General features: G+C 35.3%; 100 protein-coding genes, 2 rRNA genes, 4 pseudogenes and 4 riboswitches (2 of these 110 cut by a window edge). Of the genes and pseudogenes, 79 read left to right on the plus strand and 27 right to left on the minus strand.

Translation table 11 applies throughout. The features are described from left to right. Positions 1 to 1,093, plus strand: a 23S ribosomal RNA gene (locus tag ACUL40_RS21375); it begins 1,829 nt to the left of the window's first position. A 48-nt stretch (positions 1,094 to 1,141) separates the two neighbouring features. Beyond that, positions 1,142 to 1,257: ribosomal RNA gene (rrf, locus tag ACUL40_RS21380) — 5S ribosomal RNA — on the plus strand. Positions 1,258 to 1,300: 43 nt separating this feature from the next. Here the strand turns inward: rrf and ACUL40_RS21385 are convergent. Beyond that, positions 1,301 to 1,573 carry a hypothetical protein gene (locus ACUL40_RS21385; protein WP_074047936.1) on the minus strand — a complete coding sequence of 91 codons (273 nt, stop codon included), beginning with the start codon at positions 1,571 to 1,573 and terminating at the stop codon, positions 1,301 to 1,303. A gap of 254 nt (positions 1,574 to 1,827) precedes the next feature. Then, positions 1,828 to 1,929, plus strand: a riboswitch (purine riboswitch). Positions 1,930 to 2,039: 110 nt separating this feature from the next. Here ACUL40_RS21385 and purE point away from each other — a divergent pair. From purE to purD, 12 genes are all read left to right on the plus strand, one after another. Then, positions 2,040 to 2,525, plus strand: a complete 486-nt coding sequence (purE, locus tag ACUL40_RS21390; protein WP_000839365.1) for a 5-(carboxyamino)imidazole ribonucleotide mutase — start codon at positions 2,040 to 2,042, stop codon at positions 2,523 to 2,525. Beyond that, the gene (gene purK / locus ACUL40_RS21395; protein ID WP_000196774.1) at positions 2,522 to 3,673 is read left to right on the plus strand and encodes a 5-(carboxyamino)imidazole ribonucleotide synthase; all 1,152 of its coding nucleotides are present in this window, start codon (positions 2,522 to 2,524) and stop codon (positions 3,671 to 3,673) included. The genes purE and purK overlap by 4 nt, the downstream gene beginning before the upstream one ends. Continuing rightward, complete coding sequence (gene purB / locus ACUL40_RS21400) at positions 3,670 to 4,977, plus strand: adenylosuccinate lyase (RefSeq protein ID WP_000625682.1); 1,308 nt, start codon at positions 3,670 to 3,672, stop codon at positions 4,975 to 4,977. The genes purK and purB overlap by 4 nt, the downstream gene beginning before the upstream one ends. Positions 4,978 to 5,065: 88 nt before the next feature. Continuing rightward, positions 5,066 to 5,785 (plus strand): phosphoribosylaminoimidazolesuccinocarboxamide synthase, encoded by a 720-nt coding sequence (purC, locus tag ACUL40_RS21405; protein ID WP_001170544.1) that lies wholly within the window; start codon positions 5,066 to 5,068, stop codon positions 5,783 to 5,785. Then, a complete protein-coding gene (purS, locus tag ACUL40_RS21410; RefSeq protein ID WP_000278823.1) occupies positions 5,778 to 6,032 on the plus strand; it encodes a phosphoribosylformylglycinamidine synthase subunit PurS in 255 nt (84 codons plus the stop codon). Before purC ends, purS begins: the two co-directional genes overlap by 8 nt. After that, positions 6,029 to 6,712 (plus strand): phosphoribosylformylglycinamidine synthase subunit PurQ, encoded by a 684-nt coding sequence (gene purQ / locus ACUL40_RS21415; RefSeq protein ID WP_000666774.1) that lies wholly within the window; start codon positions 6,029 to 6,031, stop codon positions 6,710 to 6,712. Before purS ends, purQ begins: the two co-directional genes overlap by 4 nt. Then, complete coding sequence (gene purL, locus ACUL40_RS21420; protein WP_065382292.1) at positions 6,696 to 8,915, plus strand: phosphoribosylformylglycinamidine synthase II; 2,220 nt, start codon at positions 6,696 to 6,698, stop codon at positions 8,913 to 8,915. Before purQ ends, purL begins: the two co-directional genes overlap by 17 nt. Then, complete coding sequence (purF, locus tag ACUL40_RS21425) at positions 8,900 to 10,315, plus strand: amidophosphoribosyltransferase (protein ID WP_000879025.1); 1,416 nt, start codon at positions 8,900 to 8,902, stop codon at positions 10,313 to 10,315. Before purL ends, purF begins: the two co-directional genes overlap by 16 nt. 105 nt (positions 10,316 to 10,420) lie before the next feature. Next, positions 10,421 to 11,461 carry a phosphoribosylformylglycinamidine cyclo-ligase gene (gene purM / locus ACUL40_RS21430; protein WP_074047937.1) on the plus strand — a complete coding sequence of 347 codons (1,041 nt, stop codon included), beginning with the start codon at positions 10,421 to 10,423 and terminating at the stop codon, positions 11,459 to 11,461. Next, positions 11,458 to 12,045, plus strand: coding sequence for a phosphoribosylglycinamide formyltransferase (purN, locus tag ACUL40_RS21435; RefSeq protein ID WP_074047938.1), 588 nt, complete (start codon positions 11,458 to 11,460; stop codon positions 12,043 to 12,045). The genes purM and purN overlap by 4 nt, the downstream gene beginning before the upstream one ends. A gap of 24 nt (positions 12,046 to 12,069) precedes the next feature. After that, entirely contained in the window at positions 12,070 to 13,605 is a 1,536-nt protein-coding gene (gene purH, locus ACUL40_RS21440) for a bifunctional phosphoribosylaminoimidazolecarboxamide formyltransferase/IMP cyclohydrolase (protein WP_445423009.1), read from the plus strand. A gap of 108 nt (positions 13,606 to 13,713) precedes the next feature. Beyond that, positions 13,714 to 14,985: a phosphoribosylamine--glycine ligase gene (gene purD / locus ACUL40_RS21445; RefSeq protein WP_049106530.1), complete on the plus strand. Its 1,272-nt coding sequence runs from the start codon at positions 13,714 to 13,716 to the stop codon at positions 14,983 to 14,985. Positions 14,986 to 15,021: 36 nt separating this feature from the next. Here purD and ACUL40_RS21450 read toward each other — a convergent pair whose 3' ends face one another. The 3 genes from ACUL40_RS21450 to ACUL40_RS21460 all read right to left on the minus strand — a co-directional run bounded on the left by ACUL40_RS21450 (position 15,022) and on the right by ACUL40_RS21460 (position 16,644). Next, positions 15,022 to 15,186: a toxin-antitoxin system HicB family antitoxin gene (locus tag ACUL40_RS21450; protein WP_001085171.1), complete on the minus strand. Its 165-nt coding sequence runs from the start codon at positions 15,184 to 15,186 to the stop codon at positions 15,022 to 15,024. 15 nt (positions 15,187 to 15,201) lie between these two features. Then, complete coding sequence (locus tag ACUL40_RS21455; RefSeq protein WP_000660669.1) at positions 15,202 to 16,047, minus strand: SPFH domain-containing protein; 846 nt, start codon at positions 16,045 to 16,047, stop codon at positions 15,202 to 15,204. Positions 16,048 to 16,266: 219 nt separating this feature from the next. Beyond that, positions 16,267 to 16,644: a YgaP family membrane protein gene (locus ACUL40_RS21460; RefSeq protein WP_000812346.1), complete on the minus strand. Its 378-nt coding sequence runs from the start codon at positions 16,642 to 16,644 to the stop codon at positions 16,267 to 16,269. A 337-nt stretch (positions 16,645 to 16,981) separates the two neighbouring features. Here ACUL40_RS21460 and ACUL40_RS21465 point away from each other — a divergent pair, with 337 nt between their 5' ends. From ACUL40_RS21465 to pruA, 6 genes are all read left to right on the plus strand, one after another. Then, a complete protein-coding gene (locus tag ACUL40_RS21465; protein ID WP_000272099.1) occupies positions 16,982 to 17,671 on the plus strand; it encodes a heptaprenylglyceryl phosphate synthase in 690 nt (229 codons plus the stop codon). A gap of 12 nt (positions 17,672 to 17,683) precedes the next feature. Next, entirely contained in the window at positions 17,684 to 19,933 is a 2,250-nt protein-coding gene (pcrA, locus tag ACUL40_RS21470) for a DNA helicase PcrA (protein WP_139245440.1), read from the plus strand. 14 nt (positions 19,934 to 19,947) lie between these two features. Beyond that, complete coding sequence (gene ligA / locus ACUL40_RS21475; RefSeq protein ID WP_074047940.1) at positions 19,948 to 21,957, plus strand: NAD-dependent DNA ligase LigA; 2,010 nt, start codon at positions 19,948 to 19,950, stop codon at positions 21,955 to 21,957. Positions 21,958 to 21,973: 16 nt separating this feature from the next. After that, complete coding sequence (locus tag ACUL40_RS21480) at positions 21,974 to 23,170, plus strand: CamS family sex pheromone protein (protein ID WP_000717029.1); 1,197 nt, start codon at positions 21,974 to 21,976, stop codon at positions 23,168 to 23,170. A 96-nt stretch (positions 23,171 to 23,266) separates the two neighbouring features. Then, positions 23,267 to 24,037, plus strand: coding sequence for a TSUP family transporter (locus tag ACUL40_RS21485; protein WP_000391974.1), 771 nt, complete (start codon positions 23,267 to 23,269; stop codon positions 24,035 to 24,037). A gap of 152 nt (positions 24,038 to 24,189) precedes the next feature. Continuing rightward, a complete protein-coding gene (pruA, locus tag ACUL40_RS21490) occupies positions 24,190 to 25,737 on the plus strand; it encodes an L-glutamate gamma-semialdehyde dehydrogenase (protein ID WP_000259555.1) in 1,548 nt (515 codons plus the stop codon). 250 nt (positions 25,738 to 25,987) lie between these two features. Here the strand turns inward: pruA and ACUL40_RS21495 are convergent. Beyond that, positions 25,988 to 26,553: pseudogene (locus ACUL40_RS21495) on the minus strand (cysteine hydrolase family protein). A 242-nt stretch (positions 26,554 to 26,795) separates the two neighbouring features. After that, a riboswitch (SAM riboswitch) is annotated at positions 26,796 to 26,902 on the plus strand. 123 nt (positions 26,903 to 27,025) lie between these two features. Here ACUL40_RS21495 and ACUL40_RS21500 point away from each other — a divergent pair. From ACUL40_RS21500 to ACUL40_RS21565, 14 genes are all read left to right on the plus strand, one after another. Beyond that, on the plus strand, positions 27,026 to 28,045 hold the full coding sequence (locus ACUL40_RS21500) for a methionine ABC transporter ATP-binding protein (protein ID WP_000622969.1): 1,020 nt from the start codon (positions 27,026 to 27,028) through the stop codon (positions 28,043 to 28,045). Beyond that, on the plus strand, positions 28,035 to 28,700 hold the full coding sequence (locus tag ACUL40_RS21505) for a methionine ABC transporter permease (RefSeq protein ID WP_001261865.1): 666 nt from the start codon (positions 28,035 to 28,037) through the stop codon (positions 28,698 to 28,700). The genes ACUL40_RS21500 and ACUL40_RS21505 overlap by 11 nt, the downstream gene beginning before the upstream one ends. Before the next feature lie 21 nt (positions 28,701 to 28,721). Beyond that, a complete protein-coding gene (locus tag ACUL40_RS21510) occupies positions 28,722 to 29,564 on the plus strand; it encodes a MetQ/NlpA family ABC transporter substrate-binding protein (protein ID WP_000721575.1) in 843 nt (280 codons plus the stop codon). A gap of 369 nt (positions 29,565 to 29,933) precedes the next feature. Further along, positions 29,934 to 30,170, plus strand: a complete 237-nt coding sequence (locus tag ACUL40_RS21515; RefSeq protein WP_001254393.1) for a YiaA/YiaB family inner membrane protein — start codon at positions 29,934 to 29,936, stop codon at positions 30,168 to 30,170. A gap of 141 nt (positions 30,171 to 30,311) precedes the next feature. Next, entirely contained in the window at positions 30,312 to 30,602 is a 291-nt protein-coding gene (gene gatC / locus ACUL40_RS21520; RefSeq protein WP_000086999.1) for an Asp-tRNA(Asn)/Glu-tRNA(Gln) amidotransferase subunit GatC, read from the plus strand. A gap of 15 nt (positions 30,603 to 30,617) precedes the next feature. Continuing rightward, positions 30,618 to 32,075, plus strand: coding sequence for an Asp-tRNA(Asn)/Glu-tRNA(Gln) amidotransferase subunit GatA (gene gatA, locus ACUL40_RS21525; protein WP_000051433.1), 1,458 nt, complete (start codon positions 30,618 to 30,620; stop codon positions 32,073 to 32,075). Between the two features lie 14 nt (positions 32,076 to 32,089). Further along, positions 32,090 to 33,517, plus strand: a complete 1,428-nt coding sequence (gene gatB / locus ACUL40_RS21530) for an Asp-tRNA(Asn)/Glu-tRNA(Gln) amidotransferase subunit GatB (RefSeq protein ID WP_001047685.1) — start codon at positions 32,090 to 32,092, stop codon at positions 33,515 to 33,517. Positions 33,518 to 34,074: 557 nt separating this feature from the next. Next, on the plus strand, positions 34,075 to 34,980 hold the full coding sequence (locus ACUL40_RS21535; protein ID WP_000977679.1) for a diacylglycerol kinase: 906 nt from the start codon (positions 34,075 to 34,077) through the stop codon (positions 34,978 to 34,980). Positions 34,981 to 35,120: 140 nt separating this feature from the next. Continuing rightward, positions 35,121 to 35,864: an HAD family hydrolase gene (locus ACUL40_RS21540; protein ID WP_000416664.1), complete on the plus strand. Its 744-nt coding sequence runs from the start codon at positions 35,121 to 35,123 to the stop codon at positions 35,862 to 35,864. A 154-nt stretch (positions 35,865 to 36,018) separates the two neighbouring features. After that, on the plus strand, positions 36,019 to 37,383 hold the full coding sequence (gabT, locus tag ACUL40_RS21545) for a 4-aminobutyrate--2-oxoglutarate transaminase (RefSeq protein ID WP_001093019.1): 1,365 nt from the start codon (positions 36,019 to 36,021) through the stop codon (positions 37,381 to 37,383). A gap of 115 nt (positions 37,384 to 37,498) precedes the next feature. Then, complete coding sequence (locus ACUL40_RS21550; protein WP_000225136.1) at positions 37,499 to 38,866, plus strand: sigma-54 interaction domain-containing protein; 1,368 nt, start codon at positions 37,499 to 37,501, stop codon at positions 38,864 to 38,866. Further along, positions 38,859 to 40,310, plus strand: a complete 1,452-nt coding sequence (gene gabD / locus ACUL40_RS21555) for an NADP-dependent succinate-semialdehyde dehydrogenase (RefSeq protein ID WP_000358124.1) — start codon at positions 38,859 to 38,861, stop codon at positions 40,308 to 40,310. Before ACUL40_RS21550 ends, gabD begins: the two co-directional genes overlap by 8 nt. A 47-nt stretch (positions 40,311 to 40,357) precedes the next feature. Further along, positions 40,358 to 40,681 carry a DMT family transporter gene (locus tag ACUL40_RS21560; RefSeq protein WP_000263262.1) on the plus strand — a complete coding sequence of 108 codons (324 nt, stop codon included), beginning with the start codon at positions 40,358 to 40,360 and terminating at the stop codon, positions 40,679 to 40,681. A gap of 132 nt (positions 40,682 to 40,813) precedes the next feature. After that, complete coding sequence (locus ACUL40_RS21565; protein ID WP_000915109.1) at positions 40,814 to 41,305, plus strand: DUF4352 domain-containing protein; 492 nt, start codon at positions 40,814 to 40,816, stop codon at positions 41,303 to 41,305. Positions 41,306 to 41,350: 45 nt separating this feature from the next. Here the strand turns inward: ACUL40_RS21565 and ACUL40_RS21570 are convergent, their stop codons facing one another. The 3 genes from ACUL40_RS21570 to ACUL40_RS21580 all read right to left on the minus strand — a co-directional run bounded on the left by ACUL40_RS21570 (position 41,351) and on the right by ACUL40_RS21580 (position 44,100). Beyond that, positions 41,351 to 42,580, minus strand: coding sequence for an aminopeptidase (locus tag ACUL40_RS21570; RefSeq protein ID WP_000007349.1), 1,230 nt, complete (start codon positions 42,578 to 42,580; stop codon positions 41,351 to 41,353). A gap of 116 nt (positions 42,581 to 42,696) precedes the next feature. After that, complete coding sequence (locus ACUL40_RS21575) at positions 42,697 to 43,779, minus strand: polysaccharide deacetylase family protein (protein WP_001233736.1); 1,083 nt, start codon at positions 43,777 to 43,779, stop codon at positions 42,697 to 42,699. A gap of 147 nt (positions 43,780 to 43,926) precedes the next feature. Continuing rightward, positions 43,927 to 44,100 (minus strand): hypothetical protein, encoded by a 174-nt coding sequence (locus tag ACUL40_RS21580; RefSeq protein WP_000643592.1) that lies wholly within the window; start codon positions 44,098 to 44,100, stop codon positions 43,927 to 43,929. Between the two features lie 216 nt (positions 44,101 to 44,316). On the opposite strand from ACUL40_RS21580, the gene ACUL40_RS21585 reads away from it, so the two are divergent. Continuing rightward, the gene (locus tag ACUL40_RS21585; RefSeq protein WP_445423008.1) at positions 44,317 to 45,024 is read left to right on the plus strand and encodes a hypothetical protein; all 708 of its coding nucleotides are present in this window, start codon (positions 44,317 to 44,319) and stop codon (positions 45,022 to 45,024) included. Positions 45,025 to 45,075: 51 nt separating this feature from the next. Here ACUL40_RS21585 and ACUL40_RS21590 read toward each other — a convergent pair whose 3' ends face one another. Then, the gene (locus tag ACUL40_RS21590) at positions 45,076 to 46,272 is read right to left on the minus strand and encodes a NupC/NupG family nucleoside CNT transporter (RefSeq protein WP_001200484.1); all 1,197 of its coding nucleotides are present in this window, start codon (positions 46,270 to 46,272) and stop codon (positions 45,076 to 45,078) included. Between the two features lie 202 nt (positions 46,273 to 46,474). Then, positions 46,475 to 46,576, minus strand: a riboswitch (purine riboswitch). Between the two features lie 121 nt (positions 46,577 to 46,697). Here ACUL40_RS21590 and rlmD point away from each other — a divergent pair. After that, entirely contained in the window at positions 46,698 to 48,074 is a 1,377-nt protein-coding gene (gene rlmD / locus ACUL40_RS21595) for a 23S rRNA (uracil(1939)-C(5))-methyltransferase RlmD (RefSeq protein ID WP_074047942.1), read from the plus strand. A 62-nt stretch (positions 48,075 to 48,136) separates the two neighbouring features. Here rlmD and ACUL40_RS21600 read toward each other — a convergent pair. Next, positions 48,137 to 48,211 (minus strand): annotated as a pseudogene (locus ACUL40_RS21600) (hypothetical protein); the annotation flags it as partial. A gap of 529 nt (positions 48,212 to 48,740) precedes the next feature. Between ACUL40_RS21600 and ACUL40_RS21605 the strand changes: the two are divergent. The 13 genes from ACUL40_RS21605 (at position 48,741) to ACUL40_RS21665 (ending at position 62,499) form a co-directional block, all read left to right on the plus strand. Beyond that, on the plus strand, positions 48,741 to 49,907 hold the full coding sequence (locus ACUL40_RS21605) for a DUF262 domain-containing protein (RefSeq protein WP_161945244.1): 1,167 nt from the start codon (positions 48,741 to 48,743) through the stop codon (positions 49,905 to 49,907). Then, positions 49,891 to 51,204, plus strand: coding sequence for a DUF3696 domain-containing protein (locus ACUL40_RS21610; protein ID WP_161945243.1), 1,314 nt, complete (start codon positions 49,891 to 49,893; stop codon positions 51,202 to 51,204). Before ACUL40_RS21605 ends, ACUL40_RS21610 begins: the two co-directional genes overlap by 17 nt. Continuing rightward, positions 51,201 to 52,124 (plus strand): hypothetical protein, encoded by a 924-nt coding sequence (locus tag ACUL40_RS21615; RefSeq protein ID WP_100651564.1) that lies wholly within the window; start codon positions 51,201 to 51,203, stop codon positions 52,122 to 52,124. Before ACUL40_RS21610 ends, ACUL40_RS21615 begins: the two co-directional genes overlap by 4 nt. A gap of 343 nt (positions 52,125 to 52,467) precedes the next feature. Continuing rightward, positions 52,468 to 53,010: a hypothetical protein gene (locus ACUL40_RS21620; protein WP_233935770.1), complete on the plus strand. Its 543-nt coding sequence runs from the start codon at positions 52,468 to 52,470 to the stop codon at positions 53,008 to 53,010. 49 nt (positions 53,011 to 53,059) lie between these two features. Then, positions 53,060 to 53,713: a hypothetical protein gene (locus ACUL40_RS21625; protein ID WP_233935771.1), complete on the plus strand. Its 654-nt coding sequence runs from the start codon at positions 53,060 to 53,062 to the stop codon at positions 53,711 to 53,713. A gap of 1 nt (position 53,714) precedes the next feature. Beyond that, positions 53,715 to 53,864 carry a hypothetical protein gene (locus tag ACUL40_RS21630; protein ID WP_233935772.1) on the plus strand — a complete coding sequence of 50 codons (150 nt, stop codon included), beginning with the start codon at positions 53,715 to 53,717 and terminating at the stop codon, positions 53,862 to 53,864. Further along, complete coding sequence (locus ACUL40_RS21635; protein WP_233935773.1) at positions 53,861 to 54,637, plus strand: hypothetical protein; 777 nt, start codon at positions 53,861 to 53,863, stop codon at positions 54,635 to 54,637. The genes ACUL40_RS21630 and ACUL40_RS21635 overlap by 4 nt, the downstream gene beginning before the upstream one ends. Beyond that, positions 54,637 to 54,924 carry a hypothetical protein gene (locus tag ACUL40_RS21640; RefSeq protein WP_233935774.1) on the plus strand — a complete coding sequence of 96 codons (288 nt, stop codon included), beginning with the start codon at positions 54,637 to 54,639 and terminating at the stop codon, positions 54,922 to 54,924. Before ACUL40_RS21635 ends, ACUL40_RS21640 begins: the two co-directional genes overlap by 1 nt. A 242-nt stretch (positions 54,925 to 55,166) precedes the next feature. Continuing rightward, the gene (locus tag ACUL40_RS21645; protein WP_100651562.1) at positions 55,167 to 56,156 is read left to right on the plus strand and encodes a tRNA dihydrouridine synthase; all 990 of its coding nucleotides are present in this window, start codon (positions 55,167 to 55,169) and stop codon (positions 56,154 to 56,156) included. Positions 56,157 to 56,525: 369 nt separating this feature from the next. After that, positions 56,526 to 57,722, plus strand: a complete 1,197-nt coding sequence (locus tag ACUL40_RS21650; RefSeq protein WP_100651560.1) for a hypothetical protein — start codon at positions 56,526 to 56,528, stop codon at positions 57,720 to 57,722. Between the two features lie 262 nt (positions 57,723 to 57,984). Then, entirely contained in the window at positions 57,985 to 58,503 is a 519-nt protein-coding gene (locus ACUL40_RS21655) for a YehS family protein (protein ID WP_100651558.1), read from the plus strand. Positions 58,504 to 58,597: 94 nt separating this feature from the next. After that, positions 58,598 to 59,305 carry a M48 family metallopeptidase gene (locus tag ACUL40_RS21660; RefSeq protein ID WP_100651556.1) on the plus strand — a complete coding sequence of 236 codons (708 nt, stop codon included), beginning with the start codon at positions 58,598 to 58,600 and terminating at the stop codon, positions 59,303 to 59,305. A gap of 140 nt (positions 59,306 to 59,445) precedes the next feature. Then, positions 59,446 to 62,499 carry a DEAD/DEAH box helicase gene (locus tag ACUL40_RS21665; RefSeq protein ID WP_100651554.1) on the plus strand — a complete coding sequence of 1,018 codons (3,054 nt, stop codon included), beginning with the start codon at positions 59,446 to 59,448 and terminating at the stop codon, positions 62,497 to 62,499. A gap of 86 nt (positions 62,500 to 62,585) precedes the next feature. On the opposite strand, the gene ACUL40_RS21670 is transcribed toward ACUL40_RS21665, so the two are convergent. After that, on the minus strand, positions 62,586 to 63,281 hold the full coding sequence (locus ACUL40_RS21670) for an N-acetyltransferase (RefSeq protein WP_100651552.1): 696 nt from the start codon (positions 63,279 to 63,281) through the stop codon (positions 62,586 to 62,588). A gap of 14 nt (positions 63,282 to 63,295) precedes the next feature. Further along, complete coding sequence (locus ACUL40_RS21675) at positions 63,296 to 64,405, minus strand: mandelate racemase/muconate lactonizing enzyme family protein (RefSeq protein ID WP_100651550.1); 1,110 nt, start codon at positions 64,403 to 64,405, stop codon at positions 63,296 to 63,298. A gap of 93 nt (positions 64,406 to 64,498) precedes the next feature. Between ACUL40_RS21675 and ACUL40_RS21680 the strand changes: the two genes are divergently transcribed. Then, the gene (locus ACUL40_RS21680; RefSeq protein ID WP_445423007.1) at positions 64,499 to 65,770 is read left to right on the plus strand and encodes a transcriptional regulator; all 1,272 of its coding nucleotides are present in this window, start codon (positions 64,499 to 64,501) and stop codon (positions 65,768 to 65,770) included. On the opposite strand, the gene nhaC is transcribed toward ACUL40_RS21680, so the two are convergent. After that, positions 65,759 to 67,180, minus strand: coding sequence for a Na+/H+ antiporter NhaC (gene nhaC, locus ACUL40_RS21685; RefSeq protein WP_233935781.1), 1,422 nt, complete (start codon positions 67,178 to 67,180; stop codon positions 65,759 to 65,761). The genes ACUL40_RS21680 and nhaC overlap by 12 nt on opposite strands. 293 nt (positions 67,181 to 67,473) lie before the next feature. On the opposite strand from nhaC, the gene ACUL40_RS21690 reads away from it, so the two are divergent. Together ACUL40_RS21690 and ACUL40_RS21695 are read left to right on the plus strand one after the other, a co-directional pair. Then, the gene (locus ACUL40_RS21690) at positions 67,474 to 68,589 is read left to right on the plus strand and encodes a M20 peptidase aminoacylase family protein (RefSeq protein ID WP_000853516.1); all 1,116 of its coding nucleotides are present in this window, start codon (positions 67,474 to 67,476) and stop codon (positions 68,587 to 68,589) included. Positions 68,590 to 68,823: 234 nt separating this feature from the next. Further along, positions 68,824 to 69,429, plus strand: a complete 606-nt coding sequence (locus tag ACUL40_RS21695) for an SAM-dependent methyltransferase (RefSeq protein ID WP_001005626.1) — start codon at positions 68,824 to 68,826, stop codon at positions 69,427 to 69,429. A gap of 34 nt (positions 69,430 to 69,463) precedes the next feature. Here the strand turns inward: ACUL40_RS21695 and ahpF are convergent, their stop codons facing one another. Next, a complete protein-coding gene (gene ahpF / locus ACUL40_RS21700) occupies positions 69,464 to 70,990 on the minus strand; it encodes an alkyl hydroperoxide reductase subunit F (protein WP_000599516.1) in 1,527 nt (508 codons plus the stop codon). Between the two features lie 14 nt (positions 70,991 to 71,004). Then, positions 71,005 to 71,568, minus strand: a complete 564-nt coding sequence (gene ahpC, locus ACUL40_RS21705) for an alkyl hydroperoxide reductase subunit C (RefSeq protein ID WP_000924420.1) — start codon at positions 71,566 to 71,568, stop codon at positions 71,005 to 71,007. Positions 71,569 to 72,159: 591 nt separating this feature from the next. Between ahpC and mtnK the strand changes: the two genes are divergently transcribed. Genes mtnK through ACUL40_RS21720 form a run of 3 tightly spaced genes read left to right on the plus strand, consistent with a single transcriptional unit; the run spans position 72,160 to position 75,140 of the window. Next, on the plus strand, positions 72,160 to 73,389 hold the full coding sequence (gene mtnK, locus ACUL40_RS21710) for an S-methyl-5-thioribose kinase (RefSeq protein WP_000033073.1): 1,230 nt from the start codon (positions 72,160 to 72,162) through the stop codon (positions 73,387 to 73,389). Between the two features lie 9 nt (positions 73,390 to 73,398). Beyond that, a complete protein-coding gene (gene mtnA / locus ACUL40_RS21715; protein ID WP_002025237.1) occupies positions 73,399 to 74,445 on the plus strand; it encodes an S-methyl-5-thioribose-1-phosphate isomerase in 1,047 nt (348 codons plus the stop codon). Positions 74,446 to 74,498: 53 nt separating this feature from the next. Further along, positions 74,499 to 75,140 carry an L-fuculose-phosphate aldolase gene (locus tag ACUL40_RS21720; RefSeq protein WP_000926557.1) on the plus strand — a complete coding sequence of 214 codons (642 nt, stop codon included), beginning with the start codon at positions 74,499 to 74,501 and terminating at the stop codon, positions 75,138 to 75,140. A 41-nt stretch (positions 75,141 to 75,181) separates the two neighbouring features. On the opposite strand, the gene ACUL40_RS21725 is transcribed toward ACUL40_RS21720, so the two are convergent. Genes ACUL40_RS21725 through ACUL40_RS21735 form a run of 3 tightly spaced genes read right to left on the minus strand, consistent with a single transcriptional unit; the run spans position 75,182 to position 78,195 of the window. Then, positions 75,182 to 76,189, minus strand: coding sequence for a FecCD family ABC transporter permease (locus ACUL40_RS21725; RefSeq protein ID WP_000983751.1), 1,008 nt, complete (start codon positions 76,187 to 76,189; stop codon positions 75,182 to 75,184). Then, positions 76,186 to 77,226, minus strand: a complete 1,041-nt coding sequence (locus ACUL40_RS21730) for a FecCD family ABC transporter permease (protein WP_002025239.1) — start codon at positions 77,224 to 77,226, stop codon at positions 76,186 to 76,188. The genes ACUL40_RS21725 and ACUL40_RS21730 overlap by 4 nt, the downstream gene beginning before the upstream one ends. Before the next feature lie 48 nt (positions 77,227 to 77,274). Beyond that, complete coding sequence (locus ACUL40_RS21735; RefSeq protein ID WP_000732597.1) at positions 77,275 to 78,195, minus strand: iron-hydroxamate ABC transporter substrate-binding protein; 921 nt, start codon at positions 78,193 to 78,195, stop codon at positions 77,275 to 77,277. 333 nt (positions 78,196 to 78,528) lie between these two features. Between ACUL40_RS21735 and ACUL40_RS21740 the strand changes: the two genes are divergently transcribed. Then, positions 78,529 to 79,578: an NAD(P)/FAD-dependent oxidoreductase gene (locus ACUL40_RS21740; RefSeq protein WP_001078299.1), complete on the plus strand. Its 1,050-nt coding sequence runs from the start codon at positions 78,529 to 78,531 to the stop codon at positions 79,576 to 79,578. 195 nt (positions 79,579 to 79,773) lie between these two features. Here the strand turns inward: ACUL40_RS21740 and ACUL40_RS21745 are convergent, their stop codons facing one another. Beyond that, entirely contained in the window at positions 79,774 to 80,142 is a 369-nt protein-coding gene (locus ACUL40_RS21745) for a hypothetical protein (protein ID WP_000235476.1), read from the minus strand. Positions 80,143 to 80,328: 186 nt separating this feature from the next. Between ACUL40_RS21745 and ACUL40_RS21750 the strand changes: the two genes are divergently transcribed. The 7 genes from ACUL40_RS21750 to ACUL40_RS21780 all read left to right on the plus strand — a co-directional run bounded on the left by ACUL40_RS21750 (position 80,329) and on the right by ACUL40_RS21780 (position 86,098). Further along, a complete protein-coding gene (locus ACUL40_RS21750; RefSeq protein ID WP_002025240.1) occupies positions 80,329 to 80,568 on the plus strand; it encodes a helix-turn-helix domain-containing protein in 240 nt (79 codons plus the stop codon). A 235-nt stretch (positions 80,569 to 80,803) separates the two neighbouring features. Next, positions 80,804 to 81,319, plus strand: a complete 516-nt coding sequence (locus tag ACUL40_RS21755; protein ID WP_000051525.1) for a spore coat protein B — start codon at positions 80,804 to 80,806, stop codon at positions 81,317 to 81,319. 20 nt (positions 81,320 to 81,339) lie between these two features. Next, entirely contained in the window at positions 81,340 to 81,789 is a 450-nt protein-coding gene (locus tag ACUL40_RS21760) for a spore coat protein B (RefSeq protein ID WP_000432509.1), read from the plus strand. A gap of 162 nt (positions 81,790 to 81,951) precedes the next feature. Continuing rightward, the gene (locus ACUL40_RS21765; RefSeq protein WP_001004284.1) at positions 81,952 to 82,620 is read left to right on the plus strand and encodes a hypothetical protein; all 669 of its coding nucleotides are present in this window, start codon (positions 81,952 to 81,954) and stop codon (positions 82,618 to 82,620) included. A gap of 238 nt (positions 82,621 to 82,858) precedes the next feature. Beyond that, positions 82,859 to 84,124 carry a hypothetical protein gene (locus ACUL40_RS21770; protein WP_000434719.1) on the plus strand — a complete coding sequence of 422 codons (1,266 nt, stop codon included), beginning with the start codon at positions 82,859 to 82,861 and terminating at the stop codon, positions 84,122 to 84,124. 137 nt (positions 84,125 to 84,261) lie between these two features. Beyond that, on the plus strand, positions 84,262 to 85,488 hold the full coding sequence (locus tag ACUL40_RS21775) for an ATP-binding protein (RefSeq protein ID WP_074047951.1): 1,227 nt from the start codon (positions 84,262 to 84,264) through the stop codon (positions 85,486 to 85,488). Positions 85,489 to 85,717: 229 nt separating this feature from the next. Next, entirely contained in the window at positions 85,718 to 86,098 is a 381-nt protein-coding gene (locus tag ACUL40_RS21780) for a hypothetical protein (RefSeq protein WP_000424116.1), read from the plus strand. Positions 86,099 to 86,126: 28 nt separating this feature from the next. On the opposite strand, the gene ACUL40_RS21785 is transcribed toward ACUL40_RS21780, so the two are convergent. Then, complete coding sequence (locus ACUL40_RS21785; protein WP_006926178.1) at positions 86,127 to 86,759, minus strand: cyclase family protein; 633 nt, start codon at positions 86,757 to 86,759, stop codon at positions 86,127 to 86,129. Positions 86,760 to 86,844: 85 nt separating this feature from the next. After that, positions 86,845 to 86,957: riboswitch (SAM riboswitch) on the minus strand. 149 nt (positions 86,958 to 87,106) lie between these two features. Between ACUL40_RS21785 and ACUL40_RS21790 the strand changes: the two genes are divergently transcribed. Both ACUL40_RS21790 and ACUL40_RS21795 read left to right on the plus strand, forming a co-directional pair. Then, on the plus strand, positions 87,107 to 88,216 hold the full coding sequence (locus ACUL40_RS21790; protein ID WP_017657398.1) for a PRK06851 family protein: 1,110 nt from the start codon (positions 87,107 to 87,109) through the stop codon (positions 88,214 to 88,216). 111 nt (positions 88,217 to 88,327) lie between these two features. Then, positions 88,328 to 89,110 carry a nucleotidyltransferase domain-containing protein gene (locus ACUL40_RS21795; protein ID WP_001208237.1) on the plus strand — a complete coding sequence of 261 codons (783 nt, stop codon included), beginning with the start codon at positions 88,328 to 88,330 and terminating at the stop codon, positions 89,108 to 89,110. Between the two features lie 13 nt (positions 89,111 to 89,123). Here the strand turns inward: ACUL40_RS21795 and ACUL40_RS21800 are convergent, their stop codons facing one another. Both ACUL40_RS21800 and ACUL40_RS21805 read right to left on the minus strand, forming a co-directional pair. Further along, positions 89,124 to 90,425 (minus strand): MFS transporter, encoded by a 1,302-nt coding sequence (locus tag ACUL40_RS21800; RefSeq protein ID WP_001183082.1) that lies wholly within the window; start codon positions 90,423 to 90,425, stop codon positions 89,124 to 89,126. Positions 90,426 to 90,568: 143 nt separating this feature from the next. Beyond that, entirely contained in the window at positions 90,569 to 92,095 is a 1,527-nt protein-coding gene (locus ACUL40_RS21805) for an FAD-dependent oxidoreductase (protein WP_000199986.1), read from the minus strand. 581 nt (positions 92,096 to 92,676) lie between these two features. On the opposite strand from ACUL40_RS21805, the gene ACUL40_RS21810 reads away from it, so the two are divergent. Further along, on the plus strand, positions 92,677 to 93,762 hold the full coding sequence (locus tag ACUL40_RS21810; protein WP_000661226.1) for a fatty acid desaturase family protein: 1,086 nt from the start codon (positions 92,677 to 92,679) through the stop codon (positions 93,760 to 93,762). A 53-nt stretch (positions 93,763 to 93,815) separates the two neighbouring features. Here ACUL40_RS21810 and ACUL40_RS21815 read toward each other — a convergent pair whose 3' ends face one another. The 3 genes from ACUL40_RS21815 to ACUL40_RS21825 form a co-directional block, all read right to left on the minus strand. After that, complete coding sequence (locus tag ACUL40_RS21815; RefSeq protein WP_002025246.1) at positions 93,816 to 94,571, minus strand: amino acid ABC transporter permease; 756 nt, start codon at positions 94,569 to 94,571, stop codon at positions 93,816 to 93,818. 43 nt (positions 94,572 to 94,614) lie between these two features. Then, positions 94,615 to 95,409 (minus strand): ABC transporter substrate-binding protein, encoded by a 795-nt coding sequence (locus ACUL40_RS21820; RefSeq protein WP_000823765.1) that lies wholly within the window; start codon positions 95,407 to 95,409, stop codon positions 94,615 to 94,617. 122 nt (positions 95,410 to 95,531) lie between these two features. After that, positions 95,532 to 96,254 (minus strand): amino acid ABC transporter ATP-binding protein, encoded by a 723-nt coding sequence (locus tag ACUL40_RS21825; RefSeq protein WP_000616927.1) that lies wholly within the window; start codon positions 96,252 to 96,254, stop codon positions 95,532 to 95,534. A 375-nt stretch (positions 96,255 to 96,629) separates the two neighbouring features. Between ACUL40_RS21825 and ACUL40_RS21830 the strand changes: the two are divergent. The 9 genes and pseudogenes from ACUL40_RS21830 to ACUL40_RS21870 form a co-directional block, all read left to right on the plus strand. After that, a pseudogene (locus tag ACUL40_RS21830) lies at positions 96,630 to 96,815 on the plus strand (HAMP domain-containing protein); the annotation flags it as partial. Between the two features lie 369 nt (positions 96,816 to 97,184). Next, a pseudogene (locus tag ACUL40_RS21835) lies at positions 97,185 to 97,757 on the plus strand (methyl-accepting chemotaxis protein); the annotation flags it as partial. A 146-nt stretch (positions 97,758 to 97,903) separates the two neighbouring features. After that, positions 97,904 to 98,353 (plus strand): arginine repressor, encoded by a 450-nt coding sequence (gene argR / locus ACUL40_RS21840; protein ID WP_000711824.1) that lies wholly within the window; start codon positions 97,904 to 97,906, stop codon positions 98,351 to 98,353. A gap of 268 nt (positions 98,354 to 98,621) precedes the next feature. Continuing rightward, on the plus strand, positions 98,622 to 99,854 hold the full coding sequence (gene arcA / locus ACUL40_RS21845; protein WP_000682331.1) for an arginine deiminase: 1,233 nt from the start codon (positions 98,622 to 98,624) through the stop codon (positions 99,852 to 99,854). A gap of 30 nt (positions 99,855 to 99,884) precedes the next feature. Next, positions 99,885 to 100,883, plus strand: coding sequence for an ornithine carbamoyltransferase (gene argF / locus ACUL40_RS21850; protein ID WP_445423006.1), 999 nt, complete (start codon positions 99,885 to 99,887; stop codon positions 100,881 to 100,883). 99 nt (positions 100,884 to 100,982) lie between these two features. After that, positions 100,983 to 102,398, plus strand: coding sequence for an arginine-ornithine antiporter (gene arcD / locus ACUL40_RS21855; RefSeq protein WP_000503412.1), 1,416 nt, complete (start codon positions 100,983 to 100,985; stop codon positions 102,396 to 102,398). 37 nt (positions 102,399 to 102,435) lie between these two features. After that, positions 102,436 to 103,398 carry a carbamate kinase gene (arcC, locus tag ACUL40_RS21860; RefSeq protein WP_000113951.1) on the plus strand — a complete coding sequence of 321 codons (963 nt, stop codon included), beginning with the start codon at positions 102,436 to 102,438 and terminating at the stop codon, positions 103,396 to 103,398. A gap of 201 nt (positions 103,399 to 103,599) precedes the next feature. Further along, complete coding sequence (locus tag ACUL40_RS21865) at positions 103,600 to 104,289, plus strand: Crp/Fnr family transcriptional regulator (protein ID WP_001081905.1); 690 nt, start codon at positions 103,600 to 103,602, stop codon at positions 104,287 to 104,289. A gap of 156 nt (positions 104,290 to 104,445) precedes the next feature. Further along, entirely contained in the window at positions 104,446 to 105,129 is a 684-nt protein-coding gene (locus ACUL40_RS21870; RefSeq protein WP_000619186.1) for a hypothetical protein, read from the plus strand. Positions 105,130 to 105,253: 124 nt separating this feature from the next. On the opposite strand, the gene ACUL40_RS21875 is transcribed toward ACUL40_RS21870, so the two are convergent. Continuing rightward, complete coding sequence (locus tag ACUL40_RS21875; RefSeq protein ID WP_000814898.1) at positions 105,254 to 106,588, minus strand: FAD-dependent oxidoreductase; 1,335 nt, start codon at positions 106,586 to 106,588, stop codon at positions 105,254 to 105,256. Between the two features lie 244 nt (positions 106,589 to 106,832). On the opposite strand from ACUL40_RS21875, the gene ACUL40_RS21880 reads away from it, so the two are divergent. The 4 genes from ACUL40_RS21880 to ACUL40_RS21895 all read left to right on the plus strand — a co-directional run bounded on the left by ACUL40_RS21880 (position 106,833) and on the right by ACUL40_RS21895 (position 114,303). Beyond that, positions 106,833 to 108,497, plus strand: coding sequence for a glycoside hydrolase family 13 protein (locus ACUL40_RS21880; protein ID WP_001044710.1), 1,665 nt, complete (start codon positions 106,833 to 106,835; stop codon positions 108,495 to 108,497). 205 nt (positions 108,498 to 108,702) lie between these two features. Then, entirely contained in the window at positions 108,703 to 110,340 is a 1,638-nt protein-coding gene (locus tag ACUL40_RS21885) for a PTS transporter subunit IIBC (RefSeq protein ID WP_000705560.1), read from the plus strand. 4 nt (positions 110,341 to 110,344) lie between these two features. Further along, positions 110,345 to 111,136, plus strand: a complete 792-nt coding sequence (locus tag ACUL40_RS21890) for an endonuclease/exonuclease/phosphatase family protein (protein WP_139020127.1) — start codon at positions 110,345 to 110,347, stop codon at positions 111,134 to 111,136. Positions 111,137 to 111,441: 305 nt separating this feature from the next. Beyond that, entirely contained in the window at positions 111,442 to 114,303 is a 2,862-nt protein-coding gene (locus tag ACUL40_RS21895; protein WP_000810067.1) for a YhgE/Pip domain-containing protein, read from the plus strand. Positions 114,304 to 114,343: 40 nt separating this feature from the next. Here ACUL40_RS21895 and topB read toward each other — a convergent pair whose 3' ends face one another. Beyond that, positions 114,344 to 115,343, minus strand: the end of a protein-coding gene (gene topB, locus ACUL40_RS21900) for a DNA topoisomerase III (protein WP_000047293.1). It continues 1,190 nt past the right edge of the window; only the last 1,000 of its 2,190 coding nucleotides appear in the window; its start codon lies off the right edge, out of view — the gene reads right to left on this strand; its stop codon occupies positions 114,344 to 114,346.

Genomic DNA, 115,343 nt, shown 5'->3' on the forward strand with positions numbered 1-115,343 from the left:
GTAAGGCGAAGTATAGGGGGTGACACCTGCCCGGTGCTGGAAGGTTAAGGAGAGGGGTTAGCGTAAGCGAAGCTCTGAACTGAAGCCCCAGTAAACGGCGGCCGTAACTATAACGGTCCTAAGGTAGCGAAATTCCTTGTCGGGTAAGTTCCGACCCGCACGAAAGGTGTAACGATTTGGGCACTGTCTCAACCAGAGACTCGGTGAAATTATAGTACCTGTGAAGATGCAGGTTACCCGCGACAGGACGGAAAGACCCCGTGGAGCTTTACTGTAGCCTGATATTGAATTTTGGTACAGTTTGTACAGGATAGGCGGGAGCCATTGAAACCGGAGCGCTAGCTTCGGTGGAGGCGCTGGTGGGATACCGCCCTGACTGTATTGAAATTCTAACCTACGGGTCTTATCGACCCGGGAGACAGTGTCAGGTGGGCAGTTTGACTGGGGCGGTCGCCTCCTAAAGTGTAACGGAGGCGCCCAAAGGTTCCCTCAGAATGGTTGGAAATCATTCGTAGAGTGCAAAGGCATAAGGGAGCTTGACTGCGAGACCTACAAGTCGAGCAGGGACGAAAGTCGGGCTTAGTGATCCGGTGGTTCCGCATGGAAGGGCCATCGCTCAACGGATAAAAGCTACCCCGGGGATAACAGGCTTATCTCCCCCAAGAGTCCACATCGACGGGGAGGTTTGGCACCTCGATGTCGGCTCATCGCATCCTGGGGCTGTAGTCGGTCCCAAGGGTTGGGCTGTTCGCCCATTAAAGCGGTACGCGAGCTGGGTTCAGAACGTCGTGAGACAGTTCGGTCCCTATCCGTCGTGGGCGTAGGAAATTTGAGAGGAGCTGTCCTTAGTACGAGAGGACCGGGATGGACGCACCGCTGGTGTACCAGTTGTTCTGCCAAGGGCATAGCTGGGTAGCTATGTGCGGAAGGGATAAGTGCTGAAAGCATCTAAGCATGAAGCCCCCCTCAAGATGAGATTTCCCATAGCGTAAGCTAGTAAGATCCCTGAAAGATGATCAGGTTGATAGGTTCGAGGTGGAAGCATGGTGACATGTGGAGCTGACGAATACTAATAGATCGAGGACTTAACCATATAATATGTAGCAATGTTATCTAGTTTTGAAGGAATATGCCTTCATAGTTTGGTGATGATGGCAGAGAGGTCACACCCGTTCCCATACCGAACACGGAAGTTAAGCTCTCTAGCGCCGATGGTAGTTGGGACCTTGTCCCTGTGAGAGTAGGACGTCGCCAAGCAAGAACCTAAGTTATTTTGACTTAGGTTTTTTTGTGTTTATTTTTATTTACCGAATGCTATAATCCGTAAATTTAATAAAGCTACAGACGAAAAAAGAATGAAGTAGAGACTCTTTAAAATAATAGTAATGATTTTTTGTGTTCCTGATTTTCCTAATGTCACTAAAGTAATACTTAAAATAGGACACATTATTTCTATCATAAGTATATATTTTAAATAATGAGATGCTATAAATAAATATTTAATAATTACAGAAATTACTGCAATAGAGAAAAATAAATAGGATAATAGCCAAGTTCTTTCTTTAACAGTTATCCTCCTTAGAAATTAAATCGTTATAATAATACAAGAGTGTATATATTTTGATTAAAAACATACTGAAGTGCTATTTAAACGATAAATACATAAAATAGATCTCTAGAAATATATATTCTAATTCCCTTTTCTTCTTGTATATAGTTGCAATTCTTCTTTTGAATATAACTAAAACACGAACGTTATTGACTGCTAATAAAAAAACATTCGATTATTTATTGACATTGTTTATGAAATATTGTTAATATAGCCATAGAAACAATAATATAAGACCTCATATAATCGCGGGGATATGGCCTGCAAGTCTCTACCTAACGACCGTTATTCGTTAGACTATGAGGGAAAGTCACTCGGTATTTTTCTATTCACAAGGGATACGTATGCCTGAGTAGAGCGCTTTCTCTCATAGTAAAAGAGAAACTGTTCTATTTCAGGCTTTTTTTATTTGAATCGGGGGGATTCTAATATGAAATCACTAGTTGGAGTCATAATGGGAAGTACGTCAGACTGGGAAACAATGAAATATGCTTGTGACATTTTAGATGAATTAAATATACCGTATGAGAAAAAAGTTGTATCCGCTCATCGGACTCCGGATTATATGTTTGAATATGCAGAGACGGCTCGTGAACGTGGATTGAAAGTTATTATTGCTGGAGCTGGTGGAGCAGCACATTTACCAGGAATGGTTGCAGCGAAGACAAATCTTCCTGTAATTGGAGTTCCAGTTCAATCAAAAGCATTAAACGGCTTAGATTCATTATTATCCATCGCCCAAATGCCAGGAGGTGTTCCAGTTGCAACTGTTGCAATTGGTAAAGCCGGTTCAACGAATGCTGGATTACTTGCCGCACAAATACTTGGATCATTTCATGATGATATACATGATGCATTAGAATTGAGACGAGAAGCGATTGAAAAAGATGTGCGTGAAGGTAGTGAGCTAGTATGACGAGAATCATTTTACCTGGAAAAACAATCGGTATTATTGGAGGCGGCCAGCTAGGAAGAATGATGGCATTGGCAGCTAAGGAGATGGGATATAAAATTGCTGTTTTAGATCCTACAAAGCATTCGCCATGTGCACAAGTTGCTGATATTGAAATTGTTGCACCATATGATGATTTAAAAGCAATTCAGCATTTAGCAGAGATAAGTGATGTTGTCACATATGAATTTGAGAATATTGATTATAGATGTTTACAATGGCTTGAAAAACATGCGTACTTACCACAAGGTAGTCAGTTGTTAAATACAACACAAAATCGTTTTACAGAAAAGAATGCGATTGAGAAGGCTGGGTTACCAGTAGCAACGTATAGATTAGTTCAAAATCAAGATCAGCTTACAGAAGCAATTGCTGGGTTATCATTCCCTTCCGTCTTAAAAACGACGACAGGTGGATATGATGGGAAAGGACAAGTTGTTTTAAGAAGTGAAGCTGATGTTGAGGCAGCAAGAAATCTTGTGGATAAAGCAGAATGTATTTTAGAGAAATGGGTGCCTTTTGAAAAAGAAGTATCAGTTATTGTGATTCGTAGTGTAAGTGGTGAAACAAAAGTGTTTCCAGTAGCAGAAAATATTCATGTAAATAACATTTTACATGAATCTATCGTTCCAGCTCGCATTACAGAAGAGCTTTCTCAAAAAGCAATTGCGTATGCAAAGGTACTTGCGGATGAATTAGAACTTGTGGGAACACTAGCTGTAGAGATGTTTGCTACAGATAATGGTGAGATTTATATTAATGAATTAGCGCCAAGACCTCACAATTCAGGACACTATACACAGGATGCATGTGAAACGAGTCAATTTGGTCAACATATTCGAGCAATCTGTAATTTACCTCTAGGAGAAACAAATTTGTTAAAACCAGTTGTCATGGTAAACATTTTAGGCGAACATATAGAAGGGGTCCTAAGACAAGTGAATAGATTAACCGGGTGCTATTTACACTTGTATGGAAAAGAAGAAGCAAAAGCACAGCGAAAAATGGGGCATGTTAATATTTTAAATGATAATATTGAAGTCGCTCTAGAAAAAGCGAAGAGTTTGCATATTTGGGACCATCAAGAACAACTGTTGGAGGGAAAAAGATGATTAGTCGTTATACACGCCCTGAAATGGGTGCGATTTGGACGGAAGAGAACAAATTTAAAGCGTGGTTAGAAGTTGAGATTTTAGCTTGTGAAGCATGGGCTGAGCTTGGCGATATTCCAAAAGAAGATGTTAAAAAAATTCGTGAACATGCATCATTTGATATTGATCGTATTTATGAAATTGAAAAAGAAACACGTCATGACGTAGTTGCATTCACTCGTGCTGTATCAGAAACGCCAGCATTAGGCGAAGAACGTAAATGGGTTCATTACGGTTTAACATCTACAGATGTAGTAGATACAGCATTATCTTACATCTTAAAACAAGCGAATGAAATTATATTAAAAGACTTAGAGAACTTTGTAAGCATTTTAGCTAACAAAGCGAAAGAGCATAAATACACAATCATGATGGGAAGAACACACGGTGTTCATGCAGAACCAACGACATTTGGTTTAAAACTTGGTCTTTGGTATGAAGAGATGAAACGTAACGTAGAGCGTTTCAAACAAGCTGCTGATACAGTTCGTGTTGGTAAACTATCTGGTGCGGTTGGTACATATGCAAATATCGATCCATTCGTAGAAAAATATGTTTGTGAAAATTTAGGATTAGAAGCAGCACCAATTTCAACACAAACATTGCAACGCGATCGTCACGCACACTACATGTCAACACTTGCACTAATTGCAACATCTATCGAAAAGATGGCAGTTGAGATTCGTGGTTTACAAAAGAGTGAAACACGTGAAGTTGAAGAAGCTTTCGCAAAAGGTCAAAAGGGTTCTTCTGCAATGCCACATAAACGTAATCCAATTGGTTCTGAAAATATGACTGGTTTAGCTCGTGTTATCCGCGGTTATATGATGACAGCTTACGAAAATGTTCCATTATGGCATGAGCGTGACATTTCTCACTCGTCGGCAGAACGCGTAATTTTACCAGATGCTACAATCGCATTAAATTACATGTTAAATCGCTTTGGTAATATTGTTAAAAACTTAACTGTATACCCAGAGAATATGAAACGTAATATGACAAGAACATACGGCTTAATTTATTCTCAGCGCGTAATGCTTACACTAATCGACAAAGGTATGGTACGTGAAGAAGCTTATGATATCGTACAGCCTAAAGCGATGGAAGCTTGGGAAACACAAGTACAATTTAAAGAGCTTGTAGAAGCTGATGAGCGTATTACAAGCAAGTTAACACAAGAAGAAATTAATGAATGCTTCAACTATGAGCATCATATGCAACACGTTGATACAATCTTTGAACGCCTTGGATTAAACGAAGCGTAAAATTTCATATGGCACAGAATAGAGTCATTCTGTGCCATTCTTTATAAAAATATTATTCACATTTTTCAAACTACAGGGGGCTTGCGAAATGCAAAAGCTAGAATTGCTGTATGAAGGTAAGGCAAAAAGAATTTATCGTACAGAATCAGCAGATATGGTTTGGGTAGAGTACAAAGATAGTGCGACTGCTTTCAATGGGGAGAAAAAAGAGACGATTACAGGAAAAGGTCGTTTGAACAATGAAATTACAACTTTATTGTTCAGAAAGTTACAAGAAGTGGGAATTAAAACACATTTTGTTGAGAAGTTATCTGAAACAGAACAACTTGTTAAAAAAGTGAGTATTATTCCTTTAGAAGTTGTCACAAGAAATGTAATTGCAGGAAGTCTTTCAAAACGATTAGGAATGGAAGAGGGAACTGTACTTGCAGAACCAATCGTAGAATTTTACTTCAAAGATGATGATTTAGGAGATCCGCTTGTAACGGAAGATCATATTCGTGTATTAAACGTTGCATCGCCAGAGCAAGTAAGTGTATTACGAGATATGGCTCTACAAATCAATCAAGTGTTGATTGATCATTTCGCAAGCTGTCGTGTAAGATTAGTAGATTTCAAATTAGAGTTTGGTGTAACGGAAGAAGGAGAAATCATTTTAGCGGATGAAATTTCACCAGATACTTGCCGTTTATGGGATGAAACGAGCAATGAAAAGTTTGATAAAGACGTATTCCGTCGTGATCTTGGAAATTTAACAGATGCTTATGAAGAGATTTTAAAACGTTTAGGGGGAATTTCACATGTATAAAGTTAAGGTATATGTAACATTAAGAGAAAGCGTATTAGATCCACAAGGAACAGCAGTAAAAGGAGCACTTCATAGTCTTTCATTCACAGAAGTACAAGACGTTCGAATCGGAAAGTACATGGAACTAACAATTGATAAATCTGTATCTGATTTAGATAGCAAGGTAAAAGAAATGTGTGAAAAACTATTAGCGAACGTTGTAATGGAAGACTTCCGTTATGAAGTTGAGGAGGTTGTCGCACAGTGAAATTTGCCGTAATAGTATTTCCGGGTTCGAACTGTGATGTCGATATGTTCCATGCAATTAAAGATGAGCTTGGCGAAGAAGTAGATTACGTTTGGCACGATACAGAGAATTTAGATGAATATGATGCAATTCTACTACCAGGTGGATTTTCTTATGGTGACTACTTACGCTGCGGTGCTATCTCTCGCTTTGCTAATGCAATGAAAGCAGTGCAAAAAGCTGCTGAGCAAGGAAAGCCGATTTTAGGTGTATGTAATGGATTCCAGATTCTTGTTGAATCAGGATTACTACCAGGAGCGTTAATAAGAAACGAAAACTTAAAATTTATGTGTCGCACTGTTCAGTTACGTGTTGAAAATAATGAAACGATGTTTACATCACAATATGAAAAAGATGAAATAATTAATATTCCAATCGCGCATGGTGAGGGGAATTACTATTGTGATGAAGCGACTCTTAAACAATTAGAAGAGAACAATCAAATCGCATTCCGTTATGTAGAAAACCCTAACGGTAGCGTTTCAGATATTGCTGGTATTGTAAATGAAAAAGGAAATGTACTTGGTATGATGCCGCACCCAGAGCGTGCTGTAGATGAATTACTTGGCGGTGCTGAAGGGTTAAAAGTCTTTCAATCTATCTTAAAACAGTGGAGGGAAACATATGTCGTTAATGCTTGAACCAAATCCAACACAAATTAAAGAAGAGCGTATATATGCGGAAATGGGGTTAACAGACGAAGAGTTTGCCATGGTTGAAAAGATTTTAGGTCGTCTGCCAAATTATACAGAAACAGGGTTATTCTCTGTAATGTGGTCTGAACATTGTAGTTATAAAAATTCAAAACCAGTGCTTCGAAAATTCCCAACAACAGGTGAGCGTGTTCTACAAGGGCCTGGGGAAGGTGCTGGAATTGTAGATATCGGTGATAATCAAGCAGTTGTATTTAAAATGGAAAGTCATAACCATCCTTCAGCTATTGAACCATATCAAGGAGCTGCAACAGGTGTTGGTGGTATTATTCGTGACGTATTCTCTATGGGAGCACGTCCGGTAGCTCTATTAAACTCACTTCGTTTCGGTGAATTACAGTCACCACGTGTGAAATATTTATTCGAAGAAGTAGTAGCAGGAATTGCAGGATACGGTAACTGCATCGGTATTCCGACTGTTGGCGGCGAAGTACAATTTGATCCATGTTATGAAGGAAATCCACTTGTAAATGCAATGTGCGTAGGTTTGATTAACCACGAAGACATTAAAAAAGGGCAAGCACATGGTGCTGGTAACACAGTAATGTACGTAGGAGCATCAACTGGTCGTGACGGTATTCACGGTGCAACATTCGCGTCGGAAGAACTATCTGAAAGCTCAGAAGCGAAACGTCCAGCGGTTCAAGTAGGGGATCCATTTATGGAAAAACTTCTTATTGAAGCGTGTTTAGAATTAATTCAATCTGATGCACTTGTTGGAATTCAAGATATGGGTGCGGCTGGTTTAACATCATCATCTGCAGAAATGGCAAGTAAAGCAGGAATGGGTATTGAAATGTACTTAGATGATGTACCACAGCGTGAAACAGGAATGACACCATATGAAATGATGCTATCTGAATCACAAGAGCGTATGTTAATTGTCGTGAAAAAAGGTAGAGAACAAGAAATAGTAGATTTATTTGAGAAGTATGGTCTTGCAGCGGTTACGATGGGGAAAGTAACAGAAGATAAAATGCTTCGTTTATTCCATAAAGGTGAAAAGGTAGCTGAAGTTCCAGCAGATGCTTTAGCAGAAGAAGCACCAATTTATCATAAGCCATCAAAAGAAGCAGCATACTTTGCTGAATTCCAAGCAATGAAAATGGAAACGCCAAAAGTAGAAAATTATAAAGAAACGTTATTCGCTTTATTACAGCAACCAACAATTGCAAGTAAAGAGTGGGTATACGATCAATACGATTACCAAGTTCGCACAAGCACAGTTGTTACGCCAGGTTCAGATGCTGCAGTTGTACGTGTACGCGGTACAGAAAAAGGATTAGCAATGACGACAGATTGTAACTCTCGCTACATTTATCTAGACCCAGAGATGGGCGGTAAAATTGCAGTAGCAGAGGCAGCGCGTAATATCGTATGTTCTGGCGGAGAGCCACTTGCAATTACAGATTGCTTAAACTTCGGTAACCCAGAAAAACCAGAAATCTTCTGGCAAATTGAGAAATCAGTAGACGGTATGAGTGAAGCTTGTCGCACATTACAAACACCAGTTATCGGCGGAAACGTATCGATGTATAACGAGCGTAGTGGTGAAGCTGTATATCCAACACCAACTGTTGGGATGGTCGGACTTGTGCATGACTTAAAACATGTAACAACACAAGAGTTTAAGCAAGCTGGTGATGTAGTGTATGTAATTGGTGAGACGAAAGCTGAGTTTGGCGGAAGTGAATTACAGAAAATGATTCACGGCAAAATTTTCGGTCAATCACCAAGTATCGATTTAGATGTAGAATTAAAACGCCAAAAACAAGTATTAGAAGCAATTCAAGCTGGTCTTGTTCAATCTGCACATGATGTTGCTGAAGGTGGTTTAGCAGTTGCGATTTCAGAAAGTGCAATTGGTGCTAAAGGCTTAGGTGCTACTGTGAAATTAGATGGAGAAGCAACAGCTGCATTATTCGCTGAATCACAGTCTCGCTTCGTGATAACTGTAAAACGTGAAAATAAAGAGGCGTTTGAGAAAGTGGTAGAAGCAATCCAAGTTGGAGAAGTAACAAGTACAAATGAAGTAACAATTCATAATGAAGAAAATGAAGTATTACTTACAGCAAATGTAGATGAAATGAGAAAGGCTTGGAAAGGGGCAATCCCATGCTTGCTGAAATAAAGGGGTTAAACGAAGAATGTGGCGTTTTCGGAATTTGGGGGCATGAAAATGCAGCACAAGTTTCATACTACGGATTGCACAGTTTACAGCACCGTGGGCAAGAAGGCGCAGGCATTGTCGTAAATAATGGGGAAAAAATCGTCGGTCACAAGGGGTTAGGTTTAATATCAGAAGTGTTTTCAAGAGGTGAGCTAGAAGGATTAAATGGAAAATCAGCGATCGGACATGTACGATATGCAACAGCTGGTGGAAGTGAAGTTGCTAACGTTCAACCATTGTTGTTCCGTTTTTCCGATCATAGTATGGCGTTAGCTCATAACGGAAATTTAATTAACGCAAAAATGCTTCGTCGTGAATTAGAAGCAGAGGGCAGTATTTTTCAAACTAGTTCAGATACAGAAGTACTTTTACATCTTATTAAACGTAGTACAAAAGATTCTTTAATTGAAAGTGTAAAAGAAGCTTTAAACAAAGTGAAAGGTGCGTTTGCGTATCTTTTACTAACTGGAAATGAAATGATCGTTGCATTAGATCCGAATGGGTTCCGTCCGCTTTCAATTGGAAAGATGGGGGATGCTTACGTTGTAGCATCTGAAACATGTGCTTTTGATGTAGTAGGTGCAACATACATTCGCGATGTAGAACCGGGTGAATTACTTATCATTAATGATGAAGGAATTCACGTAGATCGTTTCACAAACGATGTAGAACATGCAATTTGTAGTATGGAATATATTTACTTTGCACGACCAGATTCTAATATTGCTGGTGTTAACGTCCATGCAGCACGTAAGAATATGGGGAAACGTTTAGCGGCAGAAGCTCCTATTGAAGCAGATGTTGTTACTGGTGTACCAGACTCTAGTATTTCAGCTGCGATTGGCTATGCGGAGGCGACAGGTATTCCATATGAGTTAGGATTAATTAAAAATCGTTACGTTGGACGTACGTTTATTCAACCTTCTCAAGAACTGCGCGAGCAAGGGGTTAAGATGAAGCTTTCCGCAGTAAGAGGTGTAGTTGAAGGGAAACGAGTTGTTATGATTGATGACTCTATCGTAAGAGGAACGACAAGTAAACGAATTGTTCGTATGCTTCGTGAGGCTGGAGCGACAGAAGTTCACGTAAGAATTGCTTCACCACCTCTGAAATATCCATGTTTCTATGGCATTGATATTCAAACGAGAAAAGAATTAATTGCAGCAAATCATACAGTAGAAGAAATCCGTGAAATGATCGGAGCAGATTCTTTAACATTTTTAAGTGAAGATGGATTAGTAGATGCAATTGGACGTCCATATGAAGGGAAATATGGCGGCCTATGCATGGCTTACTTTAATGGGGACTATCCAACAGCTCTTTATGATTATGAGCAAGAGCTTTTAGAAAGCATGAAATAAGAAAAGTGAGAAAAGCTTCTACTTCTTTTGATGTAGGAGCTAGATCCTTTCTTAAAATAGCCCGCCCTGGATGGGGAGAAATTAAAAGACGAGGTGTAAATAACGATGGCGAATGCATATAAGCAAGCAGGAGTAGATATTGAAGCTGGATATGAAGCGGTATCTCGCATGAAAAAACACGTACAAACAACTATGAGAAAAGAAGTACTAGGCGGTTTAGGCGGTTTTGGAGGTATGTTTGATCTATCAAAATTTGCATTAGAAGAACCTGTATTAGTATCTGGAACAGATGGCGTGGGAACGAAATTGATGCTCGCTTTTATGGCAGATAAACATGACACAATTGGTATTGATGCAGTAGCAATGTGTGTAAATGATATTGTTGTCCAAGGAGCAGAGCCGCTTTTCTTCCTTGATTATATTGCTTGTGGTAAAGCTGAACCTAGTAAAATTGAAAACATCGTCAAAGGTATATCAGAGGGCTGTCGCCAAGCTGGTTGTGCATTAATCGGTGGAGAAACAGCTGAAATGCCAGGAATGTATTCTACGGAAGAATATGATTTAGCTGGTTTTACAGTTGGGATTGTTGATAAAAAGAAAATTGTAACAGGTGAAAAGATTGAAGCTGGTCACGTGCTAATTGGCTTAACATCTAGCGGTATTCATAGCAATGGTTACTCTTTAGTACGAAAAGTGTTATTAGAAGATGGGGAACTATCTTTAGAGCGTATTTATGGCCGCTTAGAACTACCTCTTGGTGAAGAATTATTAAAACCAACGAAAATTTATGTCAAACCTATTTTAGAACTATTGAAGAAACATGAAGTATACGGTATGGCGCATATTACAGGTGGTGGATTTATTGAAAATATTCCACGCATGTTGCCAGAAGGAATCGGTGCTGAGATTGAACTAGGATCTTGGGAAATTCAGCCGATCTTTAGTTTGCTTCAAGAAGTTGGAAAACTGGAAGAGAAAGAAATGTTCAATATTTTTAACATGGGTATTGGTATGGTAGTAGCAGTGAAGGAAGAAGATGCAAAAGATGTTGTTCGTCTTCTTGAAGAGCAAGGAGAAATGGCTCGTATTATTGGACGTACTATACAAGGAGCTGGCGTTACTTTTAATGGGGGCACAGCACTATGAGTAGATTAGCAGTTTTTGCTTCTGGAAGTGGATCTAACTTTCAATCTCTCGTTAATGCGGTAGAAGAAAAAAGATTGGATGCAGAAATTAGTTTATTAGTATGTGATAAATCAGAAGCACGAGCTGTTGGAAGGGCAAATTATCATCATATTCCGTGTTTTGCTTTTTCAGCGAAAGCATATGAGTCAAAAGAAGCGTTTGAAAAAGAGATATTAAAGAAGCTAGAAGAATATGAAATTGATTATGTTATTTTAGCTGGATATATGCGTTTAATCGGGCCGACGTTACTAGAAGCATACGGCGGGAAGATTATTAATATTCATCCATCATTACTACCGAGCTTTCCGGGTAAAGATGCTGTCGGTCAAGCGTTAGAAGCAGGTGTGAAAGTAACTGGAGTAACAATTCATTATGTAGATGCAGGTATGGATACAGGGCCAATTATTGCACAAGAAGCAGTGGTTGTTTCTGAAGGGGATACGAGAGAAAGCTTACAAAAGAAAATTCAACAAGTTGAACATAAATTATACGTAAATACAGTGAATCAAATTGTTCAGTCTGTGAAAGAATCAACTGTTAACTAACATACAACCAGGGGTGAAGGATAAATGAAAAAGCGTGCATTAGTAAGTGTTTCAGATAAAACAGGAGTAGTAGAATTTGTTAAAGGGTTACTAGAACAAGGGATTGAAGTTATTTCAACAGGTGGTACGAAAAAGTTACTAGAAGAAAATGGCTTACAAGTAATTGGTATTTCTGAAGTAACTGGTTTCCCTGAAATTATGGATGGCCGTGTGAAAACATTACATCCAAATATTCATGGTGGTCTATTAGCAGTTCGTGATAATGAAACACATGTAACACAAATGAATGAGTTAGGTATAGAGCCAATTGACTTTGTTGTTGTTAACTTATACCCATTTAAAGAAACAATCGCTAAGCCTGATGTAACATTTGCTGATGCAATTGAAAATATTGATATCGGTGGCCCAACAATGATTCGCTCTGCTGCGAAAAATCATAAATTCGTATCGGTAATTGTAGATCCAGTAGATTATGATATTGTGTTAGCAGAACTGAAAGAGAACGGTGAAGTAGCAGAGGAAACAAAACGTAAACTAGCAGCGAAAGTATTCCGTCATACAGCAGCGTATGATGCGTTAATTTCTAACTACTTAACAGAGCAAATGGGTGAAGAAAGTCCAGAAACATTAACTGTGACATTTGAGAAAAAGCAAGACTTACGTTATGGCGAGAACCCACATCAAAAAGCAACTTTCTATAAAGCGCCATTCGCAGCAACGTCTTCTGTTGCATACGCAGAACAATTACACGGTAAGGAATTATCGTATAACAATATTAATGATGCAGACGCAGCGCTTAGCATCGTAAAAGAATTTACAGAACCAGCAGTAGTAGCAGTAAAGCATATGAATCCATGTGGTGTTGGAGTAGGAACTAATATTCACGAAGCATATACTCGTGCTTATGAAGCAGATCCAGTATCAATCTTCGGCGGTATTATTGCAGCAAATCGTGAAATTGATAAAGCTACAGCAGAAAAGTTACATGAAATTTTCTTAGAAATTGTTATCGCACCTTCGTTCTCGCAAGAAGCTTTAGAAGTGTTGCAAAGTAAGAAGAACTTACGTTTATTAACTATAAATATTGAAAAAGCGACAAGTGCAAGCAAAAAACTAACTTCTGTACAAGGTGGACTTCTCATTCAAGAGGAAGATACGTTATCATTAGATGAAAGTACAATTTCAATTCCAACGAAACGTGAACCTTCAGAGCAAGAATGGAAAGATTTAAAACTAGCTTGGAAAGTTGTAAAACATGTGAAATCAAACGCAATTGTTTTAGCGAAAGATGACATGACAATTGGTGTCGGTGCGGGACAGATGAACCGTGTAGGTTCTGCAAAAATCGCAATTACACAAGCTGGTGAAAAAGCACAAGGTAGCGCGCTTGCATCTGATGCTTTCTTCCCAATGCCAGATACATTAGAAGAAGCAGCAAAAGCAGGAATTACAGCAATCATTCAACCGGGCGGATCAATCCGTGATGAAGATTCTATTAAAGTGGCAGATACTTATGGGATTGCTATGGTGTTCACTGGCGTACGTCATTTCAAACACTAATAGAGGATGTTTAAAAAGTCCGGTCGAGATAACCTTTTATTGATATGAAAAAGCAAACTAGGAGCATAGCTTCTAGTTTGTACTTATTTAATTATTGGGGGATGAAATATGAATGTTTTAGTAATTGGCCGCGGTGGGCGTGAGCATGCTTTAGCTTGGAAGTTTGCACAATCTGAAAAAGTAGAAAAGGTATATGTAGCACCAGGTAATGAAGGTATGAGAGATGTTGCAACACCAGTTGATATTGATGAAAATGATTTTGATGCATTAGTTTTATTTGCAAAAGAGAATAATGTTGAGTTAACTTTCGTTGGACCAGAAATTCCGCTTATGAATGGAATTGTTGATTGTTTTAAAGAAGAGGGACTTCGCGTATTTGGTCCGAATAAAGCGGCTGCTGTTATTGAAGGTAGTAAAGCTTTTACAAAAGAGCTTATGAAAAAGTATGATATTCCAACTGCGGCGTACGAAACTTTTACAGATTATGAAGAAGCAGTACAGTACATTCAAAAAGTTGGTGCACCAATCGTTATTAAAGCTGACGGTCTAGCTGCGGGTAAAGGGGTAACGGTAGCAATGACGCTTGAAGAGGCATTACAAGCTGTGAAAGAAATGCTACAAGATGTGAAATTCGGCGCGGCAAGTAAGAAGGTTGTTATTGAAGAGTTTTTAGATGGACAAGAATTTTCATTAATGGCATTCGTGAATGGAACAACTGTACATCCAATGGTAATCGCCCAAGATCATAAAAGAGCTTTTGATGGTGATAAAGGTCCAAATACGGGTGGAATGGGTGCATATTCTCCAGTACCACAAATTCCAGAATCAGCAGTTCAAGAAGCGATTCAAACCGTATTGCATCCAACTGCTAAGGCGATGATTGAAGAAAACCGTTCGTTTACAGGTATTTTATACGCAGGTCTTATTTTAACAAATGATGGTCCGAAGGTAATTGAATTTAATGCACGCTTCGGTGATCCTGAAACAGAAGTTGTATTACCTCGATTAGAAAACGATTTAGTTGATGTATGTAACGCTGTATTAGATGAAAGTGAACTAACGTTACAATGGTCAGAAGAAGCGGTAATCGGTGTTGTACTTGCTTCTAAAGGATATCCAGAAGCATATAAAAAAGGTGATATTATTAGCGGACTAGATGCACTGCAAGATGTGATTGTTTTCCATGCAGGTACAGCAATGAAACATGGGGACTTTGTAACGAACGGTGGCCGTGTATTATTTGTTGCTTGTAAGGCAAATAGTTTACAAGAAGCAAAAGATAAAGTATATAAAGAAATCGGTAAAATTGAGAGTGATGGTCTATTTTATCGAAGTGATATAGGATATCGTGCAATTGGGCATGAGATGACGAAAAGTTAATATGTAAAAATCCCGCTGAGGAATCAGCGGGATTTTTTATGCATCTTTATCTTTTTTTAATTTCCCTTTTTGCTTTGCCATTTCTCGAAGTAAATACTCGATGTGTGCATTGACGCTACGAAATTCATCATTTGCCCATTTTTCGATGACTGCGTGTAATTCAGGATCAATACGTAATGGAAAGCTTTTCTTTTTAGCCATAATTACTTATAGCCCTTAGTATAGGCTTCCTGTATTAATAACTGGCTGCGCACCTTTATCTGAAACGATGGCAACTAATAAGTTGTTTACCATATTTGCTTTACGCTCGTCATCGAGTTCTAGTACGCCTTCTTCATCTAACATATGGATGGAATCTTTCGCCATCTTCACAGCACCTTCAACAATTTCTTTTCTAGCAGCTAATACTGCTTTTGCTTGCTGGCGTTGTAGCATTGCATGGGCAATTTCTGTTGCGTAAGCTAAGTGCGTTAAACGAGTTTCTAATACTTCTACACCAGCAATTTCAAGACGCGCCTCTAACTCACGTTTTAATTCTTCAGAGATTTCTTCAGTATTTCCGCGTAACGTAACGCAGGTTTCATCTTGGAAATTGTCATAAGGATATTTTGTTGCAACATGGCGGATTGCCGTTTCGCTTTGAATTTCTACAAATCGATCATAATGTTCAACACCAAACATTGCTTTTGCAGAATCAACAACTTTATATACGATAACAGCTGCAATTTCAATTGGATTTCCATCAACGTCATTTACTTTTAATTTTTTACTGTTAAAGTTTTCAACACGTAAAGATACAGTTTGACGGAATGCGAACGGAATCGTTAAAAATAAACCGTTTTGACGAATGGTTCCTAAATAATTACCGAAGAACGTAATAACCTTCGCTTGATTCGGTTGAACAATACCGATACCTGTAGCGAGAACTGCGGCTAATATAATAGTTAGTGCCGCTCCTATGAAAATTTCTTGTGCAAGGAAAAATACACCGATAGCAGCTAAAATCAAAATTCCAATAATACCGAGAAAACCATTTACATAAAATACTTGTTTTTCTTTCATATGATCGCCTCCTGATATAAAAATGATATCACTTTTATATCATTTTAAGCAAGAGGTATGCACCTAATTTTCTGAATTTTATTGATTGATATCTTTTATATACATTTTAAGGCCGAAAAAGAGAATGTACGTTCTGTTTTATGGTAAAATAAAGAAGACTTAACCGCCCACTGCAGCAGCTAAGTCCCTTTGAGAGCATCTTGCATCGTGACAAATGATTCAAAGCGGTTTTGCCAGGATTATATTTTCAATCGCTGACTCAATCTCTTTGTCAGAAGCGTCATAACTTCCTTTTGACTTTGGCTTGTCATGAGTGGAAGTTTGATTCACTTCTTCTTTAGCATGTCCTTTTTCAGCAAAATTCATGCTAGGCATTTTAAATGCCCCCATATTCATGTATTTTCCGAATTTCCACATTTCAACAACAGGGCAGAAACGAACAATTCCTTCTGCAACTTTCATTGCACCAATCCATAGAAAAATGTTAGACCAAGTGCACCACGGCTTGCGTACAAGTTTAGTTGCACTACATCCGAAGAGGACAAGCCCAAGTGTAATTCGAATTAGAGCGTTTATTGTCCCGATATTTTGCTTCATTAGAAAAACACTCCTTTTTATGAAAGTTGAAATAGATAATACTATTTCTTTTATTAGTATCCCGTTTGATTTTTGGGATATGTAATCCAACATTTGACGTGGAAAAAGATGTTGGAATGTGCGTGTGTGTAAGTAACTTTTTTTGTTATAATGAAAGAATGCATAAAAGGAACTTCAAAATTAAATCCTCTAGTTTAAAAAATATGGAAGAGGTAATTCCAAACTTAATTCTCCGTTTTAAACAAATATTTAAGATGAAGTTAAAACAATAATGATGAAAATAAACTGTTATTTTGAACAGAAATATATATAACTAGAGAAAAGGAAGGGTGTTTTCATGTACGATATTTCCGGATGGAAACATGTATTTAAGCTTGATCCAAATAAGGAGTTAAGCGATGAACATTTAGAAATGATTTGTGAGTCTGGAACTGATGCGGTTATTGTAGGCGGAAGTGATGGAGTTACAATTGATAACGTATTACACATGCTAGTTAGCATTCGTAGATATGCAGTTCCTTGTGTATTAGAGGTTTCTGATGTAGAAGCAATTACACCAGGATTTGATTTTTATTACATCCCAAGTGTTTTAAATAGCCGAAAAGTAGAATGGGTAACAGGTGTTCATCATGAGGCATTGAAAGAATTTGGGGATATTATGGACTGGGACGAAATTTTTATGGAAGGGTATTGTGTTTTAAATCCAGAAGCGAAAGTAGCCCAGCTTACAGAAGCGAAATGTGATTTAACAGAAGATGACGTTATTGCATATGCTCGTTTAGCAGACAAGTTATTACATTTACCGATATTTTATTTAGAATATAGCGGTACGTATGGAGATGTTGAACTTGTTAAAAATGTAAAAGCAGAATTGAAACAAGCTAAGTTATACTATGGCGGTGGTATTTCTAATGCAGAACAGGCGAAAGAAATGGCACAATATGCTGATACAGTAGTTGTTGGAAATATTATTTATGATGATATAAAATCGGCGTTAAAAACAGTTAAAGCAGTAAAAGGAGAGTAGGTGCAGGCGTATATGAGTATGACAGATAGATTATTAAACGGTTTAAATCCACAGCAACAAAAAGCAGTCCAAACAACGAATGGACCACTTCTATTAATGGCAGGTGCAGGTAGTGGTAAGACACGTGTGTTAACACATCGTATTGCGTATTTACTTGGTGAAAAAGGTGTAGCACCATGGAATGTACTAGCTATTACCTTCACAAATAAAGCAGCTCGTGAAATGCGTGAGCGTATTGATACACTTGTGGGACCAGAAGCAGAAGATATTTGGATTTCGACGTTCCACTCTATGTGTGTACGTATTTTACGACGGGATATCGATCGTATTGGTATTAATCGTAACTTTACAATCTTAGATTCAGGCGATCAGCTAACTGTAGTCAAAAAAATTATGAAAGAGCGCAATATTGATCCGAAGAAATTTGAGCCGCGCTCTATTTTAGCGGGTATTAGTAATGCGAAAAATGAACTGTTATCTGCGGATAAATATGCAAAAAAAATTACAATGGCTGATCCATATGAAAAATTAACGAGCGATGTATACACAGAGTATCAAAAACGTCTTTTGAAAAATAATTCATTAGATTTTGATGATTTAATTATGACCACGATTCAGTTATTTGAACGTGTTCCAGAAGTATTAGAGTTTTATCAGCGTAAGTTCCAATATATTCACGTTGATGAGTATCAAGATACGAACAAAGCGCAATATCTTCTTGTTAAACATTTGGCAGCGCGTTTTAAAAATCTTTGCGTTGTAGGTGACTCTGACCAGTCTATTTATCGCTGGCGTGGTGCAGATATTTCTAACATTTTGTCGTTCGAAAAAGACTATGAGAATGCACAAGTAATTTTGTTAGAACAAAACTATCGTTCGTCACAAAATATTTTAAATGCAGCGAATGCTGTTATTGAAAAAAATACGAATCGTAAGCCGAAGAAATTATGGACAGACAATCAAGTTGGAAGTAAAATCTCGTATTATCGTGCTGCAACTGAAAAGGACGAAGCGTATTTTGTTGCGAAAAAAATTCGTGACGATATTCAAATGGGGAAACGAAAATATACTGATTTTGCAGTGTTATATCGTACGAATGCTCAGTCTCGTATGGTCGAGGAGATTTTCCTTAAATCTAACATTCCGTACAAAATTGTCGGAGGTACGAAGTTCTACGATCGTAAAGAGATTAAAGATATTTTGGCGTACTTACGTTTAATCGGTAATCCAGATGATGAAATTAGTTTTGCACGTATTATTAACATGCCAAAGCGTGGTATTGGTGCGACTTCTATCGATAAAATTATTAATTACGGTGTGCAAAACGGAATTTCATTAACTGCTGTATTGGATGAAATTGAGCATGTTGGAGTAAGTGCAAAAATTACAAAGGCAGTAAAAGAATTTGCGAATTTATTAAATAACTGGGTAAATATGCAAGAGTATTTATCTGTTACAGAATTAGTAGAAGAAGTTATTGAAAAAACAGGCTATCGCGATATGTTGAAAAATGAACGTTCTTTAGAAGCGGAAGGTCGTTTAGAAAACTTAGACGAGTTCTTATCTGTTACGCAAACATTTGAATCTCAAAGCGAAGATAAGAGCCTTGTTGCATTCTTAACAGATTTAGCACTTGTTGCTGATATTGATCGTGTAGATGAAGACCCAACTGCTGGTGAAGAAGTTATTTTAATGACGATGCACTCAGCGAAAGGATTAGAGTTCCCGGTTGTGTTTATTGTTGGCTTAGAGGAAGGGATATTCCCTCATACTCGTTCTCTTATGGAAGAGGATGAAATGCAAGAAGAACGTCGTCTTGCTTATGTAGGTATTACCCGTGCAGAAGAAGAGCTATATTTATCTAACGCGCAAATGCGTACTTTATTTGGTAGAACAAGTATGAACGCTGCGTCTCGATTCATTACAGAAATCCCGACAGAACTAGTGGAATCATTAAATGAAACAGCGCCAAAGCGTGAAACATCGTTTGGTGCAAAAGGCAGAACGGCAAGTAGCGGCAAAACGACAATCACAACGACAACACGCTCTCGTTCAGCTTTCGCGCGCCCTGCAGCTAAGACGACAGGCGGCGAACAAATTGGCTGGGCAGTAGGAGATAAAGCTTCCCACCAAAAATGGGGAGTCGGTACAGTTGTAAGTGTAAAAGGTGAAGGTGATGCAAAAGAATTAGATATTGCATTCCCAAGCCCAATTGGTGTTAAACGTTTGTTAGCAAAATTTGCACCTGTGACGAAACAATAGAAAGGAATGAGGATATGTCAAAAGAGATAGCAAAAAAACGTATAGAAGAACTGCGTGATTTATTAAATACATTTAACTATCAATATCACGTATTAGACAATCCTTCTGTTTCTGATGCGGAATATGACCGTAATATGCAGGAGCTTATAAAATTAGAAGCAGAGAACCCAGAGTTTATGAGTGAAGATTCTCCCTCCGTTCGCGTTGGGGGGACTGTTCTTGATATATTTGAAAAAGTAACACATAAGTCACCAATGTTAAGTTTAGGAAATGCATTTAACGAAGGAGATTTACGTGATTTCGACAGAAGAGTACGTCAAGGAATTGATGGTGCGAATGTAAGATATATATGTGAATTAAAAATTGACGGGCTTGCCGTTTCGCTTCATTATGAAAAAGGACGCTTCATTCAAGGGGCGACACGTGGTGATGGTGTAACGGGTGAAGATATTACTCAAAATTTAAAAACGATTAAAGCTATCCCACTTCGTTTAAATGAAGAAGTAACGTTAGAAGCACGAGGCGAAGCTTATATGCCGAAGCGTTCATTCGTTAAACTAAATGAAGAAAAAGAGCAAAATGGAGAAGATGTATTTGCGAATCCGCGTAATGCAGCAGCAGGTTCAATACGTCAACTTGATCCGAAAATTGCAGCGAAGCGTAACTTATCTATGTTTGTGTATGGTCTTGCGAATGTAGAAGAAAAAACAATTCCATCACATAGTGAATCGCTTGATTTCTTAGGTGAACTTGGATTTAAGACAAATCCAAATCGCCGTACATGTGAAAAAATTGAAGAAGTTATAGCTTATGTAGAAGAATGGCAAGAAAAACGTCCGCATCTTGATTATGAGATTGATGGAATTGTTATAAAAGTAGATGATGTTGCCCTTCAAGAAAGTCTAGGAACTACAGCGAAGAGTCCAAGATGGGCGATTGCTTATAAATTCCCGGCTGAAGAAGTTGTAACGAGATTAACAGGCATTGAATTAAGTGTTGGCCGAACAGGAGTTGTAACACCGACTGCAGAACTAGAGCCAGTGAGAGTTGCTGGTACGATTGTTCGTCGTGCTTCTTTACATAACGAGGATTTAATTCGTGAAAAAGACATTCGAATTGGTGACTACGTTGTTGTGAAGAAGGCTGGAGATATTATTCCTGAAGTTGTGAACGTTATTTTTGATAAGCGTACTGGTGAGGAAGAAGAATACCGAATGCCAACTCATTGTCCAGCATGTGAGAGTGAACTTGTTCGTTTAGAAGAAGAAGTAGCACTTCGTTGTATAAATCCAACTTGTCCTGCTCAAATTCGAGAAGGGTTAATCCATTTCGTTTCAAGAAATGCAATGAATATTGATGGACTTGGAGAACGTGTCATTACACAACTCTTTGATGCTGATTACATTCGTACATTTGCTGATTTATATGCATTGACGAAAGAGCAATTATTACAGTTAGAACGTTTTGGTGAAAAATCAGCAACAAACTTAATACAAGCAATTGAAAATTCTAAAGAAAACTCGTTAGAGCGATTATTATTTGGTCTTGGAATTCGCCACGTTGGAGCAAAAGCAGCACGTACATTTGCAGAGCACTTTGAAACGATGGATGAGCTTGTAAAAGCAACGGAAGAAGAACTAAAAGCAATTAATGAAATTGGCGAAAAAATGGCTCAATCTGTTGTGACATATTTTGATAATGAAGATGTATTAGAGTTATTACAGCAGTTTAAAGAGTATGGCGTGAATATGACATACAAAGGTATAAAAATTGCAGATTTACAAAATGTTGAATCTTACTTCGCAGGAAAAACGGTTGTTTTAACAGGTAAGCTAGAAGTTATGGGACGAAGTGAAGCGAAGAAGAAGATTGAGGCATTAGGTGGAAAAGTAACGGGAAGTGTTAGTAAGAGTACGGATTTAGTTGTTGCAGGTGAAGCGGCTGGTTCGAAATTAGCACAAGCGGAGAAACATAATGTTGAGGTTTGGAATGAAGAGAGGTTCTTACAAGAGCTAAATAAGTAAGAGGTGCAAACTTACCATGAAAAAAATAGCATTAGCGGTATTAAGCCTTGGCCTACTTGTAAGTGGGTGTAGTGCAGGTGCCGACAAAGATGAAAAAGTGGCTGAGAAATCGGGGAAAGCAAAAGAACAATCAGTTGTTCCAAAATACGCTATTTCGGATGAATATTATAAGACGACTATTCCATTTGATGGTGGAAATGCACGTGGTTTAGTGGTGCAAGGGTTAAATAGTCGTCTTGATATAGATGAATTTGAAACAGGGTTAATGCGAATTGCAAAAGAATCATTTAGTACGAAAGATAATTTTTTAAAAGGCGGAAAAGCTCTAGATACTCAAACTATACAGATGCTTGTTAAAAGAAAACGTACAGATGCTGAACAAAAGGAACTAGAGGACAAATTAAAAAAAGATGCAGTTAAATTTCCTAATATAGGATTAAACCCTGCATTAGGAACAGGATCCGAATCACTAGAAGTGAAAAATAAAAAAAATCCAATATATATTTCAAATATTTTAGAGCATGATTATTATGTGAAAAAAGGCGATAACGGCGAGGAACGCGTTGGTATGGTAGTTGGATTAGCAATGAATTCTGTTCAATATTTTAACGAAGAGCATGGTTATCCACGTGAAGCTGCAATCCCGGATGAAAAGATGTTAGCTGAAGGGAAAAAAATGGCGCAAGAAATTTTGAAAGTCATACATCAAAAAGAACCTGAAACCAAAAATATTCCAATAACATTTGCGATTTATCGCCAAGCTCCAAAGTCTTCGCTCGTGCCAGGTAACTTTGTTTCTTATGCAAATGCCGAAAAAGGTAGTGAAACGGTTGAAGATTGGAAACAAATTAATGAAAAATATTATTTGTTCCCATCAGAGCAAGCGAAAACAGATAATAAACGTGAAGACCTTGCAAGAGTATCCAACTTTAAGGCAAAACTAAGCGATTATTTCCAAGGCGACTATACAGCTGTTATTGGTACTGGTATGTATAGAGATGATGAATTAAGAGAAATGAAGCTTGATATTCCTGTCCAGTTTAATGGAAAAGCTGAAATAGTTGGTTTTACACAATATGTGGCAGGGCTTGTTATGGAATACTTCCCGAATTATATGAAAGTACAAGTAACGATTAAATCTGTAGAACGCCCAGAAGCTATTATTATACGTGAAGCAAAACAAGATGAACCACTTGTGAAGATTTTAGATTAAATATGAAGGCTGTTCCTCTATGGAACAGCTTTTTTTCTTATGTAATTTTGTTATAATTTAAAATGTTGTAAAAAATAGGGGTAAGGGGTAAATCTCATGGAAGAATTAAGTTTTCAAGTCATTATTTTATTAATTGCATTCGGTTTTTTAGCAGCTTTTATTGATTCCGTTGTTGGAGGAGGAGGGTTAATTTCGCTTCCTGCGCTTATGTTTGTTGGCTTATCGCCAGCTTCGGCAATTGCAACGAATAAATTAGCGGCAACAATGGGGACGTTTACGAGTGCGATGTATTTTATTCGATCAGGAAAAGTTGATTTTAAAATTGTAGGAAAGTTAATCCCGTTAACTATTGTTGGAGCTGTTGCAGGTGCTTTAGTAGTAAAATTTATTCCACCGGATATTTTACGCCCATTAGTACTTGTAATGTTGGTATTTATTGCTATTTATATTATTGCAAAAAAGAATTGGGGAAGTGTGTCTACCTATAAGAAGATGACGCAAAGAAAAACATTAATATTTTTCTTTGCTATTTTAATGATAGGATTTTATGATGGATTTTTTGGACCAGGGACAGGGTCGTTTTTAATTTTTGCATTTTTATTAATTGGCTTGGATTTTATTCAAGCGGCAGCATCTGGAAAACTTTTGAACTTTGTTAGTAATATTGTATCTTTAATTACTTTTTTATTTTTAGATATAATTCATTTTGAATACGGTATTATCATGGGATTATCAATGATCTTAGGTGCTTATTTTGGATCGAAGTTTGCGGTTCAAAAAGGTGTTGGATATGTAAGGACTTTATTTTTATTAGTTACTATATTATTGATCGGGAAAAATGTTTTGGAATATACTCATATTTTGTAGATTCATACGCATGTATGAATCTCTTTTTTATTATATTTTAAAAATTTATTAATTTTTAAAATATAAGTCTAGGAATATTTGAATAAATCTAAATTATCGTGTAGAATAATGTTGTAAAATGTAAACGTTTTTCTAAGGGGAGGCTAAAAAAAATGGTAGTAGCATACAAACATGAGCCATTTACAGATTTTTCAGTGGAGGCTAACAAATTAGCGTTTGAAGAAGGTTTAAAGAAAGTAGAATCTTATCTTGGACAAGACTATCCATTAATTATTGGGGGAGAAAAAATCACTACAGAAGACAAAATTGTTTCTGTAAACCCTGCAAATAAAGAGGAACTTGTTGGTCGTGTTTCAAAAGCAAGCCGTGAGTTAGCTGAAAAAGCAATGCAAGTAGCGGATGAAACATTCCAAACTTGGAGAAAATCAAAGCCAGAAATGCGTGCAGACATTTTATTCCGTGCTGCAGCAATCGTTCGTCGCAGAAAACATGAATTCTCTGCTATTCTTGTAAAAGAAGCAGGTAAGCCATGGAATGAGGCAGATGCTGATACAGCAGAAGCAATCGACTTTATGGAATATTATGGTCGTCAAATGTTAAAATTAAAAGACGGTATTCCAGTAGAAAGCCGTCCAATTGAATATAATCGTTTCTCTTACATTCCATTAGGAGTAGGTGTTATCATTTCTCCTTGGAACTTCCCATTCGCAATTATGGCAGGTATGACAACAGCTGCTTTAGTTTCTGGTAACACAGTATTACTAAAACCAGCTAGTACAACTCCTGTAGTAGCAGCGAAATTTATGGAAGTATTAGAAGAAGCTGGCTTACCAGCTGGCGTAGTAAACTTCGTTCCAGGTAACGGTTCTGAAGTTGGTGACTACTTAGTAGATCATCCTCGTACACGTTTCGTAAGCTTCACGGGATCTCGTGATGTAGGTATCCGCATCTATGAGCGTGCAGCGAAAGTAAACCCAGGACAAATTTGGTTAAAACGCGTTATCGCTGAAATGGGCGGTAAAGATACAATCGTTGTTGATAAAGAAGCAGATCTTGAATTAGCAGCTAAGTCTATCGTTGCATCAGCATTCGGATTCTCAGGACAAAAATGTTCTGCATGTTCTCGTGCAGTAATCCATGAAGATGTATATGATCATGTATTAAATCGTGCTGTTGAATTAACAAAAGAATTAACAGTTGCTAACCCAGCAGTATTAGGTACAAACATGGGTCCTGTTAATGACCAAGCTGCATTCGATAAAGTAATGAGCTATGTTGCAATTGGTAAAGAAGAAGGTAGAATCTTAGCAGGTGGCGAAGGAGACGATTCTAAAGGCTGGTTCATCCAACCAACAATCGTTGCTGACGTTGCAGAAGATGCTCGCTTAATGAAAGAAGAAATCTTCGGACCAGTAGTAGCATTCTGTAAAGCGAAAGACTTCGATCATGCACTTGCAATTGCAAATAATACGGAATACGGTTTAACAGGTGCTGTTATTACTAACAACCGTGACCATATTGAAAAAGCACGCGAAGACTTCCACGTTGGTAACTTATACTTCAACCGTGGATGTACTGGTGCAATCGTAGGTTACCAACCATTCGGTGGCTTTAACATGTCTGGTACAGACTCTAAAGCTGGTGGACCTGATTACTTAGCACTTCACATGCAAGCAAAAACTACTTCTGAAACTTTATAAGAAATAGTAGAGGAGCTCTTCACAGAATGTGAAGAGCTCCTTTTAAAATTGAAATCCTATATATTACCATCGTTCGAAGGGAATGAGCTAAAACCTATTAATAGCGGGATAAACATGTGAACAGAAATAAAATGATGAGAAAAGTTGACTTATTAGTCATATTTTTTAGTATTCATTTTGAGAATTTCCTGTATAATACAATTTGAAAGAAAATCTATGGTTCGACAAGGAACACTCCTTTCGGTTTTGCTCACTGAAAGGAGTGTTTTTTTATGTAGCTAAAAATTCTTGCGTGCTTATTACATTTGCATATACGCCATTTAAACTAGCTAAAATTGTATTGTGAATGTAAACAGCTGGTATAGTAGCGTTCTTAAAAGACAGGTCTTTTGTAGCACAAGCATCATGTATAACGGTACATTGAAAGCCAAAATCGAATGCAGCCCTTACTGTAGCATCGATACACATATGAGTCATCATCCCACATACAACGACATGTTCAATATTTAAACGTTTTAATTGCTCTAGAAGATTAGTTTCTCGGAAGCTATTTGGATAATGTTTGACTATAACTGTTTCTTCTCTAAGTGGACGTACGCTTTCGTGAATATGTACACCTTCTGTATTAGGTAGGAAAAAAGTAGCGTCATCTTTTATAGCTACGTGTTGGATATGAAAAATAGGTTCGCTGTTTGTTCTAAAGTGTTGTAATAACTGATTAGCATATTCGCTTGCTTCTACTGGATTACGCAATTCCATCTTTCCATTTGGAAAATAATCGTTTTGAATATCGATGAGTAAAAGAGCTGTTTTCATATATTTATCTTCCTCCGAGTTTCATATTCAAATAAATTTATTCAATTCGTAGAGAAGATTCTCCTGTTTAAAAATATGAGGAAGAAGAATTTTAAATAACCTTGAAAGTTACTATTTTCTCATGAATTTTCATCTGAAAATTTTAATAAAGGAATAATTAATATTTTTCTAAAAAATGTATTGACTCTTATTATTCTGAGTTCTATAATGAGAATTAATTAAACGACAATTAAATCGATACATTCTTATCCAGAGAGGTGGAGGGACTGGCCCTACGATACCTCAGCAACGGGTTTTTTTAATACCGTGCTAACTCCAGCAAGCCATATAAAGGCTTGGAAGATGAGAAGATGTGAACGAGTACATATAAGTGCTCTCCTTCTTATCTTTATGGTTGATAAGAAGGAGAGCACTTTTTATTTTACCTCGAAAGCTCTGCTTCAAGTTTTTACAGCATATAGGAGGGGAAAAAATGATTTCTTTTAACAATGTAAGTAAAGTGTATGAATCAGCTGGGCAATCTGTTCATGCGGTGGAGGATGTAACATTATCAGTTGAGAAAGGCGAAATTTTTGGCATTATTGGTTTTAGTGGCGCTGGAAAGAGTACGTTATTACGCTTAGTAAATATGTTAGAGAGACCGACGGCAGGAACGATTTCAATAGATGATAAAGATATTACATCATTATCGACGAAAGAATTACGTAAACTGAGACAAAGAATCGGAATGATTTTCCAAAGTTTTAATTTATTTAATTCAAGAACAGTATTTGGAAATATTGCTTATCCATTAAAGTTAGCGAAAGTACCAAAGAATGAGATAAAAGAAAGAGTAAATGAACTGCTGAAGTTTGTAGGGTTAGAAGATAAAGCAAACTATTACCCAGAGCAGCTATCAGGTGGACAAAAGCAGCGTGTGGGCATTGCTAGAGCACTTGCGACATCGCCAGATATTCTTATATGTGATGAGGCAACATCAGCCTTAGATCCAGAAACAACGACAGAAATTCTAAACTTATTAAAGAAAGTAAATAGAGAATACAATTTAACAATTCTTCTTATTACACATGAAATGCATGTTGTGAAAGAAATTTGTCACCGTGTAGCTGTAATGGAGAAGGGAAAAGTTATTGAAGAAGGAAAACTGTTTGATGTTTTCACGCAACCAAAAACAAAGACGACTCAAAACTTTGTACGTTCTGTCATTAATGATCATTTACCGGAAAGTGTTCTAGCGAAAATTCAAAATGGTGGTCAAATTTATCGTCTAACATTTACTGGTGAGGAGACAGGACAGCCGGTACTATCATATATCGCAAAAAACTATAACGTCGATGTAAATGTACTGTACGGAAATATTATTGAACTTCAAAATGTGCTATTTGGAAATCTTCTTGTAGAGTTGCAAGGGGAGCAGAGGGAAATTCAAAAAGCATTACAACATCTAAGACTGCAAGTGCAGCTGAAGGAGGTAGAAGCTCATGCGAGTTGATTGGAGTATATTTTGGCCGCGCATACTAGATGCGACGGGGGATACCCTCTTAATGGTAATTGTAACCCTTATATTTGCTACAATTCTTGGTATACCTCTAGGTTTACTTTTATATGTAACGAGAAAAGGAAACTTTTTAGAAAATAAATGGGTCTTTTCTATTCTTAACATCATAATTAATACAATTCGTCCGGTACCATTCATTATCTTTTTAGTAGCGTTAAGTCCACTAACGAGAAGTGTTATCGGAACGACGATTGGAACAGCAGCAGCAATTTTCCCGATGACGTTAGTCGCATCAATTGGTATTGCTAGAATGGTTGAAACAAACCTTGTTTCCGTTCCGAAAGGAGTAATTGAAGCAGCGCAAGCAATGGGCGCCTCGCCAATTAGAATTGTTTTTGAAATCCTTGTACCAGAAGCGTTAGCGCCATTAATCTTAGGTGTCACATTTATGACAGTTGGTTTAATTGAATTTTCTGCAGTTGCTGGGCTTGTCGGTGGTGGCGGTCTTGGTGATTTAGCAATGACATATGGTTATCAACGTTTTGATACATCAGTTATGTTCGTAACGGTCGTGTTACTTATTATTCTCGTACAGATAGCTCAAAATTTAGGGAATTACTTTGCGAAAGTCTTGTTACGCAGATCATAAAAAGGAAGAGAGGAAAAGAAAATGAAGAAAATTTTAGCATTTGCATTATCAGCGATTGTAGGGATTTCGGCGTTAAGTGGCTGCTCGGATGCAGGAGCAAAAGAGAAAACAGTTCGCATTGGTGTAACTGGAACGGATGGAAACGCTTGGGAAATTGTAAAGGGAAAAGCTGAAAAAGAAGGGATTAAAGTTAAACTGATTGAGTTCTCTGATTACACAACGCCAAATAAAGCGTTAGCTGATGGAGATATTGAACTAAACTCATTCCAGCATATTGCGTTCTTAGAGCAATTTAAAAAGGAACATAAGTTAGATATTACAGCTGTTGGTACAACACAAATTGCACCAATGGGTTTATACTCTGAAAAATATAAGAAATCAAATGAAATCCCAGATGGTTCAGAAATTGCAATTCCAAACGATCCAACGAACCAAGCACGTGCATTAAAACTTCTTGATGCAGCTGGATTATTAAAGCTGAAAAAGGATTTTGGTCTATTTGGAGATCCAAGTGGTATTGCTGAAAATCCGAAGAAATTAAAAATTACACCGGTTATCGCACAGCAAACACCTCGTGTGTTAAAAGATGTAGCGGCATCAGTTATTAATAACGGTGTTGCTGGTCAAGCTGGATTAGATCCAGCGAAGGATCCTATTTTCTTAGAAGATCCAAAGAATGAAAATGCGAAGCCTTATATTAATATTTTCGCAGCTCGTACGAAAGATAAAGATGATCCAACACTGAAAAAAGTAATTGAATTATACCATTCAAAAGAAGTAACAGATGCAATTAAGAAAGAAACAAATGATGGTTCAATTTCAGTAGATCTTTCACTTGAGGAGCTTGAAAAAATCGTAAAATAATGACTGGGTTTAATGGACTAACAGAAGGAACCCCTCCGCTGTTAGTTCGTTCAACATATAAACTTAACAAACAAACCCTAATTCTGTACCTTCCAATTTTGTATAACGTAGAATCCAATGTTTGTTAAGTAGAGTAATGGACCAGGAGTTTTCCTGGTCTTTTTTTATGAATGAAAATAGCTAGCGAACAGTAAGGTAATCTGAAAAACCAATTGTTTAGATTGTTTTTTCAGATTAGGCAGAAAACTTTCTTTAAAATATTATTCTTTTATGATAGATTTATAAATATAAAACTAGAATTTACATAAAAATCCATCATGGTAAATATACTTATCTATAATGGGTATACAGCTAACGAGGGGGAGAACGATGAGAAGACGTAATACGCAAGCGTTCACATTTTTAGCATGGACTTCATTTGTTTGTGCGCTTTCAGGTATGCTAATTGGGATTTATACGTTAGATGAAACGCTTAGTGTAAAAGGATACTATTTAATTGGAACATTATTTTTAACGATGTCTTGTTTTGTATTACAAAAAACAATTCGTGATAATGAAGAAGATAACGAGAGATTTCCAAAAAATAAACCGTTAGATAAAGAGTAAATTGTAAAGAAAGGCATTTGCCTTTCTTTTTTTATGTAAAAATGGCGTAAGTACTCTGTGTTGACTTGCTTGAAGTACTGAAAATTTGGTATCATCAATAGTATTGTAGATTGAACGATATATTATGGAGGTGGCCTAGCCGTGTCAAGAATTTCCGTTGAGAATGTAAAGCACGTAGCACATTTAGCACGTCTTGCAATTACTGATCAAGAAGCAGAAAAATTTCAAAAACAACTAGATGCAATTGTTACATTTGCAGAACAGTTAAATGAATTAGATACAACAGATGTAAAACCAACAACTCATGTATTAACTATGAAAAATGTTATGCGTGAAGATGTACCAGAAAAAGGTTTACCAGTTGAAGAAGTATTAAAAAATGCACCGGATCACAAAGATAATCAAATCCGTGTTCCAGCAGTATTAGAATAGAGGAGGGGAATTTCGATGTCATTATTTGATCATTCAGTATCAGAGTTACATAAGAAGTTAAACAACAAAGAAATTTCCGTTACGGATTTAGTAGAAGAATCTTACAAACGTATTGCGGATGTTGAAGATAACGTAAAAGCCTTTCTTACATTAGATGAAGAAAATGCACGCGCAAAAGCGAAAGAATTAGATGCAAAAATCGGCGCTGAAGATAATGGTTTATTATTCGGTATGCCAATTGGTGTAAAAGATAACATTGTAACTAACGGTCTTCGTACAACTTGTGCAAGCAAAATATTAGCAAACTTCGATCCAATTTATGATGCGACAGTTGTGCAAAAGCTAAAAGCTGCTGACACAATTACAATCGGTAAATTAAACATGGACGAGTTCGCAATGGGTTCTTCAAATGAAAACTCAGGATTCTACGCTACGAAAAACCCATGGAACTTAGATTACGTTCCAGGCGGATCTAGTGGTGGTTCTGCAGCAGCTGTAGCAGCAGGAGAAGTACTATTCTCTCTAGGTTCTGATACGGGTGGTTCTATCCGTCAGCCAGCTGCATATTGCGGTGTTGTAGGTTTAAAACCAACTTACGGACGCGTATCTCGTTACGGATTAGTAGCATTCGCATCTTCACTTGACCAAATCGGACCGATTACACGTACAGTAGAAGACAATGCATACTTATTACAAGCTATTTCAGGTATTGACCGCATGGATGCAACTTCTGCAAACGTTGAAGTTGGAAACTATTTAGCTGGTTTAACAGGCGATGTTAAAGGTTTACGCATTGCTGTACCGAAAGAATACTTAGGCGAAGGTGTTGGCGAAGAAGCTCGTGAGTCAGTACTAGCTGCTTTAAAAGTATTAGAAGGTATGGGCGCAACTTGGGAGGAAGTATCTCTTCCACACTCTAAATACGCTCTAGCAACGTATTACTTACTATCTTCTTCTGAAGCATCTGCTAACCTTTCACGCTTTGATGGCGTGCGTTACGGTGTTCGTTCTGATAATGTAAATAACTTATTAGATCTTTACAAAAACACACGTAGTGAAGGTTTCGGTGATGAAGTTAAACGTCGTATTATGCTTGGTACATTTGCTCTTAGCTCTGGTTACTATGATGCATATTACAAAAAAGCACAACAAGTACGTACATTAATTAAGAACGACTTTGAAAATGTATTTGCTAACTATGATGTTATTATTGGACCAACAACACCAACTCCGGCATTTAAAGTGGGAGAAAAAGTTGACGATCCAATGACAATGTATGCAAATGACATTTTAACAATCCCAGTAAACTTAGCGGGTGTTCCAGCGATTTCAGTTCCATGTGGATTCGGTGCTAACAACATGCCACTTGGTCTACAAATTATTGGTAAACACTTCGATGAAGCGACAATTTACCGCGTTGCACATGCGTTTGAGCAAGCAACAGACTATCATACAAAAAAAGCAAGTCTGTAAGGAGGCGAGCATAGATGAATTTAGAAACAATTATTGGTTTAGAGGTTCACGTTGAGTTAAAAACAAATTCGAAAATTTTCTCTGCGAGTCCAACAGAATTCGGAGCGGAGCCAAATACACAAACAAGTGTAATTGACTTAGGATACCCAGGGGTACTTCCTACTTTAAATAAAGAAGCAGTTAACTTTGCGATGAAAGCTGCAATGGCATTAAACTGTGAAATCGCAACGGAAACGAAGTTTGACCGTAAAAACTATTTCTATCCAGATAACCCGAAAGCTTACCAAATCTCTCAATTTGATAAGCCAATTGGTGAAAATGGTTGGATTGAAATCGAAGTAGACGGCAAAAAGAAACGTATCGGTATTACACGTCTTCATTTAGAAGAAGATGCTGGTAAATCAACGCATACAGCTGATGGTTCATTAGTAGACTACAACCGTCAAGGTATGCCTTTAATCGAGATCGTATCTGAGCCAGATATGCGTACGCCAGAAGAAGCATATGCATACTTAGAGAAGTTAAAATCAATCATTCAATACACTGGTGTATCTGATTGTAAGATGGAAGAAGGTTCCTTACGTTGTGATGCGAACATTTCTCTTCGTCCAGTTGGACAAGAGAAGTTCGGTACAAAAGCGGAACTGAAAAACTTAAACTCATTCACTTACGTACAAAAAGGTCTTGAGCACGAGCAAGTGCGCCAAGAAAAAGAACTGTTATCTGGTGGTATCATCCAACAAGAAACACGTCGTTATGATGAAGCAACGAAGAAAACAATCTTAATGCGTGTGAAAGAAGGATCTGACGATTACCGTTACTTCCCGGAGCCAGACTTAGTTGAACTTTACATTGATGATGAGTGGAAAGAAGCAGTTCGAGCTTCTATTCCAGAACTTCCAGATGCACGTAAAGCTCGCTACGTTGCAGAACTAGGCTTACCAGCTTATGATGCACACGTGTTAACATTAACGAAAGAGATGTCTGATTTCTTTGAAGCAACTGTTGCAGACGGTGCTGATGCGAAATTAACATCGAACTGGTTAATGGGTGAAGTACTTGCATACTTAAACAAACAACAAAAAGAATTAAAAGACGTTGCATTAACGCCTGCTGGTTTATCTAAAATGGTTCAATTAATTGAAAAAGGTACAATTTCTTCTAAAATCGCGAAGAAAGTATTTAATGAATTAATTGAAAAAGGTGGAGACCCAGAAGAAATCGTTAAAGCGAAAGGTCTTGTTCAAATTTCTGACGAGGGTACACTTCGTAAAGTTGTAACAGAAATTCTTGATAATAATGAGCAATCTATCGAAGACTTTAAAAACGGTAAAGACCGTGCAATTGGCTTCTTAGTTGGTCAAATTATGAAAGCTACAAAAGGACAAGCAAATCCACCGCTTGTTAACAAAATCTTACTTGAAGAGATTAATAAGCGATAATAGTAGTAACTTTTAAAGATTAAGCAGAAAAACACCCGTACATGGGTGTTTTTCTAGGTTAATCAAACGTTTGTTTAAATGAGACAAAATCGTTTAAACAAACGTTTGATTAACTGTCAAAAGTGGAAAAATGTTTGTATAGCAACTATGGTATGATAGTTGCAAAAAGGTGGGAATAATGATAAATCTAAACATAGAGGTTTTTTTCATCTCATGAAATAATAGATAGTTATTATTCGTTATATGTAAATTTTTATGGAAGAATGGATAGAAATAAAGTGAAACTTTAATCAGTGGGAGGTTCATCCAACACTGATTATTAGCCCTCACCAATCGGGCATTTACTGCCCGCAAATAGCGGGATAAATTTGGGGGTCAAATAAAAAAACATTGAAATGAATATTTACTTTTGATGGACTACACGAATCGGGTTCTTACTGCCTGTTTGAGCGGGATAAAAGAAGGATAGCAAGATGAGAGGAGGTAGGCATGGGAATACTGAATAGAAGTTCAGTATGTTCTTTTTCGATACATAAAGAAATTTCCTGTGCTAATAAATGATGAAGCGAGCAAGAATTATTTATAATCCTACTTCTGGGCGTGAGCTATTTAAGAAGAGCTTACCAGAAGTATTACAAAAATTAGAACAAGCTGGCTATGAGACATCTTGTCATGCGACAACGGGTCCTGGAGACGCTACTGTGGCGGCGAGGCAAGCTGCGGATCGTAAGTTTGATGTTGTTATTGCGGCTGGTGGCGACGGTACGTTAAATGAAGTAGTAAACGGTTTAGTTGGGCATGAATTCCGTCCGAAATTTGGAATTATTCCAGTTGGAACGACAAATGACTTTGCACGTGCAATTGGTGTACCTCGTTCTATTGAAGAGGCAGCAGATATTATTTGCGAAGGAAAAACAGTGCCATTAGACCTTGGTAGAGCGAACGATACATATTTTATTAACATCGCTGGTGGCGGTCGTATTACAGAATTAACATACGAAGTACCGAGTAAGTTAAAGACAGTATTAGGGCAGCTTGCTTATTACCTAAAAGGTATCGAGATGTTACCATCATTGCATCCGACATATGTTGAAATTGAGTATGATGGAAAGTTACTACAAGAAGAAATTACGATGTTTTTAATTACGAATACTCGTTCAGTAGGTGGATTTGAAAAGGTAGCACCGTATGCATCTATTAACGATGGGTTATTTGACCTATTAGTACTGAAAAAAGGTTCTATCGCTGATTTAATTAAAGCAGCAACACAAGCACAACGTGGTGAACATATTAATAATCCAAAAGTGTTATATACACAAGCGAACCGAATTAAAGTACATTCACCAGATAAACTAATGATTAATTTAGATGGTGAGTATGGTGGAGATGCACCGATGGAATTCGAAAATATATATCATTGTTTAGAACTATTTGTTCCTGAACATCAAGAGGATGCCCTGTAAAGGCATCCTTTTTTACTTTGTTAAAATGAATTGTAAATTGGGAGTTAGTTTGATTTTTATGGTATTTTTACAATTCTTTTATTTTACATCCATACTTTATTGATACACTAGAAGAGATAAGAAATGAGAGGTAGGATGCTATGGAGAAGGTAAAAGCAATACTATTTGATAAAGATGGGACATTAATGGATTTTCATTCAATTTGGATAAAAGTAGCTGAAGAACTTGTAGCTGAATGTATAAGTTTATATCATTTACCAAGTACAATAGGGCAGACCTTATTAGAAGAGATTGGTGTAGAGGGAGCATTTGTTAATCCAAGGAGTGCAATAGCTGCTGGAACAAGCCTTGATGTAGCGAAGGGGCTTTGTAATTATATTGAGTCTGCTAGAGAAGAAGAGATGCATCAGTGGGTAAGTGAGAAGTTATTTTCCCTTATGTATGAGCATCGTTCGCATATGAAAATGACAGCAGACTTACCGAAAGTGTTACAGGCATTAAAAGATAAAGGATTTATATTAGGGGTTGTCACGGCGGATGATTTCGCACCAACAGAATTATTTTTAAAACAATATAAGTTGGAGAACTTTTTTGATTATATTATAGCCTCGGATACATTCCCTGCGCAAAAACCAGATAAAAAGATTATAGAAGTGTTTTGTGAGAAATTTAATTTAGAATCATGTGAGGTTGCGGTTGTTGGAGATACGCCAACTGATTTACATTTAGCTAAAAATGGCGATTGCTATGCAATTGGGGTGCTATCTGGTACAGGAGACCGTCCAACATTAGAACCACTTGCTGATTTAGTGTTAGATTCTGTTGGAGAGTTTATTTCTCAATCGGGTGAGTTTTTCTGGGAGAAAGAAAAGTCTAATGTGTAAGGAAAATAAGTCTATAAAGACTCTTAATGAGTCTTTATAGACTTATTTTTTATGCCTGGATACAAAGAATATAGGATAAATGCTAGAAAAGAAAGTTGGCATATATTTTGCAATAAAAAGAGAAAACAATGTAAAGAAAAGGATGGGGTACGCAATGAACACAAAAAAATTTGCTAAAGTAAATGAACAAATTCCAGGACCGAAAGCGGCATCTTTATTAGAACGCCGTCAAAATATAGTACCAAAAGGAGTAAGTAACGGCATCCCAACGTTTGTACAATCTGCCAATGGTGCTCTTGTAACAGATGTTGATGGCAATCAGTACATTGATTTTGCAGGAGCAATCGGGACAATTAACGTAGGGCATTGTCATCCAACGGTTAAAGAAGCGCTCCATAAACAAGTCGATCAATACATTCATACTGGATTTAACGTCATGATGTATGAGCCATATATTGAATTAGCAGAAAAGCTTGCGGCATTGGCACCAGGAAGTTTCGATAAGCAAGTCCTGTTTTTAAATAGTGGTGCAGAAGCAGTTGAGAACGCGGTGAAAATCGCTCGTAAATATACGAAGAGACCTGGTATTATCGCATTTTCTAAAGGTTTCCACGGGCGTACATTAATGACAATGACGATGACAAGTAAAGTGAAGCCATATAAATTTGGGTTTGGTCCCTTTGCTCCAGAAGTATATAAAGCGCCATTTCCATACGAATACCGTCGCCCAGAGGGATTAACGGAAGAGCAGTATGATGATTTTATTATTGAAGAGTTTAAGAACTTCTTCATATCGGAAGTAGCACCAGAAACAATTGCAGCTGTTGTAATGGAACCTGTTCAAGGGGAAGGTGGATTTATCGTCCCAAGTAAGAAATTTGTTCAAGAAGTACGCCGCATTTGTTCAGAGAACGGCATCTTATTTGTAGCGGATGAAATACAAACAGGCTTTAGTCGTACAGGAAAATATTTTGCAATTGATCACTATGATGTCGTTCCAGATTTAATTACAGTGTCTAAATCATTAGGTGCTGGTGTACCGATAAGTGGTGTCATTGGACGTAAAGAAATTATGAATGAGTCTGCACCAGGTGAACTTGGTGGAACGTATGCAGGAAGTCCATTAGGATGTGCGGCTGCATTAGCTGTTCTCGATGTAATAGAAAATGAGAAATTAAATGATAGAGCGATAGAATTAGGAAAAGTCGTAATGAACCGATTCGAAGAGATGAAAAATAAATATCATTGCATCGGTGATGTGCGTGGGTTAGGCGCAATGTGTGCATTTGAGGTCGTTCAAGATCGTAAGACGAAAGCACCTGACAAAACGTTAACGGCTAATCTATGTGCAGAAGCAAATAAGCGTGGGTTACTGTTATTATCAGCAGGGACATATGGAAATGTTATCCGTGTGTTAATGCCTTTAGTTATTACAGATGAGCAACTTGAAGAAGGTTTAACAATAATTGAAGAATCATTGCAAGCTTGTTATGAGCAAACAAACATCGCTCGCGTTTAAAAACTGAAGTATAAATAGCAAACATTCTAGCTGACTCTATATTAAATGCAGAAAATTCACTTTATAATAAAGGTAGTGAAGTGGATCGATGGATTTGAAGTTAGGGGTGGCTAGGATGGTTGCAGAAAAGGAACGAGTGTTAATGGATTTAAAAGATGTATTTGAATATGCGTTTGACGAAATTTTTGTTACAGATGAGCAAGGGATCGTTGTGCGTGTAAATAGTACATGTGAAAGGCACTACCAACTAGCTGCAGAAGAGTTAGTTGGTAAGCATGTAAAAGAACTACAAAAGGATGGAATCTTTTATCCATCAGCGACATTAGAAGTGATTGAAAAAAAGAGGCCAATTGAACTCGTTCAAACGACAAAATCAGGAGAGTATTTACACGTTCGTACAAGGCCTGTTTTTGATGATGAGGGAAATTTAAGAAGAGTGATTAGTTATTCTCGCGACCTTACTGAACTCTATCAATTACGTCAAAAGGTAGAGGAAATGGATAATCAGCTAAAAACATATAAAAAAGAATTAAGAGAAACATATGAGCATGAAGGACTTATTTTTAAAAGTCTAGCTATGCAAAAAATAGTCGATACAATCAAAAAAGTATCTGTAGTGGATAGTACTGTTCTCGTTTTAGGCGAGACTGGAGTAGGAAAAAGTCGATTAGTACGCCATTTACATGAAGTGAGTCACCGTAAGCATGAAAGTTTCTATGAAATTAATTGTGCGGCATTACCAACTAATTTAATTGAATCGGAGCTTTTTGGATATTCAGGTGGATCTTTTACAGGTGCGAATCGTGAAGGGAAAAAGGGACTATTAGAATCCGCGCATAAAGGAACTCTTTTTTTAGATGAAATCGGTGAAATGCCGCTTGAAATTCAAGCGAAGCTTTTGCAAGTATTGCAAGAAAAAACATTTCGTCCTATAGGCGGAAGAGAATTAAAAAAAGTAGATGTTCGAATTGTGGCGGCAACAAATAGAGATTTAAGCGAGATGGTGAAACAAGGAACATTTCGGAAAGATTTATACTATCGTTTGAATGTCATTCCAATTGCAATTCCCCCGCTTAGGGAAAGAACAGAAGATATTTTGCCGCTTATTTATCATTACTTGCAGCACTTTAATAAAAAGTACGGACGTGATGTGAAACTAGCGCCGAGTACGTTACAAATGTTTGTTGGATATCCGTGGGAAGGGAACAATAGAGAAATAGAGAATGTAATTGAGAGAATTGTTATTACTGTTGATGATGTTGTAACGGTAGAGGATTTGCCACTCTCTATGCAAGAGGCTGCAGTTGAACAATCGGGGCAAAGCCTTTATAAAATGCTGGAAGAGGTAGAGAGAAATATAATTCTTAAAGCGTATAAAACGTATGGATCAAGTTATAAAGTGGCTGAGTTTTTGCAAATTAGTCAATCTGCTGCTACTAGAAAAATTAAGAAGTTCATAGAGGAGGAAGAAAACATTGGATAAAAAGGCGACTTTCGTAAGTATAGATAAAAAGGCGATGTATATAAATGGTGAGTGGATTACACTACAAGAACAAATTGAAGTAAATAATCCTGCGACGAAGGAAATATTTGCAACTGTACCAAAAGGCGGAGTAACAGAGGCAAAGCAAGCTGTTGATGCTGCACATGAAGCTTTTAAAACGTGGTCTAAGTTAACGGCAGCAGATCGTGCAACGAAGTTAAAAAAGTGGTTCATGCTTATTGATGAAAATAAAGAAGAGATCGCAGCGATTATGACGAAGGAACAAGGGAAGCCGTTTGCAGAAGCGCTTGGTGAAGTAAATTATGCAAACAGTTTTGTTGAATGGTATGCAGAAGAGGGGAAACGCGTATATGGTGAAATGATTCCTGCTGCTCATCCGAATAAGCGCATTTTAGTTATGAAGCAACCAGTTGGCGTTATGGCAGCTATTACACCTTGGAACTTCCCAGCTGCTATGATTACGAGAAAGGTAGCCCCAGCGCTTGCAGCAGGCTGTACAGCCGTTGTGAAACCGGCAAGTCAAACGCCATTAACTGCATTGAAATTAGCTGAATTAGCCCATGAAGCAGATATTCCAAAGGGCGTAATCAATATCGTAACAGGTAGTGCAAAAGCAATTGCTGATACATGGATGGAAGATGGTCGCGTTCGAAAAGTGTCCTTTACAGGGTCAACGGAAATCGGGAAAGAGTTAATGGCTAGTGCGGCGCAAACGATGAAAAAAGTTTCGCTTGAGTTAGGGGGACACGCTCCGTTTATCGTAATGAATGATGCAGATTTAGATAAAGCAGTAGAAGCGGTGATTGGTTCGAAATTCCGTAATGCAGGACAAACGTGTATATGTACAAACCGAGTATTCGTTCAAGAAGAAGTATACGAAGTATTTGTAGAGAAGTTCCAAAAGGCAGTAGGGCAGTTGAAAGTAGGAGACGGTTTCGGTGACGGAACGACTGTCGGGCCACTTATTGATGAGAATGCAGTTTCAAAAGTACAAGAACATATTGAAGATGCTATTCAAAAAGGTGGAACAGTTTTATATGGTGGTCAAAAGGTCGCAGAGTTAGAGGGACATTTCATTCAACCGACTGTAATTGGGTTGGCAAATGATACGATGCTTTGTATGAATGAAGAAACATTTGGGCCAGTGGCACCAGTTGCGAAATTTAAAACAGTTGATGAAGTAATCGAACGTGCAAACAATACACCATACGGTTTAGCTGCGTATATTTTCACGAAAGACATTAGCCAAGCATTCCAAATTAGTGAAGCGTTAGAGTACGGTATTATCGGTCTAAACGATGGACTTCCATCAGTTGCACAAGCACCATTTGGTGGATTTAAAGAAAGTGGTATCGGTCGTGAAGGAGGCCATTTCGGCATCGAGGAATATTTAGAAATTAAATATATTTCATTGGGACTATAAGTAGTATACTAGAATCTCTATAAGGTAACAGAGAAGGAGATTCTAGTATGGTATATTGGCTATTATTACTTGTTACAATTATTTTTGAAGTAGCTGGAACAATTGCGATGAAACTATCAAATGGTTTAACAAAGCTCGTTCCAAGTGTACTGATTTTCGTGTTTTATGGGATTTGTTTCAGCGTGTTTGCCATCGTTGTGAAAAAGATTCATTTAAGTATTGCTTATGCTATTTGGTCTGGCGTTGGAACATTACTTATTACAATCATTAGTGTGTACTTTTTTAAAGAGCATATTAGTTTATTTCAAGCATTTTGTATTCTTTTTATTGTTTTGGGTGTCATTGGGCTTAAGGTTTCATCGGCATCATGAAAGCTATCTTTTGTAGAAGATAGCTTTTTTCTATTTGTGCAGTTAGCAATTAATACGACAAAATATGACAAGAAAGAGTAAAGCGTTTTGTTATGATACATATGAAATATTGTCTTATGTGGAGGAAAGAGTATGTTAAAAAAGGTAAGTCAAATTGTTTTAATTTTTGGCATAGCTTTTAGTTTAAGTGCTTGCACTGAGACTAAAGATAGTAATGAAAGTAAACAAGAAGATGTTCAAGATAAAGTGTATAAAATAGGGGAGACAGTAGACGTAGATGGTTTGCAAGTAACTATCGATTCAGTTAAATTAGGATATCCGGATTATGATGAGAATAAAAAGAAAGAGGAGATTTTGGGGATTATTTTCAAAGTAGAAAATAATAGTAAAAAGGAAATACCTTTTGCATTTTATGAATTTGAGATTACCGATAAGAAAGGTACAAGATTTAAAGAATATAATAACCCTGATAGCTTTATTAGTAAAAAGTTAGCACCAGATGAAAAAATTCAAGATATAATGCTATTTGACGTAGCGAAAGAAAATACGTATATCGCTACGTATAGACCGGAGTTTACGCATGAAAATAGAACGATAAAATTTGAATTGAAACCAAATAAATAAAGAAACACATTGGATTATCCAATGTGTTTCTTTATGGTAATAAATTTAAAACGCCCAGTTACCTTTACGGAAGATAGGCTCATGTCTGCCATCAGCAGTAATACCGTCAATATCAAGCTCAGCTGATCCAATCATGAAGTCGTTGTGTGTGATACTAGCGTTTGCGCCGTTTTCAGCAAGTTCTTCTTTAGACATTGTTTTTCCGCCAACTAAGTTAAATGCATAAGCATTTCCGATTGCAAGGTGGCAAGATGCATTTTCGTCAAATAGTGTATTGTAGAATAAAACATTTGTGTTTGAAATTGGTGAGTCATGAGGTACTAAAGCTACTTCTCCTAAGAAGTGAGAACCTTCATCTGTTTCTACTAAATGTTTTAAAGCTTCTTCACCAGCTTCAGCTTTATAGTCTACGATACGCCCGTTTTCAAATGTTAACGTGAAATTATCGATAATATTACCTGCAAATACTAACGGTTTTGTACTAGAAACTTGGCCGTTTACACCTGTTTTAAGTGGCATTGTAAATACTTCTTCAGTTGGAATATTAGCCATAAATGGTACGTTCTTTTCATTTAAGCTACCAGCACCAGCCCATACATGTTTTTCTGGAAGTTCGATTGTTAAATCTGTTCCAGGACCTGTATAGTGAAGAGCTTTATAATGCTTTTCGTTTAAGTAATCCACTTTTGTATGTAATGTTTCATCATGTTCTTTCCATGCTTCTACAGGATTTTCTAAATCAGCACGAGTAGCTTTGAAAATAGCATCCCATAACTTTGCTTCTTGTTCTTCTGGCGCTACGTCAGGGAATACTTTCGCAGCCCATTCTTTCGTAGGAACAGAAATGACACACCAACTTACTTTATCTGCTTGTACGTAATCACGGTATACTTTCATTGCTTCTCCAGCTACTTTATGAGCTGTTGCAATACGCGATGCTTCTACACCTTTTAATAAATCAGGGTTTTCTGCATAGATAGACATAAATGCAGCGCCTTCTTTTGCTAATTCTTCACGAGCATGTGCTTTCCAAGATGGAAATTCAGCGAAAGCTTCTTCAGGAGCTAGATCGAACTTTAAGCGTGTTAACGTCTCATCATTCCAATCTACATATACGTGTTTTGCACCAGATTTATATGCTTTTTCTGTAACGAGGCGTACAAATTGTACAGCTTCAAGAGGTGCACTAATTGATAAAGTTTGTCCAGGTTGAATATTAACACCAACATTAACTGCAAGAGCAGCATATTTCTCTAACGTTTGTTCAAATGACATATGTATAATCTCCTTTAATTTGAAAGATTTCTTACTATATATAATACAAGAAAATTCTAAAAATATATATAAATATAAAGTAAAAAGAGAGCTCAAAATGTATTGAGCTCTTACATTTACTTAATTGAGGAAGCAAACTGCTCTACAGTCGTTGTATGGTGTATACGAACGCGCTTCATCTTTAACAATTCATCAGGTTCACCCTTCGTAATGAATTGCCCAGGCTTTGTCGTCGTCGCAAATTGATAATACTTCTTCGTTTCTGCAACAACCTTATCATCTACATGACCGAATGGATAAGCAATCGCGATAACAGGCTTACCTGTTATTTTTTCTAGCTTTTCTTTTGAACCTTTTAACTCTTCCTCATAGTTTGTAATTTTCGGTAAGTCTGCATGTGTTGCAGTATGAGATTGCACCGAGAAAATGCCGGAATTAACCATTTCTTTTATTTCAGAAGTAGACAATGCTCCTTCTACATCAACGTTATCAACAATCATATATTCTGTTGCTGCCGGTTTAAAAGTATCATCTTTTAGCTTTTGTAAAACGCGAAATGCATTCATATTATTTTTCATACCGTCATCAAATGTAACGAAAATCGGCTTATTTACTTTATTTATATCGCCCCAGCGTTCAAACGTTAACAGCGTATAACCATTGCCCTTTAAATGTTTCATTTGTGCTTCAAAGTTAGCTGGTGATACGAATAAGTCTTTAATACCTTGACCATGATAATCATCAATTGCGTGATACATAAGAACAGGAACCTTTTGTTCGAAAGTAATAGTAGATTTCGTAAGCGGGATTGTTTTCCCATCTTCTTTCATTCCTATTGCTTCAATTTGGAACTCACCGCGTTTTCCTTCAAATTCCTTTATATCAAAAGGAAGTGTGAATTGTTTCTCTTTTTCTTTAGAAGAAAAAGATTTAGCACGTTCCTTTCCATCAGCTGTGCGCCAAATTTTATATTGTACTTCATTTAAAGAATCTTTTAAGTCTGTAATATGAATACTTGTGTTTGTAGATTCGTGTGTGATGGGAGTATAAGAAATTTTACCTTGTTCTTGTAAAGTCTCTTTTTGTATAGCTACTTCTTGAACCTTTTTCTCTTTTTTAGGTTCTTGGCTTACATTGCTAGTATTGCAGCCTGCTAGAATGGCAGACGTACATAAAGCAATTGCTGCGTATTTTCTCATAAAAATCACCTTCTATTGTGTAGTATGTTGCATATTGACATTAAAATCCCCACCGCTATAAGAGTGGTGGGGATATACCCTTGTTCATCATATCATTTGAAGAAAATGAGGGGAATATGATTTTTAGGAGGCTATTAAGGTAATAGATTAGTGACTTTGAATAGATGTATTTTTTTGTTTCTTATTAGAATTAATAATAATATAACCGACTACAAAGATAAGAGGAATAATGAAGACATAGATAGGCATTCCCCATACATAATAGCTTTTCAGCGTTAAGACTAGTAAATGTAAGAAATCGAAAATTGCGTGGGCTTTCATAATATCCTCCAATGGTTTTTTGAAAATTATAACATTTTTAACTTGTTATTTGTATAATTTGGAAAGTGATTTAAGCTAATTTTAAAGTAAGAAGAATACATATTAATATGCAATTTTGCATAAGAATATATATTTTATTAAAATATAAAGATTTTATACTATAATGAAAACCGCTATAAAACTAAGTAAGAATAATGTATGGAGTGGAGAATAGAAATGAAATATAAAAAAATAATATATATCTTTTTCATATCGCTATTTATAGTTGGTTGCCAAAGTGAAGTGAGTAAAGCGAATAGCGTGGAAGAGTATATTCCATCGCATCTTATTAATGCGGAAGTGACGGCGGATATTATGACAATAGAGATGGAACCAGATACTCTTAAAAAGGTAGGGAGTATTGGTCAAAGAATGAGAGAGCATCTAGCGAGTAATATGGAATGGTATTTAAAATATGTAGAAGAACATGCAGAGAAAAAAAGTTTTCCATATCACCCTAATTTCGGTGTTACAAAAGAAGAGTATGAGTTTGTACTAAATGCAATTGATCAAAGTAAATTGGTTAATACAAAAGATGGAAAGCTGAAATTTAAGAAAAAAAATGATCATGAAGTAGAGATTTTTTCAAGTGAAAGTATAAAGCTCCTTAAATATGTAGTTATTAATACGAAGAAGAATACAGTAAAAACATCTCTAGGCGAATGTGAATATTTTGGAGAAATACTGGCGTCACCAGAACAGAAGTTAACTGGTCCTTGGCACGGAAAACAATGGATGTTAAAAAAAGATGATTTAATATATATATTTTCTTTAGGGAAAATGGAAGCAGAAAATAAATCAATTATTGATATTTCGGTGAAAGGTAAATATAAGGGGGAAATTATTAATAAGGAAGAGGCATTAGAGTTTTCTTCAGTTTCTTAAATGATGATAATAAAAAAATCACCTTGCTGTCTAAGCAAAGGTGATTTTTTATTAAATAAACAATCCAGCGATTGTCGCAGATAAAATAGAAGCAAGTGTTGATGCAAATAGCATTTTCCAACCAAATTTAGAAACAACGCTTCCTTGCTTTTCAGAAAGGGCACGGATTGTACCAACGATTGCACCAATTTGGCTAATACTTGCGAAGCTAATTAAGAATACTGTAACGATTCCAACTGTACGTGGAGCTAATGTTGTAGCTGTGTCTTTTAAATCAAGGATTGCTACAAACTCATTTAAAACAATCTTCGTACCCATAATACCACCAGCTGGGATAATATCTTGAGTTGGAATACCCATTAAGAATGCGAATGGAGAAAGTACGTAACCGAAGATTTGTTGTAAAGTAACAGCATGTCCCATTGCGCCTGAAGCTGCACTAATTACGTAGTTTACAACTTCCATCACACCGATAAAGGCGATCATTAATGCGGCAACGATACCAGCTACTTTTAAACCATCAAGCGCACCGTTAATCATTGCGCCGATAAAGCTGTCCCCGAATAGAGTTCTATCAAATTTCTGAATCACTTCATCTTCTTTCTTCGTATCAACTGGTGTTAATAACGAACAAACGATTAAGCTTGAGAATAAGTTTAGCGGAAGAGCTGCCAGTACGTATTTTGCATCTAACATCATTACGTATGATGCTGTAACAGAAGCAGAAACGGAGCTCATCGCAGAACAACAAATGATAAACATACGGTTTTTATTGAAATGCTGTAAATCGTTTTTAATAACGATTAACGCTTCACTTGAACCGAAGAATACAGAGTTTACTGCGTGGAATGACTCAACACGTGGTAAACCAGTAATTTTTGAAATAGCACCGCCGACAACGCGAACGATGAATGGTAAAACACCTAAATAACTAAAGATTGAAAGTAGTGCTGAGAAAAATACGATAATTAATAATACGTTTAAGAAAAAGACAAAATCTCTGTGAATTCCATTAAAGAGAAAATCGACACCTGTCGTACCAAGTTTAATTAGTTTGTTGAAAACTTTACTAATGAAAATAATGATTTGTTGACCAATCTTTGTAGCAAACATAAACCAACCAATTAAAATTTGGAAACCAATCATAATTGCAATTGCACGGAAGTTGATTTTACTTTTGTTGTTTGACAAAGCAAAACATAAACCTAACACGGCAATAATACCGATAATGCTCATTACATATTGCATGTAGTTGCCCCTTTCAGAAGTTCGTATAAAGTTTGTACATAAAACGCTCGTTATATTACTAAAAATAAAGGAATGAGGTTTTATGTCATACGTAAGATGTCTGACCTTTTAGAAAAATAAAAATAAAAAAAGACCCATATGGATTCACTTTCATCTATGAGAGAAAGCTAATCAATATGAGTCCTTTTTTGCGCATAGGCTAATATTCATTAGTTTTCCCCATAGTCCAGCAATTTAAGGTTGCCGGGTAGAAACTCTCGATCCATATTATCAAGTATATATGAGGTAACATCGTCCGTATTAAATTAGTAGTAGCGTAACATTAACAGAGAAGTATCGTCAATAGCTTTTTTTCTTCCAATAGAAAAAGACCATATAAGTATGATAAAATGTAACGCAGTGTTATGAAAAAGAGAGGTCGGAAAATGAGTACTAAAATGACGCCACCAGTTGAGAAAAACGAGTTTATAGATGTAATATTTGAAGATTTAACACATGATGGTGCCGGTGTTGCGAAAGTAAAGGGCTATCCTATTTTCGTTAAAAACGGATTACCAGGTGAAGAAGCGCAAATTAAAATTATTAAAGTGAAGAAAAACTTTGCATTTGGTCGTTTAATGAAGCTTCATACAGAAAGCCCATATCGTAAAGATGCTGAATGCCCAGTATATAATCAGTGCGGCGGTTGTCAGCTTCAGCACTTATCATATGAGGGACAATTACAGGCGAAAGAAAAGCAAGTACGTGACGTTATGCAGCGCATTGGAGGACTAGGTGATGTTCCTGTTCATCCTGTACTTGGCATGCAAAATCCGTGGGTATACCGTAATAAAGCACAAGTACCAATCGGAGAACGTGAAGGCGGACTTGTAGCTGGTTTCTATCGCCAAGGAACGCATGATATCATTAATATGGAATCATGCTTAATTCAGGCAGAAGAAAACGATACATTAATTCAAGAAGTAAAACGTATTTGTGAAAAGCACGGTATCACTGCGTACAACGAAGAGCGTAACAAAGGAACACTTCGTCACGTAATGGCTCGTTACGGGCAAGTAACAGGAGAAATTATGCTGGTCTTCATTACACGTACAGCAGAATTGCCGAACAAAAAAGCAATTATTGAAGAAATTGCAGCGAAATTCCCAGAAGTAAAATCGATTGTTCAAAACGTAAATACGAAGCGTACAAACGTAATTTTCGGAGACAAAACGACAGTATTATACGGATCAGAATATATTTATGACTTTATCGGTGACATTAAATTTGCGATTTCAGCACGTTCATTCTATCAAGTAAATCCAGAACAAACGAAAGTGCTATACGATAAAACGTTAGAATACGCAAAATTAAACGGTAACGAAACAGTAATTGATGCCTATTGCGGCATCGGATCAATCTCGTTATTCCTAGCGCAAAAAGCGAAAAAAGTGTACGGCGTTGAAATCGTCCCAGAAGCAATCGAAGACGCAAACCGAAACGCAGCACTAAACAACATGACAAACGCTGAATTTGGCGTAGGAGAAGCAGAAGTAGTCATTCCAAAATGGTACAAAGAAGGCGTAATCGCCGACACAATGGTCGTAGACCCACCGCGTAAAGGCTGTGACGAAGCATTACTAAACACAATCATCGACATGAAGCCAAACCGCGTCGTATACGTATCATGTAACCCAGCAACATTAGCACGTGATTTAAAAGTACTAGGAGAAGGCGGATATAAAACGCAGGAAGTACAACCTGTTGATATGTTCCCGCATACGACGCATGTGGAGTGTGTGGCTTGGCTTAAGTTGGTATAAATAAAAGTAGGTGGTAGCGAGAATCTATAAAAGATTCTCGCTGTACTGTCTGCTTTTATTTCAATTCTTTTAATGAGACGGTGTAATATTTCTGGGGTCAAAACATTAATATGTGAATAATTCTCTAGTTTTTTGATGTTGTCGTTTCTGGCTGTTCTTGAAACGTCATCTGCGGTTCTAACTCTCTAATTCTAATTTAGCATTAGATACCCCTTTTAAGCTGCCCTTATTTTGTTACACTACTATTCTGTAATCTTCTCAAGAAATCATTCCATCAGCTAAGAATCGAATAAGGGTTATGTTGTCTCATTCGTATGATTCTTTGCTTTTTGCATGCAAGACGAGTGTGAAATTAATAAATTAAGATCGTTTTATTTAGAGATTTAAGGTTTTGTGTGGTCCATATAAGTTTTATGGGAATAATTTAGCAACATTCTATGACGATTTTAAAGTAAGGGGGATTTTCCTTGAGTTTGAATAGTGAAAAATTTTAAATGAAAAGCACAAAAGAAAATGAGCTGTATACATAATTTTTAGAGTTTAAAGATACTTATCAATGAAGTTTTAAATATATCAAATGTTTTAGTTAGTCCTAATTTTTATTAAAGGGTTTTCTTATGCTAAAATTGTTAATAATAATATTAAATGACCTTAAGGGAGCTAAGTATGAAAAAGAAGAGGAGATCATTAATCGAATTTAATAAAACTATGTCACAAAGCTATTTAGTTGAAGAAAGTATTAATGGACAATTTGGCATCGGAGAAGAAGATGAGGGTAACAATTTATCCTATATTCCAGAAGAAGAGAGGGAAGTTTTTATAGATAGGGCTCAATTATCTATTTTCGAGTTACATCGTAGATGCCGGAGAGGAGATATTATTCTCCAGCCATCGTATCAGAGAAAAGATGTATGGACTAAACCCAAAAAATCAAAACTTATTGAATCAGTTCTAAGGAATATACCTGTTCCTTCTATTTATTTTGCAGAAACAAGAGAAGGTAGATGGGAAGTAGTAGATGGTCAACAGCGCCTGACATCTTTCTTTGAGTTTTTAGATAATCAATATCCTTTATCACAGTTACCTGTATTAGCGCAATTTGAAAAAAAATACTTTAAGGATTTAGACAGTTACCAAAGAAAGATTGAAGATTACCAGTTGCATATATTTATTATTAAGAAGGAATCACATCCAGATATTCGATTTGATATATTTGAGAGAATTAATGAAGGTGCGACCCAATTAAATGCTCAAGAGCTTAGAAATAGTATATACAGAGGCATCCGGGTAAAATTATTAATAAGATTATCTAAAAATCCAAATTTTATTAAATTAGTGAAGGGTAATTTACAGGAAAAAAGGTTAAAACATCAAGAAGCTGTATTAAGATTTATTTCTTTCTATATTAAAGGACCTGGTGGGTACAATGGCAACTTAAATTCATTTTTAAATAGTACACTTGATGAAAACTTAATAAATGAGCAGAATATTGAGGAACTTGAAAATGTGCTTAATGTTACAATGAGCACAATTTATGAAGTTTTTGGAAAAGATGCATTTATTAAAGCTAATTCTCAAATTAAGAGAATAAATATGTCTCTTTTTGATATTTTATCGTATTCTTTTGCAATTTATGAAGCTGGTGTAATACTCGATCATAAAGAAGAAATTGTAAAAGGATTAAATATATTAATCCAAAAGGACGATGAATTTAGACGTTCTATCACATCGAATACACTAACTAAGAAGAATGTTACTTATAGATTTAATAAGTGGTTGGAATTTTTCGAGAAAATATTGAATGGAGAAAATTACTATGATCAAACATTTTGAAGTGAAAAATTTTAAATGTCATGAAGAGAATAATCATTTTGAATTGCCAGGTATAACAATTGTTTCAGGAACTAACAATTCTGGTAAATCCTCTTTATTACAGTCTATTTATTTATTAACTCAAACAAAATCCAAAGGTTATTCTATATTAGCTGTAAATGAAGAATTAAAATTAGGGAGTTTTTCAGATATACTTAGCAAAAATCAACCAAATACCGAAACAATTGAGCTGTCTTTTACCTTTGAAGAGAAAGTCTTAAAAAAATATAATGTTGAGGAATTAATTGTTAATTTAGCTTATAAAAATCCGAGTGACTTTTCGAAAATCAAAATACCCTATTTTGAATCAAATCCAGTTTTATATTTCATGGAGATATATTTTAAAAAAGAAGGTGAAGAATTAGACACAATTACCTTGGAAATTGTAGATGAAATAACTCCAAATATATTGTATAAAATAGAAGGAAAAGAGGATGCTGGTTTTTGTAAAATTAATGGAATAGTGCCTGAACCTATCATATATAGAGCTCCTAATGAAGAAGAAAGGATAATTTGTTCACCTACTTTAGATAAAATTAGGGGCTTTTTGAGATTAATTAATAATGAAAATATAAAATATATAAAGGCTTTCAGATTAGATGATTATATAGAAGGCGGTACATCTTTAAAAAATAATTTAGGTTTATCGGGTGAATATACCGCTGAAGTAATTCATAAGTATTGGAATAATCCGGCTGATTTCCATAGTGAGACAGGGATGGAAGCTTTAACGTTTTCTAGGGTTTTTGATCAATGGATCAATAAACTGTTAGGTGATAATTATAAAATACGCTCTAATTCATTAGATAAAGATAGATTTAAAATTACTATACAAGAAATCAAAAGTGGGAATGAGTTCACTTTGAATCAGGTAGGATTTGGAATTTCTCAAATTCTTCCGCTTATTACGCTTTTATTGACAAGTAAAAGAGATGAGATAATTTTAATTGAGAATCCAGAGGTGCACCTTCATCCTAAATTACAATCCTTGTTTGTAGACTTATGTATTTTCGTTTTAGAGAACGGAAGGAAGTTAGTGATAGAAACGCACAGTGAACATATTATTAATAGATTACGGTATAATGTTAAGAGAACTCCGGTTTTATTAGAAAAAATTAATATTTTATTTTTTGAAAAAGAGGATGCTAGTATAATTTACTCGGATATAGAAATAACAAAAGAAGGTAGATTGGCTTATTGGCCTACAAACTTTTTTGATCAAACATATAATGATTTATTAGGATTGATAGAAGAATGAGTAGCTTTTATTTAAATCATAGTGTCTTAGCGTGTCAAAAAGAAGAACAAGAAGTAAAAATTAAATTAAAAGAAATTGTCGAATTGATAAGCTACTTAAAAATGGAAAAATTTCAAGTGTTCGTTTTTTCTAACTTATGGGATGTTTCAGTTTTAGGAGGCACTCTGAGGTCCTTTTTACACAGTATGCCTAATCAGGAAGAGGCAAAACTAATAATGCTAGGTCTTGTAAATACTGGTCCTTTCTATTATGAGGACGTAGCTAGTAAATCTTTAATTATGACTCCAATTGTAACAAGTAATAGCTTCGTATATAAATTATTAACTATTTGCTTTAATGAAAAACATTCATTAATAGTATCCTTGAAAGAAGAGAAAGATTTAATTGCGAGGAAGTATCATATTTCTGAAGATTATCATTCCCATGAGGTAGATAATTATATTGGTAAAGATGAATTACCAGCATATTTTGAGTCTATAGATAGACCTAATAACATAGATGATGTATTTAGAAAGGTCTCTGAAAAGAGAAGCAACATTGTAATCTTAGATAAAGCAAAAAAAAGTGCTAGGCAACATAACTTTCAAGGTAGATTTTTGGATGTAATGAATGGCTTATTGGCTCTAGCAGACATAGAGTTAAATTTATTATTAGAAGATGTGTCTGATGAAGAGAGGAAGAAAATCTTTTTGGATGAAACTAAGCTTAAGATCTCAGGTGAATCTGATGAAACATTGAAGGTTCGTAAATATAAAGCCGAAAGAGAATGTGTTATCCCAGGATTAGGGAAAGAGGTGTTTGCATGGCATGTGAAAATTGGTAACAAAACTAGGATTCATTATTATATTGATAAAGATACTCAGCGAGTATACATAGGGCATTGTGGTAAACATCTTGGTACAGTTTCCCACAATTCTTAATTAATCAGTTGAGTTGCATTTTTATGCCTAGTTTTTTTAAACGTGAGTATTAAAATCGCTTATCTTAATCCCATTTTAAAACTCACTTGTACAGCGCGAATGTACTATTTCATCCTAGTTTGACTTTTGTAGATAATTAAATTAATAAATTCAATGATAATAATTGATTACGAGAGGTAAAATATATTAATTGTAAGTGGATAAGAACATATCTTTTAATAAGTATTTATTAGAATTTATAATTGGAATATTTATATTTTATAATTTATAAAAAAAGAGGCAATTAAACTTCGGTGGAATTGCCTTTTATGTTCCTTTAAATTTAATAAAATGAGGGATATCTATGTCGAAAATTCAACCTGAAAAGTATTATGAAGCTTGTATTACTCATCATTTAGTTAGCCATTTTGAGTATATGCTAGATAAAAAAATCTATCCTTTTAGTATCAGTCAGATTGAAGAAAAAATAGAAGGGTATGATTTTGGTTACAAAGTATCACAAAAATCATTCTTTATACAATATAAAAAACCTTACAGATTAATCCCAGAAGATACATATCATTGGAAGATTGACATAGAACAACTTCGAACAATTAATAGCAGTACAAATGGTATTAATACATATGATGCACTACCATCTTTTTGGGATGCTATGGACTGGTATGAGGCCTTGGATAATACATTTTTCATTGGTGCTCTAAGTTTAGAAAATCAAATAAAGAAAATAAATGAGGGGAAAATTGTAAAAACGACTTCAATTAGTGTAGAGAAAATTCGACTTGATAATTGGAAGAAGATAAGCCATATTTTTATACAATCTTTGAATAACGTAGCTGTGGATAAAACTGATATAAATTATGGCATTGATACTATATTAAGAAATTAGGTGAAGATGCTAAAGTTTCTACATGGTTGTATATTTTGGAGGGAGACTGATGAAATATAAAAATTTTGAGGTTTTAGGTAGTTATAGTTTAAGAGATGGTGGCTATATAAATTTTTCTATGGGGAAAAATTTGGAGTTAGGTACAGAGATAAATACTTATATACATGAACTGTTCCATATGCATCTTACTAATTGCTCAAATTTAGGCTTCTTATTACTCTTATTTGAAAAAGAGTGTAACCTTGCCTTAGAGGAACTGGATAAATCACATTATAATAAAATTCGGGAGTTGTCTACAATTATTTTTAACCGTACAGTCAATGTGCAAGAGATTTATGCTAATAATCAAGAATTACTGTGGATTGAAAAAAATATTAATTTGGAAATTAAGAAAGAGTTTTTTGAGCGTAAACCTAAATATTATCAAAAATACTGTAGTAAGATGAATATCATCACTAATAATCAGAATCTAAATAACGAAGAAAAAAGATATTGGATTGAGAGAATATGTTTACACTCATTGAATATACAAATTTATTCAGATGAGTTTCTAAATTCTTTAAAGTCTAAAAAGAATTTAAGTGAGTATTTTTCTAAGGAAAATCACCCCGATACAAGACTTGATAAAGCTTTAGAAAAGTATTCAAGAAATGAAAACTTTGAGGAAACCATTGAGATAAAGTTACATAAGTGTGTTTTTTAGAATGAAAGATATGGGTATAATTAAATATTTAAACAAAAAAATAAACGAATTTAAAAATACAGAAAATATTTCTTGGTGTGGGGATATTTTGGGTGAAATAAGTATGAAAGAATTTATCCAGTTAAATCAAAAAAAATGGATGAAAAAGTGAGGTTATTTGATTTTAACAATTTTCCAGTAATAAAAGTCGAAAATATATCTAATTATATAGATTTAGGTGTTTTCGCTATCAAGAATTGTAAAAATATAATTGATAAGGAGAATTTCTATTTTATAACGGGAGCATTAATTGAGTCAACGCCATCATATGTAAGCGATGAAGCTCCACTGGAATTCTTAAATAGCCATGAAATTAAAGTCATAGGTATATCAAGTGATGAATTTGACATACCTAAAATGAGACCTACCTATATAGAGGTCAATCACGCTCCGATAGTTGTGTTAATAGATAGTTATAGTAATGCTAGAGAGATAATTAATAAGATTGTAATGGAGGGGGAGTTGTATATAGGGGATCTTTATGATCAAAGCACGAAAAATTTTTCTACAACTTTATTTTTTAGAGAAAGAACGAAACCAAGAGTGATTTTTATTTTTCCGACTTTGAAAAAATTATCTATTAGGTTAATGAAAGATTTAGGGATAGAGAGACAGTTAGTATATTCAGATAACGAAAAATTCACCAAAATACTATCTTTATTTGGAAGCGAATTAGAAATGTTAAAATTCGCTAAATGGATATTTAGCTTTATTATGAAAAGTAGCTGTAGATTTACAGTTTTAGAAGATCCTGCAACAAAAATGATCTTTAATTTAACTAGATCGTTATTTAATGATGTTATGAAAATTAGAATTCCAGATTATTATAATCAGTGGGCAGCTCTTCCAACTAAAAAAACTGTTGGGAGCCATATTATGCTTTAATGGAATTTGAAAATAGAGAAAATACAGGTTTTTTTAAAACTATTAATCAAAATGCTTTGATTTTTTTCCTTGATAAAAATAGCGCTTTGAATTATAGAAAAAGGTTACTAAAAATGGATTCGGGATTTTCCAGATTAGAGGTAGTAGGAATAGATAGGCATTATTGGAATGCGGCTAAAAAGCATTTTAAAGAAATAAATATAAATATTTTCATATGCTTGGATGCAATACAAAATTTAGGTGAATTTGTAGATTTTCAAAAATTGGATAAAATAATAAATGATTAAATATTTACAGATTTATTGTTTTGTGAAGGCGAGTTAGTACACTATACATTTTATTTATAAAAATACGACGCAGAAACAGTTTTAGTTATAGTAAACATTGTAGCTTTTCACAAATTATATATGCCAAAATACATTTGTGTTTGATAATAAGTTATTAGGCATGATATAAGTGTAACATCGGGCTTTATATTTTTTATTGAGAGTTTGAAATTGCATTCATATTGAGAGGATTTGAATTTGAAATGATAGATAATTTTTGGCGTGATTTACCACGACCATTTTTTGTACTTGCACCAATGGAAGATGTGACAGACGTTGTTTTCCGTCACGTAGTAAGTGAAGCTGGTCGCCCGGACGTATTCTTCACAGAGTTCACAAACTCGGATAGCTATTGTCATCCAGAAGGTATGAAAAGTGTACGTGGCCGTTTAATTTTTACAGAAGATGAACAACCGATTGTGGCACATATTTGGGGAGATAATCCTGAATATTTCCGTCAAATGAGTATTGGCATGGCAGAGCTAGGATTTAAAGGTATTGATATTAATATGGGTTGCCCAGTACCGAATGTAGCATCGAGAGGAAAAGGTAGTGGCCTTATTCTACGTCCAGATGTTGCGGCAGAACTTATTCAAGCCGCAAAAGCGGGCGGACTACCTGTAAGTGTAAAAACGCGACTTGGCTTTAAAGAGTTAAGTGAGTGGGAAGAGTGGTTAACACATATTTTCGAACAAGATATTGCAAATCTTTCTATTCATTTACGCACAAGAGAAGAAATGAGCCAAGTAGATGCGCATTGGGAACTAATTCCGGAAATCAAAAAATTACGTGACCGTATCGCACCAAATACGTTAATAACAATCAATGGAGACATTCCTGATCGTCAAACTGGGTTGGAACTTGCTGAAAAATACGGCATTGATGGCGTTATGATTGGACGAGGTATCTTTAAAAATCCGTTCGCTTTTGAAAAAGAGCCGAGAGAGCATAGCAGTAAAGAACACCTTGATCTTCTAAGACTACAGCTTGATCTTCAAGATCAATATGCAGAAGTACTACCACGTTCAATTACAGGACTTCATCGCTTTTTCAAAATTTATGTAAAAGGCTTCCCTGGAGCTGCTGAACTAAGAAATCAATTGATGAGCACGAAATCAACTGATGAAGTGCGTGCGTTGTTGGATAAGTTTGAGGCTAGTGTTGGTGAGGTTGAGGGTAGTGAAATGGTGTAACTCCCCTGAAGATAGAGGGGAATAGATGGTATTAATTTGTGGGTAGTTGTTTAGTTTAGTTTTAAATTCTTTTGCAGAAGGAAACTTTTATTTTGATAAAGTTTGTTTTTTGAAAGAAAAAGGTTTAAGAATGTAATAAAACCATTAATATCTTACACTCTGCATAGGTGGGAGTGGAGGGCTTGGTTTGAAATAAATAGCTGAAAAGGTAAGGCATCGTTATCGGTGCCTTACCTTTTTATTTTAGGTAAATTGAAGAGGGATATTAGAATTAATTTGAGTTGTATTTATTGAAACCATTCTGCTATTTTTAGGGGTATCGTTATGATAAAATATTAAGAAATCTAATTTTATAAATAGAGGTGGATAATGTATCATTTATCAGAATTTAAAGAACAATTAGGCGTGTATTGGGATTTAATAACGTTATTTTTAGGGGCGGTCTTAGGAATAATGATTCCAGCTATGTATAAACAAATATGTCATTACTATAAAAGATTAAGAGTAAAATTAAAATTGAAAAATTTGGCTGGAATAGAGGATTTAAATATTTTAAAGATAAGCAGTGCGAATCCTTACTATGGGAATAATGATATAAATATTAATGTTGGTGAAAGGTGTTTATATATTGGATTTCCAAAAAAATTGTTAGATCAGGTTTTAAAACACGATGAAAAGTTCGAGATACATGCAGATTGCTCATTTGATGGATCAAAGATGTTTGAAGATGTTATAAAACAGACTGGAATTTCTGATTTGAATGCTCTTATCGAGAAACATAAGGATATTGTTGCACAACAGTTTGTTAATCAAGAGGAAGGATGCTTGTTTAATAGACCTAAATTTGGAGTTTATAATATGAACACAGATCAGCGTAAGGGCTATGAGGAAGTACCGGAAGTGAAAATGGAGTTGTTTCATACGGATTATTTTACTCATCGGGTTGTTAGATCAATTTATGGTGAATTAAAAGAGCGTGGAGATATGATTTTAGATTTAGACCAAGAAAATATGAAAGAAGGCTTGAAAAAATATAATTTCTTTACAACTTCATTGGGGATTAATGCCTTTGTTATAAGTGATTCTAAAGATGGGGAAAGTATTATTTTTAGCAAACGTGCCCAAGGAGCTGCGTATTCTGAAAATGCTTATAAATATAACTCTACGGTTATGGAGGGGATATCCCAAACAGATTACAATTCGTATGAGGTATCTTTGAAGAAAGCATTAGAGCGAGGAGTCTACGAGGAATTGGGGATATCCTCTAGTCTTTGGGATAAGTTTGAAGCGGACTATAGATTTTTTGACGTTTTCTTGGAGAAAAATTACTTTGAAATTGGAATAACAGCTTCTGTTAGATTAAATACTTTATTTGAAGAATCGATTAAAGATTTACCTGGTCAGGATAAAGAATTAGAAATAGGTAAATTAGTGGCTATACCAAAGCGTAAAAGAGAATTAGAGAAATTTATAAATGAAAATGATATATATAATCAGGGGTTATTTACTTTGAAAATGATTTGTGCGAGAGACTTATTGTTTTTGATGTTGAAAAGAAAGTCTTAAAATTTTAAAGGGTTAACTATAGAGGAGAAGAGAGATTTATTGTATTAATAAATTTCTATATAAAAGATAGGCATATGTTGTAGAGTGCCTACCTTTTATATAGTGAGTAATTTTTCGCTATTTAAGGTTTGTATACTTCCACAAGCATTAATCCACTCAAGACTACAAAACCTCCCCCTAAAATGTTAAAGTAGTAACTTGACGACATTCATTTACACATGCTAAAAGCATTACTATAATCAACTTTTCAGGAGGAAACACAATGGCAATGAGCAACAACGATATATTAAAAAGAGTAAGGTACGCTTTAGATATAAGAGATATAGATATGGTAGAAATCTTTAAACTTGGTGGTATGGAAGTAACGAAAGAAGACGTAGTTGATATGCTTACAAAAATAAAGAGAGCACCTCAGCATGAATCTGAAAATGATGATGTAATCGAAGATGAGTACGTATTAACATGCGACATGATGATGTTAGAGGCATTTTTCAATGGATTTATTACTTTAAAAAGAGGGAAGCAAGATCCGAAACCAGGACAACCGGCACCTGTACAAAGCAAAGAGAGTGCGAATAACCTTCTTCTAAAGAAAATGAAAATTGCACTATCTTTAACGAGTGAGGATGTACTTGATATATTAGATAGCGTAGGCGTTACGGTAACAAAGGGAGAACTAGGTGCCCTATTAAGAAAAAAAGGCCATAAAAATTACAAAGAGTGCGGCGATAGATACGCAAGGAATTTCATTAAGGGATTAGGTGTAAAGTATAGAGGGTAATGAGTCCGATGAAGCGGTAAATGATATAATAGGTAGAGTAGGGCGTTTGTGTCCTATTCTTTTTTATTTGTAAAATAATACACTAGGTGATGAAATGGTACATACATATTTAGGTGAAACAATTAATTTTCATATAACTTATAAGAAGAAAAAGTCGGTGCGTCTTTTTGTAGATTCGTACGGAAATGTGGAAGTGCAGGCTCCGAAAGGGACGCCTGTTGAATACTTAGTCCAGTTGCTAGAGGAGAAGTGGGATTGGATTCAGAAAACACGTAAGGAAATGCAGGAGCGAGCGCTTGGACCACAGGAAAAGGATTATGATCAAGGAGAGGGCTTTCTGTATTTAGGAAATACGTATCCGATACAGATCTCCCAAGATACAAGTATTACACAAGACAATGCAGTGTTTGAAGGGAATAAGCTACATATTTATGTGAAAGAGCTTAAGGATGAGAAAATACAACAAGCATTAAAACGATTTTACTATAAGCAGTGTAAGTCATTAGTAGAGAAAAGTATTAAAGTGCATCAAAGTAACTTCAAAACAAAACCACGTTCTATTCGTATTACAGATAGTAGTCGTACGTGGGGAACTTGTGATTCAAATTTACAGCTAACATTCAATTGGAAGCTAGCGATGGCACCACAGCGAGTAATTGATTATGTAGTTGTTCATGAAATGTGCCATATGGTTCATTTAAATCATGATCGCTCTTTTTGGCGTCTTGTCGGGAAGATAATGCCCGATTATAAGGAAATGGAGAATTGGTTAGCGTTATCTAGTTGGAAGATGACGGTTTAGTAGGAGTTCCCAGCCCGAGGTATTGTGTAAATGAATATTATTATTTGAATCATATAGAGTTATTAATTTTCAGTGCATTGTGATATTATCAAGAATATAAATGGATTAAAATGGAATATTATTGTGGTGGGAGTGAGAAAATGCAAACAAATAATGTGAAATCAGTCCTTGAAGCGTGGCGTTTGATAGAGTCATTAAATCCAAGTGAAGTTCCTGGTAAGGAAGAAAGAATAAAAAAGAGTTATTTTAAAGATAATCAAGATAGAAATAGAACACAGTTAATACAACTTGAGGAATACCCTTGGGAAGAAAATCAATTGAAAGATGATGAGAACTATAAAGTGCAATATCAGTACTATATGTCTTGTTTTGAACATTATAAACTAGTTGATTTTATAAGGGGAATTTTAAAAAATAGTGACGAGGTTATTAATAAAGATTATAAAACATTATTTGGCTTTTCTTTTTCTGTAGATGATGAAGGGAACTATATTACAGGTTCAATATTTGTTCCTTTGCTTATGTATGTAATGAAAAGGATGATACAGAATACGGAAAATTATTATAGTAATCTTCTTGTTCAATTTGAAGGTCAATTAAAGTTGTTTGAGGAAGAGATAAAAAATACTTTTATTAATGGAGTAACAAGCGAGGCCTTAATCAAAGTTCAGCAAATTTACCAACGTTATTTTTATCAAGTAGAAGATAGTAATATAAATTATTTGGAATTGAAAGTAGTTAAAGCGGATAAGAAAGTTCCTATTCAAAACTTTAATAGTTTTTATTTAAGAGATTTGGTTAATATATTGGAAAAAGGGGAAAATGAAGCGCTTCGTCAGTTTATTGAGGGAGTGAATACTGAACAACGTATAGATATAAATGAGAATCGGGAATATATCGAAACGATTTTACAACCTAGCCGTATACCCGATGGACGTTGGCCATCACCTGTAGAACATAGATTATCATTGATGCAGCAAGTAGCTGTTAACCAGATTTTAAATAGTAATCAACAAATTAGTTCTGTTAATGGGCCACCTGGAACAGGTAAAACTACATTGTTAAAAGATATTTTTGCAAATATTGTAGTTGAAAGGGCAAAGGAAATAATAAAGTTTAAAGATCCTACCCAAGCATTTCAAAAAGAGAAAACAATTAAAGTAGATGACTATCATTATCCAATATACATATTGGCTCCTAATTTAAGAAAATATTCAATGGTAGTTGCATCAAGTAATAACGGGGCTGTTGAAAATATTTCAAAGGATTTACCAAAAGAAAAAGAAGTAATACGTACGTCTAATGAAAAGGGACCGAATCATTATGATGCTTTGTATGCTGAAGAGGCAAGCGAACTAGAAATGTATTCATCGGTAGCGCAAGATCTTTTAGGAGATGAGATAAAAACATGGGGCCTATTTTCAGGGGTTCTTGGGAAGTCAGAAAATATTTATAACTTTGGTCAAGCCTTGTATAAATCAAAGGAGAATGGTAAAGGATTTATACAGCAACTAGAAGAAGAGAGCAAAATAATAACATTAGAAAACTGGGAAAATGCGGTTGAAGATTTTCAAAAGTTTTTTGAATCGATACTTAAGAAAAAAGAAGAACTTCAAAAATTCTCTAATAATTATAAGGTGAATTTATCTTTGAATGACTCATTAGAAAAAAAGAAAGAACAAATCCTTATATTTGAAGAAGAGAAAACAAAGATAGATGACAGATGCGAGTATTTAGAAGTGCAAAGAAAGCTGACAGAGCAACAAATTCAAATGGTACCTAAGCTATCTTTTTTTAAAAGGCTTTTGGGCAAGAAAAATGTTAAAAAACTGGAGTTAGAAAAGGAATTAAATGATATTATTTGTGAATTAAAGGGAAAACAGGAAGAAGCTTATTTAAAAGGGGAACAAATAAAAGATAATAAGAAAATAATAGAGAAAATAAAGGTAGAGAATTCTATTTTTATAGAGCAACAAAATTATTATAAAGAACAGGGTGTAGTACTACCGAGTGAAGAGTATTGGTCAAATTCAAAAGAGGCATATGAATATCGTCAACTAAATACAATTTGGCTTACCGATGAATTGAACTTTGAAAGAGGCTTGCTGTTTTTAAAGGCTATGAAAATTCATAAGTTACTACTTACGTTCAATTTTAAAGCGATTAAATCCACTATACGTTTACTTAATAATCGCACAAAGTTAGATTTGAATGATGCGGAGAATAGAAGGTATTTAAAAAATATTTGGGAAACAATTCATTTAATTACACCTTTAATTAGTACGACTTTTGCAAGTTTTAGTTCTATGTATAAAGGTATAGAAAAGGATAGCATTAATTATTTATTTATAGATGAAGCAGGACAGGCAAGTCCGCAACAGGCAGCTGGTGCTATATGGAGAGCAAAGAATGTAATAGTAGTTGGGGACCCTATTCAAATTGAGCCAGTTGTCACAATCGACCAAACAATTTTAGGGGATATTAGAAAATATTTTAGTATAGATAATAAATATATTGATATGGGAAGTTCTGTTCAAACATTGGCAGATTTAGCAAATCCATATGGTACATTTAATAATTCTGGACAATGGATTGGAACACCATTATGGGTTCATAGAAGGTGTTTAGATCCAATGTTTACAATAGCTAATGAAATAGCTTACGAAAATAAAATGGTATTAGCTCAAAAAGAGCGAGGAAAGAGTGTGTGGTTTGACTGTAAAGGTTTGACCACAGATCGCCAATTTGTAGAGCAACAAGGAAAATTAGTAATAGAGCATATTGTGCGCCTATGGACAAATATTTCAAAACCGCCAAATGTATATATAATTTCTCCTTTTACTGCAGTAAAGGATAGTATGAAACAAGAGTTGGAAAGTAAATTGAAGGATATGAACATCTCTCGTACGTTAATTAAAAATTTCTTAAAAAATTCTATAGGTACTGTTCATACATTTCAAGGAAAGGAAGCAGATGTTGTTTATTTTATAACTGGCACAGATATGAATAGCGATAGTGCGGCTAATTGGTCATGTTCGAAGCCTAATTTGTTAAATGTTGCAGTTACAAGAGCCAAAAAGGAATTTTATGTGGTAGGTGATTATAAACGATTTTCTCAGAAACCGTATTATAAATCTATAGTAGATAATGTAGATAATGTTCAGAGGGAAAATATCCATTCAATGAATAAGTAAAATTATTTATAGGTTATGGGTACGTTAAAACAAATGACCAATGAGAAGTAAGATGCATTGGTCATTTGTTTTTTTATAATAGGTGATTATTTGGAGAATTTAACGAAAAAAGTATTATTTAGTTTTACCATCTCATACCCACGATACCCCTCCGAAAGCAACGCCTGCTGTCCAACAGCGTCACTCATCGGAACACTCTTAACATCCGTCCAATTTCTTTCCTTGCCTCCACGCAATTCCTTCACAAAAACATACCGCATACTCCCGCCATATTTCATCTTCAATGCAGCAATCTCCATTCCTTGCGCAAATTTATCCTTTAAACTAGGAATGTTAAAAGGAGCAACGGTGCAGCAAACGTAATCGTATTTGCTATCTTCGTTTTGTAATTCGTCCATGATAACTGTCGCCAATATTTTTTGCATCCCATTTCCTCGGCAGTTCGGATGAACGTTTGAGATTTCTTGATAGATGACGCGATGTAGTTCGCTTTCTGCTATGCCAATATCAAGTCCTAAATGTTCTTCGTCGATAGGAGGGACGAGTAGGGCACGAAATGCGATGAGCTCGTTTTGTATAAAGGCACCGATCATCATCCCGTTTCCTTCTAGAATGTATTGAAATTCTTCTAGCGAGAGTGGTTGTAAACGACTTTTATCTTCTAGTGCTTCAACTACAATGTTTTGTAGTGATAAAATTTGTTCGATGTGCTCTAGTGATAGTAATGTAACGTGAAATGATTCGTTATTTTGTTTTAATGTTCCTTCGTATAGAACCGTCATATGATAGTCCTCCTTTAGCGTACAACGTCTTGAAAGACGGTTAGTTCTTGTAGTGTATCTTCGTTTATTTCAATGCCGAGTCCGGGCTTTTCGTTTAAGCGAATGAATGGTACATCATAATGTAAGTTTCCGATGTCTTTTGTGAATTTTAATGGCCCTGTTAGCTCTACGCTCGTAATGATTTTCTTTGAGAAAGCGACATGGAATCCTGCGGAAGAGGCAACAGATGATTCGACCATTGATCCCACTTGGCATTCAATGCCTGCCATTTCTGCTTGATGAGCGAGCTTTACAGCTGGATATATGCCGCCGCATTTCATTAGTTTTATATTTACTTTATCAGCAGCTTCTAATTTAATAATTTGGCGCATTTCACGAGAACTTTTTAATCCTTCATCAATCATAAGCGGGAGGTCTGTTTTAGAACGAATATGAGCCATGGCATCAATATCGTCCGCGATAACAGGTTGTTCAATCCAGTCAATGTTTAAATGTCCTAATGAACGTAGTGCTGTTAATGTGTTTGCGCTATTTTTCCAGCCTTGGTTTACATCAACGCGAATAGCGATGTCATTTCCTACACGTTCTCGTACAGCTTCAATACGTTTTACATCTTCTTTTACATTTGTACCAACTTTCATTTTGAAAGATTGGTAACCTTTTTGAATCATAGAAGCAGCTTCTCCAGCCATGTTTTCTGGATTGGCAATACTTAAAACGTGAGTGACAGGGAATTCTTCATGGTAGCGCCCGCCAATTAATTGATATACAGGTTGATTTAGTTTTTTGCCCATTATATCAAAACAAGCAATATCAATTGCGGCTTTCGCTGTTGGAACACCGTAAATTGTATTGTCCATCATGTCGTGTATTTTTTCGATATTCATTGGATTTTCCCCAATTAGAGCAGGGGCTAGCGTATGTTTTAAAGTATGGAAAGTACTTTCCCATGATTCACCTGTGACGTGATCATCAGCAACGCCTTCACCGTAACCGATAATACCTTCATCTGTTTCCATTTTGACGATAATAGAGGGCATATCAGAATAAGAGCCATAACTAATAACAAACGGATTGCGAAGCGGTAAACGAATTGCGTAAAGATGAATAGCTGTAATTTTCATTGAATAGAAACCCCTTCCTGTTTACAATAGTTTTATACATTTGATATAGTTGACGTTAAATAGTCGTTAATTAATGATAAGGAGTTAGAGAAAATGATGATAAAAATTGCAGTTGTCGGTTCAAAGGAATTTATGGACAACCTTTTTCCTATTGCTCAAAAATTAGAAGGAATAGAAATTGATCCATATATTTACCTTCATCCGGCGGAATCTTCTGAACTATTAAAGTGTTTAAAGCCTTGTGATGTCATCTTTTTCTCAGGTGCTTTACCTTATTATATGGCAAAAGAAATAAGAGAACAATTACGAATTCCAAGTACATACTTACAGCAAGACGAGACAACTGTCGCATCTTCAATTCTTTCTATCATGTATCATCAAAGTATTCAACCACATAACATTTCCATCGATTTAGTAGACCGCTCGTTTATTACAAATGTGTTCCATGATATCGGTATAAAAGAAAGCCCGCAAGTGTTGGATTATGAAAATATGCTGTGGAGTAAAGATGAGATAAATAGAGTTATCGATTTTCATGTAGCTAAATATCAATCTGGAGAGGCTCATTTAGCTTTAACTAGTATTCACGCTGTTTACGACGAGCTTCAAAAAATAGGTGTTCCTTCAGAGCGTATGATTGATCCAACACAATCCATTATACATGGGCTAAAAGATGCAAAAATAAAAGCTGAGTTAGCAAAAAGCTATTCAGCTACTGTTGGTGCTTGTATTATTTCTTCCTTAGAATTACGAACGAGTTTGCTTGAAAAACTAGATGTCATTTCAAAAGAACTACGTGGTTCATTTAAACAAGTGGATGAAATGACATGCATTTTGTATACAACTCGTGGTGATATCGAATCAATTATTAAAACAAATGCGATAGATAACTTGTTTGCGAGCGTAGAAGAAACGATAGCTATTGGATTTGGTTATGGGAAAACCGTGAAAGAAGCGGAGCAAAATGCAAAAATCGCTCAAAGTTTTGCAAAGAACAATCCAATAAATCGTTGTTTTTATATACTAACAAGTGATAAAGATTTGTTTGGTCCGTTCCCGAAAGAACAGAGAGTACAAAGTTTGAAAAATGATAATCCGGAACTAATGAAAATAGCGAAGGAAACAAAGCTTAGTCCGGCCAACTTGTCAAAAATCATTCAATTTAGTCAATCGCACCCGTCATTGAAGTTTACAGCAGCTGATCTTTCTGAGTACTTACAAGTGACTCGAAGATCGACAGAAAGATTGTTAAAGAAATTAGTTGATTACGGGTATGCTCATATTTGCGGCGAGGAAATGCCCTATCAACAAGGGCGACCTCGCGCACTATATGAACTGAATTTACCGCTATTTTTAAGCTTCTAGTTGAGCTTTTTGTTTCTTTAGTAGTTCTGCTTTTTCAATGTCTGATAGTTTTACAATTGTGAAGCCTGTTATACCATAAATGATTGAGATAATAGGTACGATGAAATTCAAAATAGCATAAGGAGCATATTCAAATGCACCTACGCCAAGTGTTGCGAGAATAAATACACCGCACGTATTCCAAGGAACGAAGACAGAAGTTAATGTTCCACCATCTTCTAATGCTCTGGATAAGTTTTTTGAATGTAGTCCTTTTTCCGTGTATGCATTTGCGTACATTCTTGAAGGGACAACAATTGAAATATATTGTTCAGAGCAAGTAAGGTTTGTTGCAAAACAAGATGCGATAGTAGAAGCGATAAGCCCTTTTGCTGATTTCGCTAACTTTAAAATTTGATTTACAATTGAGCGAAGAATACCTGTATGTTCTAATACTCCTCCGAAAGTCATAGCGACAATTGTCATAGAGACTGTATTCATCATCGAATCTAAGCCACCGCGGTTAAATAGTTCGTCTACTAGCTTGTTTCCAGTGTCTATAACAAATCCAGCTTGGAGTGCACCGACAGATGCTGAGACAGAACCACCTTGAATAAAGACTTGTGATAAGAATCCTAAAATAATACCGACGAGAATCGCTGGTATAGCAGGGACTTTTTTAGCGACCAATACCATAACGACTACGGGTATAATGAGTAGAAAAGGCGAGATAACAAAGTTTTGTTGCAATACTTGTAACGTTTGATCGATAGTCTTCGCATCAATATTGTTAGCGCCGAAGCTTCTTCCTAAGACCGCGTAGACGATAAGAGTAATAATTAAACCTGGAACTGTAGTAAATAACATATGACGAATATGTGCGAATAAATCTGTATTTGTTAATCCTGCGGCTAAGTTAGTTGTATCTGAAAGCGGTGACATTTTATCGCCAAAATAAGAGCCTGAAATAATGGCACCAGCAACCATTGGGGCTGGAATTCCCATACTTAGGCCAATTCCCATTCCAGCAACACCAATTGTGCCCATTGTAGACCAAGAGCTACCAATTGCTAATGCTACGATAGAACAAATGACGGTAATGGAAACTAAAAATAGTGATGGAGTTAAAAGTTTTAAACCGTAATAAATCATCGTTGCGACGATTCCACCGCCAATCCAAGCACCAATTGTTAAGCCAACAAGAATAATAATGACGATAGCGGGTAATGCAAGACGAATCCCTTTATACATTGCTTCTTCAAGATCATTCCATTTGTAACCGTAACGCCAAGCGACAATAGAAGCAACGGTTGTACCAACAATAAGTGGAACGTGAGGGGTTTGTTTTAATACAACAATTGTAACCATCATAACTGCAACGGTAATGATAATAGGGATAATCGCTATTCCAAAAGGTATTTCTTTTTTCATAAAGTTCCTCCTTGTTACGTATGTTTGTTTGTATTTTTAGAATTGTCGTAAAATAGACGTTTATTAGGTTATGATAACTAAAAGTTTATGTAAGCGTCAACATAAAAAACAGAAAATAAGGAATGTTCTAGTTGTTTGTTTAGTTTGTAATATAAGTGCAGAGTAAGCTTTTTAAGTATTTAAAAATAAATAATTGACTTTTTTCTTAAAATTCAATATGTTCATAAAAACATCTGTTTTTCATAAGTATAATTAACCCGAATCGTTTGTAATGTGGGAAGGAGACTGGAACGTTGAAAACATTAGAACTACAAGAGCGCTTAACGGAGATTTTTCAGCATTTACACGAAAACCCTGAAGTAAGTTGGAAAGAATATGAAACGACAGCGTATATTACTGACTTTTTAAAAGAAGAAGGAATTTCATATAGAACATTTGATGATTGTCCAGGTGTAATTGCTGAGATTGGAGGCGGGAATCCAGTTATTGCGATTCGTGCTGATATGGATGCACTTTGGCAAGAAGTAAATGGAGAATTTAAAGCGAACCATTCATGTGGCCATGATGCTCATATGACCATTGTAATGGGACTTATTTTACAATTGAAAAATATGAGATGGAAAAGTGGTACGGTTAGATTTATTTTTCAGCCAGCAGAAGAGAAGGGGAATGGTGCTTTGAAGATGGTGGAGAAAGGTGCTGTAGATGATGCTGATTTCTTATTTGGCGTCCATCTAAGACCAATTGAAGAACTATCTTTGAAACAAGCAGCCCCATCTATTCGTCATGGAGCAGCAGGATTTTTAGAGGGTATGATTCATGGGGAGGATGCACACGGGGCAAGACCACATCAAGGTGTGAATGCAATTGATGTCATTTCCATGATTAATATCGGTTTGAAAAATATTTGGCTGCCACCGCAAAGTTCTTATTCAGTAAAAATGACGAGATGCCAAGCTGGTGGTGATAATTTAAATATTATTCCGGGAAATGGTCATTTCAGTTTAGATGTAAGAGCAGAGAGTAATATACTATTAGAAGAATTAAAGAAAAAGATTGAGCATGTAATAGAATCAGCTGCATCGATGGGATCAAAAACTTCATACGAATGGATGGATCTTGCACCAGGAGCAGAGGTTTCCGAAGAAGCAGAGCGCTTTATGCGTAAAGGTATTCTCGAAGTGTATGGGGAAGAGAGATGCACAGGGCCTCTCTATACGACAGGAAGCGATGATTTCCATTACTATACAGTGAAAAGACCACATTTAAAAGCTGTCATGCTTGGACTAGGAGCAGACCTACAACCTGGATTACACCATCCGTATATGAGGTTTGATCATAGTTGTATTATGGATGGGGTAGAAATATTGAAACAAACTGTATTGAAAGTGTTAGAAGACAGGGGCTAGAGAGCTCCTGTTTTTTTGTCGTGAATTGTCGGTAAATCGATATATTTGAAAAATCGTTGATATATTTGAAGTTATGATAGATATATTGAGAAAATCGTTGATATATTTGAAGTTATGATAGATATATTGAGAAAATCGTTAATATAATTTCACGTACCTATTAATTTGATGAAAAATGAGCCTCCAGTACATGGTGTATAATAATAAGTACCATTTTTTAATAGGAGAAAACGAATGAACGAACAATATTACGATGCAGTTTTACATATAAAAACAGTCGGTGAGCAAAAAGGGTTTAACAAGTCTATGCATTATCATCGCTATGAACCGACACCGTATAGCGGGTTAGATGAGTTATTGAATCAATATGAAATACGAAGTAGCGACCGAATTGTAGACTTTGGGTGCGGAAAAGGGCGATTAAACTTTTATATGCATCATAAATGTGGTGCTTCAGCAGTTGGAATTGAAATGAATGAAGAGTTTTATAAAGAAGCGATGGATAATCGAGATCGTTATGCACGAAAGGCACGAAACAGTAAGGGGAAAATTCAATTCCAATGTTGTTTAGCGCAGGAATATGAGATTGATCCACATGATAATAGGTTTTATTTCTTTAATCCATTTTCTGTACAAGTGTTTATGAATGTAGTAAATAACATTTTGCTTTCAGTAGAAGAAACGGGGAGAGAAGTGGATATTATTTTATATTATCCTTCTGAGGACTATATTTTCTTCTTAGAAAATCAGACTGCGTTTGAGCTGAAGAAAGAAGTTAGATTGCCAGGTGCTTATGAGAAGAATGGGAATGAGAGGTTTTTAGTTTATACATTAGGGTAATAAAAAAACAGGTGCCAAGGCACCTGTTTTTTTATTAGTTACGGATTAAGTAATCAAATGCACCTAAAGCTGCGTTTGCACCTGAACCCATAGAGATGATGATTTGTTTGTACGGATTATTTGTACAGTCACCTGCAGCAAACACTCCTGGTACGTTTGTAGCGCCGTGCTTGTCTGTTACGATTTCACCGCGAACGCGTTCAACTGTTTCGCCTAACCAGTCTGTGTTTGGTACAAGACCGATTTGTACGAATACACCTTGTAATTCAACGTGATGAACTTCTTCAGTTTCACGATCGATGTAAGAAATACCGTTTACTTTATCAGTACCAGTGATTTCTTTCGTTTGAACGTTTTTCAGAACAGTTACGTTTGGTAAGCTGTTAAGACGCTCTTGTAATACAGCATCAGCTTTTAATTCTGGCATGAATTCAAGAACAGTTACGTGCTTAACGATACCTGCTAAGTCGATAGCTGCTTCAATACCAGAGTTACCTCCGCCGATAACTGCTACGTCTTTTCCAGTGAATAATGGACCGTCACAGTGTGGGCAATATGCTACACCTTTATTTTTGAACTCAGCTTCACCTGGTACGCCAACATTACGCCAGCGAGCACCTGTAGAAACGATTACGCTCTTACTTTTCAGAATAGCGCCGTTTTCAAGTTCCACTTCAATAAGTTCTTTTTTCTCTAAACGTTTCGCACGTTGTAGATTCATTACATCGATGTCGTATTCTTTTACGTGCTCTTCAAGGCTTGCTACTAGCTTAGGACCTTCAGTCTTTTTCACGCTGATGAAGTTCTCAATGCCCATAGTATCCATTACTTGACCACCGAAGCGCTCAGCAACGATACCAGTGCGGATGCCTTTACGTGCTGCGTAAATTGCTGCACTTGCACCAGCAGGGCCGCCACCAACAACAAGAACATCGTATGGATCTTTATCAGAAAGCTCTGATGCATCTGGACCGTTACCCATTTTAGCTAAAATTTCTTCAAGTGTCATACGACCGCTTCCGAAAGATTCGCCGTTTAGGTAAACAGTTGGTACTGCCATAATGTCTTTGCTTTCTACTTCCTCTTTGAATGCAGCGCCATCAATCATAGTATGTGTAATACCAGGGTTAAGAACGCTCATTACGTTAAGAGCTTGTACAACATCAGGACAGTTATGACAACTTAGGCTGATATAAGATTCAAAATGATATTCGCCTTGAATGTTTTTAATTTGATCGATTAATTTTTGTTCAACTTTTGGAGCGCGTCCACTTACTTGTAGTAAAGCTAACACTAATGATGTAAATTCGTGTCCTAATGGAATACCAGCGAATACGACACCAGTGTTTTCACCAGGGCGGTTTACGCTAAAGCTTGGTGTTCTCTCTAATTCAACTTTTTCTACTGTAATCTTAGATGACATAGTAGCTAATTCGTCTACTAGAGATAACATATCTTTAGATACGTTATCGTCTCCTGCGCTTACTTTAAGTAAAATATCGTTCTCCATTAATTGAAGGTATTGGGATAGTTGTGTTTTTATATCTGCATCTAGTATCATTTTGATCGAACTCCTTAGATTTTGCCTACAAGGTCAAGGCTTGGTTTAAGTGTTGCAGAACCCTCTTGCCATTTAGCTGGGCAAACTTCACCTGGGTTGTTACGTACGTATTGAGCAGCTTTAATTTTGTTAACAAGAATGCTTGCGTCACGGCCGATACCGTCAGCATTGATTTCCATAGATTGGATAACGCCGTCTGGATCGATGATGAATGTACCACGAGCAGCAAGACCTTCTTCTTCCATTAAAACGTTGAAGTTTGTAGTGATTGTGCGAGTTGGGTCACCAATCATGATGTACTCGATTTTGCCGATAGTTTCTGAGCTATCATGCCATGCTTTGTGAGTGAAGTGAGTGTCTGTAGATACAGAGTATACTTCAACGCCTAAGTCTTTTAGAGTTGCGTATTGGTTTTGTAAGTCTTCAAGTTCAGTTGGGCAAACGAATGTGAAGTCAGCTGGGTAGAAACAAACTACACTCCATTTTCCTTTTAAACTTTCGTCAGTAACTTGGATAAATTCTCCATTATGGTAAGCATTAGCTTTAAACGGTTTTACTTCTGTGCCGATTAATAACATATTAAAATTCCTCCTAAATGTTGGTTTTGAGCATCAAAAAATAGTGTGCTCATAAAATATATTTTTTAATTAACTATAATAATTCTAATTCGATATTAATTATCATATAGAAGTGGTTATTTTGTCAAGAGAATAAACCAACTTTATACCGATTTAATTAATATTTATTCTCAATTAAGGCTAACAGAGAATGGAAAGGTAACTTTAAGTTTATAAATTTTCAATGATTGTTTGAAAGAGTAGTGTGTATGTTAGAGATATGGTGTAAGTGTAAATTCTTAGGAAGGAAATATTTCTTAGAAGTTATGTATTTGAAAAGGAACTGCTTACTTCTATTTTACAAAGAATTGTGCGATAAATAAAATAAAATGAATCGAAATCTTTTTGAACAATTTTTGTCATCTCGAATATATAATTAGGAAGTATATTACGCTGATAGTTAGAAATATTGACTCAAAGTGCTAACGAGATATAATAAAACCTAGATATACCTTTCAAAAAGAAGAATACATATTTATAGGATGAAAAAATTCAACCTATTATTTTTTATAGCTTTTAGAAAACGCTTACAATTAGTGTGGAGGGGAAACCATGTCTAAGTTCATGAAGTATTTTTTAATGGAAGCTAAAGATGTGATTGCATATGTGAAAGAGAAATTATCTAAGTTTGAACATGCAAAGGGGTTACAGTGTAAAGAAATAGGTGATGGCAATTTAAATTATGTGTTCCGCGTTTGGGATGAAAAAGAGAACATGTCTGTCATCGTAAAGCAAGCTGGGGATACAGCTCGCATTTCAGATGAGTTTAAGTTGTCGACGAATCGTATTCGTATAGAATCAGATGTTTTGCAGTTAGAGGATGAGTTAGCACCTGGACTTGTTCCTAAGGTGTATTTATTTGATAGTGTGATGAATTGTTGCGTAATGGAAGATTTATCGGATCACACAATATTACGTACAGCACTTATAAATCATCAAATATTTCCGAGGCTTGCTGACGACTTAACTACTTTTATGGTAAATACACTTTTATTAACATCGGATGTTGTAATGAATCATAAAGAGAAGAAGGAACTTGTGAAGAATTATATAAATCCTGAATTATGTGAGATTACAGAGGACCTCGTATATTCAGAACCATTTACAAATCATAATAAGCGTAATGAGTTATTTCAGTTAAATGAGGGATGGATTAGGGAACATATTTATAGTGATAAAGAGCTTCGTATGGAAGTAGCGAAACGTAAATTTTCTTTTATGACGAATGCACAGGCATTACTTCATGGTGATTTACATACTGGTTCTGTTTTTGTAAGAGATGATTCTACAAAGGTTATTGATCCTGAGTTTGCTTTTTATGGACCTATGGGATATGACGTTGGGAATGTAATGGCGAATTTAATGTTTGCTTGGGTGAATGCAGATGCAACGATGTCACCTGGAGCTAAGAAAGATACGTATATGGATTGGTTACAAACTACGATGGTAGAGGTAATTGATTTATTTAAGCAGAAGTTTTTAGGTGCTTGGGATATTCATGTGACCGAGATTATGGCGAAGGAAGAAGGCTTTAGCGAAGTCTATTTGCAATCTGTATTAGAGGATACAGCTGCAGTGACAGGTCTGGAATTAATTCGCCGTATTGTTGGATTAGCGAAAGTAAAAGATATTACTTGTATTGGGAATGAGGAAGCACGTGCTAGAGCGGAGCGAATTTGTCTTCAAGTAGCGAAGGGTTTTATTTTACGAGCGAATCAATATAGAACGGGCACAAGTTTTGTAGAAACGTTAAAAGAACAGTCAATGCACTACGCGAAGTAAGGGGAGAATATGATGGAAGAGCAATTAATACCAATTCAGTGGAAAGATGATGCTTTAGTTTTGTTAGATCAAACGTTATTACCAAATGAAATTGTCTATGAATCTTTTAAAACAGCTGAAAGTGTGTGGGATGCGATTCAAGTAATGAAAGTACGAGGTGCACCCGCGATTGGTGTTTCAGCTGCTTATGGAGTGTATTTAGGGATAAAGGAATTTGCTGAAAGTACGGAAGAAGGATTTATGGATGAAGTAAGAAAGGTATGTACATACTTGGCGACATCAAGACCGACTGCCGTAAATTTATTTTGGGCACTTGAAAGAATGGAAAGTGTAGCGACAGATAATATTCATTTATCAATCTCACAGCTGAAAAATAGATTACTAGAAGAGGCAAAAGAGATTCATAGAGAAGATGAAGAAATTAACCGTCAAATTGGAGAACATGCATTAACATTATTCCATGATGGAATGGGAGTATTAACACATTGTAATGCTGGTGCGTTAGCGACAACTAAGTATGGTACCGCGACAGCTCCCATGTACTTAGCGAAAGAAAAAGGATGGGACTTAAAAATCTATTCTGATGAAACACGCCCTAGATTACAAGGTTCAACGTTAACAGCATTAGAACTGCAGCGAGCAGGCATTGACGTTACTGTTATTACAGATAATATGGCAGCTATGGTCATGTCACAAGGGAAGATTGATGCGGTAATTGTTGGATGTGATCGTGTGGCAGCAAATGGTGATGTAGCAAATAAAATTGGCACGTTAGGCGTATCTATTTTAGCTAAGTACTACAACATTCCGTTTTATGTAGCAGCGCCAACACCGACAATTGATTTAAAGACATCGACAGGAAAAGAAATTCCGATTGAAGAAAGAGATGCTTCTGAAGTGATTAATCGCTTCGGAAAATATTCAGCTCCGAAAGAAAGTAAAGTATATAATCCAGCATTTGATGTTACTCCACATGAAAATGTAACAGCGATTATTACAGAAAAAGGGATTGTAAAGGCACCGTTTACGGAGAATTTAAAAAAGCTATTTCAATAAGTAGATAAATGTAAAAGTCAGTCATCATAAGCTTCATACTTAGGGGGATGTATATGTTATTACAAAAAGAAAGAGAAGAAATTGTAGCGTATGGAAAGAAAATGATTTCTAGTGGTTTAACAAAGGGAACGGGCGGTAATATTAGTATCTTTAATCGTGAACAAGGTCTTGTTGCGATTAGCCCAAGTGGTTTAGAGTATTATGAAACAAAGCCTGAAGATGTAGTTATATTAAACCTAGATGGTGAAGTAGTAGAAGGAGAGAGAAAACCATCAAGTGAATTAGATATGCACCTTATTTACTATAGGAAGCGTGAAGATATAAATGCGCTTGTGCATACACACTCTCCTTACGCGAAGACGATTGCATCATTAGGATGGGAGCTTCCTGCTGTATCGTATTTAATTGCTTTCGCAGGACCGAATGTGCGCTGTGCACCGTATGAAACATTTGGTACGAAGCAATTAGCGGAGGCTGCTTTTGAAGGCATGATTGATCGCCGTGCTGTTTTACTTGCAAATCACGGTTTAATTGCTGGTGCAAATAATATAAAAATGGCGTTTACTGTTGCAGAAGAGATTGAGTTTTGTGCTCAAATTTATTATCAAACGAAAAGCATTGGGGAACCAAAGCTATTGCCAGAAGATGAGATGGAGAATTTGGCGAAGAAGTTTGAAGGGTATGGGCAGCAGTAGAATGAAACAAAAACACCCTCAAGAAATCTTGAGGGTGTTTTTTAAGCTTTTTTAAGCAACAAATACATAAAGTAAGGAGCCCCAATTAAAGCAACGACAATACCTGCTGGAATGCCATTAGGATCAACGATATTTCGTCCGATTGTATCTGCTAATAATAATAGCCATCCGCCGATTAAAAGGGCGATAGGCATGAAGATTTGATGTCTTGGACCTACTAAAGATTTCGCGATATGAGGAGCCATTAATCCGATAAAGCTAATTCCTCCTGTTACGGAAACAGCTGCGGCTGCAAGTGCAACGGCTGCAACTAATAAGTACCTGCGTTCTTTTTCAATTTCAATTCCAACGCCAATTGCGACTGGTTCGTTTAATGCTAAAATGTTTAATCGATTTGCTTTATAGAAAACAAACGGAATGAATACGATTAACCATGGGAGCATTGCTAAAACGAAAATCCAGTCATCTCCCCAAATATTTCCGGCAATCCATTTTGAGATAAAGTCCACTTTCATACGATCAGCGGATGAAATAAGGACAATCATCGCTCCAGATAGTGCAAATGCAAAACCGATACCAGTTAATGTTAATCGTATTGGTTGAAGTCCAGTTGATTTACTATATGAAAACACGTAAATTAGAACAGCTGTCAGAAATGCCCCAATAAATCCAACGACAGGTAGTAAGTAAAGAAATGAACCTACGTCTATTGGAAAGTATAAAAAGAAAATAGCAACAGCAACACCAGCCCCAGAGTTAATACCAAGAATACCAGGTTCAGCTAAATCATTTCGGGTAATTCCTTGCAGAATAGCCCCTGATAAAGCGAGAGCCATACCAGCTAATAATGTAATGACAATTCTAGGTAGTCTTAAAGAGTATAAAACAAACTCCTCTTTAAAAGTCCCTTGCCCCATTAATGTTGGGAGTAGTCGATCATAAGATAAAGATGCTGAACCAAGTCCCATTCCAACTACAATGGTTGTGATGATTACTATAAGTAAAGCGAGTATAATGAGACGCTGTTTTCTTAAAATAGATTGCATCATGAGAATGTTTTTCCTCCTTTACGTACAATGAATAGGAAGAATGGTAACCCTACAATCGCGACAATTGCCGCAACTGGTGTTTCGTATGGAGCGTTAATAGTACGTCCGATTGTATCTGCAAGTAGCATAAAGGATGCTCCAGCAATTGCTGACATCGGTATAACAAATCGGTAATCTGGACCGACAATTGGGCGTACCATGTGAGGTACCATTAAGCCGATGAATGCCATATTTCCAACAAGAGCTACAGATGCACCTGCAAGTAAGATAATAATGATAAATAAAATAGTTTTAATAACAATAATTTTTTGACCTAGTCCAATAGCCACTTCCTCACTGAAACTAAGAACTGTCAATTTTTTTGCTAGTAAGATAGCGATAAAGATACTAATTGAAATGACCGGAATAATAATTTTTAATTGGCTCCAAGTTGTTCCAATTACGCCCCCAGCAGTCCAAAGTGATACATCTTGTGAAATTTTAAAGTAAATGCCGATTCCTTCTGAAATTGCGAGTAGAAATGCTGAAACTGCAGCGCCCGCTAATACAATTCGAAGAGGAGAAAGGCCGCCTTTTTTCACCATACCAATTCCAAATACCATAATTGCGCCAATTGCAGCACCGATAAAGCAAGCTAATGTTAAGTAAAGATAGCTGATGGAAGGGTTGAAAGCAAGTGTCAGTGCAAGCGCAGCATTTGCTCCACCAGATAGCCCTAATAATCCAGGATCCGCAAGTGGATTTCGTGTTAATCCTTGCATAATTGCCCCAGAAACGGCTAATCCAGCTCCTACAAAAATAGCAGCAACTTCACGTGGTAAACGTATTTCTCGAATAATAGATATTTTGTCTCCTTTAGCGGAGGAAGTGAGTGCTAACCATACATCTTTTATCGAAGTATCTGCAGCACCTAATACCATTGCAACCATAAAAATAAGAAAGAATGCAATTAAGCTTAAAATTAGTTTGTATGTAAAAGCTATAGAACGTGGATTGTCATGATCTTTTGTCATTCGTTTCACATCTTTTCTGTTCATAGAATAAAGGAAGAGGAATTCTTAAATTAAGAATTCCTCATGTTTGTATTATTTACCAAGAAAGCTCTTCTTGAAGAAGTCTAGTTGGAAATCTAATGTAAGTGGATCATTGAAATAGAATTCCATCATGTTTGCTTCATATACGCGATTATTTTTTACTGCTGGGATGTTTTTATATGATTCTGTCTCTTGGAATGAGTTATCAGTATCTTTGTTTTTACTTACGATTAAGTAATCACCAGCAAATTCAGGTAATACCTCAGTAGATAATGCGTAGTAACCTTCTTTTAATGCTTTCTCTTTTACTTTTTCAGGCATTTTTAATTTCATTTCTTGGTACAGGATTTCTGTTCCACGGCCCCAGTTCTCGCCGTATACATAAAGCTGTTTGTTGAAGTTTTCTACAACAGAAACTGTTGCATCTTCACCGATTTTTGCTTTAATTTCTTTACCAGCTTCTTGTGCACGTTTCTTGAAGTCATCAACCCAAGTTTTTGCTTCTTTTTCTTTATTTAATAACTTACCGATTTCTAAATGCTGTGTTAAGTAATCAACTTTTCCGTAAGTGTATGTTACAGTAGGCGCGATTTTCTTTAACTTATCGACATTTTTAACATTTGATAAACCGATGATTAAATCTGGATTTAGTTCAGCGATTTTTTCAACATTTTCATCAGATACTTCAGCAACATCTTTAAGTTTGCTATCAAAACGTGGGTTTTGTTTAGACCATGAATCTACCCCAACAAGATTTACACCTAATGACATTACGTTACCAGCGAATGATGATAATACAACAACGCGTTTTGGATTTGCAGGAACTTCTACTTTTTTACCATCTTCAGATTGGTATGTAATTGTTTCTGATTTGCTACCTTTTGCATCGTTCTTTTTGTCTGTAGAGCTATTGCTACAAGCGCTCATAACAAGAACGAAAAGGACTGTTAGTGAAATAAATAACTTTTTCATCGTCTTTCTCCTTTAACATAGATGATATGTGTATACAATAATTTGTTTAACTGCAATCTTTTTGAAATAGTAGTGGTAATGCAAAATAATTTATTAAAAATCTTGAATATGAGATTTTATAATATAGTAATAACCATATTAACGAAAGAAGATGTAATCTCAAATTTGCTAATTATTAACAAAATGATAATGATTATCACTATTGATTCTTTAAATAATATAATTTTATATAGGTGTATTGTCAATAGTAATTTTGATTGTAAATTTTGCGGAAACAGGTTATATTTTATTGAGAATGATAATCAACGATTAATAGCTGAGGAGTGAGCACGAATGAATCGAGAAGAATTGTTTGATGTAACCGTGATAGGCGGAGGACCTGCAGGGCTTTATTCAGCTTTTTATAGTGGACTCAGAGAAATGAGAACGAAAATAATAGAATTTCAACCACATTTAGGTGGAAAAATACATGTGTATCCGGAAAAAATGATTTGGGATGTAGGAGGACTATTGCCAGTTACAGGTGATAAGTTAATTGAACAACTTGTACAGCAAGGGTTAACATTTAAGCCGGAAGTTGTATTAGATACAAAAGTAGAATCGATTATTCGTAATCAAGATGGTACTTTTACATTAAAAACAAGTACTGGCGAAGAACACTTTTCAAAAACAGTTATCGTCGCAACAGGAAGTGGTATATTGAAACCGCAAAAGTTATCTATTGAAGGTGCTGAGCGATTTGAAGTATCGAATTTAAATTATACAGTTAAATCTTTAAAGCGTTTCAAAGGTAAAACAGTTATTATTTCCGGTGGAGGCAATTCTGCTGTTGATTGGGCAAATGAATTGGAACCAATTGCGAAAAAAGTGTATGTAACCTATAGAAAAGAAGAATTATCTGGTCATGAAGCACAAGTAAAACAACTTATGAACAGCTCAGCGGAGTGTTTCTTTAATACATCGATTACAAAATTAATTGCCGGTGATAATCATGAAGCGATCGAATATGTAGAATTAACAAATCATGAAACAGGTGAGGTTTCTCATTTACCTATTGATGAAGTTATTATTAATCATGGATATGAACGCGACATTACATTATTAGAAAATAGTGAGTTAGACGTTGCAATTATAGATAATTATTATATTGCAGGTAATGCAAATAGTGAGTCTTCAGTAGATGGATTATATGCTGCTGGAGATATTTTAAAGCACGAAGGGAAACTACACTTAATTGCAGGTGCATTCCAAGATGCTGGAAATGCTGTGAATAAAGCAAAACAATTTATCCAACCAGATGCAAGTGAGTACGGAATGGTTTCTTCTCATAATGAAGTATTTAAGAAGAGAAATCGCGAACTGATTAAGCAGATGATGAAATAATAAGGAACAAGTATACCCCCACGTATTTCTCTATTCAAGTGAATGAGAGATGTACGTGGGGGTTTTCCTGTTTACTATATTTTCTATCATTATAATGACACCGGTTTCATCAGTTTATATGATATGAACATTTTATTGGTAAAGCATCCTAGAAAACAATTTAGCTATGTTTTGCTTACACAGAACATGGCTAAATTACGCTGTCCCTTTAGCGCGTTTATTAGGAAATGGCATATTTAGTATAGAAGCAATATACTGTTTTCCGTGTTTTCGAGCCAATGATTCTAATATTTGACGGACGCGTTTTGTAAGATGACCTTGTTTTTGGATGGCTTCACAATATGCGTCATAGAAGGCATATTTAGCCCAAAGGAAATCATCTTGTTGGAATAAGAAATGATTTTTGTACCATTCACCAATTGTATGATAACAATTGTTTTCATGTATTGCTGTGCTTTGAGAAAGAAAACGATCAGATAAAGATACATTCAAATGAGAAATTGTGTTTTCTGTTTCAACTTGCAGTGTTTTTTCTAACATTGTAATGATGTGACGAGTAGCCATATGTTAACTCTCCTTTGTGTAAATGGGTAATACCATTCTATATTTAAAAAATTCTTACTATATAATACTATACAATATATGGAATGCATCTACCTGCTTTTTGAACTGCATTTACAAAATCTTTTTTATTTGTTTACAAAAATAAAGTAAAGTAAGATACAGTATAGATGAAAAAATAATAAAGGAATGAACGCATTGTATATAACAATAGAAGAGACTGCGGAGTATTTGAATTTACCAAAATCGTATATTGAAGAGTTAATTCAGCAAAAGAAAATTCGTGCGCTATTCGATGGAGAGCAATATTTAGTAAATAAAGAACAATTCAATACGCATTTAGAACAAATGGAGAAATATAAGCAATTAGTGGAAGAAATATTGAACGAACCAATTCCAGAAGATATGGATGTTAAAGACGAAGATTAAACTATGGGAAATCCCTTATGAAGATATGCAGAAATGTATCTTCATAAGGGATTTTTTGTTTGAAGATATCAAAAACATAAGGAGTTCTTAGCCTTTCTTCAAATTTTGATAGGTAGTAGTCTACCATGTTAAAAGCATATTTTTTTCTAGCTAGGACAAACATAGAGAACGTAACCTGTACAGATACATATACTATCAGTGCAAAAGCTTATAAATTAATGGAAGGGGTTTTCTCGTGAGTTTATTTCATTGTGATTTTTTGAAAGACTTAATTGGATCTTTTGTGAGAGTAAACAGGGGTGGTCCAGAATCTCAAAAAGGAACAATAATATCAGTATGTCAGGACTACTTCGTATTGAAGAATGAAAAAGGTGAGCTTTATTACTATCAACTTAAACATCTAAAAAGTATTACAAAAAATGCGAAAGAATGTGGATCAAGTGATTGTGAGTGGGAAGATTGCGCCTGTGCAGAAGATTTTGAAGCACTACTTGAAAGTTTCAAATATTGCTGGGTGAAAATTAATCGCGGCGGTCCAGAGAAAGTGGAAGGCATTTTGCAAGATGTTTCTTGTGACTTCGTAACATTAATCGTAAAAGAAGAAATTATATTAATTGCAATAAAGCATATTAAAAGTGTTAACTATAATGCTTTAGCATGCGGAGAGAGTGATGAGAGCGACGATAGTAAGGAAAGTAGCGATAATTCAGGTCGTGCTCGTGCACAAAGACAATCAAGTAGAGGAAGATAATAAGAAAGGGGGATACGAAATTGGAGAATGTATTATGCTGTGACCAAATTAAATGTTTAGTTGGTGAGACTGTAAAAGTAAACCTTCGTGGACCAGAAAGTCGAGTTGGTGAGCTCGTATCGTTAGGAAAAGATTATCTAACGTTACAGTTACCTCATGGTGAATTAGTATATTATCAGTTGAAACATGTGAAGAGTCTAGTGAAGAAAGTGAAAGAAAGTAAATGTGGCGATTGCTATAGTTCATGTTTCTGCTCTGATGAGGATACTTTTTTAGATATATTAAAAGACTTGAAGTATAAGTGGGTAAAAATTAATCGTGGCGGTCCAGAGTGTGTGGAAGGTTTATTAAGTGAGGTACACCATGGCTGTATTACACTAGTAAACGGTGATGAAGTTATTTATGTAATTAAGTCTCATATTAAGAGTGTGAGTCAAGTAGTTAAATGTAAAAAGAATGAAGATGAATAATGTTTAATAAATAAGAGGGGCATTATGAGGGAAAGAGAAGAACAATTTCTTATTTCGATAGTATGAAAAGGAATTACTTACTATTAAAACAGAACTTTGCCCTGATTATTTTTTTAGAAATGGAAGACAGATAAGAAGAAATTCGTAGGAAGGAGGATATAGATGAATGAGTTAAACAAAAGTATTGGAGAAAATATATATGTTAAATTAATCGGTGAAAAAAGATTTAAAGGTGTATTAATTGATGTAGGAAATGATATCGTTGTTCTTTACAATGGACAAGACTACGTATATATATCTTTATATCATGTACAATATTATAAGTTTTTAAGATCAAATGATGAAGAAATCTCAAAACCAGATGTGGATTCTGTAATTAAGAGAGAGTCTCCTTCAATTTCTTTGAGGAAAGTATTAAGTACATCTAAAGGGATTTTTACGGAAATTTATGTAGCCGGAAATGCTCCAATACATGGTTATGTTACAAGTGTGATGAACGATTATATTGTTTTTTATAGTCCAGTTTATAAAACTGTATATATATCTTTAAAACACTTGAAATGGTTAATTCCGTATAAAGAAAATCAAGTGCCTTATGCCCTCAATAAAAATGAACTCCCCGTGAATCCGTTAAATATTACGTTAGCTCGAACGTTTGAAGAACAGCTTATTAAAATGGCTGGGAAAATTATGGTGTTTGATTTAGGTGAGGAGTCCAATAAAATTGGAAAAATGGCGAAAATTGATGAAGGTCATATTGAAATATCAAAAGCACGTGATGCGAAAATGTATGTAAATATTCAACATGTAAAATCTGTCCATTGTCCGTAAGCTAGTTGAAAGGGCTGGCTTTTTCTTTTATATGCAGAAGAAAAGGTCGAGCCTATTTGTTTTAGTTTAATTTGGAGATGAGGGGAAAATGAATTGAATATAAGCATAGTATAGTGTGATTTTTTAAAAGGTAACTTTGCACTAACTTATAAACATTGTGTACGAGCTATCTTATTATATATTCAATTTATTTTTTGAGGAGGAGCTGCTCAACTAATTTATTAAAGGGGTTTTGTTTGTGGAGCAGTTTCCGAATTCGTTATCAATTACATTGCTTGGTAGTGCTGGTGGAGCAGCAAAAGCAGTTTTAGCAATTTTAAATCAAGCGATAGCAAATGAAAAAGATCCAATTTATGAAGTATTAAAGAATGCCAAATTTCATTTGGTGGATATAAAACAAAAAGATAGGACTTATTATGATGAGTTGTTTTCGAATCTGAAAGGTCAATTATATTTATATGAAATAAACCTTCAAAATGTAGTGGAATTTAAACAACATTTAAAAGAAAAAAGAACGAGTGTTGTGATTGATGTTTCAGGGGCAGATACAATTAGAGTATTAAGCTGCTGTAATGAACTAGGAATTTGTTATATTAACTCAGCCTTGGAAAATGAGGCAGTAGATCAGGACGATAGCTTAATTGGCTTTCAGCTTACGGAAAGATATACAAGGTTTGAGAAGGAGAAAGAGAAATTTACAAATACAAAAGCGATTATAGGTTCAGGTATGAATCCAGGTGTTGTTCAATGGATGGTTGTTGAACTTATGAAGGAACGACCAAATGAAAGGCCAAGAGCATGTTATATTGTAGAACATGACACGTCATTTTTGAATGATACAGCACTTATAAAGCCACATACACTTTATGCTTCATGGGCAGTAGAGCGATTTTTAGATGAAGCAATCTGGAGTTATCCGATGTATATGAGCCATCATCGTCCTCTTTACTTTTATGAAGATGTATATGCTTCAGAGTATAAAGTGAAGTTAGGAGAAAAAGAATTCTATGGTTGTTTAATGCCACATGAGGAAGTATTAATTTTAGGGAAAAACTTTAATATGGAAGTTGGTTTTCTTTACCGAATTAATGAGTATACAACAAATATAATTAGACAGAACTTAGATCAAGTAGAAGATTTATGGAACTGGAATCGTAAAGTGTTTAATCCAGCGGAAGAAGAGGTTGCTGGAGAGGACTTGGTCGGTGTGTTACTCGTTTATGAAAATAGTGAGACATATATGTATAATGTGATGAATAGTAGCCAAGTTTTTCGTAAATATAAAACGAATGCAACGTATTTTCAGGTAGGGTGCGGGATTTATGCGGGCTTGTCCAGTTTACTTTTAGATCAATTTGAACAAGGTGCTTATTACGTTGAGGAGTTGTTATTAAATACAGAAAGTAAGTACGGTGAGTATTTAAATTTATATATGAAGGATTTTGTAATAGGGCATAATAATTTTACGGATGGATTGTTACATGACAGGGTAAGATGGATGTAAGTTGTTACCAAAAGGAAGGAGAGATCTCCTTCCTTTCAGTATTATAAGGTTAAATATTGCCCTGAAAGCAATTTCATACTTATACTTTAAGGAGATAACAATGAAAGTTTTTTGTATCGATCAAGGGGAGTTTTTATATGAATAAATACAAGAGCTTGATTTATGAAGAAAGAAGAGCCTTAAAGGTATTTATATTATTATTTTATATTATATTCTTTTTATATGACGCTATATATTATTTTGTATATCCTGCTATGAATATTAGTGGAACAGCGGTAGGTTGGCCAGAAGGTAGTCTTGGGATAGGTGTGCCTATATTTGTAATAGCATTATTTCCTATTTCTATATATCTTCAAAAAAGAGGGTATGTATATTCTGTAAAATATTTATTTTTATTTGGGTACATGTTTATCAATCTTGTGAATAATTTAATGATTTATTTACGAACGGATAGACCTTTTGAACATGGCAGTATGGTAGAAATGTTATTAATTTTATTTGCCCCGGTTTTCGTGAATAGAAAATACTTTTATTTAGTGTCCTTTAGTGTAATTGGAAAGTACGTATTTTTCACATTGCTATTACAAGATTTAAAAGTGATAATTCCACTTGTTTTATGTGTATTTTATTTCATTATTTCACATTCTTTATTAAAACGATTTCAATCTTATGTAAGAACAGTGGTTGAAATGATGAACAATATGAAAGAGACGGAAAATTTAGCTGTGATTGGGACTATGTCTACAACAATTGCTCATGAAATTCGAAATCCGTTAACAGCGTTAAAAGGGTTTACGCAAATGCAAAAAGAAAGAAATCCAACTGATACGATGAGCTACGACATTATGCTACAAGAAATTGAAAGAGTCAATGGATTTGTTAGTGAATTGATGTTGTTAGGAAAACCAAAGCCAACAAATTATGAAAGGTGTAATATACGAGACATCCTTCTATATGTTGTGCATCTAATGGAAAGTTATGCAACGCAATATAGAGTTAAATGTCATTTACAAGTAGATGGGAATTTACCGGTTATAAACGGTGATGATAAGCAATTAAAACAAGTGTTATTAAATATCATTAAAAATGGAATAGAATCAATGCCAGAGGGTGGAGAAATTCATATCCGTGCATATCAAAAAACGCAAGGACATTTGTGTATTTCTGTTGAAGACCAAGGATTTGGTATAGAGAATGAGAAGTTAGAAAAAATTGGCAAGGCGTTTTACACAACAAAGGAGACTGGTACAGGACTTGGATTAATGATTACATATAAAATTATTAAGGAACATCAAGGGAGTATCACGATCCAAAGTAGTGTAGGAGTAGGAACGAAAGTAGAAATTTTTTTGCCGACCTTTTAATGTATTGGGAGAAAAGATTTTTCAGAAAAGTGTTCTTGTTGTGTAAATATAAACATTTTATAAAATGTTTCAAGAAGGGTTTTTTTTATAAAATACTTCGTTTATAATGGAGGAAAATATCGACATGAGATTGATTGCTCATGTAGCGGTTCAGTAGTGTTATGAAAAGATAAGAAGGGGTGCACACGCATCCTTTTTTCTATGCAGATATTATGAAAGAGGTGGTATGATGGAATTAACATTAAATTCGACTGTATGTTTACACACGATTCAATTTCGAAAAGAGCAAAAGAATTATATTGTAAAAGATACAATTACAGGAGAAAAATATGAAATGCCGCCACTTTGGATTGATGCATTGGCAATGATGCGTGACGGTTTTTTATTGGGGGAAATTGAGGAGAAATTAAAAGAAGAGTATCCATCCGAAGAAGTGAATATGTTAGCATTCACGAGGCAACTGTTAGAACTAGAACTTGTTGAAATGGTAGATGGAGAAGAGATAGCTTGCACAAAGAAGAAAGAGATAGATTGTTTAGCTTGGGTGCGTCCTCGTGTGGAACAATTCTTTCTTAATTTAAATAGAAAATATAGAAGCAAAGACCAGTAGTGGCCTTTGCTTTTTTTATAGGCTATGTTTAAAAAATAACAGCAAATGCTCTTGCGAAAGCACCGTCACTATTTTTAATTTTTAAAGGTGCTGCTGAGAAAAAGAAACGTTTTGCTTCGATAGCATCTAGATTTGTTAAGTTTTCAATTAAGTAAATATCATTCCCTAGTAATATGTGATGAATCGGTGATGTTTCTGTTGTGACTTCATCAGGAGAAATGAAATCTAAACCGATAGATTTTACTTTTAATCGCACTAGTTCTTTAGCTAATTCTTCAGAAAGATAAAATGCTTCCTTCTCATAAGCTTCTGTATTCCATTTTGTGGATAGATTAGAATGAAAAATAACAATATCACCTTCTTTTATGTCAGTATTATGCAATACTGTCTTAGGTAATTTTCGCTCTTGAATATGTGTTACATCTATAAGAACAGCTTCACCTACAAATTGATCCAGCGGTAATTGATCGATGGTCGTTGCGCCTGAAATAAAATGCGCAGGAGCATCACAATGCGTGCCAACATGAACGACAGAATGAAAATCTGTAACTTGATATCCTGATTCTTCAACACTTGTAACAGCTTCTAGTTGTATTTTAGGTGTTCCAGGAAATTGAGACATATTATTTTCAAATGTTTGTGATAAATCAATTACTTTCATTTTACATACCTCCAATATATGTTTTTCAAATAATAAAAAGCTCATCCTTCAGTATCAAGAAAGATGAGCTTTACATGCTAGTTGAGTTTTATCTTCCAAAATGCATTGCATTTTGCAGGAATTAGCACCTATTCAGTTTGTATAAACTGAGGTTGCTGGGCTTCAAAGGGCCGGTCCCTCTGCCTCTCTTGATAAAGAAGTATTCAGTTTTTAAAATCGGAATTTTCCGATAGTTAAATTGTAATTCATTTCCTTTTTGCGTGCAATACAAAATAGGTATTCACCCAAATAAAGCTGCTCGCATATTGTAGCTTATGTAAATAGAATGCTGCGAAGGAGTGAGTGCAGTGACAGGAAATGTATTAAATTATTATGCTGGTGGTAATACAGCTAGGGGATTTCACAATTTATACGAAGAGAATTTAAAAGGATTAGACAGATTATTTATCTTAAAGGGTGGCCCAGGAACGGGAAAATCTTCTTTAATAAAGGCAATAGGTCGTGAATGGATTGAAAAAGGATATGATATTGAATTTTTACATTGTTCTTCTGATAATAAATCGGTTGATGGTGTAATTATCCCAAAATTAAAAGTAGGAATTGTTGATGGGACATCGCCGCATGTTATTGAGCCAAAAATGCCAGGAGTTGTTGAAGAGTATATAAATTTAGGAATTGCTTGGGACTCAGATAAACTAAGAAAGCAGAAGTTAGAAATTGAAAGATTTGTTTCAGAAGCAAGCAAAGCTTTTCAGTCTGCTTACGCACGTTTTAAAGAGGCATTGGTTATACATGATGAGTGGGAGAAGATATATATTGATAATATAGATTTTAATAAAGCAAATGAACTAACCAATCAGCTAATCCAGAAATTATTTGCAGATAAAAGCGGGAGACAATCGCTTGTAAAACATCGTTTTTTAGGAGCTGCTACACCGAAAGGAGCAGTTGATTTTGTTCCTAATTTAACAGAAGGGTTACCACATCGTTATTTTATAAAAGGGCGCCCAGGCTCTGGAAAATCAACGATGCTCAAAAAGTTAGCTAAGGCAGCTGAAGAAAAAGGGTTTGAAGTTGAAGTATATCATTGCGGATTTGACCCGAATAGTCTTGATATGGTTATCGTAAGAGAATTAGGATTTGCAATTTTTGATAGCACCGCACCACATGAATATTTTCCAAGTCGCGAGGGTGATGAAATTATTGATATGTATGCCCTTATTGTTACGCCAGGGACGGATGAGAAATATGCGAAGGAAATTCGTGATGTCTCCATTCAATATAAAGCAAAAATGAATGAGGCGATGTCTTTCTTAGCGAAAGCAAAATCGGTTCGTGATAAATTAGAACGAATTTATATTGCTGCTATGGATTTTTCAATAGTAGATGCATATAAAGAGGAGATTCAAAAAGAGTTTGAACGAATTGCTGCTACTGTAATTGAACAGCAACAATAGACGTTTCATTAGGCTGTCAGTAATTTCTGACAGTTTTTTTAGTATGTAGTAAAATTAATAGTGTATTGTCGAATTTCCAAGGAAATAATCAAAAAATGGAGATGTTATGAAATGAGAGAGAAAATCGAGTTGGAGTTAGAAAGAATTGAAAAAGAGAATGATGTAAAAATTTTATTTGCGGTGGAATCAGGGAGTCGTGCTTGGGGGTTTCCATCGAAAGATAGCGATTATGATGTTAGGTTTGTTTATATACATCCGGTAGAATGGTATTTATCAATTCATGACAAACGAGATGTAATTGAGTATCCAATTAGTGATGATTTAGATATAAGTGGTTGGGATATTAAAAAGGCGTTGCAACTATTCGCGAAGTCGAATCCTGCTTTACTTGAGTGGATTCGATCACCAATTTTTTATTCGAAAAACTCTAATTTTCCAGAACTACTTCAACAGATGAGTGAGAAGAATTTTGATCCAAAAGCAACGATATATCATTATTTACATATGGCTTCGAAAAATTATCGTGAATTTTTGCAAGGTGAGAATGTAAAGCTGAAAAAGTACTTTTATGTATTACGTCCCATTTTAGCTTGTAAGTGGCTAGAAGAGAAAACGACTTTACCTCCTGTAGAATTTGATCGATTAATTACAGAATTATCATTAGAACGTAGCGTATTAGATGAAATTGAAAAGTTGTTAATAAAGAAAAAAGCAGGTACTGAATTAGATGTTGGATTGAAAATTAAGGTGTTAAATCAATTTTTAGAAGAACAAATTCATTACTATCAGCAATATGTAAAAGGAATTGAAAAGGGATCAGGAATCGATATTGAGAGTTTAAATACATTGTTTCGAGATATGTTGTTTGAAGCATATGAAAAAGAGCACAAGTAAGTTTGTGCTCTTTTTATTTTGTAGGAATGAAGAAAACAGATATAGCTGCGATAAGACCTGCAAAGGAGAATAAGTAAAAATTCCATGCTAAGTCATATTGCATTGTCATAATAATACCGACGAGAATTGGGCCAGCAATTGCACCAACTCGGCCAAGCCCCAGTCCCCAGCCTAAGGAGGTAGCTCGGATATGTGATGGGAAGTATTGTGTTACATATGCATTTAATATTTGAGTAATACCGACTGATCCAATACCAGCAAGGCCAATTAAAAGATAAATGATTGTAACAGATGGTTTGATTGTTAATAGTCCGATACATATGGCTGCCATAAGATAAGAGATGCTAATAACAATTTTTGCTCCTATACGATCAGCAATTGCTCCAGCGAATAGTGCGCCGATAGCTGCGGTAATATTTAGCATAAGTAGAAATGACAGACTAGACCCAAGAGGATATCCTGCCTGGCGCATCATCTGTGGTAACCAAGTGTTTAAACCATATATTAAAAACATTCCCATTATATAAGTGATCCAAAAAAGTAGCGTTGCTTTTATGTATTCTTTTGAGAATAAAGTAAAAAATCCATTTTTCTTTCGTATAGTAGATGGGTCTTGATGAGTTTTATCTTTTACATGAAATTCAATTTGAAAACGATTAAGAATTTGGTTCACTTCTTCTTGGCGATTACGTGATAATAAAAATTGAATGGACTCGGGTAAATAGCGAATAATGAAAGGAATGAGGAGTAGTGGAATCATTCCGATACCAAACATAATTCTCCATCCGAAATCTTCTAACATAAGCATGGACAAAATAGCACCTAACACGATACCTAAAGGATAGCCAGTAAACATAAGAGCATAAATAAAAGATTGCCTTTTTTTTGGTGAATATTCAACAGTAAGTGCTGAAGCTGTTGGGATAACACCGCCTAATCCGATTCCTCCTATAAATCGAGATAATCCAAATAACTCAGGAGAAGGAGCGATAGCCGCTAAACCCATTGTGATAGAAAAAAGTGCTAAACAGCATATAAGCGTCCATTTACGCCCAATTAGATCTGTAATCGTTCCAACTAGAATAGCCCCAATAAACATCCCAAATAAAGCATAGCTTGCAATTGTACCAGCATGCGCTGGTGATAGCGCCCAGCTTTTGTCTTCTAGGAGCTTTGGTAGAACGGCACCGTAAATACCTAAATCATATCCATCAGCTAAAATGGCTAGCCAACAAATAAAAACAACAAGTTTTGTAATAGAGCTTGGAAAGATAGTTTCTGTAGATTCTAGATGAGGTGGAGCTGAAGGTTGCATAATATTCACCCCTTTTAATTTGTAGATGAATATATTATTTTATTTAATGTTAATATTTTCCTCCTTGTGTCGAATTTTATCTGAAAAGGGTTTATAACAAATAAAGAAGTTCAACAGTAATTTTGTTGAACTTCTTTATTTGTTTACTCATTATCAACTCGTTTTAACGGTTGATCTGCTGGGCCTTCAAGAACGTCTCCCTCAATTGAAAAACGAGAACCATGGCAAGGGCAATCCCAAGTACAATCACCATTATTCCATTCAACTTCACAGCCGAGATGTGTACAAGTTGTATCGACGATATGTAATTTTCCTTCTTTGTCCTTATAAGCACCTGCTCGTTTACCGTTAACATGTACGACAGATCCTTCACCAACTTCGAGATCTTCTGGCTTACGTAATGCGGTTTCAATCTTTCCTGCAATTAAATGTTTCGCAACATCAATGTTTTGGGAGAGGAACGTTTTTATATCTGGATTTGCATGGAAGCGTGATGGTGCATACAGTTCTTTATAGGGACTGTGAACTTTTAGGATGGAGTCCTTCAGTAGGTGAGCGGCAGCAGTTCCAGTTGTCATTCCCCATTTGCGATATCCAGTTGCAACAAATATATTTGGATTTCTTTCGTTAATATGTCCGATATAAGGAAGCTTATCTAGAGTAATTAAATCTTGTGCTGACCATCTATAAGGAACTTCATCTATTCCAAAAGTGGCTTCAGCAAAAGAATAGAGTGCTTCATAATGAAGCATCGTATTTATTCCCTGACCTGTTTTATGACTCTCTCCGCCAATCAAAATTAATTTTTCTCCATTGTTTGTTATATAGCGTAAGGAGCGCTTTGGATCATCAATACTTAAATACATGCCACCTGGATACTCCGTTTTTGCTTTTATTGCAAGAGCGTAGGAGCGTTCTGCGTACATTCGCGTAAAGAAAAAGCTATTTGCATCATAAAAAGGAAAATGTGAACAAGAGACGACATATTCACAAGTGATATGATGGCCCTCTTTTGTAATTATTTGTGAATAATCGCCCTTTTCCACATCCATAGCTGTTGTTTGTTCGTAGACCTTTCCGCCCATCTCCACAAACTTTTCTAAAAGTGTTTTTAAATAAAGAAGGGGATGGAATTGTGCTTGATTTTTCATTACAAGCGCAGATTGTACTGGAATAGGAATCGATAGAGATTGAACATAGTCACAAGGTATATTTAATTTTTGATAAGCTTCATATTCTTTCGATAAATTTCTTAATCCGTTATCAGTAGTTGTATATAAATATGAATCTTCATTTGAGAAATTACAGTCGATTTTATATGTTTGAACAGTTTTATTTATGAATTGTAGAGCCTGATTATTTGATTCATAGTAAAGCCGGGCCTTTTCTACACCGAAATGATTTATTAATTCATCATAAATAAGATCATGTTGTGCTGTTACTTTCGCTGTTGTATGCCCAGTCGTTCCATTTAAAATACGACCAGAATCAATTAAAACAACATCGATGCCTTCTTTTGCAAGTAAATAGGCAGTAGTAATACCTGTAATACCAGCACCGATAATAGCAACTTTCGTCTTTATATTTTCGGATAAACGAGGGAAAGTAGGAAACTGAGTAGATTCAATCCAATAAGATAGCGGCAGTTGTGGAAATGTATCACTTGTCATTGCGGAAACCTCCTGATTTTAGAACAATTTTCCTTTTAATATTTCCATATTATATGAAATTCATGTGTGTTGTTTTAGAAGTAGTCTATTTTTATTAAAAGAGGTTATAAATTATTTTAATATAATTAATTAGGTGGGGCATTATGATGTAGTAGGATTTATATAAAACTAAATTCAAGTGATTCTGTTTGTTGATTACATAGGGAGTTATTGAATGAGATAGAGTCTATGGCGTTTAAGAAAATGTCTATATATAGTGGGTAAATCCTTATGGAATCTATACATTTTCTTTAGTGAAATAAAGTATGATTATAAAAATATAACCACCTTTTATTACTAGGTCATAAAAGGTGTTGACAATATAGAAATTCTATTGTTATGATTCATCATGTGGAAAGGTTGATAGAGAGTAAAAAGAGAAATGTTTTTCATTGATAATAAAAGCGAAAAATAAGTGACGATAGAGTGAGTATATTTTCCTTATAGTAGATGCTTTTTGGATCATCTAGTAAAATCAATCTGGAAGCAAGAATTGATATATGTAAGTTGCGCAAGGCGCGGCATAAGAAAGGAGCAAAAGGATGAAGGAGCTTCATACGTTTGGGTGGTATGCAGCACGTGTATCACCACATTTGCCGAAAAAAGCATTTAAACCAGTGCCTACTCGTTTATTTGGTGGACTGGCTTATTTGCTTGTGGCATTGGCGGGATTAATATCGATTGGTGTATTTGAATTGAATGTGTGGGCGAATCTAGGAATTGCGATTGTTCTTGGATTATGTTTTGCTTCACTAGGATTTTTAGGGCATGAAATTTTACATGGAACTGTTGTAAGAAAGGCATGGCTTCGTGACTTCTTAGGCGCGATTGCATTTATGCCATTATCAACAGGGCCAAAGCTTTGGAGAAAGTGGCATAATGCAACGCATCATGTTCATACACAGCATGAAGAGAATGATCCAGATGCATGGCCGACACTTGAGAAACTTAAGAAGAGTAAGTTTTTGAGTTGGGTATATCGTATGCCTTTACATGTACGTTCATTCTTTAGTTTTTTGTCACTAACAATTCAATTTACATTGCATTCGACTCGAATGTTCTTTCATTTTATAAAAGAGTTCAAGTCATCCAATCAAAAATCTGTATGGCTTCAACTTCTTTTGCCTTGGACAGTTTGGATTAGTTTATTGTTTATTATGGGACCTGGAAAATGGTTATTTGCATATGTCATTCCGTTGTTAATTGCTAACTTTATTGTAATGGCATATATCGCAACAAATCACCGCTTAAATCCAATTGTTCCAGTAAATGATCCGTTAGCAAACTGTTTGTCAGTAACAGTGCCGCGCTGGGTAGACGTTTTACATTTCAATTTCTCATATCATACAGAACATCATCTGTTTCCCGCTATGAGTTCTAAATACTATCCGTTAGTAAAAGAGAAGATTAAAGAAATGTGGCCGGAACGCTATCATGAGATGCCGATGACAAAAGCTTTGGCAGCGCTATGGAATACACCACGTGTGTATTATCAAGGAAGTGAATTAGTGGATCCGCATAGAGAGCATTTCTATGGTTCTTTAGGAAATGGACTAGATCCTCATAATATTTCATATCGTGAGGAACATATAGAAGAAGAAAAGAGTATTAAAAAAGTAAATCAGTAAAAATTAATATATTTTTGCAATGAAAAAGCAAGCCATCTCAGGCTTGCTTTTTCTTATAAAGAAACTTCCTTTTTGTTCCTTTTATGGACTTGGACGGAGTTAGTTTCTTTTCGTTGTAGTCGTTTTTCTAAAAGATTAACAAAATAAGTAAATAGAAGAACAAGTATGAGATAGTATGCACCAACGATTATGTAAGTATCTAATTGTTGGAAATTACCTGCTGCAATTGATAAACCTGAACCCCATAATTCGGACATTCCTACATAAGCAACAAGTGAAGAATCTTTTAATCCGATAATAAATTGGTTTCCTAGAGGAGGAAGAGACAGACGAAATGCTTGTGGTAATATAATTCGTCGCATAGCTAAAGGATAAGGCATGCCTAAAGAGCGAGCTGCTTCTAATTGTCCCCGGTCAACGGATTGAATAGATCCACGGAAAATTTCCGTAATATATGCTCCGTTATGAATTGCTAAAGCGATTGCACCTGCCCAAAAAGGGGTGAAAACAACAACGGATGTAATTCCAAAATAGAGAATGGCAATTTGAACAATTAAAGGTGTACCACGAATAATAGCAATGTAGACATGAGCGATACTATTTAAAACTTTATTGTTAGAGATTCGAAAGAAAGCGAATAATAATCCAATTAATGAACCGAGTACTAGGGAAGTTAATGTTAATTGTAATGTGACAATAGTAGCCTTTAAGAGTGTGGGATAGGAAGAGATAAAAATTTCAAACATGCGTTTCACCTCATATTGTATAGATTTTAGTAGAGAATGAAATGCCCCACATAAAATGAACATTTAATCAGTGGGGCATTGTTTATGAATCTTTTGAATGGCTAACTTACTTCGTTTTTTCCTCTTCACCGAGAATATTACGCCCGAACCATTTTTTACTGATCTTTTCATACGTACCATCTTTAATGATTTCATCTAACGCTTTATTTACTTTCTCAACCATTTCTTTATCATCTTTGCGAATAGCAATTCCCATTTCATCAAGATTTAATGGTTTTCCGGCTTCTTTTATCTTCGATTTTCCTTCTTTTATCATACGTAGACCAACCATTTGATCCGTAATTACTGCGTCAACACGCCCAGGCTCTAAGTCCATAAGAGCAGTAATATCGCTGTCATATTCTGTGATTTGATCTGTATATTTTGCAACAAGATTTTTAAAGGTACTAGCTTTTACAACACCAATTTTCTTACCTTTTAAATCTTCTGGAGAAGAGATAGCGGTATTCTTTTTAGCCACAAAAATTTGGGCGCCAGAGCGATAGTACGGATTTGAGAAACTAACAGCTTTTAAGCGCTCCTCTGTAATTGCCATACTACCCAGTATTACATCATATTTCTTCGCTTGAAGACCTTGAATCAGCGTTTCCCATGGGTTTGTAACGGGCGTAGCCTTCATGTTCATCTTTTTAGCAAGAGCTTCACCGATTTCTACATCAAAGCCGACAAGTTTGCCGTCATTTTCTTTATAGTTAAAAGGTTTGTATAATCCACTCATCGCATAGCGAAATTCTTTTTCACTATTTGATGAAGTAGTAGAGCTTTCTTTGCTACAAGCTCCTAGTATGAAGGATGTACATAGTGTAATGCTCGCAACAATGGTTAATAGTTTTCTTTTCATAAAACCCCTCCTATATATTGATCATACGGATGGTTTTTTAGTATGTTATTGAAATATTTTATTTGGATGATTAGTTGTGCACCGTATGAATGTATTCCTTTTCGTTTGAAACAAAAGTTACATTATAAAACGTTGCGTAAAAATTGTTTTGCCCGTTCATGTGATGGAGCTGAAAAGAATTGTACTGGCGGAGCATCTTCTACAATCTTTCCATCGTCCATAAAGATGACGCGATCAGCTACATCTTTTGCGAAATTCATTTCATGAGTAACAATAACCATTGTCATCCCTTCTTCAGCAAGTTCTTTCATAACTTGCAATACTTCTCCAACAAGTTCAGGGTCTAAAGCTGAGGTAGGCTCATCAAATAGCATAATCTTAGGGCTCATTGCAAGAGCTCGTGCAATGGCAATGCGCTGTTTTTGACCACCTGAAAGAAGATGAGGAGTTACATCCGCTTTATCTTGAAGGCCGACTTTTTGGAGAAGTTGATTTCCAATATCCTGTGCATTTGCTTTCTCTAATTTTTTTACGTGAATAGGTGCTTCTATGATGTTTTCTAGTGAGGTCATATGAGGAAAGAGGTTAAAGTGCTGAAAAACCATACCGACATTTTCACGGACTTTATTTAAATTTGAATGCTTTGGATCAATTCGCTCACCTTGTAAGTGAATTTCGCCTTCATCGTACATTTCTAAAAAGTTAAGACAGCGAAGTAATGTACTTTTACCAGAACCACTGGCACCAATTAAAACAACAACTTCTTTTTCTTTTACTTCTAAATCAATTCCTTTTAACACATCAAGTGAACCGAATGATTTTACTAGATTTCGAACTTGAATCATACAAAACCCCCAGTTAAAAATATATTTTACAAATGTTGCCCTGTATTTCTGTTATTAGTCATAAATTGTCAGAATCCTTTATTTTTTTCGTGCAATTTGATATTCAAAGAAATAATGATTTTTAAAATCTTTATATCCTTCTATAATGAAAATATGGATAATAATATATAGGTAGTATTTATATTGCTTATAAAAAGGGGGAAAGGGAAGATGGAAAAAGAAAGAAAAACATTTTCTTTTGGATTACGTACACAACTTATGCTATTCACTACAGTTTTAGCTTTCATTACATATTCAACAAGTATATTTTTTATTTACGTGATATACGATTATTTTCAAAGTTATGTAAGTCAAACTGTATATAATATTATCGTTATGTTATTAGGGGTAGTATGGTCTGGAATTTTAGCATATGGAGCAGCCGTATTTTTAATTAAACCGCTTCGCAAGTTAGAGGAAGCGGCAAGAAAAGCAGCTGAGGGTGATATTCGTGAAGATGTTCCATTACCGAAGACAGATGATGAAATTAAATCTTTAAGTGTTGCATTTAATATGATGTTAGGAAACTTAAGGGGCATGGTAAAAAATATTGATACAACATTTTCGTATACAAATAATCAAGTACAGCAGATTAGAAAACAAACAGGCGAAGCAACGAGACAAGCGCAAGGTGTATCTGAGACACTTGCAGAGATTTCTTCAGGCGCTGAGCAATCAGCGGCATCAATTCAAGCAATTGTTTCTGCTGTTGATACAACGACTTCTATTGCAAGTGAAGTAGAAGAAAAAGCGAAGCAGTCTGATACATTGTCTTCAGAAATGGTTGAAGCTTTAGGGCATAGTACTCGTGTCTTTACGTCTTTAATTCAAGGTATTCAAACATTGGCAAAAGAAAATGAAGATTCAATGCAAAATGTACAGAAGTTAGAAGAACGAATGAAACAAGTAGAACATATTGTGTCTGTTGTGAGTGCGATTGCTAGCCAAACGAATTTATTAGCACTAAATGCTTCTATTGAGGCAGCTCGCGCAGGAGAGCATGGAAGAGGCTTTGCGGTTGTTGCGGAAGAAGTACGTAAACTTGCTGATGAAAGTGATCATTCTGCAAGAAACATATCGCAGTTATTACGGAATATGCAAGATGAAGTACAACAAGTTGCAATGAAAATGACAGAACAAGTGAAAATAGCTAAAGAAGAGGCGAAACGTGGGGAAGCTACGGAATTAATTTTAAAAGAAATGTCATCAAGTGTTATGGAAGTAGCCGATGCAACTCAGCAAATTAGTAGTTATATGAATGAACAAGTGAGCCATATTCATCAAACAGGAGCACAAACAAAAGCTGTAGCAGCAATTGCTGAAGAAACGTCAGCTGGTTCGCAAGAAGTAGCACGTGTGACGCTACAACAATCTAAAAATATGATAGTAATCGATCAATTATTAAAGGATTTAGAGAAGCAAGCAACTGATTTGAAACAAACAATTGAACGATTTTCAATGTAAAAGGAAGAACAGAATATTGTTCTTCTCTTTTTTATTTAGCTTGATTTAATATTTACAGTTAAACTATGAACGTTTCCGCAACATTCTTTTCTGTCCCTTTCGGATGAAAATTATAGCGAGCTATAATATTAAAAGGGGTGTCTTTTATGAAAAAAGAAAAAAGACAACGGTTAATTAAACAATTTGTAAAGGAGTATGAAATAGATAAGCAAGAAAGATTAGTAGAATTGTTAGCAAAAAAAGATGTATTAGTAACACAAGCTACGGTTTCTCGCGATATTCGTGAGTTAAACTTAACGAAGGTACCTTCTCAAGAAGGATTAATGATATATAAAGTTTTCTCAGAAGAGCATTTACAAACTGATATAAAGTTAAAGAAAAAATTACGAGAAGTTGTTTTAAAAATTGATTGTGTAGATCAATTAATGGTTATTAAAACATTACCTGGTAATGCACATGTTATTGGTGTTTTATTTGATGAGTTAGATTGGAAAGAAAAAATAGGATGTATATGTGGAAATGATACATGCCTTATAATTTCACAGTCGAAATCAGATAGGGAGATTATAGAAGAAAGATTAAATTTAATTATTTAGATGCAAAAATCCTGTTTTTAATAAAATTAAAAACAGGATTTTTGTTTAAATACGGAAGTTAAATATTCAACATATATGCGTAATATATGTATTTTTTATTGAGAAAGCAAGATAGTTTGTTATAAAAATACATATTCGTATGATTTTAAAAAAATAACTTGTTTAATATTTCACAATGATAATGTGGATGCTTTCACAAAGATGAAAGTACAGAGCATTTATTATGTACTTGTAAGACATCAAACATATTTAAAAGGAGGTACAACAAATGAAACATCCGATACATGTTACTTCAGAAATTGGGGAATTACAAACGGTTTTATTAAAACGACCGGGTAAAGAAGTGGAAAACTTGACGCCAGATTATTTGCAGCAATTATTATTTGACGATATTCCATACTTACCAATTATTCAAAAAGAGCATGATTATTTTGCACAAACGTTACGCAATCGGGGTGTTGAAGTTCTTTATTTAGAAAAACTAGCCGCGGAGGCGTTAGTAGATAAAAAACTTCGAGAAGAATTTGTTGATCGTATTTTAAAAGAAGGACAGGCCGACGTAAATGTTGCACATCAAACTTTAAAAGAATATTTACTTTCCTTTTCAAATGAAGAATTAATTCAAAAAATTATGGGCGGTGTACGGAAAAACGAAATTGAAACAAGTAAGAAGACACATTTATATGAATTAATGGAAGATCACTATCCGTTTTACTTAGATCCAATGCCTAATTTATATTTTACTCGTGATCCAGCAGCTAGCGTGGGCGATGGCTTAACGATAAATAAGATGAGAGAACCAGCGCGTAGACGTGAATCATTATTCATGGAGTACATCATTAAATATCATCCAAGATTTGCAAAACATAATGTACCAATCTGGTTAGATCGTGATTATAAATTTCCGATTGAAGGTGGCGACGAGCTAATTTTAAATGAAGAAACAATTGCGATTGGAGTATCTGCTCGTACTTCAGCTAAAGCAATTGAACGTTTAGCTAAAAATCTCTTTAGCCGACAAAATAAAATTAAGAAAGTGTTAGCAATAGAAATTCCAAAATGTCGAGCATTTATGCATTTAGATACAGTATTTACAATGGTTGATTATGACAAGTTTACAATTCACCCAGCCATTCAAGGGCCAAAAGGGAATATGAATATTTATATTTTAGAAAAAGGATCAGATGAGGAAACTCTTAAAATTACACATCGTACTTCTTTAATGGAAGCATTAAAAGAGGTATTAGGCTTAAGTGAATTAGTTCTTATTCCATGTGGAGGAGGAGATGTAATTGCTTCTGCTCGTGAACAATGGAATGATGGCTCGAACACATTAGCAATTGCGCCAGGTGTAGTTGTTACATATGATCGCAACTATGTATCTAATACGTTATTACGTGAACACGGTATAGAAGTGATTGAGGTGCTAAGTTCGGAATTATCTCGTGGTCGTGGGGGTCCACGTTGCATGAGTATGCCAATTGTTCGTAAAGATATTTAGTATAAATAACGGAGAAAGTAGGGATGAATTATGTTAATGACTAGACCAAATTTAAAAGGAAGAAGCTTTCTAGCAGAAAAAGATTTTACACAAGAAGAATTGTTATATTTTCTAGATTTGGCAGCAGAATTAAAAGAGAAAAAGAAAAATGGTATCCCGCATCATTATTTAGAAGGTAAAAATGTAGCGCTCTTATTTGAAAAAACTTCTACTCGTACGCGTTGTGCATTTACAGTAGCATGTACAGATTTAGGGGCAAATCCTGAATATTTAGGGAAAGGTGATATTCAACTTGGGAAAAAAGAATCTGTAGAGGATACAGCAAAAGTGTTAGGGCGTATGTTTGACGGAATTGAGTTTCGTGGATTTAATCATGAAACTGTAGAATCTTTAGCACAAAATTCTGGTGTGCCAGTTTGGAATGGATTAACAGATATATGGCATCCAACACAAACACTAGCAGATTTATTAACAATTAGAGAACATATAGGGAAATTGAAAAATGTGAAGCTCGTTTACGTTGGCGATGGGCGAAATAATGTTGCTAATAGCTTACTAGTTGGTGGAGCAATCGTTGGAATGGATGTACGTATTTGTACACCGGAATCTTTATGGCCTGCACAAGAAGTAATTGATTTAGCAAAAAAATATAATGAACAAGTAATGATAACAAGTAATGTGGAAGAAGCTGTTGCGAATGCAGATGTAATTTATACAGATGTATGGGTGTCTATGGGGGAAGAAGAAAAATTTGCTGAACGTGTCGAGTTATTGAAACCTTATCAAGTAAATATGAAAATGATTAAAGCAACAGGGAATGAAAACGTGATTTTCTTACATTGTTTACCTGCATTTCATGATGTTGAAACGATGTATGGCGAAGAAGTTTATGAGAAATATGGGTTGAAAGAAATGGAGGTAACTGACGAAGTATTCCGCAGTAAACATTCAAAAGTATTTGATCAAGCTGAAAATAGAATGCATACAATTAAAGCGGTTATGGCAGCTACTTTAGGAAACATGGAGTAAAGAAGAAAGGGAGTCTTCCTTTCTTCTTTCTCCTCCTTTAGACACTATCATTCACTATTGCTTTTGTATTGTTATTGCAATTAAAGAGAGGTGAGTGGAATGGGTGAAGATAAGAAATTAGGGTTGTTTACACTAACGGCTCTTGTAGTTGGGTCTATGATTGGCGGTGGAGCCTTTAATTTAGCGAGTGATATGGCAAAAGGTGCTGGTGCTGGAGCCATTATTATTGGCTGGGTTATAACAGGAATTGGGATGATCGCACTCGGATTATCTTTTCAAAATCTAACTGTAAAACGGCCAGATTTAGATGGTGGTATTTTTAGCTATGCAAAAGCAGGGTTTGGTAATTTTATGGGGTTTAATAGTGCGTGGGGATACTGGCTATCTGCTTGGCTTGGGAATGTAGCTTACGGTACATTATTGTTTTCTTCATTAGGATATTTCTTCCCGATCTTTGAAGGCGGTCAAAATGTAGAATCCATTATTGGTGCAAGCGTATTATTATGGTGTGTTCACATGTTAATTTTACGTGGAGTTCAATCAGCAGCACTTGTGAATTTAGTAACTACAATCGCAAAATTAGTACCTGTATTTGTATTTATTGTCATAGGAATCTTTGCGTTTCATATTGATACGTTCTTAGATGGATTTTGGGGGCAAACTGGTTCTTTTTCATGGGGAGCAGTTGGCAGCCAAGTTAAAAGTACAATGCTTGTAACTTTATGGGTATTTATTGGGGTAGAAGGGGCTGTTGTTTTATCCAGTCGAGCAAAAAATAGAAGTGATGTAGGGAAAGCAACCGTTATTGGCTTAATTGGTACACTCATCATTTACATTTTAATCACATTATTGTCTCTTGGACTTATGCAGCAAGCAGACATTGCAGGTTTGAAAAATCCGGCTATGGCTTATTTGTTTGAAAGTGTTGTTGGAAAATGGGGTGCTATCTTTATTAATTTAGGTTTAGTCATCTCTGTATTAGGTGCTTGGTTAGGTTGGACTTTGCTCGCTTCTGAAATTCCATATTTAGCGGCTAAAGATGGAGTATTTCCAAAATGGTTCGCAAAAGAAAATAAAAATAAGGCTCCAGTAAATTCATTATGGATAACAAATGGTTTAATACAAATATTCTTGTTAACATTCGTCGTTTCTGATCAGGCGTATAACTTTGCATTCTCTTTAGCATCTTCAGCTATTTTAATCCCATATGCTTTTTCAGCATTTTATCAACTGAAGCATAGCTTAAAGTCTGAAGAAGCAGATCGAAATAAAAATATAATAATTGGCTTGATCGCAAGTATTTATGGCGTGTGGTTAGTTTATGCAGCCGGTTTAGAGTATTTATTATTAACAATGACTTTATATGCGCCAGGTATTTTTATTTTTTACAATGTTCAAAAGCAAAAGAGTTCGAAGCAAATATTTACTCGAGTGGAATTAGCATCATCCGTAGCAATTGGTGCTTTAGCATTCTTTGCGATTTATGGATTAATTACAGGCAGTATTACTTTATAAAGCGCTGTGAAAGCGAAATCAACTGGAGGGCTGGAATATGGCACGAAGAAAAATTGTAGTTGCACTAGGGGGAAATGCGATACAGTCTGGAGAAGCTACTGCGGGAGCGCAGCAAGAAGCGTTGGAAAAAACGGCAGAACAACTTGTGAAAATAATGGAAAATGATGTGGATATAGTAATTGCGCATGGAAATGGCCCACAAGTGGGGAATATTTTATTACAGCAAAAAGCTGCAGAAACGGAAAAGACACCTGCAATGCCATTAGATACTTGTGGGGCAATGAGCCAAGGGATGATTGGATATTGGATGGAAAATGCAATTGAAAAGGCATTGAAAAAACGGAATATAAACAAAGATGTAGCAACGGTTATAACACGTGTTGTTGTGGATAAAAAAGATGAGGCATTTAAAAATCCAACTAAACCAATTGGTCCTTTTTATACAGAAGAAGAGGCCAGAAAATTAATGGATGAAACAAAAGCAGTGTTTAAAGAAGATGCTGGTAGAGGATGGAGACGTGTTGTTCCATCACCGAAGCCTGTAAGTATTCATGAACATAAAGTGATTAATTCTTTGGTCGAAGATGGAAACATAGTGATAGCTGTGGGCGGAGGTGGAATTCCAGTAATTGATTCTGAAGAAGGGTTAAAAGGAACTGAAGCGGTTATCGATAAAGATTTCGCTGCGCAGAAATTAGCAGAATTAGTAGATGCCGATACGCTCGTTATTTTAACTGCAGTTGATTATGTGTATGTAAATTATAATCAACCGAATCAAAAAAAATTAGAGCATGTCACAGTGAATCAATTAGAAGAATATATTGAAGAACAACAATTTGCTGCGGGAAGCATGCTTCCAAAAATCGAAGCTGCTATTAATTTTGTTAATACAAATCCAAAAAGAAAAACGATTATTACGTCTTTAGAAAAAGTATATGAAGCACTAGAAGAAAAAGCCGGTACTATTATTTCAAAACAGAATGTATGCATGTATGTTTAAATTATTATGTACGCTACTTAGTAGTAAAAAAAGAATGAGGTTAATAACTTCATTCTTTTTATTTATTAATATTTTTTGTACTCATTGTTCATAAAGTTTTCATGATGAAATCTGAATATACAAGTTAATTATGATAAAATTCAAATTGAATACGCTTTCTTGATTTTTCGCTCCAACATACAGCAAGAGAGAGGGAATTTTATGAATAGACGGAACGTAGTGAAAGACTTAAAGCAGTTCGAATTATTTGCTCATTTAACAGAAAAAAAATTGAAAGGCTTAACAGAGTTTGTTTATTGGCGAACTTATAAAAAAGGTCAATTTTTATTTTTAGAAGGGGATTCAAGGGAAAGAATTTACTTCATGTTAGATGGTTTTGTAAAGTTAGAGCGGGTTAATCAAAATGGGAACTTATTATACGATGACTATGTAAAGCGGTATTCTATTTTTCCTTATGGTGGTATGTTTACAGACAGAGGATATAACTATACAGCAGAAGCAATGACGGATGTGGAGGTATATTATATTCCAACGGTAATCTTTGAAGATATGGTAAAGTCCAGCAGAACACAATTGATGTACGTTGTTCAGCAATTATCATCTATATTAAAATTGAACGAAAATCGAGTGCAAAATATTACAATTCCTAATGCACAAGATCGTGTTATCCAAACGTTAAATTATTTAATGCAGGATTTAGGAGAACAGAGTGGAGAAAAGATTGTAATTTCATGTCCACTTACAACAATTGAAATATCCAAAATATCTGGAACATCTCGAGAGACAGTTAGCAGCGTATTAAAACAATTAAAAAATGATAGCATTGTTACAATTTTAGATAAAAAAATTACAATACATGATCCAACATATTTTGAAGAAATCTCTATGTGAAAATTGTATATTGATTTTTTAATTCATATTGTATATTAATAAGGTTCTTTATATATTTATAAGGAACTTTTTTACGTTATCCTCTATAAAAAGATTGTATAGTATGGTAATAATAGCTAAAATCGATAATAAAATACAAAGTGAAGGGGAGAAAGAATGATTCGTATTGAGTATGATCGATTAGTAGCTATTTGTTACAGTATAGGGGTTTTGTTATTATTAAAAATTCCAAATGATAATGAATTAATTGGGGAAAAACTATTCAATGTCTATAAGATTCCGATACATACGTATGTTTATATGGATTATAAAGTCTCAAATATATTGATTGTTTCTTTCATACTACATGTAATTGCATTTATATTATTTTTAAAATGGCTAGGAAAAAAGGAGTCTAGTACATTTAGAAAAATGAATAAAATAAAAGTAGTAGGTACTAGTATTTTGATTGTAATGATGCCGTTTATTTTAAATACAATCCTCCAGACATTGAATAAAACATGGTATTATGCAGGAAAAACAGGGGTAGAAGCAATAGAATATAAAAAAGAAGATAGCCAGTGTAGAATGGAGAAAAATGGAGAGAATATCCAACCGAAGTGCATTGTTACTTTAAAAAATTATCGTAATCATTCACAAGCATTAAAAGTTGTTTTATATGATAATGCAAACGAGAATTCAAAAAGCTATCCAGTACCGAAACCAGTCTATTTACAAAAACATGAGACAAAGCAATTTGAATTTCAAGTTCCTGTTTCTTATAATAGAGGTATTGAAAAAGATAAAGTACCAAATATTAAATTACATTCATTGCATGAAAATGATACGAAATACAATTAATCTGTAAGTAAAAGTTTATGAGTAGGAGCAAGAATTTGAAACGATATAGAAAATCAACTTGAATCATCCAACATACTGCGAGGTAACGGTATATTGGATGATTTTTTTATGTTATCCCCTTTTTTCACGTATGAAAAGGAGGAATACTTTGTTGGAAATGAAAAACATCACAAGGATCATACATAGTTTTTACTTTACGTAATCTGTGAAAGTTAGAGCCATAATAACTAGTTTGCCAATTTTTAATGTCGATATCGGGCCAGTTCACATAGTCACCTAGTGTATAAGGATCTAAGCTTTCTCGTAAACCTTTAACCCAGCGTATATTTCGATTTTCTTCATCATCGCATTTCCAAGAGGTAATGTATTCTTGAGCGATAATTGCTTTACGATGAAAATAAGCCGTTTCATTCGGCGAAATATTTTCAACAGCACCTATGAGCGATTGATGCCAAATACTAGCATCTTTATTTGGTGCATGAGAAAGAAAGGATTGCATGATTTGAATGCCTTTAAGGGGAATAGGTTTATAGACATAGGAACCAGAGCGCTTAAAATTTTCAGGGATGTTACCTCCATTAAAAAATTCAACAGCCTTTATATAAGGAACTTCTTCTATAAAGAGAGAGGGGCTACCAGTTTCAAGAAGAGGGGATAATAGGGAATGGAGTTCAGAGGGAGAACCGACAAACTCGCCTTGTGCTTCAATTTTATTTCGTTGCTTGGCGAATAATTCGATCGATGAAGTGAGACGTTCATCTATATAAGGTGCCCAGTTTTGCCACGCTTGAAATGCAGCAATAAAGTCTTCCCATTCCCATGTAATTGAGAAAATTGATACATTTTTTATCGGGTGGACTCGAAAAGTTAAGGAAGTGACAATTCCGAAGTTTCCACCACCGCCACCACGGCATGCCCAAAAAAGGTTAGAGTTTTCTTGTTCATTTGCACGAATGAGTTTTGCACCAAATTTTCCACACGCTTGTACCATTTCCACTTCCATTAATTGATCACATGTTAATCCAAATAAGCGCGAAAGCATACCAATACCACCGCCAAGTGCTAATCCAACAACTCCAACGCTTGCACTTGTACCAGCAGGAATTGTAACACCGTAATTCCAAAGTTCTTTATAAACAGTGCCAAGATTTGCACCAGCCTCAATTGTTGCTGTTAATTTCTCTGTATTAACAGTAATGCGATGCATTTCACTCACATCAATAATAAGTCCTCTATTTAAAAGAGAAAAATTTTCATAGCTATGACGTCCACTTCTTAACCGAAATGGTATATGACGTTCACGTGCCCATTTTAAGGCGTTACAGACATCCTTGTTATTTTGACAAAAAACAATAATACAAGGGAGTTTTGGAATACTTAAATTTAAATTCATTCGGGCTACGTCGTAGTCAGGATCTGTGGGAACAACGATACGACCTGTTAATTTTGTTTGCTTCAATTTATTACTCCTTTCTAAAATAATCAGAGTTTTTTATTAATATATGAAAAATGTCTGTAATACGCGTGGACAAGGAGAGGTGAAGAATGAGATTTACCTTTGTGAGAAATAAATAAAGCATAAGAATAAAGAATCTACATAGAGTTCAATGAAAACAGTTGCAAACTGTTCATATTTTGTTATGATAGTGTTACGAAAACGTTTGCATAAAATTTCCGATGGGATGCAAAAGGAGAGAATGACTATGAATAAGACATGGTGGAAAGAAGCGGTTGCTTATCAAATTTATCCACGAAGCTTTATGGATTCAAATGGTGATGGTATTGGAGATTTACAAGGTATTATTGCAAAACTGGATTATTTAAAAGATTTAGGTATAGATGTAATTTGGATTTGTCCAATGTATAAGTCGCCTAATGATGATAATGGTTATGATATTAGTGATTATCAAGATATTATGGATGAGTTTGGTACAATGGCAGACTTTGATGCTTTACTAGATGAAGTTCATAAGCGTGATATGAAGCTTATTATTGATTTAGTTATTAATCATACGAGTGATGAACATCCATGGTTTATTGAATCACGTTCATCTAAAGATAATCCGAAGCGTGATTGGTATATTTGGCATGATGGTAAAGATGGTGCGGAGCCAAACAACTGGGAAAGTATTTTTAATGGTTCGGCATGGGAATATGATGAAGAAACAGAACAATATTATTTACATTTATTCTCACGTAAACAACCAGATTTAAACTGGGAGAATAAAGAAGTTCGCGAAGTACTATACGATACGGTTAATTGGTGGCTTGATAAAGGTATTGATGGTTTCCGCGTTGATGCGATCAGTCATATTAAAAAAGAAGAAGGCCTCAAGGATATGCCAAATCCAAAAGGGTTAAAATATGTGCCATCTTTTGATAAACATATGAATGTGAAAGGTATTCAACCTTTATTAGAAGAGCTAAAAGAAAATACATTCTCTAAGTACGATATTATGACTGTTGGTGAAGCAAATGGTGTTAAGATTGAAGATGCTGAGCTTTGGGTTGGAGAAGAGCAAGGTAAGTTCAATATGGTATTCCAATTTGAACATTTAAGTTTATGGGATGCAGAGAAGAAGAAAGACCTTGATGTTGTAGGATTGAAAAAAGTATTAACGAAATGGCAAAAAGGATTAGAAAATAAAGGATGGAACGCTTTATATATTGAGAATCACGATAAACCACGTATCGTTTCAACATGGGGAGATGATAAACAATATTGGCGTGAAAGTGCAACAGCTCTAGGGGCGATGTATTTCTTTATGCACGGTACACCTTTTATTTATCAAGGCCAAGAAATTGGTATGACAAATGTTCAGTTACCAAATATTGAAGATTACGATGATGTAGCAATTAAAAATTTATATCGCGAGAAAATTGCAGAGGGCGTACCACATCAAGATATGATGGAGATTATATGGGCTTCTTGCCGCGATAATTCACGTACACCTATGCAGTGGAATGATGAGATGAATGCTGGTTTCACAACAAGTACACCTTGGTTTAGCATGAATCCAAATTACAAAGAAATTAATGTTGAAAAGCAAAAAAATGAAGAAAAGTCTATTTTCAATTTCTATAAGAAAATGATTGCCCTGAAAAAAGAGCACGATGTACTGAACTATGGTACGTATGATTTACTTTTAGAAGACGATCCACAAATTTATGCATATACACGTACGTTACAGGATGAAAAAGTCATTGTAATTAGTAATATCTCAAAAGAGGAAGCTGTGTATAATGAGGGTTCATTTGCACTAGAACGCAAACGTTTGCTTTTAAATAACTATGAAGTTGCGGAACATGAAGAAGTAACAACAATTGCTTTAAAGCCTTATGAAACAAGGGTTTATCGCATTTCATAATAAAAAAGGATGCTCTTTGAGCATCTTTTTTTATGAAAAAAAATAAATTTCTATTGCAAAGTGAAAACGCTTTTATTAAAATAGATTTATGAAAACGGTTGCGTAAAGATAAAAATAAAGTAACATAAGGAATCGTTTTCATAAAGGGAACAGAAATTATAATTTAAATCATTATGTTTTTATAAATAAAGGGGAGGAAGAACAGATGAAAATTACGTCTTTTGATTTTTGGCAAAAGTTCGGGAAAGCGTTATTAGTTGTTGTAGCCGTAATGCCAGCAGCTGGTTTAATGATTTCCATCGGTAAGTTAATTGGTATGTCTGCTGGGGATGTTAACGCAGTTCATACAATCGCTCGCGTAATGGAAGACATCGGTTGGGCAATCATTACAAATCTACACATCTTATTCGCAGTAGCAATTGGGGGATCTTGGGCGAAAGATCGCGCGGGTGGTGCATTTGCAGCGCTATTAGCATTCGTCTTAACAAACCGAATTACAGGAGCTATATTTGGGGTAAACGCTGAAATGTTAGCGGATTCAAAAGCGAAAGTTTCTTCAGTAATAGCGGGAGATTTAATTGTAAAAGATTACTTTACTTCTGTACTTGGTGCACCTGCATTAAACATGGGAGTGTTCGTAGGGATTATCACAGGTTTCTTAGGAGCTACTTTATATAACAAATATTATAACTATAATAAACTGCCACAGGCATTAGCATTCTTTAATGGAAAACGATTTGTACCATTCGTTGTAATTCTTTGGTCTACAGTTACTGCGATTGTATTATCACTTCTATGGCCATTCATCCAAAGTGGGTTAAATGAATTTGGTCGCTGGATTGCAGCTTCAAAAGATAGTGCACCAGTTGTTGCACCGTTTGTATATGGAACGTTAGAGCGTTTATTATTACCATTTGGTTTACACCATATGTTAACGATTCCGATGAACTATACAGAGCTAGGCGGAACATATACGATGCTAACTGGTTCAAAAGTTGGACAAGTTGTAGCAGGACAAGATCCATTATGGCTTGCATGGATTACAGATTTAAATAATTTATTAGCAAATGGAGATACGAAGGCATATAACGATTTATTAAATAATGTTGTACCAGCTCGTTTCAAAGCTGGACAAGTTATCGGCTCAACAGCAGCTTTAATGGGAATTGCATTTGCGATGTTCCGTAACGTTGATAAAGAAAAGCGTGCAAAATATAAACCAATGTTTTTATCAGCAGCATTAGCAGTATTCTTAACAGGTGTAACAGAACCAATTGAATTCATGTTCATGTTTATTGCTCCAGTATTATATGTTGTATATGCTATTACAACAGGACTTGCATTCGCGCTAGCTGATTTAATTAACTTACGTGTTCATGCATTTGGATTTATTGAGTTAATTACTCGTACGCCAATGATGGTTAACGCAGGTTTAACAAGAGACTTAATCAACTTTGTTATTGTTTCATTAGTGTTCTTCGGTCTTAACTTTACACTATTTAATTTCTTAATTAAAAAATTCAATTTACCAACACCAGGGCGTGCAGGTAACTATATTGATAATGAAGATGAGGCATCAGAAGGAACAGGAAATGTACAAGACGGTTCATTAGCAACAAAAGTTATCGATTTATTAGGTGGAAAAGAAAATATTGCTGACGTAGATGCTTGTATGACACGCTTACGTGTAACAGTAAAAGATTTAGATGTTGTTGCACCAGAAGCACAGTGGAAACAAAATGGTGCTTTAGGACTTATTGTAAAAGACAAAGGTGTACAAGCGGTATATGGTCCGAAAGCTGACGTATTAAAGTCAGACATTCAAGATATGTTAGGTGCGTAATAATATGAAATTGCTAACTTTAAACTGTCATTCTTGGCAAGAAGAGAATCAAATAGAAAAGATACAATACCTTGCTAAAGTAATTCAAGAAGAAGAGTACGATGTCATCGCATTGCAAGAAGTAAGTCAGTCCATACAAGCTGAAAATGTATGCGGTAACAAGAAAAAAGATAATTTTGGACTTTTACTATTAGAAGAGTTAAAAGCGCTACATGTAAAAGATTACAATATTACTTGGGATTTCTCTCATATTGGTTATGATGTGTACGAAGAAGGATTAGCAATTATAACGAAGCATAATATTATAAAAGAAGATACGTTCTTCATTTCAGAAAACGAGGATACAACGTATTGGAAAACGCGTAAAATTGTAAGTACAACAATTGCTTATAATGGTAAGGATATAACGTTTTACTCTTGTCATCTCGGTTGGTGGAATGATGAAGAAGAGTCATTCAAAGGTCAAGTCGATCGTTTGATGGAGCGTGTAGATAGCAATAAGCTCGCCTTCTTAATGGGGGATTTTAATAACAATGCTCGATTGAAAGGCGAAGGTTATGAGTATATGATGCAAAAAGAGTTGTATGACACATATGAATTAGCAATAGAGAAGGATGAAGGAACGACTGTCCAAGGTGAGATTGCTGGTTGGGATGAAAATAAACATAATTTGCGAATCGATCTAATATTGTGTAACCAAAGTAAAAAAGTTCATTCTTCAAAAGTTATTTTTAATGGTACAAACAGAAATGTAATTTCAGATCATTTCGGTGTAGAGGTTCAATTGGATATATAATAGAAGAAATCCTCACAGAGAATAAAAGCTGTGAGGATTTTTTTTAGGAATACAAGTATTTCCAAGAGAAAATACTTGTATTTTTTATGACATTTCATATATATTTGTTATTATTGAATGTAAAACCGATTTGGTCATTTTGTATTCATACTTTGACTCACTTCGTTATATAATGAAGTAAGTGAAAGTTAATGGGAAAAAATAGTACGTTTTTGGTTAATACACGATGTAGAAAGTGATATAATTGCAAAATGTATGTATCATTTTCTAAAGAAGGAAAAATATATAATTAGGTGATAACTTCTATGAAACAGATTTGGCGTATTTATAAGACAGATTTACGGAATGTAGCCAAACATTGGGCTGCAATTGTTATTGTTTTAGGATTAATGATTTTACCATCGTTATATGCATGGTTTAACATTAAAGCTTCTTGGGATCCATATGGAAATACAAAAGAGGTTCCCATTGCAGTTTCTAACCAAGATGCAGGCTCTAATTTAAGAGGGAAAGATATCAATATCGGGGACGAGATTGTAGATTCTCTGAAGAAAAACAAAAATCTTGGTTGGAAGTTTGTAGACGAAAAGCAGGCAATTTACGGAGTTGAACGCGGGGATTACTATGCAAGCATTACAATCCCAAAAGACTTCTCTGAAAAAATTGCAACTGTTCTGGATGAAAATCCACAGAAACCAGAACTGGATTACTATGTAAATGAAAAGGTAAATGCGATTGCACCGAAAATTACAGCAAAAGGTGCATCAGGTATTACGGAAGAAATTAGTAAAAACTTTGTTAAAACAGCAAACGGTGAGATTTTTAAAATTTTCAATGACCTTGGAATCGATTTAGAAACAAACTTACCAAGTATCGAAAAAGTAAAAGATCTTGTATTTAAGTTAGAAGCGCAGTTCCCAGAAATGAATACACTTATGGATAAGGCGTTAGATGATGCAACTCGAGCAGAAGATGTTGTGAAAGTGGCGCAAAAAGATTTACCTGTTGTAGAGAGTGTAATAAATGATGGGCAGGAAGCATTGGCGAATTTAGATAAGTTCTTTGCAAGACAAGATCAAACATTAAAAAACGCTCCAGGAACGATAAGAAATGATTTAGTAGCAGCAAAAGGCGTTATGGATAGTGCAGCTGCATTTACTGACTTTTTAATGAATCCAGGTGTAGAACTAAATATTCCTGACTTGTCTGGAATGAATGGATTACCTGAATTCCCAGCGAGACCAGATCTTTCTAAGTTGAATAGTGATGGTTATAAGAGTATAGCGCAAAATATTAATCAAACAGTAAATAATGTTTTAAGTTCATCACGTGCAGGAACAGCTTATGGGAAAAGTGTTTTAAATGGATTGCAAAATGGTCAGTTTGATCCAGAACAAGCAAAGAGAGATTTAAATGCGGTATCAGAACGATTACAAACTGGTACAGATGGTATTTCATATCTTATTAATTTCTTTACTGAACTTCAAAAATCGGCGACTACTGATTTTGGTCAAAGCTTTTTCAAAGGGCGAGTGGATCACTTAACTAATGTTAAAAAAGGTATGGAAAATGCAAATAACGGTATTAAAGATATTGTAAATGTTATTGGCAAAGGACAAGAAGTAAAGAAAGATGTAACAGATGTAGCGAATCAAAAATTAGATGCAGCAAATGGATTAATTGATCAAGCTGAAAAAGATTATAATGAAACGTTTGTAGCAGATTATAAAAAAGCAGTTAGCACAGTCGATCAAGCTAAAGTTGATGCAAATGCAGTATATGATAATGCAAAAGCAGATTACGATAAAGTAAAAAATGGTATTGAGGGTGCAAAAGCAGATTTACAGAAAGCAAAAGAAGATGTACAAAATAGAGGTATTAACGGTTTAGATTCAACGAAAGTAGCTTTAAATAGCTTAAATGGTCAATTCCAATCTGGAATCGGTTTAATTGATGATATGATTCCAGTTCTAGAAAGTACAAATAAGGTTTTAGCGGATGTAAATAGTGATAAAAACCTTAATAATGGAATCGCAAAATTAAACAAAGCGAAAAGTAGTCTGCAAAAAGGTGTAGATGCAACGAATAAGGGGATTACACTTCTTAACAATGGCCAGAAACCTACAAAAGATGTAATTGAAAGTATTAACAACGCTGCGAAGGGCGGATCAGCTCAATTAACAGATGTATTATCGACGTATGATTCAGAAATTGTACCTAATTTCAATACAGCAATAGCTCGTACAAAAGAGATGTCGAAAAATACAACTCAAATTTTAAATGATGCAGACAAAAAGCTTCCAGATGTTAAAAAATTACTAGAAGATTCATCAAAAGGTTTAGTAGATGGTAAAAAGAAATTAGCAGACATTAAAGCTGAAATGCCGGAGACTGAGAAAAAGATTAAAGAATTAGCAGATAAAATTCGTGATTTTGAATCTGAAGAGGATTTAAAAGACATCATACGTTTATTGAAAAATGATGTTGAAAAGCAAAGCGATTACTTTGCGAATCCAGTAAATTTAAAAGAAAATAAATTATTTGCGATGCCGAATTACGGTTCAGCGATGTCACCATTCTATACAGTGCTTGCATTATGGGTAGGCGCATTATTAATGGTTTCATTATTAACGGTAGAAGTACACGAAGAGGGCGCGAATTATAAGAGCCATGAAATTTACTTCGGACGTTTATTAACATTCTTAACGATAGGTCTTTCACAAGCGTTTATCGTATCGATGGGAGATATATTCTTACTCGGTACGTACGTAGTCGATAAGTTCTGGTTTGTGTTATTTAGTTTATTTATTGGTGGAGTCTTCGTTTGTATCGTATACTCACTCGTTTCTATTTTCGGAAACGTTGGGAAATCGATGGCGATCATTTTACTTGTACTACAAGTAGCAGGATCGGGCGGAACATTCCCAATCCAAATGACACCAGCGTTCTTCCAAGCGATTTATCCGTTCTTACCATTCACATACGCAATTAGCGCAATTCGTGAAACAGTTGGCGGAATGCTTTGGGATATCGTAACGCGAGATTTACTTGTGTTAAGTGCTTTCGTAGTAGTTATGATTGTGGCTGCGTTATTACTGAAAACACCAATTAACAAATCAAGTGAAAAATTTGTTGAGAATGCAAAAGGAAGTAAAATCATTCACTAAAATAAAAGGTTCCTACCGATAGAGGTAGGAACCTTTTTGTTTAATCAAATTTTAATTTTTTTAATGCTTCCGCAAATGGGTTGTTTAATGGTTCTTCCTCTTTGTTCTGTTGTTTCATATATTTTTGAACGTCGCGCTTATCAGCTTTGTTTCCAGATTCTTTTTTACGTCTTTCTTGGAATGTTGATAATTTCTCACGATAGCCACATTTACATGCGAAAATTTGGCCTGCACCCTCACCACGTAATTCTAGTTTCTTCTTACATTGCGGACAGCGAGCGTTTGTTGTACGAGATACATTTTTACGATGACCACATTCACGATCTTGGCATACGAGCATTTTTCCCTTTTTGCCGTTTACTTCTAGCATTGGTTTACCGCAGTCTGGACAAGACTTCGTTGAAATGTTGTCATGTTTATATTTTTTATCACTCGATTTAATTTCAGAAACAATTTCTTTCGTATAGTTCTTCATTTCCGAAATGAATACTTCTTTCTTTAATTTTCCTTTTGCAATTGCTTCAAGTTTTTGTTCCCACTCACCAGTTAGTGTAGGTGATTTTAATTCTTCTGGTACTAAATCAAGTAATTGACGACCTTTTGATGTAATGTGAATATCTTTACCACGTTTTTCAATTAAGAATGAATTGAATAGCTTGTCGATAATGTCTGCACGTGTCGCTACAGTACCTAATCCACCAGTCGATTTTAACGTATCAGCAAGTTGTTTATTTTGCGTATCCATATATTTTGTAGGATTCTCCATTGCTGAAAGTAAAGTCGCTTCGTTAAATCGTGCAGGTGCTTTTGTTTGACCTGATGTTTGCATAATTAACTTTACAGCTAATGTATCGCCTTTCTCAATGTGAGGTAGAAGTTGCTCTTTTACGTCATCAGTTACATCATCATCTTCAAAGCGATTTTCATATACTTCTTTCCAACCGGCATGTAGAATTGTTTTTCCGCGCGCAATGAACGTTTCATTGCCAACCTTTGTGCGTAACGTTAGTTGCTCATATTCGAATGCCGGGAATAACACA

This window comes from Bacillus sp. KNSH39 (genome assembly GCF_052656585.1).

Coding starts and splice junctions, on each gene's coding strand:
- purE (WP_000839365.1), top strand. CDS start 2,040: ATGAAATCACTAGTTGGAGTCATAATGGGAAGTACGTCAGACTGGGAA.
- purK (WP_000196774.1), top strand. CDS start 2,522: ATGACGAGAATCATTTTACCTGGAAAAACAATCGGTATTATTGGAGGC.
- purB (WP_000625682.1), top strand. CDS start 3,670: ATGATTAGTCGTTATACACGCCCTGAAATGGGTGCGATTTGGACGGAA.
- purC (WP_001170544.1), top strand. CDS start 5,066: ATGCAAAAGCTAGAATTGCTGTATGAAGGTAAGGCAAAAAGAATTTAT.
- purS (WP_000278823.1), top strand. CDS start 5,778: ATGTATAAAGTTAAGGTATATGTAACATTAAGAGAAAGCGTATTAGAT.
- purL (WP_065382292.1), top strand. CDS start 6,696: ATGTCGTTAATGCTTGAACCAAATCCAACACAAATTAAAGAAGAGCGT.
- purF (WP_000879025.1), top strand. CDS start 8,900: ATGCTTGCTGAAATAAAGGGGTTAAACGAAGAATGTGGCGTTTTCGGA.
- purM (WP_074047937.1), top strand. CDS start 10,421: ATGGCGAATGCATATAAGCAAGCAGGAGTAGATATTGAAGCTGGATAT.
- purN (WP_074047938.1), top strand. CDS start 11,458: ATGAGTAGATTAGCAGTTTTTGCTTCTGGAAGTGGATCTAACTTTCAA.
- purH (WP_445423009.1), top strand. CDS start 12,070: ATGAAAAAGCGTGCATTAGTAAGTGTTTCAGATAAAACAGGAGTAGTA.
- purD (WP_049106530.1), top strand. CDS start 13,714: ATGAATGTTTTAGTAATTGGCCGCGGTGGGCGTGAGCATGCTTTAGCT.
- ACUL40_RS21450 (WP_001085171.1), bottom strand. CDS start 15,186: ATGGCTAAAAAGAAAAGCTTTCCATTACGTATTGATCCTGAATTACAC.
- ACUL40_RS21455 (WP_000660669.1), bottom strand. CDS start 16,047: ATGAAAGAAAAACAAGTATTTTATGTAAATGGTTTTCTCGGTATTATT.
- ACUL40_RS21460 (WP_000812346.1), bottom strand. CDS start 16,644: ATGAAGCAAAATATCGGGACAATAAACGCTCTAATTCGAATTACACTT.
- ACUL40_RS21465 (WP_000272099.1), top strand. CDS start 16,982: ATGTACGATATTTCCGGATGGAAACATGTATTTAAGCTTGATCCAAAT.
- pcrA (WP_139245440.1), top strand. CDS start 17,684: ATGAGTATGACAGATAGATTATTAAACGGTTTAAATCCACAGCAACAA.
- ligA (WP_074047940.1), top strand. CDS start 19,948: ATGTCAAAAGAGATAGCAAAAAAACGTATAGAAGAACTGCGTGATTTA.
- ACUL40_RS21480 (WP_000717029.1), top strand. CDS start 21,974: ATGAAAAAAATAGCATTAGCGGTATTAAGCCTTGGCCTACTTGTAAGT.
- ACUL40_RS21485 (WP_000391974.1), top strand. CDS start 23,267: ATGGAAGAATTAAGTTTTCAAGTCATTATTTTATTAATTGCATTCGGT.
- pruA (WP_000259555.1), top strand. CDS start 24,190: ATGGTAGTAGCATACAAACATGAGCCATTTACAGATTTTTCAGTGGAG.
- ACUL40_RS21500 (WP_000622969.1), top strand. CDS start 27,026: ATGATTTCTTTTAACAATGTAAGTAAAGTGTATGAATCAGCTGGGCAA.
- ACUL40_RS21505 (WP_001261865.1), top strand. CDS start 28,035: ATGCGAGTTGATTGGAGTATATTTTGGCCGCGCATACTAGATGCGACG.
- ACUL40_RS21510 (WP_000721575.1), top strand. CDS start 28,722: ATGAAGAAAATTTTAGCATTTGCATTATCAGCGATTGTAGGGATTTCG.
- ACUL40_RS21515 (WP_001254393.1), top strand. CDS start 29,934: ATGAGAAGACGTAATACGCAAGCGTTCACATTTTTAGCATGGACTTCA.
- gatA (WP_000051433.1), top strand. CDS start 30,618: ATGTCATTATTTGATCATTCAGTATCAGAGTTACATAAGAAGTTAAAC.
- gatB (WP_001047685.1), top strand. CDS start 32,090: ATGAATTTAGAAACAATTATTGGTTTAGAGGTTCACGTTGAGTTAAAA.
- ACUL40_RS21535 (WP_000977679.1), top strand. CDS start 34,075: ATGATGAAGCGAGCAAGAATTATTTATAATCCTACTTCTGGGCGTGAG.
- ACUL40_RS21540 (WP_000416664.1), top strand. CDS start 35,121: ATGGAGAAGGTAAAAGCAATACTATTTGATAAAGATGGGACATTAATG.
- gabT (WP_001093019.1), top strand. CDS start 36,019: ATGAACACAAAAAAATTTGCTAAAGTAAATGAACAAATTCCAGGACCG.
- ACUL40_RS21550 (WP_000225136.1), top strand. CDS start 37,499: ATGGTTGCAGAAAAGGAACGAGTGTTAATGGATTTAAAAGATGTATTT.
- ACUL40_RS21560 (WP_000263262.1), top strand. CDS start 40,358: ATGGTATATTGGCTATTATTACTTGTTACAATTATTTTTGAAGTAGCT.
- ACUL40_RS21565 (WP_000915109.1), top strand. CDS start 40,814: ATGTTAAAAAAGGTAAGTCAAATTGTTTTAATTTTTGGCATAGCTTTT.
- ACUL40_RS21570 (WP_000007349.1), bottom strand. CDS start 42,580: ATGTCATTTGAACAAACGTTAGAGAAATATGCTGCTCTTGCAGTTAAT.
- ACUL40_RS21575 (WP_001233736.1), bottom strand. CDS start 43,779: ATGAGAAAATACGCAGCAATTGCTTTATGTACGTCTGCCATTCTAGCA.
- ACUL40_RS21580 (WP_000643592.1), bottom strand. CDS start 44,100: ATGAAAGCCCACGCAATTTTCGATTTCTTACATTTACTAGTCTTAACG.
- ACUL40_RS21585 (WP_445423008.1), top strand. CDS start 44,317: ATGAAATATAAAAAAATAATATATATCTTTTTCATATCGCTATTTATA.
- ACUL40_RS21590 (WP_001200484.1), bottom strand. CDS start 46,272: ATGCAATATGTAATGAGCATTATCGGTATTATTGCCGTGTTAGGTTTA.
- rlmD (WP_074047942.1), top strand. CDS start 46,698: ATGAGTACTAAAATGACGCCACCAGTTGAGAAAAACGAGTTTATAGAT.
- ACUL40_RS21605 (WP_161945244.1), top strand. CDS start 48,741: ATGAAAAAGAAGAGGAGATCATTAATCGAATTTAATAAAACTATGTCA.
- ACUL40_RS21610 (WP_161945243.1), top strand. CDS start 49,891: ATGATCAAACATTTTGAAGTGAAAAATTTTAAATGTCATGAAGAGAAT.
- ACUL40_RS21615 (WP_100651564.1), top strand. CDS start 51,201: ATGAGTAGCTTTTATTTAAATCATAGTGTCTTAGCGTGTCAAAAAGAA.
- ACUL40_RS21620 (WP_233935770.1), top strand. CDS start 52,468: ATGTCGAAAATTCAACCTGAAAAGTATTATGAAGCTTGTATTACTCAT.
- ACUL40_RS21625 (WP_233935771.1), top strand. CDS start 53,060: ATGAAATATAAAAATTTTGAGGTTTTAGGTAGTTATAGTTTAAGAGAT.
- ACUL40_RS21630 (WP_233935772.1), top strand. CDS start 53,715: ATGAAAGATATGGGTATAATTAAATATTTAAACAAAAAAATAAACGAA.
- ACUL40_RS21640 (WP_233935774.1), top strand. CDS start 54,637: ATGGAATTTGAAAATAGAGAAAATACAGGTTTTTTTAAAACTATTAAT.
- ACUL40_RS21645 (WP_100651562.1), top strand. CDS start 55,167: ATGATAGATAATTTTTGGCGTGATTTACCACGACCATTTTTTGTACTT.
- ACUL40_RS21650 (WP_100651560.1), top strand. CDS start 56,526: ATGTATCATTTATCAGAATTTAAAGAACAATTAGGCGTGTATTGGGAT.
- ACUL40_RS21655 (WP_100651558.1), top strand. CDS start 57,985: ATGGCAATGAGCAACAACGATATATTAAAAAGAGTAAGGTACGCTTTA.
- ACUL40_RS21660 (WP_100651556.1), top strand. CDS start 58,598: ATGGTACATACATATTTAGGTGAAACAATTAATTTTCATATAACTTAT.
- ACUL40_RS21665 (WP_100651554.1), top strand. CDS start 59,446: ATGCAAACAAATAATGTGAAATCAGTCCTTGAAGCGTGGCGTTTGATA.
- ACUL40_RS21670 (WP_100651552.1), bottom strand. CDS start 63,281: ATGACGGTTCTATACGAAGGAACATTAAAACAAAATAACGAATCATTT.
- ACUL40_RS21675 (WP_100651550.1), bottom strand. CDS start 64,405: ATGAAAATTACAGCTATTCATCTTTACGCAATTCGTTTACCGCTTCGC.
- ACUL40_RS21680 (WP_445423007.1), top strand. CDS start 64,499: ATGATGATAAAAATTGCAGTTGTCGGTTCAAAGGAATTTATGGACAAC.
- nhaC (WP_233935781.1), bottom strand. CDS start 67,180: ATGAAAAAAGAAATACCTTTTGGAATAGCGATTATCCCTATTATCATT.
- ACUL40_RS21695 (WP_001005626.1), top strand. CDS start 68,824: ATGAACGAACAATATTACGATGCAGTTTTACATATAAAAACAGTCGGT.
- ahpF (WP_000599516.1), bottom strand. CDS start 70,990: ATGATACTAGATGCAGATATAAAAACACAACTATCCCAATACCTTCAA.
- ahpC (WP_000924420.1), bottom strand. CDS start 71,568: ATGTTATTAATCGGCACAGAAGTAAAACCGTTTAAAGCTAATGCTTAC.
- mtnK (WP_000033073.1), top strand. CDS start 72,160: ATGTCTAAGTTCATGAAGTATTTTTTAATGGAAGCTAAAGATGTGATT.
- mtnA (WP_002025237.1), top strand. CDS start 73,399: ATGATGGAAGAGCAATTAATACCAATTCAGTGGAAAGATGATGCTTTA.
- ACUL40_RS21720 (WP_000926557.1), top strand. CDS start 74,499: ATGTTATTACAAAAAGAAAGAGAAGAAATTGTAGCGTATGGAAAGAAA.
- ACUL40_RS21725 (WP_000983751.1), bottom strand. CDS start 76,189: ATGATGCAATCTATTTTAAGAAAACAGCGTCTCATTATACTCGCTTTA.
- ACUL40_RS21730 (WP_002025239.1), bottom strand. CDS start 77,226: ATGAACAGAAAAGATGTGAAACGAATGACAAAAGATCATGACAATCCA.
- ACUL40_RS21735 (WP_000732597.1), bottom strand. CDS start 78,195: ATGAAAAAGTTATTTATTTCACTAACAGTCCTTTTCGTTCTTGTTATG.
- ACUL40_RS21740 (WP_001078299.1), top strand. CDS start 78,529: ATGAATCGAGAAGAATTGTTTGATGTAACCGTGATAGGCGGAGGACCT.
- ACUL40_RS21745 (WP_000235476.1), bottom strand. CDS start 80,142: ATGGCTACTCGTCACATCATTACAATGTTAGAAAAAACACTGCAAGTT.
- ACUL40_RS21750 (WP_002025240.1), top strand. CDS start 80,329: ATGAACGCATTGTATATAACAATAGAAGAGACTGCGGAGTATTTGAAT.
- ACUL40_RS21765 (WP_001004284.1), top strand. CDS start 81,952: ATGAATGAGTTAAACAAAAGTATTGGAGAAAATATATATGTTAAATTA.
- ACUL40_RS21775 (WP_074047951.1), top strand. CDS start 84,262: ATGAATAAATACAAGAGCTTGATTTATGAAGAAAGAAGAGCCTTAAAG.
- ACUL40_RS21780 (WP_000424116.1), top strand. CDS start 85,718: ATGGAATTAACATTAAATTCGACTGTATGTTTACACACGATTCAATTT.
- ACUL40_RS21785 (WP_006926178.1), bottom strand. CDS start 86,759: ATGAAAGTAATTGATTTATCACAAACATTTGAAAATAATATGTCTCAA.
- ACUL40_RS21795 (WP_001208237.1), top strand. CDS start 88,328: ATGAGAGAGAAAATCGAGTTGGAGTTAGAAAGAATTGAAAAAGAGAAT.
- ACUL40_RS21800 (WP_001183082.1), bottom strand. CDS start 90,425: ATGCAACCTTCAGCTCCACCTCATCTAGAATCTACAGAAACTATCTTT.
- ACUL40_RS21805 (WP_000199986.1), bottom strand. CDS start 92,095: ATGACAAGTGATACATTTCCACAACTGCCGCTATCTTATTGGATTGAA.
- ACUL40_RS21810 (WP_000661226.1), top strand. CDS start 92,677: ATGAAGGAGCTTCATACGTTTGGGTGGTATGCAGCACGTGTATCACCA.
- ACUL40_RS21815 (WP_002025246.1), bottom strand. CDS start 94,571: ATGTTCATTTTATGTGGGGCATTTCATTCTCTACTAAAATCTATACAA.
- ACUL40_RS21820 (WP_000823765.1), bottom strand. CDS start 95,409: ATGAAAAGAAAACTATTAACCATTGTTGCGAGCATTACACTATGTACA.
- ACUL40_RS21825 (WP_000616927.1), bottom strand. CDS start 96,254: ATGATTCAAGTTCGAAATCTAGTAAAATCATTCGGTTCACTTGATGTG.
- argR (WP_000711824.1), top strand. CDS start 97,904: ATGAAAAAAGAAAAAAGACAACGGTTAATTAAACAATTTGTAAAGGAG.
- arcA (WP_000682331.1), top strand. CDS start 98,622: ATGAAACATCCGATACATGTTACTTCAGAAATTGGGGAATTACAAACG.
- argF (WP_445423006.1), top strand. CDS start 99,885: ATGTTAATGACTAGACCAAATTTAAAAGGAAGAAGCTTTCTAGCAGAA.
- arcD (WP_000503412.1), top strand. CDS start 100,983: ATGGGTGAAGATAAGAAATTAGGGTTGTTTACACTAACGGCTCTTGTA.
- arcC (WP_000113951.1), top strand. CDS start 102,436: ATGGCACGAAGAAAAATTGTAGTTGCACTAGGGGGAAATGCGATACAG.
- ACUL40_RS21865 (WP_001081905.1), top strand. CDS start 103,600: ATGAATAGACGGAACGTAGTGAAAGACTTAAAGCAGTTCGAATTATTT.
- ACUL40_RS21870 (WP_000619186.1), top strand. CDS start 104,446: ATGATTCGTATTGAGTATGATCGATTAGTAGCTATTTGTTACAGTATA.
- ACUL40_RS21880 (WP_001044710.1), top strand. CDS start 106,833: ATGAATAAGACATGGTGGAAAGAAGCGGTTGCTTATCAAATTTATCCA.
- ACUL40_RS21885 (WP_000705560.1), top strand. CDS start 108,703: ATGAAAATTACGTCTTTTGATTTTTGGCAAAAGTTCGGGAAAGCGTTA.
- ACUL40_RS21890 (WP_139020127.1), top strand. CDS start 110,345: ATGAAATTGCTAACTTTAAACTGTCATTCTTGGCAAGAAGAGAATCAA.
- ACUL40_RS21895 (WP_000810067.1), top strand. CDS start 111,442: ATGAAACAGATTTGGCGTATTTATAAGACAGATTTACGGAATGTAGCC.